Origin of the sequence: Achromobacter spanius (genome assembly GCF_003994415.1) — a bacterium.
Lineage (GTDB): Bacteria > Pseudomonadota > Gammaproteobacteria > Burkholderiales > Burkholderiaceae_B > Achromobacter > Achromobacter spanius_C.
Genome location: NZ_CP034689.1, coordinates 5,336,021 through 5,448,586 on the forward strand (window position 1 = coordinate 5,336,021; position 112,566 = coordinate 5,448,586).

Annotated in this window: 107 protein-coding genes (1 of these 107 running past the window's edge); 58 read left to right on the forward strand and 49 right to left on the reverse strand. The window is 65.0% G+C overall.

The genetic code is table 11. The annotated features are described in order from the left end of the window. Window positions 1-7 precede the first annotated feature (7 nt). Window positions 8-637 (forward strand): nitrogen fixation protein NifQ, encoded by a 630-nt coding sequence (locus tag ELS24_RS24475; protein WP_127185578.1) that lies wholly within the window; start codon window positions 8-10, stop codon window positions 635-637. Window positions 638-664: 27 nt separating this feature from the next. Here ELS24_RS24475 and ELS24_RS24480 read toward each other — a convergent pair whose 3' ends face one another. Then, window positions 665-2,782: a TonB-dependent receptor gene (locus ELS24_RS24480; RefSeq protein WP_127186449.1), complete on the reverse strand. Its 2,118-nt coding sequence runs from the start codon at window positions 2,780-2,782 to the stop codon at window positions 665-667. Between the two features lie 175 nt (window positions 2,783-2,957). Here ELS24_RS24480 and ELS24_RS24485 point away from each other — a divergent pair, with 175 nt between their 5' ends. Further along, window positions 2,958-3,173, forward strand: coding sequence for a SlyX family protein (locus ELS24_RS24485; protein ID WP_046805159.1), 216 nt, complete (start codon window positions 2,958-2,960; stop codon window positions 3,171-3,173). Between the two features lie 508 nt (window positions 3,174-3,681). After that, complete coding sequence (locus ELS24_RS24490; RefSeq protein ID WP_050449909.1) at window positions 3,682-4,038, forward strand: DUF4148 domain-containing protein; 357 nt, start codon at window positions 3,682-3,684, stop codon at window positions 4,036-4,038. Here ELS24_RS24490 and ELS24_RS24495 read toward each other — a convergent pair. Next, a complete protein-coding gene (locus ELS24_RS24495; protein ID WP_127185579.1) occupies window positions 4,026-4,217 on the reverse strand; it encodes a hypothetical protein in 192 nt (63 codons plus the stop codon). The two genes, ELS24_RS24490 and ELS24_RS24495, sit on opposite strands and share 13 nt — an antisense overlap. 16 nt (window positions 4,218-4,233) lie before the next feature. On the opposite strand from ELS24_RS24495, the gene ELS24_RS24500 reads away from it, so the two are divergent. Beyond that, on the forward strand, window positions 4,234-4,614 hold the full coding sequence (locus ELS24_RS24500) for a hypothetical protein (protein ID WP_050449907.1): 381 nt from the start codon (window positions 4,234-4,236) through the stop codon (window positions 4,612-4,614). Window positions 4,615-4,674: 60 nt separating this feature from the next. Here the strand turns inward: ELS24_RS24500 and ELS24_RS24505 are convergent, their stop codons facing one another. Continuing rightward, complete coding sequence (locus ELS24_RS24505) at window positions 4,675-5,979, reverse strand: ArgE/DapE family deacylase (protein ID WP_127185580.1); 1,305 nt, start codon at window positions 5,977-5,979, stop codon at window positions 4,675-4,677. A 197-nt stretch (window positions 5,980-6,176) separates the two neighbouring features. On the opposite strand from ELS24_RS24505, the gene ELS24_RS24510 reads away from it, so the two are divergent. Continuing rightward, entirely contained in the window at window positions 6,177-7,142 is a 966-nt protein-coding gene (locus ELS24_RS24510) for a LysR family transcriptional regulator (protein ID WP_050449924.1), read from the forward strand. Between the two features lie 107 nt (window positions 7,143-7,249). Here ELS24_RS24510 and ELS24_RS24515 read toward each other — a convergent pair whose 3' ends face one another. Beyond that, on the reverse strand, window positions 7,250-9,550 hold the full coding sequence (locus tag ELS24_RS24515) for an NADP-dependent malic enzyme (protein ID WP_127185581.1): 2,301 nt from the start codon (window positions 9,548-9,550) through the stop codon (window positions 7,250-7,252). A 118-nt stretch (window positions 9,551-9,668) separates the two neighbouring features. On the opposite strand from ELS24_RS24515, the gene ELS24_RS24520 reads away from it, so the two are divergent. The 3 genes from ELS24_RS24520 (at window position 9,669) to ELS24_RS24530 (ending at window position 12,547) form a co-directional block, all read left to right on the forward strand. Further along, window positions 9,669-10,637, forward strand: a complete 969-nt coding sequence (locus tag ELS24_RS24520) for a LysR substrate-binding domain-containing protein (protein ID WP_127185582.1) — start codon at window positions 9,669-9,671, stop codon at window positions 10,635-10,637. A gap of 41 nt (window positions 10,638-10,678) precedes the next feature. Beyond that, window positions 10,679-11,503: an AraC family transcriptional regulator gene (locus ELS24_RS24525; RefSeq protein ID WP_127185583.1), complete on the forward strand. Its 825-nt coding sequence runs from the start codon at window positions 10,679-10,681 to the stop codon at window positions 11,501-11,503. Window positions 11,504-11,635: 132 nt separating this feature from the next. Further along, a complete protein-coding gene (locus ELS24_RS24530; protein WP_240669372.1) occupies window positions 11,636-12,547 on the forward strand; it encodes a DMT family transporter in 912 nt (303 codons plus the stop codon). Between the two features lie 31 nt (window positions 12,548-12,578). On the opposite strand, the gene ELS24_RS24535 is transcribed toward ELS24_RS24530, so the two are convergent. Beyond that, complete coding sequence (locus ELS24_RS24535) at window positions 12,579-13,055, reverse strand: MarR family winged helix-turn-helix transcriptional regulator (RefSeq protein WP_127185584.1); 477 nt, start codon at window positions 13,053-13,055, stop codon at window positions 12,579-12,581. 188 nt (window positions 13,056-13,243) lie between these two features. Between ELS24_RS24535 and ELS24_RS24540 the strand changes: the two genes are divergently transcribed. Continuing rightward, window positions 13,244-14,599 (forward strand): MATE family efflux transporter, encoded by a 1,356-nt coding sequence (locus ELS24_RS24540; protein WP_127186451.1) that lies wholly within the window; start codon window positions 13,244-13,246, stop codon window positions 14,597-14,599. Here the strand turns inward: ELS24_RS24540 and ELS24_RS24545 are convergent. After that, on the reverse strand, window positions 14,520-15,482 hold the full coding sequence (locus tag ELS24_RS24545) for a LysR substrate-binding domain-containing protein (RefSeq protein WP_050449899.1): 963 nt from the start codon (window positions 15,480-15,482) through the stop codon (window positions 14,520-14,522). The genes ELS24_RS24540 and ELS24_RS24545 overlap by 80 nt on opposite strands. A gap of 241 nt (window positions 15,483-15,723) precedes the next feature. Between ELS24_RS24545 and ELS24_RS24550 the strand changes: the two genes are divergently transcribed. Next, window positions 15,724-16,494, forward strand: coding sequence for a sulfite exporter TauE/SafE family protein (locus ELS24_RS24550; protein ID WP_050449898.1), 771 nt, complete (start codon window positions 15,724-15,726; stop codon window positions 16,492-16,494). A gap of 7 nt (window positions 16,495-16,501) precedes the next feature. Here ELS24_RS24550 and ELS24_RS24555 read toward each other — a convergent pair whose 3' ends face one another. Both ELS24_RS24555 and ELS24_RS24560 read right to left on the reverse strand, forming a co-directional pair. Beyond that, window positions 16,502-17,323, reverse strand: a complete 822-nt coding sequence (locus ELS24_RS24555) for an SDR family oxidoreductase (protein WP_127185585.1) — start codon at window positions 17,321-17,323, stop codon at window positions 16,502-16,504. A 227-nt stretch (window positions 17,324-17,550) separates the two neighbouring features. Next, entirely contained in the window at window positions 17,551-18,438 is an 888-nt protein-coding gene (locus ELS24_RS24560; RefSeq protein WP_127185586.1) for a LysR family transcriptional regulator, read from the reverse strand. A gap of 113 nt (window positions 18,439-18,551) precedes the next feature. Between ELS24_RS24560 and ELS24_RS24565 the strand changes: the two genes are divergently transcribed. The 3 genes from ELS24_RS24565 (at window position 18,552) to ELS24_RS24575 (ending at window position 22,214) form a co-directional block, all read left to right on the forward strand. Next, window positions 18,552-19,484, forward strand: coding sequence for an alpha/beta fold hydrolase (locus ELS24_RS24565; RefSeq protein ID WP_127185587.1), 933 nt, complete (start codon window positions 18,552-18,554; stop codon window positions 19,482-19,484). Between the two features lie 76 nt (window positions 19,485-19,560). After that, window positions 19,561-19,893: a hypothetical protein gene (locus tag ELS24_RS24570; RefSeq protein WP_006221349.1), complete on the forward strand. Its 333-nt coding sequence runs from the start codon at window positions 19,561-19,563 to the stop codon at window positions 19,891-19,893. Window positions 19,894-20,225: 332 nt separating this feature from the next. Then, a complete protein-coding gene (locus tag ELS24_RS24575; RefSeq protein WP_127185588.1) occupies window positions 20,226-22,214 on the forward strand; it encodes a toxin VasX in 1,989 nt (662 codons plus the stop codon). Here the strand turns inward: ELS24_RS24575 and ELS24_RS24580 are convergent. After that, complete coding sequence (locus ELS24_RS24580) at window positions 22,174-23,457, reverse strand: IS256 family transposase (protein WP_050448696.1); 1,284 nt, start codon at window positions 23,455-23,457, stop codon at window positions 22,174-22,176. The two genes, ELS24_RS24575 and ELS24_RS24580, sit on opposite strands and share 41 nt — an antisense overlap. Between ELS24_RS24580 and ELS24_RS24585 the strand changes: the two genes are divergently transcribed. The 7 genes from ELS24_RS24585 to ELS24_RS24610 all read left to right on the forward strand — a co-directional run bounded on the left by ELS24_RS24585 (window position 23,435) and on the right by ELS24_RS24610 (window position 28,340). Continuing rightward, window positions 23,435-24,442: a hypothetical protein gene (locus ELS24_RS24585; protein WP_127185589.1), complete on the forward strand. Its 1,008-nt coding sequence runs from the start codon at window positions 23,435-23,437 to the stop codon at window positions 24,440-24,442. The genes ELS24_RS24580 and ELS24_RS24585 overlap by 23 nt on opposite strands. Next, entirely contained in the window at window positions 24,439-24,978 is a 540-nt protein-coding gene (locus tag ELS24_RS24590; RefSeq protein WP_127185590.1) for a hypothetical protein, read from the forward strand. The genes ELS24_RS24585 and ELS24_RS24590 overlap by 4 nt, the downstream gene beginning before the upstream one ends. A gap of 92 nt (window positions 24,979-25,070) precedes the next feature. Then, on the forward strand, window positions 25,071-25,421 hold the full coding sequence (locus ELS24_RS24595) for a hypothetical protein (RefSeq protein WP_127185591.1): 351 nt from the start codon (window positions 25,071-25,073) through the stop codon (window positions 25,419-25,421). Beyond that, window positions 25,399-26,391 (forward strand): hypothetical protein, encoded by a 993-nt coding sequence (locus ELS24_RS24600; RefSeq protein WP_127185592.1) that lies wholly within the window; start codon window positions 25,399-25,401, stop codon window positions 26,389-26,391. Before ELS24_RS24595 ends, ELS24_RS24600 begins: the two co-directional genes overlap by 23 nt. Further along, window positions 26,388-27,197 carry a hypothetical protein gene (locus ELS24_RS24605; RefSeq protein WP_127185593.1) on the forward strand — a complete coding sequence of 270 codons (810 nt, stop codon included), beginning with the start codon at window positions 26,388-26,390 and terminating at the stop codon, window positions 27,195-27,197. The genes ELS24_RS24600 and ELS24_RS24605 overlap by 4 nt, the downstream gene beginning before the upstream one ends. Next, a complete protein-coding gene (locus tag ELS24_RS31010; RefSeq protein ID WP_164741292.1) occupies window positions 27,194-27,370 on the forward strand; it encodes a hypothetical protein in 177 nt (58 codons plus the stop codon). The genes ELS24_RS24605 and ELS24_RS31010 overlap by 4 nt, the downstream gene beginning before the upstream one ends. Next, complete coding sequence (locus ELS24_RS24610) at window positions 27,360-28,340, forward strand: DUF6708 domain-containing protein (protein WP_127185594.1); 981 nt, start codon at window positions 27,360-27,362, stop codon at window positions 28,338-28,340. Before ELS24_RS31010 ends, ELS24_RS24610 begins: the two co-directional genes overlap by 11 nt. 65 nt (window positions 28,341-28,405) lie before the next feature. On the opposite strand, the gene ELS24_RS24615 is transcribed toward ELS24_RS24610, so the two are convergent. Both ELS24_RS24615 and ELS24_RS24620 read right to left on the reverse strand, forming a co-directional pair. After that, window positions 28,406-28,948 carry a GNAT family N-acetyltransferase gene (locus ELS24_RS24615; RefSeq protein ID WP_127185595.1) on the reverse strand — a complete coding sequence of 181 codons (543 nt, stop codon included), beginning with the start codon at window positions 28,946-28,948 and terminating at the stop codon, window positions 28,406-28,408. Between the two features lie 7 nt (window positions 28,949-28,955). After that, window positions 28,956-29,525, reverse strand: coding sequence for a helix-turn-helix domain-containing protein (locus ELS24_RS24620; protein WP_127185596.1), 570 nt, complete (start codon window positions 29,523-29,525; stop codon window positions 28,956-28,958). Window positions 29,526-29,597: 72 nt separating this feature from the next. On the opposite strand from ELS24_RS24620, the gene ELS24_RS24625 reads away from it, so the two are divergent. The 7 genes from ELS24_RS24625 (at window position 29,598) to ELS24_RS24655 (ending at window position 35,228) form a co-directional block, all read left to right on the forward strand. Next, window positions 29,598-31,142, forward strand: a complete 1,545-nt coding sequence (locus tag ELS24_RS24625) for a phospholipase D family protein (protein ID WP_127186452.1) — start codon at window positions 29,598-29,600, stop codon at window positions 31,140-31,142. A 114-nt stretch (window positions 31,143-31,256) separates the two neighbouring features. Then, window positions 31,257-31,967 (forward strand): 2OG-Fe(II) oxygenase, encoded by a 711-nt coding sequence (locus tag ELS24_RS24630; RefSeq protein ID WP_050450182.1) that lies wholly within the window; start codon window positions 31,257-31,259, stop codon window positions 31,965-31,967. Window positions 31,968-31,977: 10 nt separating this feature from the next. Further along, on the forward strand, window positions 31,978-32,631 hold the full coding sequence (gene alkB, locus ELS24_RS24635) for a DNA oxidative demethylase AlkB (protein WP_127185597.1): 654 nt from the start codon (window positions 31,978-31,980) through the stop codon (window positions 32,629-32,631). Window positions 32,632-32,749: 118 nt separating this feature from the next. Continuing rightward, a complete protein-coding gene (locus ELS24_RS24640) occupies window positions 32,750-33,139 on the forward strand; it encodes a VOC family protein (protein WP_050450175.1) in 390 nt (129 codons plus the stop codon). Window positions 33,140-33,164: 25 nt separating this feature from the next. After that, on the forward strand, window positions 33,165-33,974 hold the full coding sequence (locus tag ELS24_RS24645) for an AraC family transcriptional regulator (protein WP_127185598.1): 810 nt from the start codon (window positions 33,165-33,167) through the stop codon (window positions 33,972-33,974). A 95-nt stretch (window positions 33,975-34,069) separates the two neighbouring features. After that, the gene (locus ELS24_RS24650) at window positions 34,070-34,438 is read left to right on the forward strand and encodes a cupin domain-containing protein (RefSeq protein ID WP_050450173.1); all 369 of its coding nucleotides are present in this window, start codon (window positions 34,070-34,072) and stop codon (window positions 34,436-34,438) included. A 43-nt stretch (window positions 34,439-34,481) separates the two neighbouring features. Further along, window positions 34,482-35,228, forward strand: coding sequence for an SDR family oxidoreductase (locus ELS24_RS24655; RefSeq protein ID WP_050450172.1), 747 nt, complete (start codon window positions 34,482-34,484; stop codon window positions 35,226-35,228). A 108-nt stretch (window positions 35,229-35,336) separates the two neighbouring features. Here the strand turns inward: ELS24_RS24655 and ELS24_RS24660 are convergent, their stop codons facing one another. Further along, entirely contained in the window at window positions 35,337-35,873 is a 537-nt protein-coding gene (locus ELS24_RS24660) for an MgtC/SapB family protein (RefSeq protein ID WP_127185599.1), read from the reverse strand. A gap of 161 nt (window positions 35,874-36,034) precedes the next feature. Here ELS24_RS24660 and ELS24_RS24665 point away from each other — a divergent pair, with 161 nt between their 5' ends. Next, the gene (locus ELS24_RS24665; RefSeq protein ID WP_127185600.1) at window positions 36,035-36,808 is read left to right on the forward strand and encodes an SDR family oxidoreductase; all 774 of its coding nucleotides are present in this window, start codon (window positions 36,035-36,037) and stop codon (window positions 36,806-36,808) included. A gap of 45 nt (window positions 36,809-36,853) precedes the next feature. Here the strand turns inward: ELS24_RS24665 and ELS24_RS24670 are convergent, their stop codons facing one another. Further along, window positions 36,854-37,546: an HAD family hydrolase gene (locus ELS24_RS24670; protein WP_127185601.1), complete on the reverse strand. Its 693-nt coding sequence runs from the start codon at window positions 37,544-37,546 to the stop codon at window positions 36,854-36,856. Window positions 37,547-37,714: 168 nt separating this feature from the next. On the opposite strand from ELS24_RS24670, the gene ELS24_RS24675 reads away from it, so the two are divergent. Continuing rightward, complete coding sequence (locus tag ELS24_RS24675) at window positions 37,715-38,344, forward strand: 2OG-Fe(II) oxygenase (RefSeq protein ID WP_127185602.1); 630 nt, start codon at window positions 37,715-37,717, stop codon at window positions 38,342-38,344. 402 nt (window positions 38,345-38,746) lie between these two features. Here the strand turns inward: ELS24_RS24675 and ELS24_RS24680 are convergent, their stop codons facing one another. The 3 genes from ELS24_RS24680 to ELS24_RS24690 form a co-directional block, all read right to left on the reverse strand. Continuing rightward, complete coding sequence (locus ELS24_RS24680; RefSeq protein ID WP_127185603.1) at window positions 38,747-41,224, reverse strand: TonB-dependent receptor; 2,478 nt, start codon at window positions 41,222-41,224, stop codon at window positions 38,747-38,749. 96 nt (window positions 41,225-41,320) lie between these two features. After that, window positions 41,321-42,304: a FecR domain-containing protein gene (locus tag ELS24_RS24685; protein WP_127185604.1), complete on the reverse strand. Its 984-nt coding sequence runs from the start codon at window positions 42,302-42,304 to the stop codon at window positions 41,321-41,323. An 8-nt stretch (window positions 42,305-42,312) separates the two neighbouring features. Continuing rightward, a complete protein-coding gene (locus ELS24_RS24690; RefSeq protein WP_127185605.1) occupies window positions 42,313-42,831 on the reverse strand; it encodes a sigma-70 family RNA polymerase sigma factor in 519 nt (172 codons plus the stop codon). A gap of 187 nt (window positions 42,832-43,018) precedes the next feature. On the opposite strand from ELS24_RS24690, the gene ELS24_RS24695 reads away from it, so the two are divergent. Then, entirely contained in the window at window positions 43,019-44,668 is a 1,650-nt protein-coding gene (locus ELS24_RS24695) for an ATP-binding protein (RefSeq protein ID WP_083447573.1), read from the forward strand. Window positions 44,669-44,684: 16 nt separating this feature from the next. Here the strand turns inward: ELS24_RS24695 and ELS24_RS24700 are convergent, their stop codons facing one another. From ELS24_RS24700 to ELS24_RS24740, 9 genes are all read right to left on the reverse strand, one after another. After that, complete coding sequence (locus tag ELS24_RS24700; protein ID WP_127185606.1) at window positions 44,685-47,243, reverse strand: TonB-dependent siderophore receptor; 2,559 nt, start codon at window positions 47,241-47,243, stop codon at window positions 44,685-44,687. Window positions 47,244-47,388: 145 nt separating this feature from the next. Further along, window positions 47,389-48,405, reverse strand: a complete 1,017-nt coding sequence (locus tag ELS24_RS24705) for a FecR domain-containing protein (RefSeq protein ID WP_127185607.1) — start codon at window positions 48,403-48,405, stop codon at window positions 47,389-47,391. 46 nt (window positions 48,406-48,451) lie between these two features. Then, complete coding sequence (locus ELS24_RS24710) at window positions 48,452-48,961, reverse strand: sigma-70 family RNA polymerase sigma factor (protein ID WP_050450114.1); 510 nt, start codon at window positions 48,959-48,961, stop codon at window positions 48,452-48,454. 342 nt (window positions 48,962-49,303) lie between these two features. Further along, window positions 49,304-49,867 (reverse strand): hypothetical protein, encoded by a 564-nt coding sequence (locus tag ELS24_RS24715; protein ID WP_127185608.1) that lies wholly within the window; start codon window positions 49,865-49,867, stop codon window positions 49,304-49,306. An 88-nt stretch (window positions 49,868-49,955) separates the two neighbouring features. After that, window positions 49,956-52,319 (reverse strand): ferric-rhodotorulic acid/ferric-coprogen receptor FhuE, encoded by a 2,364-nt coding sequence (fhuE, locus tag ELS24_RS24720; protein ID WP_164741293.1) that lies wholly within the window; start codon window positions 52,317-52,319, stop codon window positions 49,956-49,958. Window positions 52,320-52,507: 188 nt separating this feature from the next. After that, the gene (locus tag ELS24_RS24725; protein WP_240669373.1) at window positions 52,508-53,545 is read right to left on the reverse strand and encodes a FecR family protein; all 1,038 of its coding nucleotides are present in this window, start codon (window positions 53,543-53,545) and stop codon (window positions 52,508-52,510) included. Window positions 53,546-53,556: 11 nt separating this feature from the next. Next, window positions 53,557-54,060 (reverse strand): RNA polymerase sigma factor, encoded by a 504-nt coding sequence (locus ELS24_RS24730; protein WP_050450110.1) that lies wholly within the window; start codon window positions 54,058-54,060, stop codon window positions 53,557-53,559. Window positions 54,061-54,154: 94 nt separating this feature from the next. Then, a complete protein-coding gene (locus tag ELS24_RS24735) occupies window positions 54,155-54,397 on the reverse strand; it encodes a hypothetical protein (RefSeq protein WP_050450109.1) in 243 nt (80 codons plus the stop codon). Window positions 54,398-54,558: 161 nt separating this feature from the next. Next, entirely contained in the window at window positions 54,559-55,440 is an 882-nt protein-coding gene (locus tag ELS24_RS24740; RefSeq protein ID WP_127186453.1) for a prohibitin family protein, read from the reverse strand. A gap of 408 nt (window positions 55,441-55,848) precedes the next feature. Between ELS24_RS24740 and ELS24_RS24745 the strand changes: the two genes are divergently transcribed. Beyond that, complete coding sequence (locus ELS24_RS24745; RefSeq protein ID WP_127185611.1) at window positions 55,849-56,913, forward strand: M4 family metallopeptidase; 1,065 nt, start codon at window positions 55,849-55,851, stop codon at window positions 56,911-56,913. Continuing rightward, entirely contained in the window at window positions 56,910-57,242 is a 333-nt protein-coding gene (locus ELS24_RS24750; RefSeq protein ID WP_050450106.1) for a protealysin inhibitor emfourin, read from the forward strand. The genes ELS24_RS24745 and ELS24_RS24750 overlap by 4 nt, the downstream gene beginning before the upstream one ends. Here the strand turns inward: ELS24_RS24750 and ELS24_RS24755 are convergent. Beyond that, on the reverse strand, window positions 57,239-58,483 hold the full coding sequence (locus tag ELS24_RS24755; protein WP_164741295.1) for an MFS transporter: 1,245 nt from the start codon (window positions 58,481-58,483) through the stop codon (window positions 57,239-57,241). The two genes, ELS24_RS24750 and ELS24_RS24755, sit on opposite strands and share 4 nt — an antisense overlap. Before the next feature lie 125 nt (window positions 58,484-58,608). On the opposite strand from ELS24_RS24755, the gene ELS24_RS24760 reads away from it, so the two are divergent. Further along, window positions 58,609-59,439, forward strand: coding sequence for an AraC family transcriptional regulator (locus ELS24_RS24760; RefSeq protein ID WP_050450105.1), 831 nt, complete (start codon window positions 58,609-58,611; stop codon window positions 59,437-59,439). Here the strand turns inward: ELS24_RS24760 and tam are convergent. Then, on the reverse strand, window positions 59,411-60,202 hold the full coding sequence (gene tam, locus ELS24_RS24765) for a trans-aconitate 2-methyltransferase (RefSeq protein ID WP_127185612.1): 792 nt from the start codon (window positions 60,200-60,202) through the stop codon (window positions 59,411-59,413). The genes ELS24_RS24760 and tam overlap by 29 nt on opposite strands. 160 nt (window positions 60,203-60,362) lie before the next feature. Then, the gene (locus tag ELS24_RS24770) at window positions 60,363-61,349 is read right to left on the reverse strand and encodes a TerC family protein (RefSeq protein WP_050450119.1); all 987 of its coding nucleotides are present in this window, start codon (window positions 61,347-61,349) and stop codon (window positions 60,363-60,365) included. A gap of 107 nt (window positions 61,350-61,456) precedes the next feature. Between ELS24_RS24770 and ELS24_RS24775 the strand changes: the two genes are divergently transcribed. From ELS24_RS24775 to ELS24_RS24785, 3 genes are all read left to right on the forward strand, one after another. Next, entirely contained in the window at window positions 61,457-62,350 is an 894-nt protein-coding gene (locus ELS24_RS24775) for a LysR family transcriptional regulator (RefSeq protein WP_050450103.1), read from the forward strand. An 81-nt stretch (window positions 62,351-62,431) separates the two neighbouring features. Beyond that, window positions 62,432-62,833: a hypothetical protein gene (locus tag ELS24_RS24780; protein WP_050450102.1), complete on the forward strand. Its 402-nt coding sequence runs from the start codon at window positions 62,432-62,434 to the stop codon at window positions 62,831-62,833. 115 nt (window positions 62,834-62,948) lie between these two features. After that, window positions 62,949-63,560 (forward strand): hypothetical protein, encoded by a 612-nt coding sequence (locus tag ELS24_RS24785; protein WP_050450101.1) that lies wholly within the window; start codon window positions 62,949-62,951, stop codon window positions 63,558-63,560. 6 nt (window positions 63,561-63,566) lie between these two features. On the opposite strand, the gene ELS24_RS24790 is transcribed toward ELS24_RS24785, so the two are convergent. Continuing rightward, window positions 63,567-63,968 carry a hypothetical protein gene (locus ELS24_RS24790; protein ID WP_050450118.1) on the reverse strand — a complete coding sequence of 134 codons (402 nt, stop codon included), beginning with the start codon at window positions 63,966-63,968 and terminating at the stop codon, window positions 63,567-63,569. Between the two features lie 152 nt (window positions 63,969-64,120). On the opposite strand from ELS24_RS24790, the gene ELS24_RS24795 reads away from it, so the two are divergent. From ELS24_RS24795 to ELS24_RS24805, 3 genes are all read left to right on the forward strand, one after another. Beyond that, entirely contained in the window at window positions 64,121-65,398 is a 1,278-nt protein-coding gene (locus ELS24_RS24795; protein ID WP_127185613.1) for an XAC2610-related protein, read from the forward strand. 35 nt (window positions 65,399-65,433) lie between these two features. Continuing rightward, window positions 65,434-66,048: a YdcF family protein gene (locus ELS24_RS24800; RefSeq protein WP_127185614.1), complete on the forward strand. Its 615-nt coding sequence runs from the start codon at window positions 65,434-65,436 to the stop codon at window positions 66,046-66,048. A 69-nt stretch (window positions 66,049-66,117) separates the two neighbouring features. Further along, complete coding sequence (locus ELS24_RS24805) at window positions 66,118-67,161, forward strand: histone deacetylase family protein (RefSeq protein ID WP_127185615.1); 1,044 nt, start codon at window positions 66,118-66,120, stop codon at window positions 67,159-67,161. Here ELS24_RS24805 and ELS24_RS24810 read toward each other — a convergent pair. Then, on the reverse strand, window positions 67,158-68,492 hold the full coding sequence (locus tag ELS24_RS24810) for an MFS transporter (protein WP_127185616.1): 1,335 nt from the start codon (window positions 68,490-68,492) through the stop codon (window positions 67,158-67,160). The two genes, ELS24_RS24805 and ELS24_RS24810, sit on opposite strands and share 4 nt — an antisense overlap. Before the next feature lie 233 nt (window positions 68,493-68,725). Between ELS24_RS24810 and cyoA the strand changes: the two genes are divergently transcribed. From cyoA to ELS24_RS24835, 5 genes are all read left to right on the forward strand, one after another. Beyond that, window positions 68,726-69,769: a ubiquinol oxidase subunit II gene (cyoA, locus tag ELS24_RS24815; protein ID WP_050445556.1), complete on the forward strand. Its 1,044-nt coding sequence runs from the start codon at window positions 68,726-68,728 to the stop codon at window positions 69,767-69,769. Window positions 69,770-69,845: 76 nt separating this feature from the next. Beyond that, entirely contained in the window at window positions 69,846-71,849 is a 2,004-nt protein-coding gene (cyoB, locus tag ELS24_RS24820; protein ID WP_050445412.1) for a cytochrome o ubiquinol oxidase subunit I, read from the forward strand. Further along, window positions 71,842-72,483 (forward strand): cytochrome o ubiquinol oxidase subunit III, encoded by a 642-nt coding sequence (gene cyoC, locus ELS24_RS24825; RefSeq protein WP_127185617.1) that lies wholly within the window; start codon window positions 71,842-71,844, stop codon window positions 72,481-72,483. The genes cyoB and cyoC overlap by 8 nt, the downstream gene beginning before the upstream one ends. Continuing rightward, entirely contained in the window at window positions 72,480-72,890 is a 411-nt protein-coding gene (cyoD, locus tag ELS24_RS24830) for a cytochrome o ubiquinol oxidase subunit IV (RefSeq protein ID WP_050445414.1), read from the forward strand. Before cyoC ends, cyoD begins: the two co-directional genes overlap by 4 nt. After that, window positions 72,890-73,675: an SURF1 family protein gene (locus ELS24_RS24835; RefSeq protein WP_050445416.1), complete on the forward strand. Its 786-nt coding sequence runs from the start codon at window positions 72,890-72,892 to the stop codon at window positions 73,673-73,675. Before cyoD ends, ELS24_RS24835 begins: the two co-directional genes overlap by 1 nt. A gap of 83 nt (window positions 73,676-73,758) precedes the next feature. Here the strand turns inward: ELS24_RS24835 and ELS24_RS24840 are convergent, their stop codons facing one another. The 3 genes from ELS24_RS24840 to ELS24_RS24850 all read right to left on the reverse strand — a co-directional run bounded on the left by ELS24_RS24840 (window position 73,759) and on the right by ELS24_RS24850 (window position 77,068). After that, window positions 73,759-75,453 carry a nicotinate phosphoribosyltransferase gene (locus tag ELS24_RS24840; protein WP_127185618.1) on the reverse strand — a complete coding sequence of 565 codons (1,695 nt, stop codon included), beginning with the start codon at window positions 75,451-75,453 and terminating at the stop codon, window positions 73,759-73,761. 22 nt (window positions 75,454-75,475) lie between these two features. Beyond that, window positions 75,476-76,318 (reverse strand): ribose-phosphate diphosphokinase, encoded by an 843-nt coding sequence (gene prs / locus ELS24_RS24845; RefSeq protein WP_127185619.1) that lies wholly within the window; start codon window positions 76,316-76,318, stop codon window positions 75,476-75,478. Window positions 76,319-76,414: 96 nt separating this feature from the next. Further along, window positions 76,415-77,068 (reverse strand): NUDIX hydrolase, encoded by a 654-nt coding sequence (locus tag ELS24_RS24850; RefSeq protein ID WP_127185620.1) that lies wholly within the window; start codon window positions 77,066-77,068, stop codon window positions 76,415-76,417. 264 nt (window positions 77,069-77,332) lie between these two features. Between ELS24_RS24850 and ELS24_RS24855 the strand changes: the two genes are divergently transcribed. After that, window positions 77,333-78,442: a porin gene (locus tag ELS24_RS24855; RefSeq protein ID WP_050445420.1), complete on the forward strand. Its 1,110-nt coding sequence runs from the start codon at window positions 77,333-77,335 to the stop codon at window positions 78,440-78,442. A gap of 56 nt (window positions 78,443-78,498) precedes the next feature. Here ELS24_RS24855 and ELS24_RS24860 read toward each other — a convergent pair whose 3' ends face one another. Further along, the gene (locus ELS24_RS24860; RefSeq protein WP_127185621.1) at window positions 78,499-79,170 is read right to left on the reverse strand and encodes an ankyrin repeat domain-containing protein; all 672 of its coding nucleotides are present in this window, start codon (window positions 79,168-79,170) and stop codon (window positions 78,499-78,501) included. Window positions 79,171-79,365: 195 nt separating this feature from the next. Between ELS24_RS24860 and ELS24_RS24865 the strand changes: the two genes are divergently transcribed. Together ELS24_RS24865 and ELS24_RS31110 are read left to right on the forward strand one after the other, a co-directional pair. Beyond that, the gene (locus tag ELS24_RS24865) at window positions 79,366-80,604 is read left to right on the forward strand and encodes a ParB/Srx family N-terminal domain-containing protein (RefSeq protein ID WP_240669374.1); all 1,239 of its coding nucleotides are present in this window, start codon (window positions 79,366-79,368) and stop codon (window positions 80,602-80,604) included. A gap of 60 nt (window positions 80,605-80,664) precedes the next feature. Next, window positions 80,665-81,108, forward strand: coding sequence for a gas vesicle protein (locus tag ELS24_RS31110; protein ID WP_198158128.1), 444 nt, complete (start codon window positions 80,665-80,667; stop codon window positions 81,106-81,108). On the opposite strand, the gene ELS24_RS24875 is transcribed toward ELS24_RS31110, so the two are convergent. Beyond that, entirely contained in the window at window positions 81,105-81,914 is an 810-nt protein-coding gene (locus tag ELS24_RS24875; RefSeq protein WP_127185623.1) for a hypothetical protein, read from the reverse strand. The two genes, ELS24_RS31110 and ELS24_RS24875, sit on opposite strands and share 4 nt — an antisense overlap. Before the next feature lie 335 nt (window positions 81,915-82,249). Between ELS24_RS24875 and ELS24_RS24880 the strand changes: the two genes are divergently transcribed. Genes ELS24_RS24880 through ELS24_RS24900 form a run of 5 tightly spaced genes read left to right on the forward strand, consistent with a single transcriptional unit; the run spans window position 82,250 to window position 91,049 of the window. After that, window positions 82,250-85,084, forward strand: a complete 2,835-nt coding sequence (locus ELS24_RS24880) for an ATP-binding protein (RefSeq protein ID WP_332310589.1) — start codon at window positions 82,250-82,252, stop codon at window positions 85,082-85,084. Between the two features lie 2 nt (window positions 85,085-85,086). Beyond that, complete coding sequence (locus tag ELS24_RS24885) at window positions 85,087-86,304, forward strand: EAL domain-containing response regulator (protein ID WP_050445424.1); 1,218 nt, start codon at window positions 85,087-85,089, stop codon at window positions 86,302-86,304. Between the two features lie 15 nt (window positions 86,305-86,319). Further along, on the forward strand, window positions 86,320-89,616 hold the full coding sequence (locus ELS24_RS24890) for a hybrid sensor histidine kinase/response regulator (RefSeq protein WP_127185624.1): 3,297 nt from the start codon (window positions 86,320-86,322) through the stop codon (window positions 89,614-89,616). A 55-nt stretch (window positions 89,617-89,671) separates the two neighbouring features. Beyond that, window positions 89,672-90,322, forward strand: coding sequence for a response regulator (locus ELS24_RS24895; protein WP_050445426.1), 651 nt, complete (start codon window positions 89,672-89,674; stop codon window positions 90,320-90,322). 31 nt (window positions 90,323-90,353) lie between these two features. Further along, a complete protein-coding gene (locus ELS24_RS24900) occupies window positions 90,354-91,049 on the forward strand; it encodes a pentapeptide repeat-containing protein (protein ID WP_127185625.1) in 696 nt (231 codons plus the stop codon). Window positions 91,050-91,082: 33 nt separating this feature from the next. Here the strand turns inward: ELS24_RS24900 and ELS24_RS24905 are convergent, their stop codons facing one another. From ELS24_RS24905 to ELS24_RS24925, 5 genes are all read right to left on the reverse strand, one after another. Further along, entirely contained in the window at window positions 91,083-92,051 is a 969-nt protein-coding gene (locus tag ELS24_RS24905; protein WP_127185626.1) for a bifunctional helix-turn-helix transcriptional regulator/GNAT family N-acetyltransferase, read from the reverse strand. 83 nt (window positions 92,052-92,134) lie between these two features. Beyond that, window positions 92,135-92,944: a DUF1365 domain-containing protein gene (locus ELS24_RS24910; protein ID WP_240669375.1), complete on the reverse strand. Its 810-nt coding sequence runs from the start codon at window positions 92,942-92,944 to the stop codon at window positions 92,135-92,137. Beyond that, window positions 92,941-94,233, reverse strand: a complete 1,293-nt coding sequence (locus ELS24_RS24915) for an NAD(P)/FAD-dependent oxidoreductase (protein ID WP_370641218.1) — start codon at window positions 94,231-94,233, stop codon at window positions 92,941-92,943. Before ELS24_RS24915 ends, ELS24_RS24910 begins: the two co-directional genes overlap by 4 nt. 146 nt (window positions 94,234-94,379) lie before the next feature. After that, window positions 94,380-95,021: a DNA-3-methyladenine glycosylase I gene (locus ELS24_RS24920; RefSeq protein ID WP_240669376.1), complete on the reverse strand. Its 642-nt coding sequence runs from the start codon at window positions 95,019-95,021 to the stop codon at window positions 94,380-94,382. Further along, window positions 95,018-95,464: a lysozyme inhibitor LprI family protein gene (locus ELS24_RS24925; protein ID WP_127185628.1), complete on the reverse strand. Its 447-nt coding sequence runs from the start codon at window positions 95,462-95,464 to the stop codon at window positions 95,018-95,020. The genes ELS24_RS24920 and ELS24_RS24925 overlap by 4 nt, the downstream gene beginning before the upstream one ends. Window positions 95,465-95,614: 150 nt before the next feature. Here ELS24_RS24925 and ELS24_RS24930 point away from each other — a divergent pair, with 150 nt between their 5' ends. Then, entirely contained in the window at window positions 95,615-96,430 is an 816-nt protein-coding gene (locus tag ELS24_RS24930; protein ID WP_127185629.1) for a metallophosphoesterase, read from the forward strand. A gap of 120 nt (window positions 96,431-96,550) precedes the next feature. On the opposite strand, the gene ELS24_RS24935 is transcribed toward ELS24_RS24930, so the two are convergent. Next, window positions 96,551-97,600 (reverse strand): NADP(H)-dependent aldo-keto reductase, encoded by a 1,050-nt coding sequence (locus ELS24_RS24935; RefSeq protein WP_050445431.1) that lies wholly within the window; start codon window positions 97,598-97,600, stop codon window positions 96,551-96,553. Between the two features lie 145 nt (window positions 97,601-97,745). On the opposite strand from ELS24_RS24935, the gene ELS24_RS24940 reads away from it, so the two are divergent. Then, window positions 97,746-98,522: a DUF4239 domain-containing protein gene (locus tag ELS24_RS24940; RefSeq protein ID WP_050445432.1), complete on the forward strand. Its 777-nt coding sequence runs from the start codon at window positions 97,746-97,748 to the stop codon at window positions 98,520-98,522. A gap of 195 nt (window positions 98,523-98,717) precedes the next feature. On the opposite strand, the gene ELS24_RS24945 is transcribed toward ELS24_RS24940, so the two are convergent. The 6 genes from ELS24_RS24945 to ELS24_RS24970 all read right to left on the reverse strand — a co-directional run bounded on the left by ELS24_RS24945 (window position 98,718) and on the right by ELS24_RS24970 (window position 107,973). Next, window positions 98,718-101,354: an excinuclease ABC subunit UvrA gene (locus ELS24_RS24945; RefSeq protein ID WP_127185630.1), complete on the reverse strand. Its 2,637-nt coding sequence runs from the start codon at window positions 101,352-101,354 to the stop codon at window positions 98,718-98,720. 45 nt (window positions 101,355-101,399) lie between these two features. Continuing rightward, window positions 101,400-102,959 carry a hypothetical protein gene (locus ELS24_RS24950; RefSeq protein ID WP_127185631.1) on the reverse strand — a complete coding sequence of 520 codons (1,560 nt, stop codon included), beginning with the start codon at window positions 102,957-102,959 and terminating at the stop codon, window positions 101,400-101,402. Window positions 102,960-103,104: 145 nt separating this feature from the next. After that, window positions 103,105-103,896: an alpha/beta fold hydrolase gene (locus ELS24_RS24955; RefSeq protein WP_127185632.1), complete on the reverse strand. Its 792-nt coding sequence runs from the start codon at window positions 103,894-103,896 to the stop codon at window positions 103,105-103,107. A 167-nt stretch (window positions 103,897-104,063) separates the two neighbouring features. Further along, window positions 104,064-105,935 (reverse strand): methyl-accepting chemotaxis protein, encoded by a 1,872-nt coding sequence (locus ELS24_RS24960; protein WP_127185633.1) that lies wholly within the window; start codon window positions 105,933-105,935, stop codon window positions 104,064-104,066. Between the two features lie 136 nt (window positions 105,936-106,071). After that, the gene (locus ELS24_RS24965) at window positions 106,072-107,064 is read right to left on the reverse strand and encodes a Dyp-type peroxidase (RefSeq protein WP_050445435.1); all 993 of its coding nucleotides are present in this window, start codon (window positions 107,062-107,064) and stop codon (window positions 106,072-106,074) included. A 144-nt stretch (window positions 107,065-107,208) separates the two neighbouring features. After that, window positions 107,209-107,973, reverse strand: a complete 765-nt coding sequence (locus ELS24_RS24970; protein ID WP_050445563.1) for a MipA/OmpV family protein — start codon at window positions 107,971-107,973, stop codon at window positions 107,209-107,211. A 130-nt stretch (window positions 107,974-108,103) separates the two neighbouring features. On the opposite strand from ELS24_RS24970, the gene ELS24_RS24975 reads away from it, so the two are divergent. Genes ELS24_RS24975 through ELS24_RS24990 form a run of 4 tightly spaced genes read left to right on the forward strand, consistent with a single transcriptional unit; the run spans window position 108,104 to window position 111,229 of the window. Beyond that, entirely contained in the window at window positions 108,104-108,772 is a 669-nt protein-coding gene (locus tag ELS24_RS24975) for a response regulator transcription factor (RefSeq protein ID WP_050445436.1), read from the forward strand. Next, the gene (locus ELS24_RS24980; RefSeq protein ID WP_127185634.1) at window positions 108,769-110,139 is read left to right on the forward strand and encodes an ATP-binding protein; all 1,371 of its coding nucleotides are present in this window, start codon (window positions 108,769-108,771) and stop codon (window positions 110,137-110,139) included. The genes ELS24_RS24975 and ELS24_RS24980 overlap by 4 nt, the downstream gene beginning before the upstream one ends. A gap of 43 nt (window positions 110,140-110,182) precedes the next feature. Next, window positions 110,183-110,839 carry a GntR family transcriptional regulator gene (locus tag ELS24_RS24985; protein ID WP_050445438.1) on the forward strand — a complete coding sequence of 219 codons (657 nt, stop codon included), beginning with the start codon at window positions 110,183-110,185 and terminating at the stop codon, window positions 110,837-110,839. A gap of 27 nt (window positions 110,840-110,866) precedes the next feature. Next, window positions 110,867-111,229, forward strand: coding sequence for a hypothetical protein (locus ELS24_RS24990; protein ID WP_050445439.1), 363 nt, complete (start codon window positions 110,867-110,869; stop codon window positions 111,227-111,229). Window positions 111,230-111,269: 40 nt separating this feature from the next. On the opposite strand, the gene ELS24_RS24995 is transcribed toward ELS24_RS24990, so the two are convergent. Together ELS24_RS24995 and ELS24_RS25000 are read right to left on the reverse strand one after the other, a co-directional pair. Beyond that, a complete protein-coding gene (locus tag ELS24_RS24995; RefSeq protein WP_127185635.1) occupies window positions 111,270-111,938 on the reverse strand; it encodes an RraA family protein in 669 nt (222 codons plus the stop codon). A gap of 31 nt (window positions 111,939-111,969) precedes the next feature. Further along, window positions 111,970-112,566, reverse strand: partial view of a Bug family tripartite tricarboxylate transporter substrate binding protein gene (locus ELS24_RS25000; RefSeq protein WP_127185636.1) — the 3' portion only. It continues 372 nt past the right edge of the window; only the last 597 of its 969 coding nucleotides appear in the window; its start codon lies beyond the right edge, outside the window — the gene reads right to left on this strand; it ends in the stop codon at window positions 111,970-111,972.

A 112,566-nucleotide genomic window follows, 5' to 3' on the forward strand; every position in this document is an offset into this window, starting at 1 on the left:
TACCCCTATGGACGCCGTGCTGACCTCTTCTTCCGCCCATGCCGACATCGCCCTGTCGGCCCAGCGGTTTGCCCGCGCCCTGTTGCACCACGCGCCGCCGGGCCACCCAGATGCGGGCTTTTTCGCCACGCTAATCGGCACCAGTCTGGCTCACCACGACCTGGCGCGCAGCGGCCTGTGTCCGAAAGAACTGGCGGATCTGCTGGACTATCTTTTCCCCGACGCCCTTGCGTCCCAGGATGCCAGGCTGGCCGCCTTGGGCCAGCAATTCAGCGCCTATGCCGCGCGTGGCCGGGGCGACCCCCAGCCCGGCTTCACCTTGCTGGTGCGCGTGCTGCTTGAAGCCTACCGCGCCCCCGATACCCCCACCACGCCCTGGGTCACCGGCGTGCTGGTGCATGCCTGCCTGCGCCCCGACCACCTGTGGCGCGACCTGGGCCTGTCCGGCCGTGAAGACCTGACCTTCGTGCTGGCGCGCCACTATCCCGGCCTGGTGATGCGCAACGCGCGCAATCTGCGTTGGAAACAGTTCCTGGCGTACTCGGCTTGCGAGCACGCGGGTCTGCCGCCGTCGGCCGCGCCGGGCTGCTTCCAGTGCGAAGACCACGGCGCCTGCTACGCCAACGGGCCCGACTGAGGGCGGCGCCAGCCGGCGCCCGACCCGCTAGAACCGGTAGGTGGCGCCCAAACCCAGCCCCAGGCTGCGCCCCGCGGCCGGTTCGTAATAACGACCATTGTTTTCGTTGACGATCACCGAGCCTGCGTATTGCCTGTCGAACAGGTTGTCCACACGCGCATAGGCGCTGAGTTCCCAGGCGTCCACCTTCTTGATATAGCCAGCGCTCAAGGCCGCCACGAAGTAGCCGGGCGCGTCCTGGTCATTGGCGTCATTCACATAGATCTTGCTAAGCAGGCGGCCTTCCACCGCGGCCTGCCAACCTTCGGGCGGGGCCCAGGCCAGCGATGCAAACACCGCTTGCCGTGCAATGCCGGGGATTTTGTTGCCCGCGCGGATGCCGCCCGTGCCGTCGTCGGCGTAGCGCGCGTTCAACCAGGTATAGGCAAACTGCGTGCGCCAGTGCGGCGCCAGTTCACCCGACCAACCCAGCTCGAAGCCGTCACGCCGCGTGCGGCCCGCGTTCTGGTATGTGGTGCGCCCGCCCGAACTGCCGGCCGACACAATCTCGTCTTTGGTGCCCATGTGGAACACGGCGGCGGTCAGGAACCCATCCGCCACGCGGGCCTTCATACCGGCTTCCAGGTTGGTGCTGAGCGACGGCGCCAAGCCAAAATTCAAGCCCGGCAAGCCGCCTGGCCGATAAGAGATTTCGTTGAACGTGGGCGTTTCGAACCCGCGTCCATAAGACGCGTACAGGCTGACGTCGGCGCTTGCCGCATAGCGCAGCGCCGCCACCGGCAGGGCCTTGCGGTAGCGCGCCGAGCCGCTGTCGTCGCCGTTGCCGCTTGCCATGTAGTGGTCATTGGAATCAAAGCTGACGGTGCTGTAGCGCAGGCCTGCGTCCAGCGTCCAGCGCGGCGTCATTTGCCAGGACGCTTGCAGGTAAGGGTCGGCGTTGTACACGGTGTTGGTTTCATCGCGGCGCAGCGCGCCCTGCACACCCAATTGCGGGTTGGCCACCGTACCGGTGAAATTCTGATAGCCCTTGCGGTCTTCTCGCATGGCATCGTAGGAAAAGCCGCCCACCAGCGTGAGCGGACGGCCGGCGAAGTCCAGCTCTGATGTCCAGCGCACATCCGCGCCGCCATACTGGCGCGCCAGATCAATGACACCGCCCGCCTGCGTGGGCGCCAGTTGCACGACGGGCGGAATGGATTGGTACTGGGTGGTGTCGCGCTGGCCGTAGTACGCCATCACGCGCAGGGTATTGCGGCTGTCCACCTGCCGTTCATAGACCATGCCGCCTTGCGTCTGGCGCACCGTCTTGCGGGTGTTGTATTGCTCGGCCAGGGGGGCTGCGCGCGGGTCATCCTGAAACTGCTGATACGTCAGGCCCAGTGGGTCCTGCGCTTTCAGGTCCACGCTGTTGACCACGATGGTCAGGCGGCTGGCGTCGTCCAGTTGCAGGCCCAGCTTGGCGTTGGCCAGGTTCTTGCGAGCCGCGCTGTGGTCGCGATAGCCGTCGGTGGTGAAGCGCGTGAGGCCCACCACGTAGTCCACGTCGCCAGCGCTGGGACCGGCCCCCGTGCTGGTGGCGCCGCTGGCTGTTGCGCCATAACGCCAGGTGCCGTAGCTGCCGCCCCAGGCGCTGGCCGACACGGACGGAGGCGCCGCCCCGTCTTCGGTAAAGGCCTGGATCACGCCGCCCGACGAATTACCGTACAGCGCTGAAAACGGCCCGCGCATGACTTCGACCCGGCCCAACGTGGCGATGTCGATATTCGAGGTCTGCCCCTGCCCGTCCGGCATCGTGGCCGGAATGCCGTCCACGTACAGGCGCACACCGCGCACGCCGAAGGTGGACCGCGCGCCAAAGCCACGGCTGGAAATCTGCAGGTCTTGCGCGTAGTTCTGGCGGTTCTGGATCTGCAGGCCCGGCACGCCCGCCAGGCCTTCGGACAGGTTGATCTGCGCCTGGCCCTGGCGCATGCGTACGCCGTCCACCACATCGACCGACGCGGGCGTGTCCAGCACCGACGTGCCCAGGCGCGTGCCAGTCACCACCACCGGCGCCAAGGTGGCGTCGGCTGGCTGTGCCCAGACGCTGTGGTTCAGCGCTGCGGTCAGTGCCGCCGTCAGCACGGCAGTGGGCGCCCCCGGCATCGTGCGCCGCCAGCGCGGGCGCAGGCCCCGGCCGGCGTCGCCAACCCGGATTTCTTTTTGCCACGCAATGCCGTTCCTGATCACCGCCTCCGTCAAATCCGTCTCCCTGTTGAAATGCCTGGCCATTGCCTATGCCATTGGAAATCCGTCATGGGAATAGGTTCTAATAGCCGCCATGGAACCCATGCAAGACATTGAACGCCGCCTGCAAGAGCTGGAAATCAAATCCAGCTTTGCGGATGATCTGTTGGAACAGCTCAACCAGATTATCGTCCGCCAGCAACAGCAGATAGACCGCCTGCAGCGCGAAGTTGCCGACCTGCGCCAGCAGGCGCCTGAAGGCGCCGCGCCCTTTCGCAGCCTGCGCGACGAACTGCCGCCGCACTATTGACGCGGCCGTCGTGAAGCAGCCTTGATGGCGCCGCGCCGCCAATAGCGGTAGCGCAGCAAGCGCCCCAGCCGCTGCAGCGGCGGCACGCGCCGCACCAAACCGATTCCCATCCGCGCAAGCCAACTGAATCTGGCCCGTTGCGTGCGCAAGCTGTCGTCATCCAGCCCTTGCTCGGTACGCATCAGCAAGCCGGGTGCCTGGGCAGTTGCAGCACCTCTGCTTCACGCAGATACAGGAACAAGCCTTCGGCCACCACCAACGTCGGTTTATCGGTGGGTATTCGCGCCATGCAGCTACCCCTATCAAATTTGCCTGCTATCGATTCCATAAATGGAAACTATGCGGAAAATAGAACGATATTCTTCCACTCATGGAAATATCTTTTACGAAGATACGGGTTTATCCCTATTCTTGATCGGCGCAGAATTCAGTCATCGGGAAACAGCAACGAACCACGACGGATAGGCCGCCGGATTCGCCCCCAGGCTCTTGAAATCGGAGATTTACCATGAAGAAGACCCTCGCTACCGCTTTGATGTTGTCCATTGCCGCCCTGAGCGCCGGCGCCTACGCATCAGAAAACACCGAACCCAACGACGTGCCGTTCCAAGGCGTGTACGGCACCCCGTATGAAGGCCCGACCCACGCCCAGGTGCAAACCGAGCTGGTTGCGGCCAAGGCCGCCGGCCTGGTGAGCAACGTTGAACCCAACGATGTGCCGTTCCAAGGTGTGTACGGCGCGCCGCAATCGGGCAAGACCCGCGCCCAGGTGCAAGCCGAACTGGCGACCGCCAAGGCTGCTGGCCTGGTGTCCAACGTGGAACCGAACGACATGCCTTTCGCCGGCGTGTATCAAAGCAACTGATCTGCCCGGCGGCGCGTCGGCAACCCGCCAGCACCGCGCCGCGCAACGATTACCCCCTCCCCTTGTTGTACCTTGGCCGCCTGCTTGCAGGCGGCGTTTTTTTGCCGGCCGCCCTGCGTGGCAAACGCAACGGCTTCGCGTACTATCGGCTCCAGTGCCAATACAAAAATCTGATTCATCAGAAGGGAGCCCATCTTGAAAACCACACGCGTTCTCGCCGCATTGCTCGTTGCAGGCGGCATGTCGGCCACGGCGTTCGCCGCGCCGCCCGTGATGCTGAACAACTCGCTCATCACGCAGATTCCCAAGGGCGACCGGCCCTCGTTTCATGACGCCGTGGCGCAGTCGCTGAACAGCTCGGCCGACGGCCAGCGCACCGAATGGGTCAGCAAGTCACAAGCCAAGCGGGCCGCGCCGATCACCGTGCAACTGACACCCACGCAAACTTCCAAGGTCAAGGACGACCGCGTCTGCCGCTTCCTGGTGGCCGACTTTGCGCGCACCAGCACCACCGAGACATGGAAGTTCTGGTTCTGCAAGCAGCCCGACGGCACCTGGAAAGCCAGCAGCACCTGAAGCCCGCGTCAACAACAATGCCCCCTCGGGGCATTGTTCTTTGCGGCCACGCAGTGGCTATCAAGGCAATGGCTGCACGCCGCACCATTGCGCAATGAACAGTGCGATGGTCTTGGTGATCAAGCGCAACGATTCCAGGTGCACGCGCTCGTCGAACCCATGAATGTCCAGGGACTTTGGCCCATAGACCAAGGTGGGCATGTCGCCGTAGATGACGAACACGCGGGCGTCCAGATAGCCCGGCGTGGTGAAGGTCTGCAAGTCGCTCTGGAACGCCTGGCGATGGCAATCGCGCAAGGTGTTTTCGGCGTCGGAGCCTTCTTCCAGCACGTAGCCTTCAGCATAGAAGCCCGTGTACGAGACTTGGGGCGGCGTGCCGCCCAGGCGTGCATCCGCCACGGCATCACGCAGGCAGGCGTCGATCTCGGCGCGCGCCTCGTCGGCGCTTGTGCCCGGATAGATGGCGGCGCGCACATCGAACTCGCACCAGGGCGGCACGGTTGACGGCCAGTCGCCGCCCGCGATCTTGCCGATGTTGAAGTTGATGGGATGGTCCAGGTGCTCAAAGTGCCGGTGGCAGTGGTGCTGCGCGTTCCACTTGGCCTCCAGGCGGCGCAGCGCTTCGATGGTGGCATAGGCCGCGTCGATGGCGTTGAAGCCGTTGGCCATTTCGCGCGTGTGCGTGGGATGCCCCTGCACGCGCACCTTAAACCACAACACGCCGACGTTGGCGCGCACCAGCATGTTTTCTTCGGGCTCGGGAATTAGCACCGCGTCGGCCTGGTAGCCCCGCAACAGCGCGGCCAGCGCGCCATTGCCCGTGCATTCCTCTTCAACCACCGACTGGAAATAAATGGGCGCCGCCGGCGCGTAGCCCGCCGCGCGCAAGGCGTCATAGGCGAACAGGTTGGCGGCCAGGCCAGCCTTCATGTCGGCGGCGCCGCGGCCATACATCCAGCCGTCGACGATCGCCGGGTCCCAGGGCGAGCGGCTCCACATTTCCCGCGGCCCCGTCGGCACCACATCCACGTGCCCGTTCAGGATGAGCGAGCGCCCGGTGTGGACCTCGGGCCGGTAGGTGCCCACCACATTGAACGCGTTCTCGTACGACACCGTGACCGGCCCAAACCCCGGATGCGAACGGATGTCTTCCACGTCAATCTTCCAGCGGTCCATGGCAAAGCCGCGCTGGCGCATCGCTTCGTACAGGAAGTCCTGCGCGGTGTGCTCTTGCTCGCGCAGCGAGGGAAAGCGCACCAGGTCCTGCGTGAAAGCCAGTTGCGCATCGAAGTGCGCGTCAACGGCTTGCAGAATGCGGCGCGTCTGTTCCTGGGTCAGCGGCGCGGGCGCCATTGCGTTGTCCATGATGTGTCCTTGAGCGTGAAAGAAATGGCGGTGCCTGGGGCTTTATCGCCCGCCCCTTTCCCCCGCGTCAATTTCCGTTTTCTTATCACCGACTTAAGTAGGATTAATGTTGAAATAGACCAGCGGCGGCTGTGAGAACATTCGCCCAGCGCCGCCCAACATCCCTTACCGATCAACATGCCATGACAGAAAAATCCATGACGACCGCCGCTCTTCCGCGCGTGGGTGAACGGCTGGATTGGAATCTTCTTCGTACTTTTTTGGTGATTGCAGAAGAGCGCAGCATTAGCGGTGCTGCTATCAAGCTGCACTTGACGCAGTCGGCGGTCAGCCAGGCCTTGCGCCGTCTGGAAGCGCAGCTGGACCGCAGGTTGATCGAACGGCATCACGCCAAGTTCGCCATCACGCGGGCCGGCGAAGAGGTGCGCCAGGCCGCGCTGGCCATACACGCAAGCGTGTCGCAACTGCTCAGCGACGTGGCGCAAGCCGAAGAGCAAACGGTGGGCCGCGTGCATCTGCTGGTGGCCAGCCGCATCCATTCGGCGGTGTATGACGATTTTTGGGCGCGCTTTCATCGCGCGCACCCGCGTATTGAAGTGCAGTTGGACGTGCTGCCCAGCAGCGAGATCGTGAACGTCTTGCAGCAGCGGGCCGCCACGGCGGGCATCGCGCTATGCCGGCAGATTCCCAAGCGTCTGGACCACAAGCTGTTCCTGCAGCAGCGCTATGCCATGTTCTGCGGCAAGAACCACCCGCTGTTCGGGCGCGCCGACATTCGCATGGAAGACCTGTTGAACGAGAACTTTGTGTCTTTCGCCAGTGACGCCTTGGGCGACAGCCTGTCGCCGCTGACCATCTTTCGCGACCAACGCGGGTTTTCAGGCAGCATCGTCGCCACGTCTTCGCAGCACGACGAGGTAAAACGCCTGCTGGTGGCCGGCTTTGGCATCGGCTGCCTGCCGGAACACAGCGTCGAGGCCGATCTTGCCGAAGGCCGCTTGTGGCGCTTGCCGCCAGGCGAAGGCGTGTGCGCGGCAGACCTGCACCTGCTTTGGCATGGGGATGCACACCGCAGCGCGGCCGAAGACCTGTTCATCGCGGCCTTGCGCGACCACATCGACAACTATTCGCTGCCGCAGCGGCTGCTGCCCGTTCTGCCTTGAACTCAGGCGCGCGCCTTGGACGTACGCACGAAAAAACGCCCCGGTAGCGGCACGCGTGTGCAGCTACCGGGGCGTTGATCCTTGCCGGACGCGTTACGCGCGTCGCGTCAGGCAGCCGTTTCCACGCGATTCGCGTCCAACACGGTCATGGCCGTCATGTTGATGATGCGACGCACCGTGGAACTGGAGGTCAGGATGTGCACCGGCGCGTTCGCGCCCAGCAGGATCGGGCCGACCGCCACGTTGCCGCCCGCGGCCGTCTTGAGCAGGTTGTAGGCGATGTTGCCCGCGTCCACGTTCGGGCACACCAGCAGATTGGCCTCGCCCTTCAGGGTGGACGACGGCAGGATGCGCATGCGCAGCGCTTCGTCCAGCGCGCAGTCGCCGTGCATTTCGCCATCCACTTCCAGATCGGGCGCGGCTTCGCGCACCAGCTCCAGCGCCTGCCGCATCTTGGCGCCCGAGGCCGAGCTGCCGGAACCAAAGTTCGAACGCGACAGCAAGGCCACTTTCGGCGCCAGATTCATGCGGGCCATTTCCTGCGCCGCCATCACCGTGAATTCAGCGATCTGTTCGGCCGTGGGTTCATCGTTGACGTGCGTGTCCACCAACACCACCGTGCGCTCGTTGAGCAGCAGGATGTTCATGGCGGCATACACGTTGGCGTCCGGACGGCGGCCAATCACTTCATCCACGAAACGCAGGTGGTCGTGATAGGCGCCCACGGTGCCGCAGACCATGCCGTCGGCGTCGCCCAGGTGCACCATCATCGCGCCGATCAGGGTCAGGCGGCGGCGCATTTCCACGCGCGCCATTTCCTTGGTGATGCCACGGCGGCACATCAGTTCCCAGTAGGTGGTCCAGTACTGATGGAAGCGTTCGTCGTATTCCGGGTTGGTGACTTCAACGTCTTCACCCAGACGCAGGCGCAAGCCGAATTTCTCGATGCGCGACAGCAGCACGGCGGGCCGGCCCACCAGAATGGGGCGCGCCAGGCCTTCGTCAACCACCACCTGCACCGCGCGCAGCACGCGTTCGTCTTCGCCTTCGGTGAAGACGATGCGCGCCTTGCCACCACCGCGCACAATGCGCTTGGCCGCCGAGAACAACGGCTTCATGAACGCGCCCGAGTGGTACACGAACTGCTGCAGCTGTTCTTCGTAGGCTTCCAGATCGGCCAGCGGGCGCGTGGCCACGCCGCCGTCCATGGCGGCCTTGGCCACCGCCGGGGCGATGCGCACGATCAGGCGCGGGTCGAACGGCTTGGGGATCAGGTATTCGGGGCCGAACGAAATGTCATAGGTGCCGTAGGCGGCGGCGACGACTTCGTTCTGTTCTTCTTCGGCCAGTTTGGCGATGGCGTGCACCGCCGCCATTTCCATTTCGCGCGTGATGGTGGTGGCGCCCACGTCCAGCGCACCCCGGAAGATGTACGGGAAGCACAGCACGTTGTTGACCTGGTTCGGGTAGTCAGACCGGCCCGTGGCCATGACCACGTCGTCGCGCACGCCGTGGGCCACTTCCGGCAGGATTTCGGGCGTGGGGTTGGCCAGCGCCAGGATCAGCGGACGCGGCCCCATGGTGGCAACCATTTCCGGCTTGAGCACGCCGCCGGCAGACAGGCCCAGGAACACGTCGGCGTTCTGGATCACCTCGGCCAGCTTGCGGGCATCCGTCTTCTGCGCAAAGCGCGCCTTGTCCGGGTCCATCAGTTCGGTGCGGCCTTCATAGACCACGCCTTCGATGTCGGTCACCCAGATGTTTTCCAGCGGCAGGCCCAGATCCACCATCAGGTCCAGGCAAGCCAGGGCGGCAGCGCCCGCGCCGGACGTCACCACCTTGACGGTCTTGATGTCCTTGCCCACGACTTTCAGGCCGTTGATGAACGCCGCCGACACCGTGATGGCGGTGCCGTGCTGGTCGTCGTGGAAGACCGGAATCTTCATGCGTTCACGCAGCTTGCGTTCCACGGTAAAGCATTCCGGCGCCTTGATGTCTTCCAGGTTGATGCCGCCAAACGTGGCTTCAAGACCCGCGATGATTTCCACCAGCTTGTCCGGGTCGGTCTCGTTGATTTCGATGTCGAAGACATCCAGGCCGGCAAACTTCTTGAACAGCACCGCCTTGCCTTCCATGACCGGCTTGGAAGCCAGCGCGCCGATATTGCCCAGGCCCAGCACCGCCGTGCCGTTGGTGATCACGCCCACCAGGTTGCCGCGCGCGGTGTAGCGATAGACATTGGCCGGATCGGCCACGATTTCTTCGCAGGCCGACGCCACGCCCGGCGAATAGGCCAGCGCCAGATCGCGCTGGTTGACGAGCGGCTTGGAGGCCACCACTGAAATCTTCCCCGGGGTGGGGAACTCGTGATAGTCCAGTGCTGCCTGGCGGTCGGAGGGCGAGTTCATGTGGCGGTAGCCTCGTTGGTAGGGGTGATGTGAATATGGGAAAAATTCTAGGCGGACAGGCATAAGGTGATGATTCGGATTTAATATCGTCCCATTACCTTTACCTTATGACCTGTCTATGACGGCCTTTGACCCGGATGCCGTTATCCGGAAATTGACCTCGCGGCTGAAGATGCGCCACCTGATGCTGCTGCTGAAAATCGAGCAGCACGGATCCCTGACCCGGGTGGCCGAGCACATGGCGACCAGCCAGCCAGCCGTGACGAACGCCCTGGCCGAACTGGAAAGCATGTTCGACGTGCCGCTGTTCGACCGCTCTGTCCGGGGCATGACGCCGACGCCTTTGGGCGCGGTGGTGCTGACGCGCGCGCGCGGGCTGGTCCACGACCTGGGTCATCTGGTGCAGGAAATGGAGGCCGTGGCGGCGGGCCATGCCGCCCATCTGCATATCGGCGTCATTCCGTTTGTGTCGGGCCAGATGCTGTCGGCCGCCATCAGCCGTACCCTGCCGCAAGGGCGGCGCATCACCGCCACCATCCACGAAGGCCAGGGCCCCGCCCTGCTGCGCCAACTGCGCGACCACACGCTGGATATCGTGGTGGGCTGGGCTACGCCGTCGGTGGACCTGAGCAATATCGATTTTGAAGTGCTCTACCACCAGCAACCCCGCCTGATCGCCAGCCGGCGCCTGGCGGCGCGGCTGGGGCGTTCGCGACTGGAATGGAACCGGCTGGCGGACCTGGACTGGATTCTGGGCACGCCCGGCAGCCCCATCCGCGAACAGGTGGCCGATATTTTCCTGCGCGCGGGCCTGGCGCCGCCCCCGCCTTCGGTGCAAAGCGATTCGTCCAAGCTGATCGGTGAAATGATCGTCGCCAGCGATCGCGCCGTGTCGATTCTGCCGGCCGATATCGCCGATGAACTGGTACGAATTGCCGGCGCGGCCATCGTGCCCTATTCGTTTGACTGGACCTTGCCGCCGATCTCGCTGTTTACCCGCGCCGACGGCCTGCGGCGCAATGTGGACGCGCTCTTTGCGTCCGCCCTGCGCGAGGTGTATACCAAGGGAGCCCGGCCCGCGACCTGAACCACGCCCCCTTTCAGCCCACGTTTTCCCGTCCCACGCCCATGCCTTCCGGCCAATTCCTGATGCATCGCAGCGCGCTTGCCGGCGTGCAGGCGGTGGCTGCACGCAGCCGCCACGCCTTTGCCCGGCACACGCATGACCAGTTCGGCATTGGCGTGATGCGCCAGGGCGCGCAGGTGTCGCACAGCGGACGCGGCCAGGTCCGCGCCGGCCCGGGCCACGTCATCACCGTCAACCCAGGCGAGGTGCATGACGGCGTGCCCATCGGCGACACGCCGCGTGCCTGGCAGATGCTGTACCTGGACCCGGACGTGGTGGCGCAGGCGGCAAACGACTTGGCCAAGGATGGCTACGCGGGTGCCTGCTACGAATTCGAACACCCCGCGCAACACCAACCCGCCTTGGCGCGCGACGTTCTGGCGTTGTACTCGCACGCCATTGGCGCCGCCGCGCCCTTGGCCTGTGACGCGCTGTTGCTGCGCATTCTGGTGCAAGCGCGCGGCGACGGCGGCCGCTGGCGCGTGGCAGCGGCAGGCCCTGGCATGCCCGCCGGCATCCGCCACGCGCGCAGCCTGATCGACGATGCCCCCGCCGCCACGCTGTCGCTTGCCGACCTGGCGGCCGCCTGCGGGCTTAGCCGATATCAGACGTTGCGCGCCTTTGCCCGCGCCACCGGCATGACGCCGCACGCGTATCAAATTCAACGGCGCCTGCTGCTGGCGCGCCAATTGATCCGGCGCGGCATGACGCTGGCCGACGCCGCCGCCGCCAGCGGCTTTGCCGACCAAAGCCACATGACGCGGCTGTTCGTTCGCACCTACGGCGTATCGCCTGGCTGCTACGCCATGGCGGCGCGCCTGGCCTGAACCTGGGGGCTGGGGCTGGGCTGGGGCTGCGACTGATTTGAAGCGATACCGGCACTGGCCCGCTGCAATTTCGTTCAAGACCGGCTGCGTCCACGCGTCCTACGCTGCGTGTTTTCCACGCAGGGCACGGCAATGGGCACGCACCAACGAATGTGGGGGTATGGCTTTCTGGCGGCAGCCATGGCGCTGGTGGGCAGCACCGTCATCGCCAGCAAGATCATCGGGGCCGGCATACCGCCCTTTACCGCCACCGCACTGCGGTTCGCCATCGCGCTGCCCTGCTTCGCCTTGTTGATGGCGGCCACCGGCGCGCGCCTGCCGCGTCTGCAAAAGCGCGATTGGCTGCTGCTGGCGGCGCAGGCCATTGCCGGCAGCGTGGGCTATACAACGCTGCTGATCGCCGGCTTGCAGCGCGCCTCGGCGGTGGACGGCGGCATCATCCTGGGCACCTTGCCGCTGGTATCCGCGGCCATCGCCGTGCTGGTGCTGGGCGAACGCCCTGGCAAGGGCACGTGGGCCGCCATCGCGATGGCGGCCGCCGGTGTGTGGCTCATGGCGCACGAGGGCGCGCGCGCGGATCGCGCCACGTCGTGGACCGGCAATGTCTTGATGCTGGGCGCCGTGGTGTGCGAAGGGCTGTTCATCCTGCTCAACAAGCGCTTGCGCGTGGCCGTGCCGCCGCTGGCGCTGTCAACCGTGATGGCAGGGTTTGGTCTGGCGTTTTCGGCGCTGGCCAGCGTGGCCGAATCGCCTTGGACGCTGAGCTTGTCCGCCGACGCGATGCTGGCGGTGGGCTATTACGCGCTGGTGCCCACGGTGGGCGGATTTCTACTTTGGTACGCGGGCGCAGCGCGGGTGCGCGGGTCGGAAGCAGCGCTGTTCACCGCGCTGGCGCCCGTGTGCGCGGTGCTGTTGGCCACCAGCGTATTGGGCGAAACGGTCAGGCTTGTCCAGGCCGTCGGCATGGCTTGCGTGCTGGGCGGCGTGCTGATGCAGGCGCTGGCCGCGCAGCGTGGCCGCCAGCCGCGAGTCAATCGACGCTGAACGCCGAGCCCTGCGCCCTACGCACCCGCCGCTAGCCGCGGCTGAAGGCCAGCGCGAACTCGTCAGAGAAAATATCGGCCAGCGCATGCCGCAACGCAGCGGCGCGCTCTGCGCCGTAGGCCGCTTCAAAACGGCGCTGCGCGTCTTTCCACAGGCGTTTGGACTCGGCCAGCTTGGCGCGGCCAGCCTCGGTCAGCGCCACGCGGCGGCTGCGGCGGTCGTGCTCGTCGCGCGACATTGCCACATAACCGTCGCGTTCCAGCGGCTTCAGGTTGTGGGCCAAGGCCGAGCGGTCCAGCACCAGCGCACGCGCCAGATCGGTCATGGACGGCGTGCCGGCCCGGGCAATGTGAATCAGGATGGAATGCTGCGACACCTTCAAGCCGCAGGGGGCAAGCACCGTGTCATACAACTGCGACACGCGCCGGGTCGCCTTGCGCAAGGCGGCGCCGTTGCAGACCAGCGGGTCCGTGACGGTAGCGAGGGCAGAGGGTTGGACGTCGGACATGGCGGCAGGCAAAGGTCAGAGAAGGTCATTACCCTACTGCCGGGTCGGGCGCGCGTCCAGCCCATTATTGACAGATGCTGGCATATGCACGTAAATTTTATCGCACTCCATTCCAGCCTACGCTCATGTCAGCCAGCCCCCCGTCGCCGTCCCCCGCGGCAAGCGCCGCCAACGCGCGTCTGCAAGCCATGCTTGATGCGCCGATTGCGCCCACGCTGGCCCGCCTGGCCTGGCCCAATATATTGATGATGTCGGCGCAGTCCGCCACCAGCTTGATCGAAACCTGGTTTCTGGCGCGCCTGGGCACGTCAGTGCTGGCTGGCGTGGCGCTGGTGGTGCCGGTGGTGTTCCTGATGGGCAATATGTCGCAAGGCGCCATGGGCGGCGGCATTTCGGCGGCGGTGGCGCGGGCGCTGGGCGGCGGGCGCCAACAGGAAGCAGACCAACTGGTGCTGCACGCCGTGGTACTGAACGCCATCTTGGGCATGCTTTTCTGTGTGCTGATGCTGGCGTTCGGGCCGCAGTTGTATCGCGCGCTGGGTGCACAAGGCGAAGCGCTGGACGCGGCGCTGGCGTATTCCAACGTGATCTTCGGCGGCATCGTGTTGATGTGGCTGATGAATGCATTCGCCAGTGTCATCCGGGGCACCGGCAACATGCTGGTGCCGGGCGCGGTGATCTGTGGCGGGGCCTTGCTGCTGGTCCCCTTGTCGCCCTGCCTGATCTTCGGATGGGGGCCGTTTCCGGCATTGGGCGTGGCGGGCGGCGGCTGGGCGCTGGTCATCTATTACGGCGTGGGCGCGCTGATCCTGGGCATCTACTGCGCCAGCGGCCGCAACCCCGCGCGGCTGGTCGCCAGCCGCCTGCACGGGAACCTGATGCGCAGCATTCTTAGCGTGGGTGCACTGGCAACGCTGAACCCGCTGTTGACCAATGCCCTGGTGGCGCTGACGGCGGCTTTGGTCGGCGCCTATGCCGGCACCGCGGCGGTGGCGGGTTACGGCATCGCCGTGCGCCTGGAATATCTGCTGATGCCCATTGCCTTCGGCCTGGGGGCGCCCATGGTCGCGATGGTGGCGTCCAACATCGGCGCGGGGCGGCCCGAACGCGCCATGCGCATTGCCTTGACCGGCGGCGCCATGGCCTTCGTGCTGGCTGAAACCATCGGGATCGCGGCGGCGTGCTTTCCCGAAGCATGGTTGCGGCTTTTCGGCGCCGAAGACCACATGCTGCAAGCCGGCGCCGACTACCTGCGTACCGTCGGTCCGGTGTATGGATTTTTTGCGCTGGGGTTTTCGATGTACTTCGCCTCGCAAGGCGCGGGGCGCTTGAAGTGGCCCCTGGTGGCCGGATGCCTGCGCCTTGTGACGGCGGTGGGCGCGGGCGCCATCGCGCTGCACTTGACCGGATCGCTGACGGTGTTCTTTTCAGTCGCGGCCGTGGCGATGTGTCTGTATGGCCTGATCATTCTGGCCGCGGTCGCTTCCGGCTCGTGGTTCGCGCCGGCGCGTCAGCCCCAGGCCCACCCCGTGGCGCGCTCCTAGGCGGGGCATCACGCAGCGCGTACGCCACCAGTTCGGCGGCATACGCCGGCAGCGCGTCGCGCACGCACAGCACTAGGTCGCGCGCGGCCCAGGCATCGGCCAACGCCACGCGCTGCACGCCCGCCGCCCGCCCCAGGCGCATGGCCGCCACGCGCGGCACGATGGCGATGCCCACGCCCTGCCCCACCATCCGGCACACCGCATCAAAGCCGCGCAAGCGCACCCGGTACGACAAGGTCTTGCCGCCGCGCCGCGCATGATGCGCAATGTGGTCCTGCAAGGCGCTGCCCTCGGTCAGCCCCACGAAGTCCTCGTGCGCCACCTCGCTTAGCGTGACAGCCGGCCGCCGCGCCAACGCATGGCCGCGCGGCACGATCACCGCCAGCGGATCATGGCGAAACGTCTGGGTATGCAGGCCGTGCAGGTCGGCCGAGTCCGCCAGCACGCCGATATCGCAGATGCCCGCGCGCAAGGCGTCGGCAATATCCAGGCTGGGCTTTTCTTCCAGGTCCACCGACACGCGGGGATGGTCACGCAGAAATTCGCCCAGCACGGGCGGCAGGTATTCGCTGAGGGCGGTGGTGTTGCACAGCACGCGCACATGCCCTTTCAGGCCGTGGCCAAAGTGGTCGAGTTCGCCGCGCATGCGGTCGATCTGCGCCAGCACCACGCGCGCATGGTGCGCCAGCGTCTGCCCGGCAGGCGTGAGTTCGACGCCGCGAGGCGCGCGCAGCAAGAGCGGCACGCCCAGGTCCCCTTCCATGCCCCGGATGCGTTCGCTGGCCGAGGCCAGCGTCATATGCGTGCGTCTGGCGCCCGCCGTGATGGAACCCGCTTCCTGCACATGGAGAAAGAGACGAAGGTCGGTCAGGTCGAATCGCATGCGGCCAGCGTAGCACGCCACCCTATGGCACAGCCATAGGATGCCTATGCAATATCCCGATGCCGCTGGGGCCGCGAACCCGCGCAGAATTCGTCTATCGATAACTTCAAACACCCTATCCAATGACGAATCCCACTCCATGCCGGCATTTCAGCGCGCTGCACTCTTGCCGTGCCGAGCACAAGCTATTCGTCGCCACTATCAGGCCAGACCATAGCCTGGGCGCGCACGGGGTGGCGCCATGACGGCGATGGATCTCTTGCCTGGCGGCACCCCGGCAATACTGGCCGCCACCGTAGCCGTGTTCATCCTGGCCGGCGTGGTCAAGGGCGTGGTGGGCTTGGGGCTGCCCACCATTTCGATGGCGATGCTGGCCTTGGTGATGGCGCCCGCGCAAGCCGCCGCCTTGCTGATCGTGCCGTCCTTGGTCACCAACCTGTGGCAGGCGCGGCCCTGGCCCACGCTGCCGCCTACCCTGCGCCGCATCGGCGCCCTGCAGCTTGGTGTCTGCGTGGGCACGCTGGCGGGTGCGATGTGGCTGGGCGCGCCCAGCGGGCGTTGGGCCGGTGTGTGCCTGGGGCTGGCGCTTATCGCCTATGCCGGCTGGGGCCTGTTCGGCTCGCCGCCCAAGGTGCCACGCCGGCACGAACACGTGCTGGGCGCGTTGGTGGGCGCGATCACCGGCGTGATCACGGCGGCCACCGGGGTGTTCGTGATTCCCGCCGTGCCCTTCCTGCAAGCCTTGAACCTGGGCAGGGACGGCTTGATCCAGGCCATGGGCGTGTCATTCACGGTGTCCACCGTGGCGCTGGCGGCGGGCCTGTGGCTCAACGGCGGCTATAGCCCGGCCGCCGCTGGCGCCTCCGTGCTGATGCTGCTGCCCGCGTTGGCCGGCATGGCGCTGGGGCAGTGGCTGCGGGGCAAACTGTCGGCCAGCACGTTCAAGCTTTGCTTCATGATCAGCCTGGCCTTGTTGGGCGGCTGGCAAGTGGCGCAAGGCTTGACGGGGTAGGCCCGCCTCATGCCGCCAGACGCCGCTCGTCCACGAAGCCGATGGATACCGACATTTCGCGCCAGCGCGCCAGTTCCTGTTGCACCGACTGGATCTTGCCGCGCGCCTGATCAAAGGCGTCACGCCCCAGGAACAGGTGCAGCGGTGCGTACTGGGCCTCCGCCGCCTGAATCAGCGCCTGCGCCGCTTTGCCCGCGTCGCCGCCATCGTGCGCCTGGATAGCGCGCGCGGCGCGTTCGGGCGAGCCCCCGCCATCACGCGGCGACACGGCCCGCATGGCGCCCGGGTACACCAGCGACACCCGCACGCCCCACGGCGCGGCTTGCGCCGCCAACGCCTCGGTCAAGCCGCACACCGCGAACTTGGCGGCGCTGTACGCCCCCCACTCGGCATGCCTGCCATCAAACCCCAGGATGGACGACACATTGAGCACATGCCCGCTGCCCTGCGCCCGCATGTGCGGCAACACCGCGCGGATCATGTTCAGCGTGCCGAAGACGTTGATGTCGAACGCGGCGCGCACGTCGGCGTCGGACAGTTCGGCCAACGAGCCGGGGCACGCCGCCCGCGCGTTGTTCACCAGCACGTCCACGCGGCCAAAGGCGGCCATCGTGGCGTCCACCGCGCGGCGCACATTGCGTTCGTCCGCCACGTCGACCGTCAGCGGCAGAAACTGGCCTTCCAGCTTGGCCCCCACTGCATCCAGCAATGCATCGCCGTCCCGCGACGTTGCCGCCACCTTGTGCCCCAGGTCCAGCAGCATCTGCACCAATGCCAGGCCCAGGCCCGTTGATGCGCCCGTCACCAACCAGATTTTTTCGGAGTTCATGCGATTCCCTTCCCTTGCTTGTCATGCTTGCGCCCCCCGGCAAGATGCCTGGCGGCCGGCTCGGGGCAACGCCTTCCTGGTGGGAAACATCAGCCCAGCCTGAAAGGGATATTAAGAATCGGGCGCAGGCGCGTACAGGCTCGTTCTTGCTGGAAACCTGCCTATTCCTCCGTTGCTGCCACGTCGCGGGGGCAATGCCAAAACCAGCACCGCAACCAGCAACAACCTCAGCGCAAAAAGCGCCGCCGTTGTCCGGTTTGCCTGACCGCCGCCACCAAGCCTTGCACCGCGGATTCGGCTGAACGCAGATAGGCGTAGAAGCGAGCCGCCGGCAGATCCGGCATGCCGTCTTCGTGCAACAACGCCCGCATGCCCTCGCGCAACTGGCTGCGGGCAACCGGCGCCACCGCAAAGCCCGCCTGCGCCGCGGCCAGGCTGCCCGCCATACTGCCGCTTTCGAACGCCGGCAGCCACGCCTTGCCGGCCTGCGCCAAGGCCGTGATGGCCGCTTCGCGGTACACGCACGGCTCCGGAAACACCGCCAGCGGCACAGGCGCATCGGGGTCCCAGGGCTGATCCTCCCCCCAGGCCCATACCAAATCCTCTTCCCACAGCAGTTCGCCCTCGTCGTGCACGCGCGAACATTGCTTGCCGAAAACCACGTCCAGCTTGCCGCGCGCCTGCAGACGCAGCAGGTCGGCGGTGATACCCACCTTCAGTTCGATCGACGCATCCGGATGCGCCCGATGAAAGGCTTGCAGCACCTGCGCCAGCCAGGCGCCCGCGAAGTCTTCGGACGACCCGATCCGCAAGCGGCCTTTCAACCGCGCGCCGCTCAGCCGGGCGCGCGCTTCGCGTTCCAGATCGACGATGTTGCGGGCGTAGGCGTACAGCGTCTGGCCGGCGGGCGTGAGCTCGAAGCTGCGTGTGGTGCGCGCAAGCAGCGTGGCGCCTGCCAACAATTCCAGACGCTTGATGTGGCCGCTGACCGCTGACGGCGTCAGTGCCAGCGCATCGGCGGCCAGCGCAAACCCGCCGCAATCGACCACCTCGATAAAGGTGCGCAACAAGGTCAGGTCCAGCACCGCGCCTGCCGTGTCGTTGGGGGTGTCCATGGCTAATGTCCGTTAATTCATGAGGTATTGATAATAATCTTCTATTCATCACGAATCATGACAAGCGCAGCCAGTATCGTGACGACATCACCGCAACCGAAGGAACCACCACCATGCCCGCCTACGCCCAGGTACAAACGCCCTTGCTGGATATCGCCTATCTGGAATGGAACCCCGCCGGGTCGCGCACCGCCGTGCTGGTGCACGGCTGGCCAGACAGCCCGGAAAGCTGGACCCTGGTTGCGGAACGCTTGGCCGCCCATGGCTACCGCGTAATGTGCCCCGCGCTGCGCGGCTTCGGCCCGACCCGCTTTCGGCACGCCTGCACGCCGCGCAGCGGTGAGCTGGCTGCGTTGGGACGCGATCTGCTGGACTTCATCGACGCGCTGTCCCTGGATCGCCCCACCCTGGTCGGCCACGATTGGGGCGCGCGCGCCGCCGCCAACGCCTGCGGTCTGCGGCCCGACGTGGCGGCGCAACTGATCCTGCTGTCGGTCGGCTACGGCACCAATGACCCCAATCAGGCGCTGCCGCTCGCACAGGCGCGCAATTATTGGTACCACTGGTACATGGCAACCCCCCGAGGCGCAGCCACCGTACGCGACGACCGCCTGGCCTTTGCCCGCATAATGTGGGACACCTGGTCGCCCGCCGGCTGGTATGCCCCCGCCGATTTCGACGAGGCCGCGCGCGCGTTCGACAACCCTGACTGGGCCGACGTCGTGCTGCATTCCTACCGGCACCGCTGGGGGCATGCAGAAGGCGATCCGGTCTACGCGGCCGACACGGCCCAACTCACACCCGCGCCCGTCTTGACGGCGCCAACCCTGGTACTGCACGGGGGCGCCGACGCCTGCAACCACCCCGCCACGTCCGAGGGCAAGGAACGCTTTTTCAGTGGCGCTTACGAACGCCTAGTGCTGGACGGCGTGGGCCATTTCCCGCAGCGGGAGGCCCCGCAGGCCGTGGCCGACGCCATCCTGCGGTTCTGCGCGACACCCGGCAATGACGCCCCGCCGGGCAGCCCGCCACGGAATGGCGGATAATTCGTCTGTTTCCCGCCGCGCAACGCGGCGGATTTTTGTGGGCGCGTGGCGCGCCCAACAGCATTCGGAGTCAACTATGCATCGCGGCATTCAGGCGATTGAACAATTCATGGAATCCATCGGCCTGACCTGGCGCCCCGGCTCGACCGAAAGCGCCGAGCTGCGCGTCAGCTACCGCATCGGCAACACCCGTCCGCTGGGCATTGACCGCACCCTGGTCGAATTCCATTGCGACGCCAAGCGCCCCAAGGTATGGGTGCCCGAGTTCTCGCGCACCAGCTTTCACCAGTGGTTTGAAGTGCCGTTCCAGGAATTCGAGTTCACCCCCGGCGGCTCGATGCTGAAGATCAAAGCCCCCGCGCGCGGTAACGCGCCCCCGTACAGCGTGGGGATCAAGCCGCTGGCTTGATGGATGAAGACCCCTGCCTGCGGTGAGCCGCAAGGCGAGCGGGCCAGATTTGACTCGACCGGGTCAAATCTGGCCCGTTTTTATTGTTGCTTATCAATGACTTATAAAAATCGGGTCAAAACTGGCCCGATTTCTCGTGAAAAACCCCGGTTTTTAGGGGGGCAACGAAGAAATCCGCGCACACATCGGGTTTTGTTTTTCACAAGGCATTGATTCAAAAAGGATAATTTTTAATTCCTTAACCTGGCACCGTTCTTGCATAGGAGGGCATGGCGGCCGTTTCGGCCTGCCATCCGGCTTTTCCAGCCGCGACGACAAGAACGGAGCCCGTCATGCCCCCCCGCGCCTGCCCGAAAGCCCTGCAAGCCCCGCATCCCAGTTCCAAGTTGTTGGGCAAGGCGATATCTCCCCCGGCCTGCGAAGCCGCCATTCCCCTGTACCCCTTGCGCTATGGCATTGCCGATTCGCCTTATCGCAACGATATCCATCAGACGCTGGCGACACCGGGCTATCCCGCCCTGACAGGCGGCAAGGCTTATGGCCTGCGCGTGCTGCGGCCGGGAACCTATGTGTACCTGTGCTACTTCCGGGATGGAAGGATGTGGAATCGCCACTATCAGGTCACCGAAGACATCCGCTTTGCGCCAATCTGGTGGGGCGAGGCGGACTACGCCCATTCGACGCCGGGTTCACAGGTGCAGCCAGACACCACCGGCGCGGCGCCTTGCGTATGGGTGCCGCCCGCCGCGCGTGACAGCCTGGTCTATCTGCTGGTCAGCGACACGATCCTGACGCATGAAGCCCTATGGGACGTGGAGACGAACGCGGATGGGCGGCGCGATGCGCTGGCCACTGTCGTCGCCCCGTTCAACGGCCCCGAGCAGCCCCACGTATTCAAGGCGGTGCTGTTGGCGCTTGCCACGCCGGAACTGATGCGCCCCATACCAGGCGACGTGCCCATGTACCACGCCTGGAGCGAGATCACGCCCGCGGAACACTATCCGGATGTGAACGACATCGTCAGCCGGATGTATGCCGTTCTGCGTTTCCACGGAGATGTCGTGCCGCTGGCGGTCGTGCTGCACGACCCCGTAGGCATCGCCAGCGAGCTCAACTACCTGTGCGCCGCCCAGGTCAAAAAGCGCGACGACTATCAGGCGCAAAGCAAGCACCGGCTGCACAGCGCCGGCTTGATCGACGCCTACTTCAAACAAGCCGAAGCCGCAAGCAACACCCCGCCCGCCTTGACCGCGCTCGCCCGGCAACGGGCGCTGGTGAACCTGGCCGGCGCGCGGGATTTTCCTTCCACGTATCAAGACCGCGTCACCGCGTTTCAGGCCGACATCACCCGCGCCTGCGCGGACGTGGTCGCCTGGCTGAAATTTGTGCAAAAGGCGGGGTTACTGGAGCAAGCGTTCGGCCTCTTCGACCTGCGCTGCCCGCACAACGCCAGCAACTTTGAAGCGGTTGTCCTGCATTGCTTTGGCGCCACGGTCCATTCAGACGACGGGCTGGCGGAACTTGCCAGGCACATCGAAGCCGCGCCCCGCATCAGCCCCCTGTGGCTCGCGCTGGGCGTGGGCGACGAGCCGTTGATGGCGCGGCTGGCCGAGCCAATGACCATCGGCAAGGGCGTGTACGACGCGGTGGACCGCGTGCTGGAAGAACGGCCCGGCACGCCGATTACCGATCTGCTGACACGGCTGCTGTGGCCCTACCTTGGAAGCGCTTCCGTGCAGGCCGCGGATATTCAGGTCAGGCGATTGCGGCATATCGGCGAAATGCGCTTTGGCATAACGGTCGGACGCCGACTGGTGACCCCGCAACAGTATTTGGCGTATAGCGGGGAATTGCAGGGGTATGTGGCGATGGGGCGCGAGGTGCAAGTGCGATGGCCTGGCGCGTTTTTGCCGGCGGCAGGCACGGGCACGGGCACGGGCACGCGCGTGCAGGCGGCGAGCGTCGAAATTTGGGAATGGGAGACGGTGGGGACGACGACGGTTATTGATAAGACGAAGAAGGCGATGGATCCGGAGGGAAATCCGCTGATCAGGAATTTGAATCGCTTGCGTGCGACGGCTGGGGCGGTGGCGACGGGTGTGGGGGGTGGGCTGGCGATTTGGGGGATGAGGAATGCGGTTGGTGGGCTTAACCGCGATGTCTACAGCTCATCAAACTGGAGCATTTTTCTTGGAGCGGGTTCGGCGTTAGTCGGTGCGTCCATTGAAAGGGGACTGTCAGAAATTTTGTGTTCTAGGCGTTGTTCTGACGTTGCATCATTTACTCGCTGGCCCACTGGGCGTTGGTACGGATGCGGGTAAATCGCTCCTCGTAGAGGATGGCGAACTGGTGCATCGCGTCGGTCCAATGGTGTGTGGCCGTGCCCCATTTGACGGTAATGTTTCGCAGCGCCAACCAGAGCAGCTTAATCGCCGCGTCGTCGGTAGGGAAGTGGCCGCGCGTTTTGATGATCTTGCGTAGCTGCGCATTCACGCTCTCTATCGCGTTCGTCGTGTAGATCACACGTCGGATCGCGGGTGGAAACACGAAGAAGGGGATGACCTGTTCCCAGGCGTCTTTCCAGGCTTTGACGATCATTGGGTACTTCAAGCCCCAAGCGCCTTTGGCAAACTCATCAAGGGCCTGTTGCGCGGCCTGGGCGTTAACGGCAGCGTAGATCGGGCGCAGCGCCGTGGCGATCGCGCGGCGATCCTTCCAGCCGGCGTAGGCCAGGCTATTGCGGATCAGATGCACGATGCACGTTTGTAGCGTGGTGGCTGGGAACACGACCTCTAGCGCCTGGGGCATCCCTTTCAGACCATCGGTCACTGCGATCAGGATGTCCTGCACCCCTCGGGTCTTGAGGTCGTTGAACACCCGCATCCAGAACTTCGCGCCCTCGGTGGTCTCGACCCACAGGCCCAGAATCTCACGCGTGCCATCGGGCAGCACACCCAAGGCCAGATAAACCGCCTTGTTCTGCACCAAGCCTTCGTCGCGGATCTTGACCCGCAACGCGTCGAAGAACACCACGGGGAACATGGGTTCCAGAGGGCGGTTCTGCCACGCCTGCACTTCATCCATGACCTCATCGGTCACCGAGCTGATGAACTCCGGCGACACGTCAGTGCCATATTGCTCGTCCAGGAACGCTCGGATCTCGCGCACGCTCATGCCACGGGCGTACATCGCGATGATCTTGTCATCAAAACCGGTAAACCGACGTGCGTGCTTGGGAATCAGGATTGGGGCAAAACTGCCATCCCGATCCCGCGGGATATCCAGCTTGAGCGGGCCGTCGTCGGTCAGCACGGTCTTGCTGCTCTTGCCGTTGCGCTGGTTGGTGGTGTCTTCCGGGCGCTCGCCGCCTGCGGGATAGCCCAGGTGTCGGCCCAGTTCAGCGCCCAGAGCACGCTCGATCAGCGCCTTCTTCAGCAACATGAACGTGTCCTGGACCGCCTCGGCTGTCATCGGCCCCGTTACAAGTTCATCGAGCAACTGCTCGGCACTGGCCGGTAGCGCAGACGTGCTGGACTGCCTCGTGGACTTCGGGTTGCGTGCCATGGTCGGTCTCCTTGAAAACCATCATAGGCCTGCACACAAAAATCCTGACAGTCCCATTGAAAGCGCCGCCCTCGCTATATCTGCCCACTCTAAACGCAAAGGAAACAGCGCCTTGGCCCACGCTGCGAGGACCTACGGATTGAAATGGGGTACCACGGTAGCTGGCTCAATCGCCGCTGGCCTACTGGCCATTGCCGATCTTATAAAAGCAGCCAACTCCTACAAAACCGCAAATGCTGAACAAGCACGCATGCATTTGTATTCCGCAATGTCTGGCGGCGTACTTGCTATTGCGACAGTTGGAGGTGGTTCGGCAGCCCTCGCCACATTAGCTGGCGGAGGTTCGGCCGTAGCCGCCCTCGGACTCACCCCCGCTGGCTGGGCAGTCATTGCCCTTCTAGCAATAGGCGCCGTCGTCTACTTCACCCTTCAAGCCGATCAAGCCCAACACAACCCCCTGGAAATCTGGCTCAAGCACTCCGCCTGGGGCGTAGCCACGCCGCGCTTCACGCTGGCGCAAGAACTGCATGCCTGGCACAGCTTGCACTTCAGCCCCCGCATCACCCCGCAATGGCAGTCCCTGCGCGGTGTTGCAGGCACCCTGCGTATCAGTTGCACGCTGCCCGAGACGTCCGGGCAAGACGACTTTCAAGCCAAACTCAAAGTCACCCTATACGGGATGCCTCTGGAAGCCGTGGACACCTCCACCGCTTTCTGCACGCCCGGCGTTTGCGTGGATCTCAGCAGGCAATACGTTATCGGCCCGTTGAACAATGGCCCAGGCGCGGAGCGCGGATGGCGGATCAGCATGCACGAGGATGCCAAGGTCGAGTTGACGTACCTGTACCGACCCGATACCCAGAACTTGCCCTCAATCGGCCTGGAACAACCAGGTGCGCCCGAACCGCTGGTGTTCACTTCATCGGGTTTCTTCTCTGACTCCATCGACCCCGCCAAGCTGGCTCCCGTCAAGGCGCCGACATGAGCCAGAGCAACGACACCGTCAAGCGGCTTCCTCGCAGCCTTCTATTTGGGGCCAAGCGATTCACACGCGGCCCGCTTACGCGCGAGAACCTTCCCACCGAAGCAGTGGAAGTACAGGCAGCACTCGGCGTTCGTCGACTAAATGAACAGTGCATAGAGCTGGAACCATATGGAAATCAAGTGCGCAGCGGATATGCGATGGCCATTGGGTTTCTATTCGTATTCGGCACGGGCATTTCAGTGTTCATGTGGTCCTTCATCCCCGCTCCCATCACGGCCGAAATATGGCTCATGTTGTTCCTGGGGCCGTTGCTTTCGGCGGCTTCTGGCGTGGCCTGGTATCTCTTCACCCGCCTCTATTTAGGCAAGTTTCGTGGCGGCTTCATTCGCATTCATCGGGGCACCGGGAAGCTCTATTTCGTTACTCCAAGAGACGAGCACCTTCTGACGCTGGATTGGACTCAACTCACCGCCCTAGCCGGGTACATTCCCGTCCTCGGCGCGGGGGCTACACCAGTTTTTATCCCCTATATCTGACCGCTATCGATTGGGAATCGAGTCCACCGAGGGAGATCTGCATCGCCTGCGGCAACCTGGGCTGGCGTGATGATGGACGTTCCGCCAAGCAATTGTGGGATTACCTGCGGGTCTTCATGGAGGACGGCCCGAAGTTCTTATCCAGTCCGCCGCCGATTCCCCCCCGTCTCTCACGCAAAAAGACCTTCTTTCGCTTCTACCAAGATTGGGCTGAAAAATTCCGCCGCGACCTCTCCACGCCAAAAGGCAAGCGATGGGCGCCGCTGTGGATTCCCGCGAAAATCATCTGGTTGATCTGCATCGTGTTCCCCGACAGCCTCGCAGAGTTCATTGAATACAACGTGCCCTACACGTCCTTCCCGAAAGAGATCGATGCGCTCTGCGGCTTCCAAGAAAAGCGTGTTCCCATCATGCGGCTGAATGGTGAACGCATTGACTCGTGATCAACCTCGAACAGTAGAACGCCTTTCTCCAGCTCTACTAGTCGGTGCAAAAAACCTGGTTCGTGGCCGAGCAGCAAAAAGCGGAATTCCGGGCGACCCGACGCTAATCAGCGGTCAGCTCGGGGTGCGCAGGATGAATGAACACTGCGTGGAACTGGAGCCATTTGGAAATACAGTTCGCAATGTTTATGCCAGCGGCATAGGCATAACCATCGTGATGATGTGCGGCATTTCCATTGTTGGCCTCAGCATTGTTTCTGAGCCGATATCCTGGCGAGTCGCCATCATGCCTATTGGCCTGTCATTGGTTGCCGTCGTCCTTTCAACGCTGCTGTACCTCTGTACACGCCACCTCTCCGGAAAATTCCGCGGCGGTTTCATCCGCATCCATCGCGGCACCCGAAAGCTCTATTTCGTCACCCCTCGAGACCAACGCCTGCTGACGCTCGAATGGGACCAAATTCAAGCCTTGGCTGGCTATATTCCCATCATCAGTGCGGGCGGCTACACCAGTCGGTATCCGCTATACCTGATCGCAATCGATTGGCGCCAGGCGCCCCCCCAGGAAATGTGCGTCGCCTGCGGGAATCTGGGTTGGCGAGACGATGGCGATTCCGCCAGGCAGCTATGGGACTACCTGCAGATCTTCATGGAGCATGGGCCTGCGTCTCTGACGGTTCCAACATCAATCCCTCCCCGTCTGCCACGCAAGCACACCTTCCTACGCTGTTACCGCGACTGGATGGCCTCGCTTCGCCGCGATCTTGCCACGCCGCGAGGCAGGCGATGGGCATTATTGCTGGTCCCGGCCAAGATCCTTTGGCTGATCTGTATGGTGTTTCCCGACAGCTTGGCCGAATTCATTGAGTACAACGTTCCCTACACCTCGTTCCCGAAGGAGATCGACGAACTCTGCGGCCTCTTGGAAAAGGGCGCTCCCGCAGAAAGCCATGTCAAGGCACCGAAATGAGCAGGCACAACGACATCGTCAAGCGGCTTCCTCGTAGCCTTCTATTTGGGGCCAAGCGATTCACACGCGGCCCGCTTACGCGCGAAAACCTTCCCACCGAAGCAGTGGAAGTACAGGCAGCACTCGGCGTTCGTCGACTAAATGAACAGTGTATTGAGCTGGAACCGTATGGAAATCAAGTGCGCAGCGGATATGCGATGGCCATTGGGTTTCTATTCGTATTCGGCACGGGCATTTCAGTGTTCATGTGGCCCTTCATCCCCGCTCCCATCACGGCCGAAATATGGCTCATGTTGTTCCTGGGGCCGTTGCTTGCGGCGGCTTCTGGCGTGGCCTGGTATCTCTTCACCCGCCTCTATTTGGGCAAGTTTCGTGGCGGCTTCATTCGCATTCATCGGGGCACCGGGAAGCTCTATTTCGTTACTCCACGAGACGAGCACCTTCTGACGCTGGATTGGACTCAACTCACAGCCCTAGCCGGGTACATTCCCGTCATCGGCGCGGGGGGCTACACCAGTTTTTATCCCCTATATCTGACCGCTATCGATTGGGAATCGAGTCCACCGAGGGAGATCTGCATCGCCTGCGGCAACCTGGGCTGGCGTGATGATGGACGTTCCGCCAAGCAACTGTGGGATTACCTGCGGGTCTTCATGGAGGACGGCCCGAAGTTCTTATCCAGTCCGCCGCCGATTCCCCCCGTCTCTCACGCAAAAAGACCTTCTTTCGCTTCTACCAAGATTGGGCTGAAAAATTCCGCCGCGACCTCTCCACGCCAAAAGGCAAGCGATGGGCGGCATTGTTGATTCCCGCGAAAATCATCTGGTTGATCTGCATCGTGTTCCCCGACAGCCTCGCAGAGTTCATTGAATACAACGTGCCCTACACGTCCTTCCCCAAAGAGATCGACGAACTCTGCGGCTTCAAGGACCAGCGCGCTCCGATCATGCGGCTGAATGGTGAACGCATTGACTCGTGATCACACCGACATCGTCCAGCGACTTCCTCGATCGCTTTTGATCGGTGCAAAACGACTTCCTCAAGGCCCAATTCGCCGGCCAAAGAGCATCGACGTCGAAGGCGAAGGCATGTTCGCAATACGGCGAATTAGCGAAAAAGCCATTGAATTGGAACCTTTCGGCAATCTGATGCGCAACGTGTTTGCCAGTGGCATCGGGGTGAGCTTGGTAATGGGCACAGGAATTTCGATACTCTTCTCGATCTTCGCCCCCGCTCCACTCCCCCCCTTGATGTTGCTATTGATGTTTCTGAATCCATGGATGGGCGCAGCGTTCGTTTGCATTCCTTACTTCCTCACCCGCCACTATTCAGGAAAATTCCGTGGCGGCTTCATCCGCATTCATCGCGGCACGCGCAGGCTCTACGTGGTCACTCCTCGCGACCAGCAATTGCGGATACTTGAATGGGACCAAATTCAAGCCCTGGCCGGCTACGTACCCATGGTCGGCGCAGCCGGGTATAGCAGCCAATATCCCCTTTATCTGATCGCCGTTGACTGGAATCAAACGCCTCCCGCGGAAGTCTGCGTGTCCTGCGGCAACCTCGGCTGGCGCGACGGGGGAAGCTCCGCCAAGGAGCTATGGGACTACCTTCAGATATTCATGGAACACGGCCCAGCCACATTGCCGCAACCGCCCCCCATCCCTCCCCGCCTATCACGCAAAGAAACCTTCCTGCGTTTCTACCGCGACTGGGCGGACAAATACCGCCGTGACCTCGCCACTCCAAAAGGAAAGCGATGGGCGGTCCTGGTGATCCCCGCCAAGATCCTGGCACTGATCTGCATCGTGTTCCCCGACAGCCTTGCAGAGTTCATCGAATACAACGTGCCCTACACGTCCTTCCCCAAAGAGATCGACGCGCTCTGCGGCTTCAAGGAAAAGCGCGTTCCCATCATGCGGCTGAATGGTGAACGCATAGACTCGTGATCAAACTCGAACGGTAGAACGCCTTTCTACAACGCTCTGCGGCTTCGTGGATCCGCCTGTTCCCATTACACCCGCTTGTACATGATCGTCGTCGCATCCACCTTGCCCGGGTCATGCGGGTCGCGGCTGAATCCGGGGATTTGTCCTATCGCGATATAACCGGCCGACGTATACAGGGGTTCGGCGCTATCGCCCGTGCGGGTGTCCAGGGTGATGAGGCTGCGGCCCAGCTTCACGGCGTGCGCTTCGGCTTCGTTAAGCAGGCGGCGGGCGATGCCTCGGCGGCGGAAGTCCGGGTGGACCAGCAGCTTGCGGATCTCGGCCCGATGCGCTTGATTGGGCGGCGTGTCGCAGTCCAGTTGCACGGCGCCGGCCAGCCGGCCGCCCTGGCGCGCGATCCACAACGACAGACCGCCTTGCGCCACCGCAGGCAGCACTTTGACTCGCCAGAAGGCATTGGCGTCGTCCATCGAAAACGGCAGGACGAAGCTGACGCTGGCCCCATTCTGCACGCAGGCGTGCAGCAGACCGCTCAGTTGGGCCAGGCAGGCTTCTGCGGCGTCGGCCGTCAGCAGGGTCAGTTCAACGCGGTTGTTGTCGTGGGGCATGTTGGGCTCAGACGATGAATAGCAGATAACGGGCGCCGCGTTGCGGCGGGGTCACGAACAGGCTGGCGCCGAACAGTTGGTAACGCAGACAATCGCCCGGCGCCAAGGTGTACGACTGCCCATCAACGGTGAGGCTCAATTCGCCTTCCAGCATCAGCAGGTGATGTTCCAGTCCGGCCCGTGGCGATTGGTCGTAAGCAATGCGCGAGCCAGGCGCCAGTTCGCATGCCAGGACTTCGCCGGCCAGTTGCTGCGCGGGTGGGGACACCGAACGGCGGCGAAAACCCGCGCTGTCGTCGACCCAGACGGCTTGGGCGTGTTCGGGCACGAGCGGCGCGAAGTCGTCTTCCACCATCATCATCAGGCGCGACATGGTCAGGCCGTGCGCGGCGCATAGCTTGCCGAGCACCGCTGCGGTGGGGCTGACATCGGCGTTTTCCAGGCGCGACAAGGTGGCGCGACTCACGCCCGCCAAGCCGGCAAGCTGGTCCAAAGACCAACCGCGCTCTTGCCGCAGCGCCTTCAGCCGCTGGGCGATGCGGCGATCCAGATCAGTATCGATGGTCGTGTTTTCCATATATGGGAATTTATCTCACATAAGAAAACGCAGCAAGATCGGATCTTGAATAAAACTTCGGCACAATACGGCATGCCTTTGGCCAGAGTCCTACTCATGTCTCTCCTTTGCCTATCGCTTTTGGGCGGCTGCGCCCTGCCGCCGCTGGACAAGCGCAGCGAATCGCAGGCCTTGACGCCTGACGAGTCGCTCGCCACGCCGTTGGGGCGCGGCATTGCGCCGCGAGCGGCAGCCCACCCCGGTAAATCCGGCATCCATCCCTTGAGCGACGCCCACGACGCCTTTGCCGCCCGCATGATGCTGGCGCGCGCGGCCGAGCGCAGCCTGGATGTGCAGTACTACATCTGGCACAACGACATGACGGGCACCCTGCTGCTGGAAACACTGCACGAGGCAGCCGACCGGGGCGTGCGCGTGCGCCTGCTGCTGGACGACAACGGCACGGCCGGCCTGGACAAGGTGCTGGCGGCGCTGGATACGCACCCCAATATTGAAGTGCGGCTGTACAACCCTTTTGCGCTGCGCTGGCCGAAGCCCTTGGGCTACCTCACGGATTTCAGCCGCTTGAACCGGCGCATGCACAACAAGTCGTTCACCGCCGACAACCAGGCCACCATCATTGGCGGCCGCAATATCGGCGACGAATACTTTGGCGCGGGCAGCGGCGTGTTGTTCACCGACCTGGACGTGTTGGCGATTGGCGCGGTGGTGAATGATGTGTCGACGGACTTCGACCGCTATTGGGCCAGCGATTCCGCCTACCCCGTGGACCGCTTGCTGAAACCGGCCCTGCCTGGCGAACTGGACGCGCTGGAGGAACAGGCCGCCAAGGTCGAACGGTCGCCCGAGGCCGCCACGTATGCCCAGGCCCTGAAGCAGTTGCCCTTCATCCGGCAACTGTTGCAAGGCGAGCTGGAGCTGGAATGGGCCGACACCCGCATGGTCAGCGACGATCCGCGCAAGACGCTGGGCACCGCGCCGCGCGAGGCCACGCTGCCGCACCAGCTCTACGACATCATCGGCACGCCCACCCAAGACATGGAACTGGTGTCGCCCTATTTTGTGCCAACGGCCGAGGGCACCCAGTCCTTCGCGAAGCTGGCCCGAAACGGGGTGAAGGTGCGGGTGCTGACCAATGCGCTGGAGGCGACCGACGTGGCGGTGGTGCATTCCGGCTACGCCAAGCGCCGCAAGGACCTGCTGGTCAGCGGCGTCGAGCTCTATGAAATGAAGCGCAAAGCGGGCGGAGCCGCGCGCAACAAAAGCATGGGGCCGTTTGGCAGTTCGGGCTCCAGCCTGCACGCCAAGACCTTTGCGGTGGACGGGCAACGCATCTTTGTCGGCTCGTTCAACTTTGATCCGCGATCGGCCAGGCTGAACACCGAACTGGGCTTTGTGATCGACAGCCCGACGCTGGCGGGCCGTATTGCCGACGCCTTTGAAGACGAGGTTCCCAAGGTGGCATACCGTGTATGCCTGGACGACCAGGGCGGCTTGTACTGGCTGGAACAGCGCGACGGCAAGACGCTGCGGCATGATACCGAGCCGGGCACGTCGGTGTGGAAGCGGTTCTCGGTGTGGTTCGTGTCGCTGTTGCCGCTGGAATCCATGCTGTGACGCCGCCGCAACAAGCGGAGTTCACCGGCAAGGCGTCGGACGTAGACTGGTTGTTTTGAACCCCGTTTTGCTGCTCCTGCATTGCTGCCCCTGCGTTTCTGCCCCCTGCCCGCCATGACCGCCCCGCCCCACCCTGCTTTGCCCGACCTGGACTGGACCGCCATCACGCAGTCCCTGGACGCGCACGGCCATGCGATTCTGCCCGCCCTGTTGACTCCTGCCCAATGTGCCGAGCTGGCTGATGCCTATTGCGCCACGGACCGCTACCGCAGCCGTATCGTGATGGCGCGACATGGCTTTGGGCGCGGCGAATATCAGTACTTTGCCTACCCGCTGCCGCCCTTGCTGCAGGCGCTGCGCACGGCGCTGTACCCTCGCCTGGCGCCGGTTGCCAACCGCTGGAACCGGCAGATGGGCTTTGCCGTGCAATACCCCGACGATCACGCCGCCTTCCTGCAACGCTGCCACGACGCGGGGCAACGGCGGCCCACACCCTTGATCCTGCAATACGGCCCCGGCGACTACAACTGCCTGCATCAGGACCTGTACGGCGAACATGTGTTTCCCCTGCAAGTGGCGGTGCTGTTGTCGCGCCCGGGCGTGGATTTCACGGGCGGTGAATTCGTCATGCTGGAAACGAGCAGCCGCGAGCAGCGCGCCGATGTGCTGCCGCTGCAACAAGGCGACGCGCTGATCTTCACCGTGAACCAGCGGCCCGTGCCGGGTACGCGCAGTTGGCGCAAGGTGGCGATGCGGCACGGGGTGAGCGCCCTGCGCAGCGGCCGGCGCCATACGCTGGGCCTGATCTTCCACGACGCGCAGTAGCCGAAAATCCATGACGCTGAACCTGTTCAATGATGAAGACACCGCCCAGCATGGCCGCGAGCAGATCGGCCCCCAGTCTTACGTGCTGCGCGGATTTGCACTGCCCTATGCCGATGCGTTGCTGCAAGGGGTGGACGCGGTGGCCGCGCAGTCGCCGTTTCGGCACATGCACACGCCGGGCGGCTACACCATGTCGGTGGCGCTGACCAATTGCGGGCCGCTGGGCTGGGCGTCGGACGCGCAGGGCTACCGGTATACACGCATCGATCCGTTGTCCGGCCAACCCTGGCCCGATCTGCCCGACGCCTTTCTGCAACTGGCCCAGGCCGCCGCCGCCGAGGCGGGTTTTCCCGGTTTCACGCCCGATGCCTGCCTGGTGAACCGCTACGAACCCGGCTCGCGCCTGTCACTGCACCAGGACAAGAACGAACGCGATTACGACGCCCCTATCGTGTCGGTGTCGCTGGGCATGCCCGCCCTGTTCCTGTTCGGCGGCCACGCGCGCCCGGACCCGGCGGCGCGGGTGCCCTTGTTTCATGGCGACGTTGTCGTCTGGGGCGGGGTGGACCGGCTGCGCTATCACGGCGTGATGCCGATGAAGGACGCGCCCCACTCGCGGCAGGGCAGCCAGCGGATCAATTTCACCCTGCGCAAGGCGGGCTGAGCCGGGCGACCCACCCGACGCGCGCACGCCTCACAACCACTGCACAGGGCCAATTGAGGGAAAAGCGCCCCGGTCGGGTTAGCATAGCCGCACGCTTAACCTCAAAGAGAGTCCTGACATGCATTCGCTGGGCCGTCTCGTCCTTCTTGTGAACGACTACGACACCGCCATTTCCTTCTATCAAGACAAGCTGGGCATGGAGGTGTTCGCAGATATGCCCGTGGGCCAGCAGCGCTACGTGCACCTGCGCCTGCCGTCCCAGCCCGCCGTGGGCGTCTGGCTGCTGCAAGCCATGACCCAGGCGCAGCGCGACCGCGTCGGCGACCAGACCGGCGGCCAGCCGGTGGGGGTGTTCTACACCGACGACGTCATGCGCGACCACAGCAGCTTCACCGCGCGCGGGGTGCGCTTCACCAAGGAGCCCGTCCATGACGACACCACCATTTATGCCCACTTCATTGACCTGTACGGCAATGAATTCATACTGGTGCAAATGAAGCGCCCCTAGCGCTCCTGGCACCCGCAAGACCGCCATGACCCTGGCCAAGTCGAAACAGGACTGGATTCTCCGCGCGGCCACCTCCGGCCACGTGGAGCGCATCGAAGCCTATTTCGGCGGTCATGGCTACGACATGCACCGCCATGACACCTACGCCATCGGGCGCACCTTGTCGGGCGTGCAGAGCTTTCATTACCGCCGGGACTTCCGCCACAGCCTGCCCGGCGGCACTATCGTGCTGCACCCCGACGAGCCGCACGACGGCCAGGCCGGCACCGAGGCCGGCTTCCACTACCGCATGATCTACGTCGAACCCGCGCTGATCCAGCAGATTCTGGGGGGCCGGCCGCTGCCGTTCATTGCGGGCGGCCTCTCTGGCGACGCCCGGCTGCACGCCGCCAGCGGCGCCTTGTTGCAGAACACGCAGGACGCGCTGGACCCGCTACTGGAAGACGACGCGCTGTACGACCTGGCCCATGCGCTTTGCGCCGCGGCGGGCCGGCCCCACCGCGGGCGCACCGCCGACTACGTGGCCGCCGAACGCGCCCGGCATTACATCCATGCCTCGCTGGACACAACGATCACCTTGGACGCGTTGGCGGCGGCGGCCGGGACAGACCGTTGGAGCCTGTCGCGCGATTTCCGCGCGCTCTACGGCACCAGCCCCTATCGCTATGTGATGTTGCGCCGGCTGGACCTGGCACGCCGGCTTATCGCCACCGGCATGGCCTTGGCCGACGCCGCGGCCCATGCCGGCTTCACCGACCAAAGCCACCTGACCCGCCGCCATGTCCAGACCTACGGCATGCCGCCCGACCGGTGGCGGCGCATGCTGCACGCCTAGCCCGCACCCGCCCACCAAAACCTGCAAGAACGTACAAGACGCAGAGCCCCGGTGCGCCCTACGCTGTACGCCTGTCTTCTTGTCCAGGTTCCCCCATGCCCCCCATTTCCGCCATCAATATCGCCAGCAAGCTTGCGCTGTTTTCCGAACACTGGCGCCCCAAGGTCATCGCGCAGATGAACGACTACCAATTCAAGGTGGTCAAGGTGCAAGGCGACTTCGTCTGGCACAGCCACGCCGACACCGACGAAACCTTCATCGTGATCAGCGGCCGATTGCGCATCGACCTGCGCGACGGCCACATCGACCTGGGGCCTGGCGAAATGGCCGTCATTCCCAAGGGCGTGGAGCACAAGCCCTGTGCCGTCGAAGAAGCGCATCTGATGCTGGTTGAACCCTGCGGCGTGCCCAATACGGGCGACCAGGGCGGCGAGCGCCAAGCGCCAAACGATGTCTGGATCTGACCGCCTTGATTCTGCTACCGTAAATTCCCCCCAGGAGGACACCATGCCCAAAGTCATGCTCGTAACCGGAGGCAGCCGTGGCATCGGCGCCGCCGTCGCCAAGCTGGCCGCGCGCCGCGGCTACGCCGTTGGCATCAACTACCGCACCCACTCTGATGCCGCCGACGCCGTGGTCGCCGAGATCCAGCAGGCGGGCGGCGCCGCGCTGGCCATTCAGGCCGACGTGTCGCAAGAAGAGGACGTGCTGCGCATGTTCCGCACGCTGGACGAGCGCCTGGGCCGCATCGATGCCCTGGTGAACAATGCCGGCATCCTGGAAACGCAGATGCGCCTGGACCAGATGGAAGCCGACCGCCTGATGCGCGTGCTGTCCACCAACGTGATCGGCGCGTTCCTGTGCGCCCGCGAGGCCGTGCGCCGGATGTCGCCGCGCCATGGCGGCCAGGGCGGCGCCATCGTCAACGTGTCGTCGGCGGCGGCGCGCCTGGGCTCACCCAATGAATACGTGGACTATGCAGCGTCCAAGGGGGCGCTGGACACGATGACCATCGGCCTGTCCAAAGAGGTGGCGCCCGAAGGCATCCGCGTGAACGGCGTGCGCCCGGGCACCATCTACACCGACATGCACGCAAGCGGCGGCGAGCCGGGCCGGGTCGACCGCCTGAAAAGCGTGATCCCGCTGCGGCGCGGCGGCTCGGTGGAAGAAGTGGCGGGCGCCGTCATGTGGCTGTTTTCTGAAGAAGCCGGCTATACCAGCGGCTCGTTCATCGACGTGTCCGGTGGCAGTTGAACGGATCGCTGGAGGAGTAACAGGAGGGGCTGCCGAAGGGGTGGCACAGGGGGCAGCCAGCCCGGCTTGCTTGCTTGCCTGCCTGCTTGCCTACCTACCTGCCGAGGCTCAGCCGTTGCCGCGGGGTTTGTCGTCGGTGGCAATGACGCCCTTGTTCTCCGGGCCGTCGGCAATGCGCGCTTCAACGCGGCGCAGCACCGCCAGCACGAACAACGCCAGCAAGGTGCTGACCAGCGCCGTGGCCTCGCGGCCCATGCCGGCCGCCACGCCGATGGCGGCGGTCATCCAGATGCTGGCCGAAGTGGTCAGCCCGTGAATCTCGCGTTCGTCGCTGAGCTTGATGATGGCGCCGGCGCCCAGAAAGCCGATGCCGGCGATCACTCCCTGCAGCACCCGGCTAAGGTCAGCGACTTCCATGCCGCCCTGCAAGGGCACCAGCACGAAAATGGCCGCGCCCAGCGCCACCAGCATATGGGTGCGCAGGCCCGCGGCCTTGCCGCTGCGCTCGCGCTCGAAGCCCAGCATGCCACCCAGTATCACCGCCATGCCCAAGCGCAACACAATACGCGTGGCTTCGCCGACATCGGGAATATCGGCGAATTCGCTACGCACGGTGGACCAGATTTCGAACCAGATTTCCGCCATCTGAACGTATCCTACAGGGCACGGGTTGAAGGGAATGGGTGAACGAGCATAGCAGGCGCGCACACGCCCGCGCCATGCCCGCGCACTGGCACCGGCCGCCCAACTGGTTTACAAGCAAGGCATGCCCCGCGCGTGCGGGCGTGTATCCACAGGAGCCGAACATGGACTTGCAGTTGGACGGAAAGCGCGTACTGATCACGGGCGCATCCAAGGGCATCGGCCTGGCCTGCGCCGTGGCCTTTGCGCGCGAAGGCGCGGCCCCCATTCTGGTGGCGCGCGACGACGCGGCGCTGCATCACGCCACGGCCGCCATCCGCGAGCAAAGCGGCCGCGAGGCGCACGCCATCACGCTGGATCTGGCCCTGCCTGGCGCGGCGGAAAAGCTGGCAAAGGAAACCGGGCCCATCGACATATTGGTCAACAACGCGGGCGCGGTGCCTGGCGGCGCGCTGGACCAGGTGCAAGACGAACGCTGGCGCGCGGGCTGGGAACTGAAGGTACACGGCTACATCAGCCTGGCGCGCTGCTACTACCCGCACATGCGCGACGCGGGCGCGGGCGTCATCGCCAACATCATCGGCATGGCGGGCGCGGCGCCGCGCGCGGACTACATCTGCGGCGCGGCGGCCAATGCCTCATTGATTGCGTTTACCCGCGCCCTGGGGGGCGAGGCGCCCCGCCACGGCGTGCGCGTCTTTGGCGTCAACCCCTCGCGCACACGAACCGACCGCGTGCTGACGCTGGCCCGGCAACGCGCGCAGGCACGTTGGGGCGATGAAAGCCGGTGGCAGGAAACCTTGTCAGACCTGCCCTTCAATCGGCTGATGGAACCGGCCGAAGTGGCCGACATGATTGTGTTCGGCGCGTCGCCGCGCGCCGCGTACCTGAGCGGCACCGTCATCGACCTGGACGGCGGCGAGCAGTACGCGAAGTAATGTAGCGGCTGGAGTTGGGGCCGGAGCCCCGACCGGCCTGGTGCATCAGCGCCCGGCGGCTTGCCAGCCGGCCAACAATGCGGGCAGTTGCTCCATGCTGGTGAACACGTGGGCCACGCCCACATTGCGCAACGCCTCGGCGCCGCTGTGGCCGTTGGCGTCGGGGCTGTAGCCGAACACGGTGGCGCCCGCCGCCACCCCGGCCGTCGCCCCGGTGACCGTGTCTTCGACGACGGCGCAACGCTTGGGGTCCACGCCCAGCGCTTGCGCGGCGGCCAGGTACACGTCCGGAAACGGCTTGCTGCGCGGCATCTCGTGGCCGCTGAAGACGCGTCCGCCGAAGCATTCGGCAATGCCGACCTTTGCCAATTGCAGTTCCACCTTGTGACGGTCGGCGCCGGAGGCCACGGCAATGCGGCCGTCCAGCGTGCGGTGCAGGGCACGCACCGCGTCGGGCGCGCCGGGAATTTCAAGCAGTTCGCGGTCCAGCGCGGCGTTGCGGCGCTGACGGAATTCGCCGAACCAGTCCGGCCCCAGCTTGGCGCCAGTGCGCGCTTCGATCATCTGCAGTTCGTCCTTGACGGCCTTGCCCGTGAAGACGCGCATGGTTTCTTCGTGGGTGATGTCCCAACCCAGTTCGTTCAGCATCTGGGCCAACACGTGGCTGGTGATGGGTTCGGAATCAACCAGCACGCCGTCACAATCGAACAACACGGCGTCAAAGGGAAAATCAGTCATGGGGCGGGCAGCGGAAGTCTGGTTCATGAAGCGGGTAAGCATACTTCATGGCATGGGGCCAGCCTGACGGCCCGCCCTGGCCGCAAGCTTCGGAGTGACCGGCCCGTGCGCGCGGGCTTATGCTGACCGACCAACACGCTGACCACCCGATACGCCGCCCTTTCCGCCATGACTTCCCTCTTGCTCCTGCCGCTGGACCACTACGACTGGACGCTCATCGGCCATCAGCTGGATACCGAAGGCTGGGCGCTGCTGCCCGGCCTTTTTCCGCCAGATGCCGCGCGCCAGCTCGCGCAAGCCAACAGCGCGGACAGGCTTGAAGCGCTGCGGCCCGCCTTGTACCGCCGCCTGCTGCCCATTGCCCGGGCCTGGGCGCGCGCGCTGCAACCAGACGCGGCGTATCCGGATGACTTTGCCACCTGGATGCAGCACAACCGCGACGCCGGCCAGACCCGCCCCTTGTCCGCTATCCGGCGCTTGGGGCAGGACGACTATCTGCCGCTGACGCAGCACGCGGACGGCGATGCCGTATTTCCCTTGCAGCTTGTCGCCCTGTTGTCGGATCCGGAAACGGCATTTGCCGGCGGCGAATTCGTCATGACAGAACAGCGGCCCCGCATGCAGTCACGCCCCATGGTGCTGCCCTTGCAATGCGGCGACGCGGCGGTGATTGCGGTGTCGCACCGACCGGTGCGAGGCATCGATAACATCTATCGGGTGACCGCGCGGCATGCGATCAGCCGAGTGCGCGCCGGCCAGCGTGTGGGGCTGGAACTGCTGCTGCACGATGGGTCTTGATGGGCCGGTGGGACGGCCGTTGGTCTTTGGTCGGTCGTTGTGCCGTGGCGGAAATTGCCATACGGTCACCGGCGCTTGATGGGTTGCGCGCGTTCGGGGTTGGGGTTCTTGCCTTGGCGTTTGCGCGCTTCACCCATCCTACGTGCTTCATGGGGACCGGTGGCGAGCCAACGGTCCCTGATGCTTCCGTCGCCGCACCTGTCGACGCCTCGTAGGATGGGTGAAGCGCGAGGTGAACGATAGAAGAAGACCAAGCTCGAACGCGCGCAACCCATCGGACGGTCGTGATGCCATAACGGAAATTGCCGTACGGGCACCGGTGCTTGATGGGTTACGCGCGTTCGGGGTTGGGGTTCTTGCCTTGGCGTTTGCGCGCTGCACCCATCCTACGTGCGCGTTCGGTCAGAAATCCATCGACGCCGACAGCATCAGCGTGCGCGGCACGCCTTGCGAGATCGTGCCGTAGGACGCCACGCCGGACCAGTACGCGCGGTTGGTCACGTTGACGAGGTTGGCCCGCAAGGTCACGTCCTTGCCCTGGATGCGGGTGGCGTAGCGCGCGCCCAGATCGAAGGTGGTCCATGACGGCACCGATTGCGTGTTGGCCTGATTGATGTACTCGCGCCCGGTGTAGACCATGCCGCCCGTCAGCGTCAGGCCCGCCACCCACGGCGTGTCCCATTCGGCGCTGAGGTTGGCCGAGAACCTGGGCACGCCCACCGGCTGATTGCCCAGCGTGGCGGCGCTGTTGGTGCGCGTGAGTTCGGCGTCCAGCCAGGTCACGCCCCCCAACAGGCGCAGGCCGCGCAGCGGCTCGCCGGACAGGTTCATTTCCAGGCCTCGGTTGCGCTGTTCGCTGTCCGCGCCGTACACGCCGTTGGTCAACTGACCGCTGGGCTTGGTGATTTCAAAGGCGCTGACGCTCAGCATCGCGCTGTCGAATTCCATCTTCACGCCCACTTCCTTCTGGCGGGCCTTGTAGGGCTTGAACACCTGCCCGGCGTTGGACGCCGTGGCGGGCGCCACGTCGCCTTTGCTCAGCCCTTCGATGTAATTGGCGTACAGCGACACATGGCTCCACGGTTTGACGACCAGGCCAGCCAGCGGGGTGGTGGCGCTTTCGTCGTAGCTGACGGTGCGCACGCCCGTCACCGCATTGAAGTTGCGCGATTCGATACGCTGCTGGCGCAGGCCCAGCGTCAGTTGCGCGCGTTCGTCCAGGATGCTCATCGTGTCCGCCAGCGCCACGCCGGACAGGTCCGACGACGATACCTTGGGCACGTTGCGCGGCGCGGGGATGTGCTGCTCGGGACGCGTAATGGGGTGATAGATGTTGGACGTAAGCGGCGTGCCCGACACGCTGGCCTGCGAGTTGCGGTCGCTGTACAGACTGCCCATGACGCTGATGGCGTGGCGCACGGGCCCCGTGTCCAGCTTGGCGCGCAGGCCGGCGTTGTACGTGCTGCGTTCCACCTTGAAGCGGAAGTTGTTTGGCGTCACCACCGTGTCGCCCGCGCCGTTCACGATGGTGGGCGTCTGATCCGACAGACGCGACACATCCGTGTCCGAGCCGCCGGCATCGGCGAACACGGTCAGGCGGTCGCTGATGTCGTATTCCACGCGCAGCAGCGCCGACTGGCCGTCGGACTTCCACCAGCCCCAGGGCTGCGTGGCGTTGCGGCGGCCATCGGCGGCGCGCGGCACGTCAATGCCCGCAGCCACCAGGAAGGGGCGCGTAGGCGCATCCACTTTTTCGTGCTGCGTCAACAGATCCAGCGACGCACGCAGGCGTTCGCCCTGGTAGTCCAGCGACAAGGCGCCGATGTCGGTGCGCGAATACAGATTGTCCAGCGGCGTGTCGCCCTGACGATGCATGCCGTTGATGCGCACGCCCCATTCACCGTCATTGCCGAAGCGCCGGCTCAGGTCTACCCGACCGCCAAACTGCGAGCTGCCCACATAGTCGGCGGACAGCCGCGTCAGGTCTTGCGGCAGCGAACGCTTGGGCACCATGTTGATCACCCCGCCCACGCCGCTGTTGGGCGACATGCCATACAGCAAGGCGGCGGGCCCTTTCAGGACTTCCACACGTTCGATGTAGTCGGTAAAGACGTGGTAGTTCGGCGCCACGCCATACACGCCGTCGAACGCGATTTCGCCCAGGTTGCCTTCGCCGATGGGAAAGCCGCGGATATAGAACGAATCGGTCACGCCGCCGATCTGTCCGGTAAAACGCACGGACGGCTCGGCGTTCAGCGCGTCGGCCAAGGTCACCGCCTGGCGGTTGGCCAGCAATTCCGAGGTGTAGCTGGTGATGTTGAACGGCGTGTCCATGACGTCGCGATTGCCCAGGAAACCCATGCGGCCGCCTCGCGCCACCTGCCCGCCCGCGAATTCCGGCGGCAAGCTGGACGCGCTAATGCCCAATCCCGCCACCGTGATGCTGGGCAGCAGCGTGGCCACGCCGCCGTCTGCCTGGGGCAGCTTCTGCAAGGAATATGCGCCCGCGCCTTGTTCCGCCACGGCGTAGCCGGAGCCGCCCAGCAAGCGCGCGAACCCTTCCTGCACGGTATACGACCCGGACAGGCCTTCACTGCGCTGACCCGCCAGCAACGCGGGGTCAAACGACAGCGGCACGCCCGCCGCCGCCGCGAATTGCGCCAGCACATCGCCCAATGGGCCTGGGCCGATGGCGTAGGGCTTGCGCCCATCGGCGGCGGCCGACGCGCCCGCGGCTTCGGCCGCGGTGGCCGGCGCGGGCGCGCCCGCCACGGCCAATAGCATCACGCTGATGCCGGCGGCCTGCCTCATTGCCGCCCGGGGCGACAGGGTGGCCGCGCCACGGGGCAGGCGCTGCGAACGGGAATTTCGGGAAACCATGAAACGATCCTTCGTAGGGGACGGGGTGGCTCGCGTGTCGCGACGATTCACCCGGTACACCGGACGAGGCGCAGAAAAGGCTCAATCAGAAGGCGATTAATTTGTAACGTCCGCGCGGGGCGCGATCGTGGTCCAGTAGGGCGTCACGCGGCTGATGCGTACCGGCAACGTTTTTTCCAGCAGGCGCAGACTGCCGTCGATATCGGCCAGCGGGAACGCGCCCGATACGCGCAGCCCGGCCACCGCCGGATCGCAACGCAACACGCCCCGGCGATAACGGCCCAACTCATCCGCCAGGTCAGCCAAGCGCCAATTGCGCACGGCCAGCATGCCCTGCTCCCACGACGCTGATGCAGCGTCCACCGTCGACAAGGCTTGCACGGCGCTCGCGGTGAACACCGTGTGCTGTCCGGCGGGAAGGGTCACGGCGGCAACGCCCGCGTCTTGCGGCTGAATCTGGACGGCGCCTTCGAAGACGGCCACGCGGATGCTGCCGCCATCGTCGCGCACCATGAAGCGGGTGCCCAGCGCGCGTATCGTCCCTTGCGAGGTGCGCACGATAAAGGGCCGATACACGGGCGAAGGATCCCGGCCGGTAGTCAGCAGGATCTCGCCCGCGCGCAGCCACAGCACGCGCGCGCTGGGGGTGTATTCGATATCGACCGCGCTGGCCGTGTTCAGCAGCAGGTGCGTGCCGTCGGCCAGATCCATCTGCCGCCGTTCGCCCGTGGCGGTGCGCGCGTCTGCCGCCCATTCGCGCCAGGGCAGCGTGCGCCAAGCGGCCAGCGCCGCCGGCCCCAGCACCAGCAACGCGCCCAGCGCCCGCACGGCTTGTCGGCGGCCGACGCGGCTGCAATGCTGATCGGCCCGGCGCAAGGTATCGCGCACGACCTCGGGCGGCACCTGCCCAAAGCCGCGCAACATGGCTTCCACCCGCGTCCAGGCCGCGCCATGCGCCGCGCTGCGGGTGCGCCAGCGGTCGAAGTCCGCGCGGTCGGCGGCGGACAAGGATTCGGATTGAAAGCGCACCAGCCAGCCGGCTGCCTGTTCCAGGATGACGGGATCGATGGCGGAGTCCATGGCGCCGCTCATGCCGCGTGCACCTGGTAGGCAATCAGGCAGGCCGTCAATGCACGCTGCATATGGCGCTTGACGGTGGCCAGCGACACCCGTTCCCGCATCGCGATGTCGGCATACGCCATGCCCTCGAACTGCGACAGCAGGAAGATATTGCGGGTCTTTGCGGGCAGGGTCCGCAAGGTGGCGTCGATGGCGTGCAGGGTCTCAAGAATTTGCGCACGCACTTCGGGCGACGGCGCCTCGCGAGCGGGCAGATGGGCAATGGCGGCCAGATAAGCGTCTTCCAGCGCGCGGCGGCGCCAGTGGTCCACGACCAGGCCTTTGGCGATGTGGGTCAGCAGGGCCCGCGGTTCGGGTCCCGCATCCTGGCGACGCGCGCTGATCAAGCGTACGAAGGTATCGTGCGCCAGGTCGGCGGCGTCAAACGAGTTGCCCAGCTTCTTGCGCAACCACATCGACAGCCAGCCGTGGTGGTCACGATAGAGCTTCGTGACGGACTCGGCGGTAGGGGATTCGGAGGCAGACAAGACGCACCTGACGCAATATCGTAAATGGGAACGATTTTTATTTTATTCTTTTTTTCCTGCTGGCTTCCAGCCTGCGCCGCATGCCGTTGGCGCCCTGCTGTCCGGCCCGTCGTATCGCTTAACTTCATAGAGGCGCTCGGATAGAATCAAGCACCTCTCAAGCCCCTATCCCACCCTAGACGTCGCCATGCAGAACCCACCTTTCGAGCCCTCTTTTCTTGCTGGCGGCGGCGAGATGGGCAAACGGGTAGCGGCCTACGATTGGGCCGCCACGCCGCTCGGCCCCTTGGCCGCCTGGCCCCCCTCTTTATGCGTGGCCGTCGGCATGGTGATGTCGTCCCGCTTTCCGTGCTGTCTGGTCTGGGGCCGCGAACTCATCACCCTCTACAACGACGCCTTCCGGCCGATTCTGGGCGCCAAGCCCGAAGCGCTGGGCCGTCCTTTCAGCGATGTCTGGAGCGAGGCCTGGCCCATGATCGGCCCCATCGCCGACCGCGCGTTCGCGGGCGAGGCCACCTTCATCGAAGACTACCCGGTGGTCATCCAGCGGTTTGGCCAAGCCGAAGAAGCCACCTTCACCTTTTGCTACAGCCCGGTGCGCGATGAGCATGGGGTGGTGGTCGGCATGATGGACACCGTCATCGAAACCACGTCGCGGGTGCAAGCCGAACGCGCGCAGGCGGAAGCCTTGCGGCAGGCCGAAGACACGCTGCGCCAAAGCCAGAAGATGGAAGCCGTGGGCCAACTGGCGGGCGGGCTGGCGCACGATTTCAACAACTTGCTGATGGGCATCGCGGGCAGCCTTGAGCTGATCCGACTGCGTCTTGCGCAGCAGCGTCTGGACGAGCTGGAACGCCACATTGACGTCGCGCAGCGCGGCACGGAAAAGGCCGCCGCCCTGACCCACCGGCTGCTGGTGTTCTCGCGCAATCAGCCGCTGTCGCCGCAAGCGGTGGACATCAACCACCTGGTGCACGGCATGGAAGACCTGGTGCGCCGCAGCGTGGGGCCGGGGATTGCGCTGGACCTGGCCTGCGAACCACGGCTTTGGCCCGCCTGGGTTGACCCGCACCAATTCGAAAACGCCCTGCTCAACCTGTGCCTGAACGCGCGCGACGCCATGCAAGGACAGGGGCGGCTGGGCATCGAGACGGCCAAGGTCGCACTGGACGCCGGGGCCGCGCGCGAACGCGACCTGCCCCCGGGCGACTACCTGCGCCTGACCGTCACGGACACCGGCTGCGGCATGACGCCGCAAACCGTGCAGCGCATTTTCGAACCCTTCTACACCACCAAATCGCCCGGCGAAGGCACCGGCCTGGGCTTGTCGATGATGTATGGCTTTGTGCGGCAGTCCGGCGGTCAGGTGCAGGTTGTATCGCGCCCGGGCGAAGGCACGGCGATGAGCCTGTACTTCCCGCGTTTCGACGGTGCGCTGACGCCGATGGAGTTGGCGGCGCGCCTGGAACCGCCGCGCGCCGCCGCGGGCGCGACCGTATTGATCGCCGAAGACGACACCGCGGTACGCGCCGTCATGGTGGAAACGCTGGCCGAACTGGGTTATGCCGTGATCCAGGCCACCGACGGGGCCAGCGCGCTGCGCGCCTTGTCGGCCCCGGGCCAGATTGATCTGCTGATCTGCGATCTGGGCCTGCCCGGCCGCATGGATGGCCGCCAGGTCGTTGACGCGGGCCGGCTGTTGCGGCCCGCGCTGAAGGTGCTGTTCATTACGGGGTCCGGCTCGCAGACGCTGGCCGAAGCCGGCGTCCCCACCCTGCCCAAGCCTTTCGCGCTGGACGAGCTGGCGCGCAAGGTGCACCTGCTGATGGGGGCTTAGCCGGGCGCCCGCCTCCTTATAGCTTGGGTGCGTAGCGGAACGTCAGCATGAAGTTGCGCGGCTGGCCGTAGTAGTTGTTGCCGCCCAGCGTGTTGTACGACGGCACGTAGTACTTCTTGTCGAACACGTTGTTGACGTTCAGGCCGATGCTGAGTTCCGGCGTGGCCTGATAGCCCACGCGCGCGTTCCAGACGGTAAAGCCGGCCAACTTGAATTCGCGGTCCGAGCTGATGGTGGCGGTTTGCGTGTTGACGCCCGCGCCCACGCTCAGGCGGTTCATCATGCCCGGCAGCTTGTAGTTGGCCCACAGGCGCAGCATGTGCTTGGGCGTCCAGGTGTTGAAGACCTGGCCTTTGTTGTCGGGGTCTTCCAGGTACTTGGTGGTGTTGTAGGTGTAGCCCGCATACAGCTCCAGGCCCTTGACCACTTCACCCGACACTTCCGCTTCCACGCCCTGGCTGCGCACCTTGCCCGACGCGCGCGAGCAGTACCAGCCGTCGCACGCGAAGCCGGCGTCGTAGTCATTGACGGCGCGGTTCTTGTGGTCGTAGCGGAACAGCGCCAGCAGGGTGTTGACGCGGCCGTCGGCCAGTTCGCCCTTGATGCCCACTTCGTAGTTGTTACCTTCGATGGGCTTGAGCAGGCTGCCGTCCAGACTGCGTTGGGTTTGCGGTTCGAACACCGTGGTGTAGCTGGTGTAGGCCGACCAGTTATCCGTCAGCGAATAGACGATGCCGGCATAGGGAATGAACTTGCCCGATGTGTTGGACGTGGAAGTGCTGCCGGAGCCGGTGTAGGAATAGTCGAACCAGCCAACCCGGCCGCCGCCGATCAGCGCCAGGGACTCGGTGGGCTTCACACGCCAGGTGCCGTAGATGCCCTTCTGGCGGATGTCGTAGGCGCTGCGCGAATCGTAGCCGCTGGCCTCGACGATGGAATCGATGTCCTGCCAGGGGCGATGGTTATCGATGTCAAAGATATTGCCGCCCGTTTGCCAGGCGCGCGTGAAGCGGTCCTGCGTGGTCAGCTTGGAATAGTTGGCGCCCAGCACCACTTCCTGCTCCATGCCCAGCGCCGTGAAGTTGCCGCTGACCGACATGTCCATCCCGCGCTGCTTGCTGGCGAAATCCACACCGAAGTTGCCGTAGGACAAGCCGCTGCCGTCGGGCTGCACTTCGCCCGCCACGCGTTGGTGCACTGTCGTGTTCTTTTCGTTCATGGCCACGCCGGCCAGGCGGAAGCGCCAGGCGTCGTTGAAGCGATGCGTGACGTCGGCGTTGAAGATGGTCTGGTCGTTCTTGGCGCGGTTCCACGTAGAGCCGGTAAAGGTGGAACGCGGCAGGTCGATGTCGCCGCCGTCCGCATAGCGTGGGTAGCCCACGATCATCGGGCGCGAACGGCTGTAGCGGTTGCTGATGCCGATACCCACCGTGGTGTCTTCGGTCACGTCGAAGTCCAGCGCGGCATACAGGTTGCGCGTCTTGTCCCACACGTAGTCGATGTAGGAATGGCTTTGGTCTTCATCGACCACGACCCGGCCGCGCAGCGTGCCCGCGTCGTTCAGCGGGCCGCCCGCGTCCAGCGTCAGGCCGTAGTGGTCCCACGAGCCGGCCTTGCCCGACAGCACCACCGACGGTTCGGCGCCGCCGCGCTTGCGCACCAGGTTGATCGCGCCGCCAGGGCTGCCCGCGCCTTGCAGCAGGCCGGCCGCGCCGCGCAGGATTTCCACGCGGTCGTAGAACACCAGCGAATCCTGCTCCCAGTTGCCCAGGCTGTAGCTGTTGCGCAGCAGGGCCACGCCGTCGTATTGCAGCTGGTCCACCGGAAAGCCGCGTGCATTGATCGACACGCCCGGCCCCACGCCTTGCACGCCCACCATGCCGGCCGTGTTGTTGACGGCGTCGGGCAGGCTGGTCATGAGCTGATCGTCCATGCGCTGGCGCGTCAGCACGGTGACCGATTGCGGAATGTCCTTGAGCGCCTGCGTGGTCTTGCCGATGGTGATGGCGGGCGAGGTATACGAGCCGGTGCCGTCGGTGGTGGGGTTGTAGCTGCCCGTGACCGTTACCGGCGCCAGCGTCGCGGCCTGCCCGGCGGCCGGCGCCTGCTGCAAGCGGTATCCGCCTTCGGCCCGGGCAACGGCCTGCAAGCCGGTGCCGGCCAGCAATTGGGCCAGCGCCGCGTCCACCGGGTACGTGCCGGACACGCCACCGGTGCGCGCGCCCGCCGCCAGCGCCGGGTCAGACGCCACCATGACGCCGGCCTGCATGCCGAACGCGCCGAGGGCCGCGCCCAGCGGGCCGGGCGGGATATCAAACGTGATCGATTGGCGCAGGGGCGCTGTCGGTTGGGATTGGGATTGGGGCTGGGCTTGGGCTTGGGCCTGCACTGCCGACGACCACGGCGCGGCCAGCATGACCACGGGCAAGGCCACACGCAAGGCCAGGCTCAGGCGGGTGCGCGGCGACAAGCGGCGATGCGGCGAAGAGAGCTTGGCAAGTGACGCGTGGTCGGCACGCAGACGGACAAGCGACGGGCGGGCAAGCCACTCTGCGCGGGCAGGACGAGAAGACATGTAGAGATTTCCTGGCTCATGAAGGAAGAACGCAGACTCGGCGGGGAGAGGCATCCGGGCTGCTTTCCTTACATGACGCGCTGATTCGGGACTTACGCCGTTCCGGTTACAAATCAATCGCGGGCGGGCGAACGGGACGGCGGGCTCAGGCCAACCCCACCGTGACCCAATAGCGGGTGTATTGCCGCACGCGCACGGGCAACACCTCTTGCAGCATGGCCAGCACCTTGTCACTGTCGGCCAAGGGGAACGCACCCACCACGCGCAACGCGCCGGCCTCGTCCGAACAGCTCAGCCGGCCGGGCCGATAGCGCGCCAGTTCTTGCAAGAACGCGGCCAGCGGCATCTCGTTGGCAATCAACATGCCGTTGATCCAGGCGGAGGTGGCCGGTTGCAGCTCCTGCAACGCAAAGACGCCCGCCGCCGACACCTCGGCCTGTTCCCCCGCATGCACGCGTCGGGGCGGATCGGCCGGGTCCAGGCCGCGCACATCCACCGCGCCTTCCAGCACCGCAACGCGCACCCCTGCCCTGCCTCCCTGGCTGTCGTCCAGGTCGCGCACCAGAAACCGCGTGCCCACCGGCGTCAGGATGCCGCCGCGCGTGCGCACCGTGAACGGTCGGCCTCGCGGGTCTTGCGCGGTCGTTACCAGGATTTCGCCTTCCAGCAGCACCACTTCGCGTTGGCTGGCGGTGTAGCGCAGATCCACGGCGCTGGCGGTGTTCAGTTCCAGCCGCGTGCCGTCCGGCAAGGTCAGCGCGCGCCGTTCACCGGTGCCGGTACGCAGGTCGGCGGCCAGGCGAACAATGGCGCCGCGTTCACCCACCACCCACGCGCCCAAGCCTAAGGCCGCGGCCGACACCATCCAGCGCATGGCGTTGCGGCGCGACTGGATCAGCGGCGCCTGCCGTAGCGTGCGGGCGGCAACCTCGTGACCCGCTTCAGCCACGCCCAGGTCCACATCGCGCGTCAAGGCCACCAGCCGCAACCAGGCCAGTTCATGCGCGGGCTGAGCCTGCCGCCACCGTTCGAACCGCAGGCGGGTGTCGTCGCAGGCGCCTTCGCGCAAACGCGCCCACCAGTCAGCGGCCTCACGCACGATCTTGGGATCGATCCGGCCCGCTTCCGGCGCATGCGGGCGCAGCAACTTGGCGCTGTCCATGGGTTCTGGGTTTACACAGGGGTTCACACGTTGGTTCACCGTTTGTTCACCCGTACACCGCCGTGTAGCAATGCACCAAGGCGCGCGCCAGCGACTTCTGCACGGCGTTGGCCGTCAGGCCCAATTGCTGGCCTATGTCGGCGTACGACATGCCATCGACCTGCGCCATCAGGAAAATGCGGCGGCTGGTCATGGGTAGCGTGTCCAGCAGTTCGCAGATTTGCTCCAGCGCTTCCAAAATCAAGGCGCGCGATTCCACCGACGGCTCCACCGCCACCGGCTGCAAGGCCAGCGATTCCATGTAGGCCGTCTCGATCGCCGCGCGCCGGGCGCGGCCGATCAACAGGCGCGTGGCGATGGTGCGCAAGTAGGCACGCGGCTCGCTTAGCGGTTCCCGCACATTGGCGCGTATCAGCCGTTCAAAGGTGTCGTGCGCCACATCGGCCGCATCGGACGCATTGCCCAGCTTGCGCAGCAGCACGCCGCGCAGCCACTGGTGGTGCGCCTGATAGACGGATTGCACTTCGGCATGAGGAGCGAAGGATGAGGATGGCATGGCGGCGCCCCGGCGTCACCGCCAGAATCCCAAACAAAATGAAAATGATTCGCAATTATAAGTATCTTTGAATCGTTTTCAAGATGGGGAATCCGGGCGCGGGCGGAACGCGTCCCGAGGGCGTGGCGGAATGATCGTGTTGGCACGCAGCGGAATGATCGTGCCGACGTGCGGCGTGTGGCGGAATGTAGGATGGGTGCTGCGCGGGTTGGCGTCGGCAAGAAGATAGCGCCGATCGCGCGAAACCCATCACGCGCCTTCTGGCTGATTCCGTTGCGAATTCAACGTTGCTTGATGGGTTTGCGCGTTGTGCGATCTCTTTCTTCTTCAGACAATCTCGCGCTACACCCATCCTACGATCGTGCCTGCACACGGCGGAACGATCGTGTCGGCATAAGGCGGAATGATCGCGTCGGCACGCGACGGAATGGTTGTGCCGGCACGTGGCGGCATGATCGCGTCGGCACGCGACGGAATGGTCGTGCCGGCATGTGGCGGCATGATCGTGTCTGCATGCGGCGGAACAACCGCGTCGGCATACGGCGCAATGATCGCGTCGACACGCAACGGGATGGTCGGGTCGGCACGCGGCGGAACGACCACGTCGGCACGTGGGGGAACGATCGTTTCGGTACACGGCAGAATGATCGTGCCGGCGCACGGCGGAACGATCGTGTCGGCATACGGTGGAATGATCGCGTCGGCACGCGACGGAATGGTCGTGCCGGCACGTGGCGGCATGATCGTGTCTGCATACGGCGAAACAACCGCGTCGGCATGCGGCGCAATGATCGCGTCGACACGCAACGGAATGGTCGTGTCGGCACGCGACGGAATGATCGTGCCTACACGCGACGGAATGATGTACCGACTCGCGCCGGCACTCGGAATGTAGGATGGGTGCAACGCGGGTTGGCCTGGGCAAGAAGATTGCGCCGATCGCGCGGAACCCATCATCCCGCCCCATCACCCCATCACCCCATCCCCCGCCTTGTCAGAACTTCGCCGTCAGGTTCACGAACACGCTTCTGGGTTCGCCGTAATACACCTGACTCGCCACGCCGCCCAGGTAATACTTCTTGTCGAACAAATTATTCACGTTCAACTGCGCCGACAACGCCGAACTGAAGTCATACCGCGCCATCAGGTTGTAAATCGCATAGGCCTTTTGCTTGGCGGTGACCGTATCGCTGCCCGCGCTGACCTGGCTATACGTTGAAATCTGCCAGTTGACGCCGCCGCCCACGGTCAGTTTGTTCCAGTCGCCGGGCAAGCGGTAGGTGGTGAACAGCTTGGCCATTGCTCTCGGGCGCTCGGTGTTCACGGACACGCCCTGGGCATCGCGGCTGGTGTAATACGTGCCGCCCGCGTAGGCGTTCCAGCCGGGCGCCAGCATGCCGCTCACTTCCAATTCCACGCCCTTGGTCGTGACGCCGTCGGCGGTGGTGTAGGCCTGCTCGAACGATCCCGGCACCAGCGTGTCGCCGTCCAGCACCGCGACCTTGCTCTGCTTGACCTTGAACAGCGCAATCGACGTGTTCAACCTGCCGTCCAGGTATTCGCCCTTCACGCCCACTTCGTAGTTCTGACCTTGCACCGGGTCCAGGTAATTGCCGTTGCGGTCGCGGTTCTCCTGCGGCTGGAAGATATCCGTATAGCTGACGTAGGTGGAATACGTGTCGTTGATGTCGTAGACCACGCCCGCGTAGGGAATGAACTGCGAATCTTTCTGGTCTCGCGTGTCGGACTTGGATTGCCAGGTGGCGTAGCGCCCGCCCGTAATGGCGGTAAGGCGGTCGGTCAGCGACCAGCGGACGGCGGCATACACGCCCTTTTGATGCGTGACCGTGCCGCGCAGGGTCGCGTCTGTCCACATGGGTTGGGCGAACGAGCCGTCCCATTGATAGAAGTTGCCGGTGCTGGCGAGCGACGCGCTATCAAAGCCGTAGCGGTAGAAGTCTTCGCCATAGCGGCTGCGCATGGCGCCCACCACCGCTTCGTGCTTGCGGCCCAGCAGGCTGAACGGGCCCTTGGCCTGCACGTCCAGCGAGGTCTGCTGCGCGTAGGAATTCCAGTAGCCCGGCAGCGCCCGCAGGCCCGTGCCCGTCTCGCGGTCCAGCGCGCCGTACAGGTACAGCAGCTTGGCGTCGTACTTGCTCTTGCGCTGCGACCAGTCCGCGCGCACTTCCCAGTCGCTGTCAAAGCGGTGCGACAGCGTGGCGAACATGGTCTGGTTGGTGGTGTGCCAATACGTCCAGTCCGCCGCCGTGGTCTTGGAGCGCCGCCAGTCGGTGGCGGTGCCGTCGCTGAACACCACGGGCAGGCTGCCCCAGGTCGAGCCGCGCGGACGCTTGTCCTGGTAGTCGGCACCCACGCTCAAGGTGGTGTTGGGCGTGAGGTCGGCGTCGATCACGCCGTAGAACACCTTCTTGTTGGCCTGGTAGAGGTCGATATAGGAATCGCGGCCCTGGTACAGCGCGACCATGCGGGCGCGCACCGTGCCTGCCTCGTTCAGCGGCGTGGTCATGTCCAGCGTGCCGCGATACTGGTTCCACGATCCAAAGCCCGCGCTGACCGAGCCCGTGAAGGTCTTGCTGTTGGCGTGCTTGCGCACCAGGTTGATCGACGCGCCGGGGTTGCCCGCGCCGGTCATCAAGCCCGTTGCGCCGCGCACCACTTCAATGCGGTCGTAGATGAAGGAATCGTTATCGGATTCGCCATACATCGACAGGCCGATGGTAGTGGGCACGCCGTCGTATTGCAGGCTGTCGATGTAGAAACCGCGCGACCAGAAGTCGGTGCGGTCGGTGTCTTCGCTGACCACCTGCACGCCCACCACGTTGCCCATCACCTCGTCCAGCGAACGCATGTTCTGATCATCGATGCGCTGGCGCGTCACCACGCTGACGGACTGCGGCGTCTCGCGCAGCGACAGCGTCAGGCCGGTGGCCGCCGACGAGGCCGGCGTGGTGTAGGAACCCGTGCCCTCGGTCACTGCCGGATCTGAATTGCCCAGCACCGTCACCGGCGCCAGGCTGGCCACGCCAGCGTCGCGCGCCAGGATGATGCTGTCGCCTTGCCAGCGGTACGTCACGCCCGTGCCTTGCAGCAGACCGCGCAAGGCTTCTTCGGGCGCCAGGCTGCCGCGCAGCCCACGGGTGTTCAGGCCGGCGACCACGTCGGGCGCGTAGAACACGCGCACCTTGGTCTGGGCCGCCCATTGCAGCAGCGCGTCGCCCAAGGGTTGCGCGCCGATGTTGATCGACACAGGCGCGTTCTGTGCGTGCGCGGAATCCGGCATCACGCCCAGCCCCACTCCCAGCGCCAGACTCAACGCCACCACCAGGGAAGAATGCATGAAGCGCGGGGCTGCGCCGGCGCGGCGCGGCGCCGCATGGGAATACCTGTGTGCAAAGAGAGTCACGACTACCTGCTGTTTCGGTTCAACGAGGGACGGGGGTGGCGGTGCCGGTCAAAGAAGCCTGGCGGCAGCGCCTTCCTTCGTAGAACGAATCAAACGCGGATAAACCTGAATCTCATTCCCATTTATTTTGTAACCGTGGCGGCGTCGCCAGGATTGGCATGGCTGTTGGCATAGATGTCGATCGGCCCGCCGGGGCGCGGCATCAGCCGCACGGGCGCCACCGCGGGTAAGGCGTCGACCAGCGCCTCGGGCCGGTCCAGCGTAAACGAGGCTGACACGCGCAGGCGCCCCGCCTTGTCGTCCGCCAAGCGCAGCGGCGTCGCCAGATAGCGGTTCATTTCCTGCACCACGTCGGCCAGCGGCGCGTTCTTGAACACCACGCGGCCTTCGCGCCAAGCCGTGGCGCTCGACACATCGGCGGGCGCGGGCACGCCGATCGCGCCGCTGCCCGGCACGCGGATGCCATGGCCCGCCCGCAGCACCGCGTGGCCCAGGTTCCACCAATGGCCGCCCGACACCTGCACCGTGCCCGACTCCACCAGCACCCGCACCTGATCGGCGTCGCGGCGCACGTCGAACACCGTGCCCGTCACGCGCACCACGCCGCTGCCGGCATCCACGGTAAACGGACGCGCCGCATCGGCGGCAACGGTGAAATTGATTTCGCCTTGGTCCAGCACCACGTAGCGGCGCTCGGCATACAGATTGACCTGGGCGCGCGTGCCGCCGTTGACCTCCAGCACGGAGCCGTCGGGCAAGCTCAGTTGGCGACGTTCACCGCGTTCGGTGCTGACCAGGGTGGTGAACGTGGGCGCCTGCACCGGCATGCTCCACCACACGCCCAAGGCCGCCACGGCCACAGCCGCACAGGCCAGGGCAATGCGCAGGGAAAACAGGCGTTGGGATGGCGCTTGCCGCCGCCCCGCGCCCGGCCGCGCCGGCACCGGTCCGCCAAGCAGGGATTCCACCTGGCTGCGCGACAGGCCCGCCGCCGCGCTTCCCAACTGCTGCATGCGGTCGAACTCGCGCGCCCCCTCGGGGTGTTCGCGCCGCCAACGGGCAAACGCGCGCCGGTCGCGGCGCGTCAGATCGCCCGAATGCCAGCGCGCGAACCACCACGCGGCGGTGGCGGGTTCGCGCGGTTCATCGCGGTTGTTCATGAAAGACATCGTCATGGGGTGTGGTCACGCAGCCGGTCGCGCACATGCTCGATGGCGCGCATGACGTAGCGCTCGATCATATTCTTGGACAGGCCCATGTGTTGCGCCACTTCGGCCTGCGTCCAGCCTTCGATGCGGTTCAGCACGAAAGCCTGGCGGCACTTGGGCGGCAATTCCGCCAGCACATTGGCCAGGTCGTCGGCCAGCCGCGATGCGCGCAAGGACGCCTCGGGGTCATCCACCCTCAGCTGATCCGCTTCGTCCAGTTCGTCCCACGGCACGTGTTCGGCGCGGTCCTGCCGCCGCCAGCGATCAATCAGCCGATGCCCCGCCGCCTGGAACAGATACCCGCGCGCCTTGAGCGCCACGCTGGCGTCGGCCTTCAGCAAGCGTTCGATGGCGTCGTGGGCGGCATCTTCGGCGTCGTGTCGGTTGCCCGTGCGCCGGCTCCATACGCCTACCAGCTCGTCGTAATAGGCGAGCCAGCCGGTGCGGGGGGAGGAAGAGCGGGACATGAGCCGGACGGGGACGGTCAAAAAACCAGGGTGGCGAATTTTACAAATAATTCTCATTATCGCAACCACTGATTTCAAGCGCCCGATGGTCCGGCTAGTAATCCATCGGGATATGGGCCTGCGCCGCGCGTATTTCCTGAATGTGGCGTTCGGCCTCTTCCCGCTCGGCCGCTGGCGGCAATGGCCGCCAACTCACCATGTTGCCGGGCGTCTTCACCGGCATCCAGCCCAGCACGCTGTACAGCGTGATGGCGGTGCGTCCCGTATCAAAGCGTGTTTCGTAATAGCCCTGCCGGTCCGGCGCGGTATCACCGGACGTCCAATCCAACTGCGACATCCACGTCTCCTTTGCTGAAGCGGTTAGGCAAGCGCGCCGGCCCCTTCATGGCCCGACGCCGCTTCATCGTAAAGCGTGCGTCGAGCGCCCATGAAGCCACCTTGCGCCCGCTTTGCAATTCTTGACAGAGGGATATCCCTAGGATTACGCCAGGTACACCTTTATTTAATGCCGATGAACGGCAGGGCCGAGCCGGGCACCTGCGTGGCGGGCAGCACGCCGTTCCATTTCTCAACGGCGTTCAGGCTCACCAGATTGGTGTTGGCGGCCAAGGCCTCGGCCTTGGCGCGAATCGACGCCGCCTCGGCTTCGCCGCGCATGCGGATGCCGTCGGCCTCTGCCGTGAACTGCTGGCGGCGCGCATCGGCTTCGGCACGGGCTTTGACCACCTGGATCTCGGCGTTGATCATGGCCGTTTCCTTCTGCTGGCGCGTGGTCTCGATCTGCACCTGGGCCAGCATGCGCTGTTCGATGGAATGCTCGTAGGCCTGCGAGAAACCCACTTCCTCGATCTGCACGCCCACCACCTGCACCGGTGCGCCTTCCATCGTCTTGAGCACGGCGTTGTTCACGTCCAGGCCCAGCTTCTGGCGTTCCTGGATGGCGCGCACGGCGGTGTACTGGCCGAACACGTTCTTCACGGCATCGGGCGTCTTGCGTTCCAGCACACGCATCTGCAGATTGCTGATGGTGCCGTATTCCGAATAGAGCTCGGCCACGTGCTCGGGCGGCACGCGATAGGTCACGGACACGCGCAGTTGCGCCGGCTGCTGGTCGTAGCTATAGGCTTCCAGTTTCTCGAACACAAACGTGTGGTCGCGCACCGACACCATCATCACGTTGTCGATGAAAGGCGTCTTGAAATCCAGCCCCGGTTCCGATACGCGCACCAGCTTGCCGTTGCGCAGCACCACGCCGCGCTCGCCCTGGTCCACCTGGAACCACGAACCGAAAGCGATGAAAAGGATCAGCAGGAAAAGAATGCCGGTAATGAGGGCGACCTTGATGTTGCGCGGCTTGACCGCGCCGATCGTCTTGACCATCTGGATATCTGTCGGCTTCACTTCGAGTCCCTTTCTGATTTTGAACGTTTACGGTCCGAGAGCACGGCCGCGATGCCGCGCGCGAGCAAATAAGCGACCACGGCCGCTCCCACCAAGATCAGGAAATACCTCATCGCGCCCCCCCGGGAAAGAAGCACCGGATTCTAGCCGGTGAAAGGGACGGATTAAACCTCCAATGCGCCAGCAATGTTGCTAGACATTTCTAGACGTTGCGACCCTGCAAATCGCGGCGATGACAGGGACGGAAACGGCTGCGCGCCGCCCCGCACGCTTGCTCGCATCAGGCCGCAGACTGTTACGGCATCGGCTTGGGGCGATCTGCTACCGTGAACATTCACCCCGAGTTCTGCCGGTCGGCAAGCGGCCGGCGCTGAAGATGGAGACCGAATGCCACGTCCTTCCGAGTCCGCTCCCTTGATCGGCGTGATTCCCCCTTACATGCTGGACCGCCTGGCGCAACACAGCGACGCGCGCGTCAGCATGCCCGCCGTCAAAACCTTGATCATCGATCAGCAGCAGCGCGGCTTGCGCGAAATGTCCGCGCAACCGTCGCGCGCCACGCTGGCGCCCGCTTCCCCCCCGTCGCCCCCCGGTGTGCCGGAACGCGCGGTGCATGACGCGCACAACACCACCACGCTGCCCGGCACGCTGGTGCGCGCCGAAGGCCGCCCGGCCAGTGGCGACGTGGCGGTGGACGAGGCCTATGCGCACCTGGGCGCCACCTACAAACTGTTCTGGGAGGTATACAAGCGCCATTCCATCGACGGCCACGGGCTGCCGCTGGTAGGCACCGTGCACTACGGCGACGACTACGACAACGCTTTCTGGAACGGCGCGCAGATGGTGTTTGGCGATGGCGACGGCGAAATCTTCAACCGCTTCACCGTGGCCGTGGACATCATCGGCCATGAACTCACACACGGCGTGATCGACTCCGAAGCCGCCTTGCTTTACCAAGGCCAGTCCGGCGCCTTGAATGAATCGCTGTGCGACGTGTTCGGTGCCCTAGTCAAGCAGTACGCGCTGGGTCAGACCGCCACGCAGGCGGATTGGCTGGTGGGCGCGGGTTTGTTCACCGAGCAGGTCAACGCCCGCGCGCTGCGGTCCATGGCGGAACCCGGCAGCGCCTACGACGACCCGGTGCTGGGCAAAGACCCGCAGCCCGCCCACATGCGCGACTACGTCGATACCCCGCGCGACAACGGCGGGGTACATATCAATTCCGGCATTCCCAACCGCGCGTTTTTCCTGGCGGCCACCTCGCTGGACGGTCCAGCGTGGAAAGGCGCTGGCCGCGTCTGGTACGACACGCTGTGCGACAAGCGCCTGCGCCACGACGCCGACTTCAAGGCCTTCGCCGCTCTGACGTCAACCGTGGCCGCCGAACGTCACGACGCGGACGTCCAAAACGCGGTGTCACAAGCCTGGGCCGCCGTAGGAGTCCTGCCATGATCGAACTGCCCCCTCTGGACCTGGTGCTACTGGTACGGCTGACCCGCGAAGGCGGCGTGGCGTACCTGCCCGCGCTGACGCAGCCGCGCAGCATCAACCTGGCCACCTGCGCCCCCGAGGTGCGCCAGGAAGTCGGCGACGCGCTGCAACGCGCGGCCCCGCGTGCCGTGGCGGACTGCGCCCAAGCGGGTGGCGACCAACGCTATTTCCACGTCGAAATCGTGCTGGACCGCGACGAGCAAAGCGCCATCAGCTTCGACGTGCCCGAGGCCGACGCGCCCGACACGCTGATGCAACTATGGAAGGCGCACGCGGCATCCCCCGGCTAGCGGGCCGTGGACACCGGTTGCGGCCTCGGCACGCGCGGCCCGCCAATCTGAATGGCGCGGCCCGCATACAGGCCGATGACCGCCATCGCCACGCACAGGATCGCGCACAACGCCAAGGCGACGCTCCACCCGCCAAGCCGGTCATGCAGCGCGCCCATCAAGGCGGGGCCGCTGGCGGCGAACAGATAGCCAACGCATTGCGCCATGCCTGACAAGGCCGCCGCCTGCTGCGCATGGCGCGCGCGCAGCCCCACAAAGGCCAAGCCCAGAATGATGCCGCCGCCCGTGCCCAGCCCCAGCAGCACGATCCAGGCCGTGGCCCAGCCGGGCGCCGTGATCAGACCCACGAACGCCACGAAGGACGACGCAGCCGAGCAGAACGCCGCGCCGCGCTGGTCTTTCATCCGGCGCACCACCGGCGCCAGGAACAGGGCGGGGCCGGCGGACATCAGTTGCAGCAGTCCATGCAAGGAACCCGCGCGCTCGGCGGAATAGCCGGCGTCGCGCAAGATGGCGGGCAGCCAGCTCACGCCCACGTAGAACACAAAGGAATTGATGCCGAGGTACAAGGTCACCTGCCACGCCAGTGGCGAATGCCACAGGCGGCCGCCGTGCGGCGCGTGCGCGGTGGTTGACGCCGGCGGCGTGTGCCGCGCCAACTGCGGTAGCCACAGCAGCATGCTGGCCAGCGGCAAGACCAGCAGGCACAGCGTGGAAAAGTGCCAACCGTTTACCGACAGCCCTGTCGACCACCCCGCCAGGGGAATCGCAATGGCCGAGGCCACGCCCGCCACGATGCTCATCGTCAACACATAGGCCGAGGTCAGCCCGGCAACGTGCTGCGGAAAGTCGCGCTTGACCAGGCTGGGCAACAGCACATTGCCGATGGCAATGCCCGCCCCGATGATGGCCGTGCCCCCATACAGGCCCCAGGCCGCGCCCTGTGTGCGCACCACGATGCCGACAGCAATCAGCACCATGGCGCCGAACAGCGTGCGTTCCAGGCCATGGCGGCGCGCCAGGCCCGCGGCAAACAAGGACACCACGGCAAACGCCAGCAAAGGCAAGGTGATCAGCATGCCGGCCGCCGTGGACGTCAGGCCCAGTTGTTCACGGATCATGCCAATCAGCGGCGGCACCCCCGTTACTGGCGCGCGCAGGGCCATGGCAATGCAAAGAATGCCCAGGATGAGCCACACCGGACGGCTGCCGGTGCGTAGAGAAACGGGAAGAGGATTCATGCCGCAAGCTTACGCAGGCGCGCCTTTACCGAATTTCGAGACAATGACAAACTATCCCGAAATTCAGCCAAACCGCGCCGGACCGTCCCGTCGGGTCGTCGTCCGCCGCTCCCTGCCCCGCCCGCATGCACCCTTTCCCACCCACGCCCTTCGATCCCGACTCAAGCTCGCAGCCCGCCTTTGCGATGCCGGTGGACGCCCCGGATCGGGACAACGAATCCCCCGCGCACCGCCACCACATGGGCCAGCTTGTGCTGGCCTTGCGCGGCGGCGTCACCTGCTCGGTACCGCAAGGGCTATGGATGGTGCCGCCCCAATGCGGCGTATGGATTCCGGGCGGCGTGCCGCACAGCAACCGCGTCACCGCCAATGCCCGCGTCTGTTTTTTGTTCGTGCCGGCCGCTGCCTCGGGCCTGCCGAATGAATGCTGCACGCTGGCCATCACGCCCTTGGTGCGCGAACTGATCGTGCACCTGGCCGCGCTGCCCGCGGCCGAGGCGCAAACAGAAGCCAACCAGCAACTGGCGGAGGTCCTGATCGAACAATTGCGCCGCATGCCCACCGAACGCCTGCATCTGCCGCTGTCAGACCACCCCCGCCTGCGCGAGATCGCCAACGCGCTGAACGCGGACCCCGCCGACCGCAGCACGGTCGCCCAGTGGAGCAAGCGCGTGGCGATGAGCGAACGCACGCTGGCGCGCCTGGTGCAGCAGGAAGTCGGCATGAGCTTTGGCCGCTGGCGCCAGCAACTGCACATCATCGTGGCCTTGCAGCGCCTGTCGGCGGGCGTGTCCGTGCAGCGCACCGCCGAAGACCTGGGCTATGAATCCGTCAGCGCCTTCATCACCATGTTCAAGAAGACGCTGGGCAAAACCCCGGCGCGATACTTCGCCGACAAATCGCAGGGGCCGGCTTCGCCCGACGCGCCTAGTCCTGCTTGGGGCCGGCAACGATGAACAAGCGGGGGAACGGCAGCAGCACCGTGCCGTCGGCCAGCGCGGGATAGGCCTCGGCGATCAGCGCCTGATAGCGCGCCAGAAAGCTCGCCTGTTCGGCCGCGTCCAGCTTGTCCAGATACGGCCGCAGCGCCGTGCCCTTGAACCATTCCACCACCGCCGCCGCGCCAGCCAGCGGATGATGATAGGTGGTGCGCCACACATCCAGCATGCCGCAATGCGGCTTCAGCAACTCGTAGTACCAGGACGCGCTGTGACGCGGCGGGTGCTTCACACTGCCCGTCTTCGCGGCCCACGGCGCCTCGCCCGCCACTTGCCGCGCCAGGCGGTGCGCGGGCTCTTCCATGTTGTCGGGCGTTTGCACGGCCAGGCTGCCGCCGGGCGCCAGCTTGCCGACCAGGCGCGGATACAGCGTGGCGTGGTCAGGCACCCATTGCAGCGCCGCGTTCGCCAGGATCACGTCGTACTGCCGGGGCGGATTCCAGGTGGCGATATCGGCCAGCTCGAACTGCAAGGACGGCAGACGCTTGCGCGCGGCTTCAATCATGTCTTGCGAACTGTCCATGCCGGTGACCTCGGCGTCGGGATAGCGCGCAGCCAGCACTTCGGTGGAATTGCCCGGCCCGCAGCCCAGGTCCACCGCCAGCCCGACCGCTTGGTTTGGCAAGGCGGCGACCAGGTCGCGCACGGGTCGGGTGCGTTCGTTTTCAAAGGCGGAATATTGCTTGGCGGACCAACTGTTGTGGTTTGCGGTGTGGCTCATGGCGGCTCCTTGCTGAAGGACGGATACGCGGGGACTCTACGCCTGGCCGCGTCATATTACAAATATGTATTCACGCCATTTTTCATATCGAATGCCTATGGCAGAGCCCAAAGAAAAACCGCCGGACAAAGCCGGCGGCTGGGGACAGCAACGCTGAGGATTACTGCGTCGTCAACGTATCCGAGCGGGTTTTCCACAAGGAGAACAACACACCGCCCAGGATCAGGCTGAAGGTCACGCCCAACGACACCGCCGCGGGCACCTTGCCGATGAAGCCGACCAGGAAGATCTTCGTACCGATGAACACCAGCACCAGGGCCAACGCGTACTTCAGGTAGTGGAAACGGTGGATCATGGCAGCCAGGGCAAAGTACAGCGCACGCAAGCCCAGGATGGCGAAGATGTTGCTGGTGTAGACAATGAACGGGTCCGTCGTGATGGCGAAGATGGCAGGCACCGAATCCACCGCGAACACCAGGTCAACAAACTCGATCAGCACCAGGGCCAGCAGCAGCGGGGTCGCAAAGCGCACCTTCTTGTTGGAGGCCGGGTCCGTCTCGGTGACCACGAACGCGTTGCCGCGCAGGCCTTCCGTGACACGCATATGGCGCTTCAGGAACTTCAGGATTGGGTTGGTGGCGATGTCCGGCGTCTGGTCGGCAATCATCCACATCTTGATGCCCGTGAACACCAGGAACGCGCCGAACAAATACAGCAGCCAGCCAAAGTTACTGACCAAGGCGGCGCCCAGGCCAATCATGATGGCGCGCAGCACGATCACGCCCAAGATGCCCCAGAACAGCACGCGATGCTGGTACTGGCGGGGAATCGCGAAGAAGCTGAAGATCAGCGCGATCACGAAGACGTTGTCCATGGACAGCGATTTCTCGATCATGAAGCCCGTGTAATAGGCCATGCCGCTGGTCGCGCCCAACTGCCACCACACCCAGCCGCCGAACAGCAGCGCGGCGGTGATGTAGCCGCCCGACAGCAACAGGCTTTCACGCACGCCGATCTCGCGGTCTTCCTTGTGCAGCACGCCCAGGTCAAAGGCCAGCAAGCTGACGACAATGCTCACGAACAGGAGCCAGGCCCAGGTCGGTGTCCCTAAAAAGTCGTTGGTGAAGAATGTGATCAAAGTGTCCATGATTGCCCCGCTGTGTTCGAAGGTGCCCATGATCCTGATTTGATGCCAACCGAGAAATCAGCCTGAAAGTGAGTTAAGGTTCGAAAAAACCGAAGTGAAGACAAGTCATGCTGAACTACCGACACCTGTATTACTTCTGGATGGTGGCCAAGGAAGGCGGCTTTTCCCGGGCCGCCGAACGGCTGGACATGGCCATCCAGACCATCAGCGCCCAAGTGCGCGATCTGGAAAAAAACCTGGGCCACCAGTTGCTAAAACCCGCCGGGCGCGGCGTGGCCCTGACCGACGCCGGCAAGGCCGCTTTCGCGCGCGCCGAAGAGATTTTTCAGATCGGCCATGTGCTGCCGCAGGAAGTTCGCGCGGCCGCCACCAAGCCTGTCATCCGCCTGTCCGTGGGCCTGTCCGACGGCATCTCGAAGCTGGCGGCGCACGCCTTGCTGGGCCCCGTGCTGGACACGCCCGACCTGCGCCTGACCTGCCATGAAGGCGAGGTGGAAGAACTGCTGGGCGAACTGGCCCAACACCATCTGGACCTGGTGCTGGCCGGCCAGGGCGCGCCCGCCAACCCCAACCTGCGCCTGACCAGCGACCGTCTGGTGTCGTCGGCGGTGGACTGGTATGGCCCGGCGCGGCTGGTGCGCAAGGCCGACACGCAGGACTTCCCGCGCTGCCTGGAGCGGCTGCCCGTGCTGCTGCCCACCGGCCATTCCGTGTTGCGCCAGACGCTGGACCGCTGGTTCGGCGAACAGGGCGTGCTGCCCAACGTGGTGGGCGAATTCGAAGACAGCGCGCTGATGTCGGTGTTTGCCGCGCGCGGCCTGGGCGTATTCCCGCTCAGCCGGCTGGGCGGCGACGATATCGGCCTGCTGCGCGGCTTGCGCCCGCTGGCCCGCTGCGATGGCGTGCATGAAGAAATCCACGCCATCCGCAACCGGCGCGGCCAGCACCATCCCCTGGTTCAAGCGGTGCTGGCGCACGCAAAGACTTCGGTTTTTTCTTAATGTTTGTCACACGCACTCTGGTTTTTTAGAAATAGAATCCGCTTTATCGTGGCCCCTCTTTTGAATCGGAGTACCACTGCAATGAAGAAAATCATCTGGCTCACCTTCGCCGCGCTAGCCGCGCTCTGGACGGGGTTGGTGGCGCTGACCCTGCAACTGACTGACTGGGTGCTGGCCACCATCTCTACCGCGCAGGTGCCGGGCAGCGCGCTGGACACGTCCCAATGGGTTGCGCCCGCGTGGGCCGCGGGCTGGGTGGACCCGGCCTGGCTGGCGTCGCTGCAAGGCGGCCTGGTGTGGGCCGCGCAGGGCTTGAATCAAATCTTGCCGGTAGCGGGCAGCCTGGGCACGCTGATCGCGGTGCTCGGCTGGATCTTCTGGGGCTTCATCATGGTTGGCCTGGTGGCGCTGGCCATGGTCTTGCACTGGCTGGCGGGCAAGCGCGAGCAGGCCAATGCGGCGCCTGGCCGCCAGGTGATCTGACCCAGGGGTCAACTCAGGGGGTGACCAAGGGGGGTGACCACGAGGGGTAACCAAGTGGTGTAATACCGGCAGGCAACGCGCAGCCCGGTGCGCTGCCCCGACACAGGAGCGTGCCTTGCCCACCCGAACTGTTCCCGCCCCGACCTCTGCCGCCTTGTTGGTCGTGGCCTGCCTGTTGCCCCTGGGCGCCATGGCAGCCACGCCCGCATCACCCAGCAACACCAGCGTGGATGTCTGCACCGTCGCCGGCACGTCAGGGCAGTACAGCGTGCGTGTGCGCAATACGGGGGCCGCGCCGCTGGCGCGCGTCGACATCACCGGTGTGCACTTGAACGCCTCCGGGCAGGCGACCGAACCGGTCAACGTCAGCCTGTCGGATATTCCTCCCGGCAAATACAAAACCGCCATCCTGGCGCGGCGCGGCGAATCCGCCGCCTTGGACCGCATCGTCACCTATACCTTGGCCGACGGCAAACAGATCCCGCAACAGGAACTGTTTGCCGGCAAGGTGGCGCACGTATCGCCCGGCTCGGCATTGCAATACACGCTGGCGCCACTGGCCGTGCGCGGCTGGACGGTGGCGTATGGTTCGCCCAACGCCGCCAGGCTGGCGGCCGGCAGCGCCGTCATCCTGAGCTACCCGGTACGCAGCGGCAAGCAGCCCGCCACGCGGCCCGAAGCCGGCCGCACGCCGACAGCGGTGGCGCCGCTGGAGCCTTGCGAATAACCCGGATCAGGTGCCGGCAAGCAGGTCGCGCTCGTTCAAGAGCGCATAGACGATTTCAGGCTTGTTCTCGAAACCCCGGCGGATGGCGGCGGGCAGCGCGGTGCGCGTCTTGCGGCACAAGCCCGGCGCGTCTTCCAGCTGAATCGCAATACCGCGCGACGTACGCACTTCGTTGTCGCTGGGCGTAATCACGATCACGATGCCCAACTGCGCCTGGATGCGGCCCTGCATGGCGCGCAGGTCATCCAGGCTGGTGATGTTTTCCAAGCGCGCGACGAGCCGTTTTTCTTCTTCCTTGGTCAGCCGCAGGATGCGGATATCCGCGGCGGGGTCCGCCAACAGGGTGTCGCGGTCGCACACACAGGCGCCCGGCGGACATTCTTGGCGGATGGGAAAGGGAAGGTTCATGGCGAAAAAACGCGCGACGACGCACAAGGCCTGGACGACACCAGACCGTCAATTCTACTCAAGATGCTCCGCCCCTCGCTGCTGCGCGCTACTCGTTTTCCCGCAGGGCGACGCGGTATATTGCCCCCCTTGCTCAAGGCGGGGAGAGGCGCATGAAACGGATTTTTCTGGCGGCCGCACTGGCGGCGTGGGCGGGGCAGGCGCAGGAGCAAGCCGCCCCGCGCAACGTGCCGTTTTCCATCAAGGCGGGCCTGCCGGGCGTGGTCACCCTCAGCAGCGGCGATACCCAGCAGGCCACCGTGCGCGTGGGCGATGGCCCCATGCAGCCGCTGGGCAGCTTCGATGACGACGTGGTTGACCAGGTCCAAGCCGTGGACATCAACCACGATGGCTACCGCGACCTGATACTGGGCCAAAGCGGCGGCAGCACGCAGCTTATCGCCCGGCTATTCCTGTATCAGCCTGATCGCGGCGGCTTCAAGGAAATCGTGCACCCCGACCCATCCAGCCCGTGCCGAGGCTTCGTCAACCCGGTCATCGACGACAAGCAGGCCGTGATCCACCTCGCGTGCCGCTATGGCGCCGCCAGCCACGGCTTCGAAGACTATGTGCTGCGACCCGACGGCACGGTGCGCGCCACGTCGTGGGGCACGCAGGCGCTGTTCGGCCTGGAGAGCGAGGCCGCCGAACTGCGCTACCGCTTTCGCGAAGACGGGTCGATTGACCGCATCGACATCGAAGGCGAAGGATCGCCACTGGAAGGCGGCGCCGTGCCGGTCAGCAAGCTGGACCTGACCGACACCCCAGACGTCAACGCCACACCCACCCTGACCGCCACCGAAGGCGAACACCTGGACGTCGTGGCCCTGCGCCCGCCCGACTGGCTGCAAGTGCGCTACGCCAGCAAGACGGCGGGCGATGTGCTGAAGTGGGTGCGCTATGCCGATCTGCGCGTGGACAAGCATCGGCTGGTGGCGCCGTCGTCGCCTGGCTCCCTGACGCTGGACCTTGCCGACACGCTGGCCGACTGGAATGGCGAGGACGGCGGCCAGTTCATCGTCAGCGTGACCAACACCCGTGAAGCGCCTGTCGCCCTGAATGCGCCGCGTGTCTGGCTGCTGCTGAGCAACGCACAGGGCCACCGCATCGTGCACCCGCTTTACCAGCGCGAAGCCGACACCCTGCACCCCGCCAACCCGCTGGGCCTGGCCCGCGACACTATCGTCTGGGCCGCCGGCGAAGACGGCAAGCCGGCCTACCTGCTGAACGACAACGGCTACAGCAACGTGCCGTTCCTGCCCGCGCTGGCGCCGGGCAAGTACCGAGCGGCCGTTGTATTGACCGACCCGGGCAATCTTGCCCAGCCCATCGTGTCCAACGACATCGGCTTCGAGTACCCCTTGCCGCAACAACCGCCCGCCTCACAATAAGCACGTTTTGAGGTTCATCCACCAGCGTGCCGCCCATGCCGCCCAAGCTTCTTCGACCTGATCACGCCCGTTCGAGCCGCGCTTCAGCCTTCCGTCTTGCCGCCCTGCTCCTGGCCGCCCTGATCGCGCTGACCCTGGCCGCCGCCGCCCTGGCGGCCACCGGCCTGCTCACCCGCGCGCGCCCCGCCGACGTGGCCATCGTGTTGGGCAACACTGTGCTGCCCAGTGGCGAGCCCTCGCCTCGCCTGGCCGCGCGGCTTGATCGCGCCTACGAATGCTATGCGGCCCGACAATGCCGCATTCTTTTCGTCAGCGGCGGCGTCGACCCTGCCGGCGCCGATGAAGCCGCCGTGATGCGCAACTACTTGCAGGCGCGCGGCGTGCCCGCCGACCGCATCGTGATGGACAGCGCGGGCAACAATTCCTGGGCCACCGCGCGCCACGCCAGCGCCTATATGCGCGAACACGGCTACACCAGCGCGCTGGCCGTCACGCAATACTTCCACCTGCCGCGCACCATGCTGGCGTTGCGCCGCCACGGCGTGGCGGACGTCAGCGGCGGGTATCCCCGGTTTTTTGAATGGCGCGACCTCTATTCCGTATTCCGCGAGCTGCCCGCCGTAGCCTGGTACGGGTGGCGGTCGCTATAGTGACGTTCGTCAATCCGTATTGGTGACGTTCGTCACCCCTCATTGCCCGCCCCTTCAAGGACCCATGCCGTGCTGATTTTCCACAATCCCGTCCATGACAAACACGCAGGCCGCCAAGAGATGTTCCGCGGCAAACTCGTGCCCTGCCACGAAACGCCGGCGCGCCTGGAATATGTGCTGGACGCGCTGCGCCAGCGCGGCATTGGCGAACTGCGCGCGCCGTCGGCGCCCGACATGGACCTGATCAAGCGCGTGCACACGCCGCGCTACGTGGACTTTCTGGCCAGCGCCTGGCAGGACTGGGTGGCGCTGGACCCGGCCAATGCAGACCTCGACATCCTGCCGTCCGTCTGGCCCGTGCGGGGCTTTCGCCACGATATCGAACCCACCAACTTCGCCGCCCGCCTCGGCCTGTTCTCGTTCGACAGCGGCTGCCCGCTGACGGCAGGCACCTGGGAAGCGGCCACTGTCGGCGCGGCTTGCGCCATCGACGCGGCACGCGCCGTGATGGCGCCGGGCGGCCCGCGCGCCGCCATGGCCTTGACCCGCCCGCCCGGCCACCATGCGGGCGCCGACTTTTTCGGCGGCTATTGTTTCCTGAACAACGCGGCGCTGGCCGCGCAAGCCCTGCGCGATGCTGGCGCCGCGCGCGTGGCGGTCCTTGACGTGGACTACCACCACGGCAATGGCACGCAAAGCATTTTCTATGAACGGGGCGACGTGCTGACCGTATCGATACACGGCGACCCCACCACGGAATACCCCTTCTTTCTGGGCTATGCCGATGAAGCAGGCGAAGGCGCGGGCTTCGGCGCCAACCTGAACCTGCCGCTTGCGGCCGGCACCGACTTCGCCACCTGGACGCAAGCGCTGCAAGAGGGCCTTGCGGCCATTCAGGCGTTCAAGGCCGATGCCGTGGTGGTGGCGCTGGGCGTGGACACCTACGAAGGCGACCCCATCTCGAAGTTCAAGCTGAAAAGCGCCGACTACCTTGACCTGGGCCGCGCGCTGGCCAGCCTGGGCCTGCCCACCGTGTTCACGATGGAAGGCGGCTATGCCGTGGCGGATGTGGGGATCAATGTGGCGAATGTGCTGGAGGGCGCGCGCTATTAATCCCGCGTTTCCAGCACCTTGTTGATGCGCAGCGCCAGCAAGGTGCACGCGGCGCCCGACAGCAGATAGATGCTGACGGCCACCAGCCCAAACCGAGCCGACAAGCCCAACGCCACCACCGGCGCGAACGCCGCGCCGATCAGCCAGGCCATGTCGGACGTGAGCGCCGCGCCGGTATAACGGAAGCGGCGCGTGAAGTTCGCGGTGACGGTGCCGGACGCCTGCCCATATGACAGGCCCAGCAACACAAAGCCCACCAGGATGAAAGCGTCCTGCGCGACCGGACCACCCCCCAGCAGCCACGGCGTGAACAAGGCAAAAATGCCGATTGCCCCCGCCAGCAGGCCCAAGGTGGTGCGCCGACCGATGCGGTCGGCCAGCCAGCCCGAAGCCACCGTGCCCAGAATGCCCAGCACCGCGCCAAAGATCTGCACGATCAGCACGTCGGTAACCCGCTGCGTGGCGCTGATGGCAATCCAGGACAGCGGAAACACTGTGACCAGGTGGAACAGCGCGTAGCTGGCCAAGGCGGCGAACGCGCCAATGAACAGGTTGTAGCCTTGCGAGCGCACCATCTCGGCGATGCTGATGGGTTCAAGCTCGCCCTCTTCAAGCAGTTGCGTGTATTCCTCGGTGACCACCAGACGCAAGCGCGCGAACAGCGCCACCACGTTGATGGCGAAGGCCACGAAGAACGGATAGCGCCAGCCCCATTCCAGGAAGTCCGCCTGCGTCAGCGTCACGTGCAAATACAGGAACAACGCGCTGGCCACCAGGAAACCCACCGGCGCGCCCAACTGCCCCATCATTGAATACCAGCCACGCCGATGCGGCGGCGCATTCAGCGCCAGCAACGACGGCAGGCCGTCCCAAGAACCGCCAAACGCCAAGCCTTGCAAGCAACGAAATACCGCCAACAAGACAATGGCGTGCGCGCCGATGGTTTCGTAGCTGGGCAGGAACGCCATGCCCACGGTGGCGGTGCCCAACACAAACAGGGCAACGGTCAGTTTTGTGGCGCGGCCCCAACGCCGCTGAATCGCCATCGACAGCGCGGTGCCGATGGGCCGCATGATGAACGCGAACGAGAAGATGACAAACGCCCAAAGCGTGCCTTCCAGCGGCGCTTCAAACGGGAAGAAGACTTTGGGAAAGACCAGCACGCAGGCGATGCCGAATACGAAAAAATCAAAGTATTCAGACGCGCGCCCCACCACCACGCCGACCGCGATTTCGCCTGGAGCCACCTTGGCATGGCTGGCCCCGCCGGACGTGGGCCCCGGGCCGGGAACGGAAGGGGCATGACCGGGATACCGCGTGGAGGTCGACATGGATTTGCTCACTGTTGGAAGTTCGAAAGGACGTTCGAAACCGCCTTGTCTACGATCTTGCAACCTGCTTGGCGCGCGACGAAGCCACCACGCGCCAAGCCGCATCCACACAGGGATAGCGCCCTGCCGCGCGCACAATCCCGTGCACACTTTTGTTCTTTTACCCTAGATTTTTCGCGGCTTCCAGCGTAGTGTTGCGTTTACTTCCCACGGTTACGTTTCGGGGTATGGCCATGTCGTCCCTCCCAAGGCTCCGCGGATTGATCTTGATTGCCGCCCTGCCATTGCTCGCTGGATGCAATGCGGTGCTGCTCTCGCCATCAGGCGACATAGCAGTGCAGCAACGCAATCTGATCATCATCTCAACCGGCTTGATGCTGCTGATCATCGTGCCGGTCATCTTCTTGACGTTTCTTTTTGCGTGGCGCTATCGGGCCAGCAACAAGGACGCGCACTACGACCCGGAATGGAACCACTCCACCATGCTGGAGCTGCTGATCTGGGCCGCGCCGCTCTTGATCATCATTGCGCTGGGCGCGCTGACCTGGGTCAGCACCCACCAGCTTGATCCCTACCGACCGCTGGCCCGCCTGTCCGAAGGCCGCGAGGTGCCCGCCGGCACCAAGCCGCTGGTGGTCGAGGTGGTGGCGCTGGACTGGAAATGGCTGTTCCTGTATCCCGAACAAGGCGTGGCCGCCGTCAACGAAATGGCCGCGCCGGTCGACCGCCCCATCCAGTTCAAGATCACGTCGTCATCGGTGATGAACTCGTTCTTCGTCCCTGCGTTGGCCGGGCAGATCTACGCCATGCCCGGCATGCAGACCACCTTGCACGCCGTCATCAACCACCCCGGCGAATACGAAGGCCTGTCCGCCAACTTCAGCGGCCCGGGCTTCTCGGCGATGCGCTTCAAGTTCCACGGCCTGGACCAGCAAGGCTTTGACAAATGGGTGGCCGACGCCCGCGCCTCCAGCACCACGCTTAGCCGCGACGCCTACCTGAAGCTTGAACAGCCCAGCGAACGCAACCCCGTGCAACGTTACGCCTCGGTGGCGCCAGGCCTGTTCGACGCCATCGTGAACCGCTGCGTGGAAGGCAACCGCATGTGCATGAAGGACGCCATGGCCATCGACTCGCAAGGCGGCATGGGCATACCCGGCGCGCTCAACATCACCACCCTGGACCCGGCCACGCGCGAGCGCCTGGGGCTGACCGGCACGCCGCCGCGCAAGTACGTGGGTTCCATGTGCACGTCGACCGAAGGGCTGGTGTTGTAGCGCCGCGCGTCTGCCGCGATCCGAACCGGATGACGCAGGGGTTTCATGAAATCGTGGTCTTTACGCTGGAATCAAGATGCCTGATCAACCAGACCTCACCAAGCTGATCTTCGGTCGATTGACCTGGGACGCCATCCCCTTTCACGACCCCATTCTGCTTGCCACGTTTTTCGTGGTCGCGGTGGGCGGCATCGTGCTGCTGGGCTCCATCACTTACTACAAGAAGTGGGGCTATCTGTGGCATGAATGGTTCACCAGCATCGACCACAAGAAAATCGGGATCATGTATGTGATTCTGGGCATCGTGATGCTGCTGCGCGGTTTCGCCGACGCCATCATGATGCGCTTGCAGCAGGCCGTGGCCTTTGGCGATTCCACCGGTTATCTGCCGCCCCACCACTACGACCAGATCTTCACCGCGCATGGCGTGATCATGATCTTCTTCGTGGCCATGCCGCTGGTCACGGGGCTGATGAACTACATCGTGCCGTTGCAGATCGGCGCGCGCGACGTGGCTTTTCCGTTCCTGAACAATTTCAGTTTCTGGATGACGACAGGCGGCGTGATCCTGGTGATGATGTCGCTGTTCGTGGGCGAATTCGCGCGCACCGGATGGCTGGCGTATCCACCCCTATCAGGCATATTGCACAGCCCCGACGTCGGGGTCGATTACTACATATGGGCCTTGCAGATTGCCGGGGTGGGAACCCTGCTATCCGGCGTCAACCTGCTGGTCACCATCGTGAAAATGCGCGCGCCCGGCATGAAGATGATGCGCATGCCCATCTTTACATGGACCGCCCTGTGCACCAACGTGCTGATCGTGGCGGCCTTCCCGGTGTTGACAGCCGTGCTGGCGCTGCTGTCCATGGACCGCTACGTGGGCACCAACTTCTTCACGGCGGACTTCGGCGGCAACGCCATGATGTACGTGAACCTGATCTGGATCTGGGGCCACCCCGAGGTCTACATCCTGATCCTGCCCGCCTTCGGCATTTTCTCGGAAGTGGTGGCCACGTTCTGCCGCAAGCGCCTGTTCGGCTATGCCTCCATGGTGTACGCCACGGTGGTGATTACGGTGCTGTCATACCTGGTCTGGCTGCACCACTTCTTCACCATGGGGTCAGGGGCCAGCGTGAACTCGTTCTTCGGGATCACAACGATGATCATCTCGATCCCGACCGGCGCCAAGATCTTCAACTGGCTGTTCACCATGTACCGCGGCCGCATCCAGTTTGAAGTCCCCATGCTGTGGACGATGGGCTTCATGGTCACGTTTGTGATCGGCGGCATGACAGGCGTGCTACTGGCGGTGCCGCCCGCTGACTTCGTCCTGCACAACAGCCTGTTCCTGGTGGCGCACTTTCACAACGTCATCATCGGCGGCGTGCTGTTCGGGCTGATGGCCGGCATCACCTACTGGTTCCCCAAGGCCTTTGGCTACAAGCTTGACCCGTTCTGGGGCAAGTGCTCGTTCTGGTTCTGGCTGGTGGGCTTCTACGTGGCCTTCATGCCGCTGTACGTGCTGGGCCTGATGGGCGTGACCCGCCGCGTAAGCCACTTTGAAGACATGTCGTTGCAGATCTGGTTCCAGGTCGCGGCGTTTGGCGCGCTGCTGATCGCTTGCGGCATCGCCAGCTTCATCATCCAGTTGGTGGTCAGCTACCGCCGCCGCGACCAACTGCGCGACGAAACGGGCGACCCCTGGGACGCCCGCACGCTGGAATGGTCCACGTCGTCGCCCCCGCCCAACTACAACTTTGCCTTCACCCCGCGCGTGCATGACCTGGACGCCTGGTGGCAGATGAAGCAGCACGGCTACCAGCGGCCGCAGCAGGGCTTCATCCCCATCCACATGCCGAAGAACACCTGGGCCGGCGTGGTGCTGGCGGCCATCAGCGTGGTGATGGGCTTTGCGCTGATCTGGCACATGTGGCCACTGGCCGTGTTGTCTTTCGTGGCGCTGATCCTGGTGTCCATCATTCATACCTTCAACTACAAGCGCGACTACTACGTGCCGGCCGCCGAGGTCGTGCGCGAAGAAGACGCCCGCACGAGGTTGTTAGCGAAACATGTCTGATACCTTGGCCCCCACCCTGCAAGGCGGCGCCACGCCGCCCTTCGAGCCCGTGTTCTACGTCCCGGGCGAACATCACCCCAAGAACGGCACCCTGCTGGGCTTCTGGGTCTACCTGATGAGCGACTGCCTCATCTTTGCCTGCCTGTTCGCCGTCTATGGCGTGCTGGGCCGCAGCTACGCGGCCGGCCCGTCCGGCGCCGACCTGTTCGACCTGCCCCTGGTGGCGGTGAACACGTCGCTGCTGCTGCTGTCGTCCATCACCTACGGTTTCGCCATGCTGGAGATGCGGCGCAAGCGCATCGGCGCGACGCAGTTGTGGCTGGGCATCACCGGCATTCTGGGCCTGGGCTTCCTGGCGTTGGAAATCTATGAGTTCACGCACCTGATCCACCTGGGCGCGGGGCCGCAGCGCAGCGCCTTCCTGTCGGCCTTCTTCACCCTGGTCGGCACGCACGGCTTGCACGTCACCTTCGGCATCGTCTGGCTGGTGACGATGATGATCCAGGTGCGCCTGCACGGCCTGATCCCCGAGAACCGCCGCCGCCTGATGTGCCTGTCGCTGTTCTGGCACTTCCTGGACCTGATCTGGGTGGGCGTGTTCACCTTCGTGTATCTGATGGGAGTGCTGCCATGAGCTCGCACATGGATAACCTGGCAGACCGCGGCCACCATGGCCATGACCACCATGACGACCATGACGACGACGGTGCCAGCCACGGCACCGTGAAGAGCTACGTCACGGGGTTCATCCTGGCGGCCATCCTGACCGCGATTCCATTCTGGCTGGTCATGGACCGCGTGTTCGAGAGTTCCCGCACAACCGCCCTGATCATCCTGGCGTTCGCGATGGTGCAGATCGTGGTCCACCTTGTGTACTTCCTGCACATGGACACCAAGTCCGAAAGCGGCTGGAACATGTTGGCGTTAATATTCACGCTGGTGCTGGTCGTAATCACGCTCAGCGGATCAATCTGGATCATGTATCACTTGAACGCCAATATGATGCCCATGTCCATACACGACATGCGGAAAATGCCCTGATGGCCGCAGTAAAAGACAACACATTCCGCGACACCCCCCGTAAACCGCGCAGCAAAACCACCCTGGTCATCCTGGGGGTGGTGGCTGCCGCGCTCTTTGCGGGCTTGTGCGCCCTGGGAACCTGGCAGGTGCATCGCCTGGCCTGGAAGCAAGAGCTGATTGCGCAGGTGAAACAGCGCGCGCATGCGCCCACCGCGCCGGCGCCGGGCAAGCCGGACTGGCGCGGCCTGACCGCCGGCAATGCCGAATACCGCCACGTAACGGCAACCGGCACCTTCCAGTACGACCGCCAGACGCTGGTGCAGGCGGCCACCGAACTGGGCAGCGGCTATTGGGTCATGACCCCCTTGCAACTGGCCGATGGCGGTGGCACGGTGCTGGTCAACCGTGGTTTCGTGCTGCCGCAATGGCGCAAGAATCAGGCGGCGTCACCTCCGCCGCCCGCCGCCGACGCGCGCGTAACCGGGCTGCTGCGCATGGGTGAGCCAAGCAGCGGTTTTCTGCGCAACAACGATCCGGCCGCCAACCTCTGGTATTCGCGTGACCTGCCCGGCATCGCCAAGGCCCGTGGCCTGACCGACGTGGCGCCCTACTTCATTGATGCCGACGCCGCGTCCAGCCCCAGCCGCGACCCGGCCCAAGCCCCTGTCGGCGGGCTGACCGTGCTGACCTTCCCGAACAACCATCTGGTCTATGCCATTACCTGGTATGCCCTGGCGCTGATGATTATTGTTGGCGTGGTGATCTTCGTGCGCGAAGAAAAGCGCGGGCGCGGCAAGGGCTGACGCTAAACCGGCAAATAAAAGCCGCGCTACCCGTCATGGGCAGCGCGGCTTTTTTATGAGCCGCTCAGCGAGTCAGCAGCGGTTCAACGTTGCGGCCAGACAATGCTGCCCGGCTCGGGGCAGACCCAAGACCCTTGCAGCCGTTCGCGGATCTGCGCCAGGTTCTGCTCAAGCAGCAACTGGCCATCGCGAAACACCGGCACCAGCGCGCCGCCCGCGGCTTGTTCGGGCGTTTGCTGGTCATGCAGCACATACCCCGTGGCGGTTTCTTCCACCCGCAGCAAACCCTTGGCCGAACGCTTCACGCCGGAATCCGTCACCGGGTCCTTCACCAGTTCTTCAGGCACGCCATTGACTTCGGCATACGTCGCCTTCAACGCCCAGCCAAAGCTGTCGCGCGTCAGGTACTGATAGGTGTAGGAGCCGATGCCCAGCACCACGTTGCCGGACGCAAAGCCCTTGCGCTCAAGCCGAACCAGAATGTCGCGGCCACGCGCCAAGGTGATGGAATCGCCGTAGATCAGGCCGACGTGCGGGTCCAGCAGCTTGTAGCCGCGCTCGGTCACCACCCCGCCGAAGAGATCCCACAAGCACTGCACCGCGCCCTTGACCTCGGCCTCGCGCAGCGTTTGCGTGGCGTGGGCCTTGTCGTCCAGCAGCCAGTATTGGCCGGTGGTGGCATCGCGCACGGCCTCGAAACCGTCACGGCGGGCGGCGGCCAGCGCGTCGCCATCGTCCACGCTGGACACGTCGATGCAGAAATAGCCCGTCAGGATCTTCACGGGGTCGCCGGAATCGGGGCGGAACACCACCTTGGCATTGCCGAAGGCGTCAGGCTGGCGCGCCAGGATCTCGGGCTTGAGCGCGGCGGCAAAATCCGTCACCACCTGCCAGAAGTCCCAGGTGTCCGACACCACCGACACGATGCCCGCCGGGTACACCTGCGTGACCAGACGGCGGATGGTCTCGATCTCGCCTTCCTTGCTGCCCAGACACATCACCGAGTGCTCGGTGGCCGGCACCGAGCCGCCAACCAGTTCGCGGTCGGAGTCGGCGCCGTAGATGTCTTCCAGATAATCAATGGCGGGAATTGTGTCGGTGCCGGTGAATGACAGCAAGTGGCCCGCGCCGCTCTTGCGGGCGTCGTACAGGCCCGACATGCCGCGCATGGAAAAGTCGTGCCCCTGCCAGTTCACGAAGTCCATCGGGCTGCCGGTCAGGCGCGCGAAGTACGTCAACAGCTTGCGATATTCAAAGGCGATGGTGGCCACCGTGGACGGCTTCCAAGATTCGCAGCTGAACAGGGTTTCGATATACGTCACCAGCCAGGCAAAGTCGGGGTGCGTGTTGATGAAGGTGACGGGCGGCACGCGGATATCGACGCGGGCGCCTTCCGGCACGGAACGGATTTCCAGCGGCAGATAGCCCAGCTCGTACAAGGCCTGCAAGTGGTCCACGGTGACCGCGCCCTTGCCCAACGCGTTATCCACCCGGCGCTGATACTGGCGTACGGCGGCGCCTGCCGGCTTGCCGAAGAATTCGCGGTTGAACAGATCAATCAGGATTTCCTTGATGAAGCCTTGCAGGCCGAACCAGACGATCTTGTCGTCGAACAGTTCAGGCAGCACCGGGGCCAGACGCGCCGAACGCGGCGTGAAGTTGGCCAGGATCTTGTTGGTGCCCTTGGGGTACTGGAACGGGTGGCCGGTCTTGTAGAAGTCCGCTTGCAGGAAGGGGTTGATGCCGTTCTTGACGGTGAGGGGTTCGGGAGCATTCATGGTGCGGGTTCCTTCCAGACTTTCAGTTTTCAATGTTGACGAGCACCGGCGCGTTCGCGCCTTCGGCGTCCGTCCAGTCATAGGCGGTGTAGATGCCGGCGTAGCGGGCGTTCAGCTCGGCCAAGCCCTTGCTGAAGATGCCGTGCGTGACATACAGGTAGAGCGGCTGGCGGGTCTTTTCGCCCAGGGCGGCGGCCAGTTCCAGGAACGTGCGGCCACCGTCGCAGATGTCGTCCACCACCAGCACGGGCTGATCGGGAATATCGTCCGGCACGCGCGTTTCAGTGATGCGGCCGGTCTGGGTGTCGCGCACCTTTTCGGCGTAGCGAACCTGCGCCACGCCCAGCGTCTTGGCCAAGGCCTGCACGCGCTTGCGGGCGCCGGCGTCCGGGGCCATCAGCGTGACGCCCTGCGCGAAGGCGGGCGCGGCCAGCGCGTTCTTCAGGAATGCGGCGGCGTCCACCACGCGCAAACGCTGCAACAGCGCGGGGGTCACGTCGCTGTGCGGTTCCACCACGGTCACGGTGGCGTATTGCTGATCGTTGATCAGCTTGCAGAACACCGCCGCGCCCAAGGCTTCGCCGGGGTTGCAGACGCGGTCCTGGCGCGCGTACGGCACATAGGGCATGTCCAGGTGCACCGGCACTGCCGGGTTCAGGCGGCGCAGGGCGTCCGTCAGCATCAGCAATTGCATGACGTCGTTGGCCGACTTCAACAAGGCGTGGATACGGAACGCGCTGGCCGCATCGGCTTGGGCCCGCAAGTTGGCCGGCACCGTAACCTGGCTTTCGCCGCCGGGAAATACAAACGCAGCCGGCGTGCCGGTGATGCGTTGTCCTTCTACTACCGCAGTGATGGTGAACATGATCAGCCCTTAGTGGCACTTTAAAACTAAGTGAGGCAAGTATAGATCTACTTATTATTTATTTGCAACTAAGTAGTGAATGGACGTCGCCCGGTGCTAGCCGACGCTACGGTCGAACAAGGTGAAGTCCTTCAGGCGATACAACTGCGCGGGCCGCTGCGCGCCCCCAACCTGTTCGCCTGTGGCTTCCAGCACGCCCCACGCTTCCATCTTGCGGCGGAAGTTCGACTTTTCCAGCCGAGTCTGCAAGATCGCTTCGTAGGTGTGCTGAAGCTCCGTCAGCGTGAAGCGTTCGGGCAGCAGAAAAAAGGGCAAGGTGGAATAACTGGACTTGCCACGCAGACGGGCGACCGCGGCCGCGACGATATCCGCGTGGTCAAAGGCCAGCGGCGGCAGCGCGTCCACGCTGACGAAACGAAAGTCGGCTTGCGTGGCGGCTTCCAATTCCGCCGCCGGCACCAACGCCACGTAGGACACCGACAACGACCATTGTCGCGGGTCGCGGTCTTTGCCGGAGAACACCTGCAACTGTTCCAGGTAGCGCGGTTCAAAGCCGGTCTTTTCCCGCAGCACGCGGCGGATGCTGGCTTCGGTGTCGCGGTCTTCGTCCACATGCACCACGCCGCCCGGCAAAGCCATGGCGTTCTTGAATGGCGCGCGGTCGCGCTGGTGCAAGGCAATTTCCAGGGCGCCCGCCCGCAAGGTGAGCAGGACGGCGTCGACGGTGACAAGAGGCAGTGGATAGTCCACGGGCGAGTTCCATGAATGCAGCTTCGGGGCAAGATGCCACTATCAGGTGACGCGGTCAATCGCGATCACCATCGCCCCGTTTCATCAGCCTGATTTTTGGATATTTCGTCCCCGTTTCTTAAGCGAAATAGCCAGAAAATCCCGCCTGATGTCAGGCAAATAGCGCGAATGTTCTACACTTCCGGTCGGGAACACCGCCTGGCTTCATGCCCGGCGTGCTGTTCCCTTTGTGTTTTCCAACCTTAATTCCCAGGAGTTCCCCGGATGAAAAAGACGCTGCTCGCCGCCGCAATGCTGACCGCTTTTACAGGCATTGCGCAGGCAGAACCGTCAGTCACCCTCTATGGTGTCATCGACACCGGCATCGGCTACAACAAAATCAAGGGCGACGGCTACAGCGGTAGCAAGCTCGGCATGATCAACGGCATCCAGGCCGGCTCCCGCTGGGGCCTGCGCGGATCCGACGATCTGGGCGATGGCCTGCGCGCCGTCTTCAAGCTGGAAAGCGGCTTTGATTCCGCCAACGGCCAACGCGGCCAATCGGGCCGCCTGTTCGGCCGCCAAGCCACCATCGGTTTGGCCAACGACGCCTGGGGTTCGATCGATTTCGGCCGCCAGGCCACCATCGGCTCGAACTACCTGGCCGACATCGACCCCTTCTACACCAGCTACACCCAATCGAACCTGGGCCTGGGCTTCAGCGCGGCCAACACCATGCGCTGGGACAACATGGTGATGTACCGCACGCCGTCTGTGAATGGCTTTGAATTCGGCATCGGCTACTCGTTCAACGCCGACGACACGACCGCCGACCAGACGGGCTTTCGCACCGCCGACAACACGCGCGGCATCACGGCCGGCCTGCGCTACGTGCAAGGCCCGCTGAACGTGGCGCTGACCTACGACCAACTGAACGGCTCCAACCGCAGCACCACCATCGACAACGACGCCACGCCGCGCCAATACGCGCTGGGCGTGTCCTACGACCTGGAAGTGGTGAAGCTTGCCGCCGCCTATGGCCGCACCACCGACGGCTGGTTCGTGGGCCAGGACCTGCCGGCCGGCACGCCCTTCAGCGACGAATTCGGCACCAACCGCTTCGTGAACGGCTTCAAGGCCAACGCCTACATGCTGGGCGCGACCTTGCCGACCGGCGCGGCCGGCAGCCTGTTCGCCTCGTGGCAGCACGTGGCCCCGTCCAATGACAAGCTGACGGGCGGCGACGCCAACATGAACGTCTACAGCGTGGGTTACACCTACGACCTGTCCAAGCGCACCAACCTGTATGCCTACGGTTCGTATGGCACGGACTACGCGTTCATCGACGGCCTGAAGAGCACCGCCGCGGGCGTGGGCATCCGCCACCAGTTCTAAGCGGTTTGGCTAGCGGGACCCGCCGTGCAAGCCTGTACGGCGGGTCCCGCTTGCGTTCACCGTGCCTGCGCGCGTTCCAGCAGTTGCACGATTTCCGCCTGCCCGCGCTGCCGGGCGTGTTGCAGCGGAGTCCGGCCTTCGCGGTCGGCCAGATTTACATCGGCGCCAGCCGCGATCAGCAACGCAACAATCGCCTGATGCCGCGGGCCGCCGTCGCTCAGGATGATGGCCTCAAGCAGCCCCGTCCACCCCAGCCGGTTCACATGGTTGGGGTCCACGCCAGCTTGCAGCAGCGTCCTGACCACATCCACATGCCCACGCTCGCAAGCCGGAATCAGCGCCGTGCCGCCGTACCGGTTGGTGCTGCGTAAATCAGCGCCGTGGCGCAAGGTCAGTTCAAGGATCTCGCGATACCCCTGGGCGCCCGCCAGCAGGTAGGCGCTGTCCTGCATGCGATTTTGCGCGTTCACGTCCGCGCCCGCCTCGATCAGCACGCGCGCCGTTTCCACTTGATTGCCTTGCGTCGCGCGCAACAGCGCGGTATTGCCCTCGGCATCGCGCCCATCAAGCGGCACGCCCTGCGCCAATAATTCTTGTACGCGCGCGGTTTCGCCTTGTGCGGCGGCCTCCCGCAATTGCGCGGCTGGGTTTTCGGCGGCGCCCGCTTGTGCGCCCAAGGCGCCCAGCACGAAGACGAAGCACGCGCGCCAGTGTCTGATGGTAGCCATTGCCCTTATCCTCCCGTCTGAATCAAGGCCCGATTATGGACAAGCCCCCCGCCATTGGGAAACCTGTACCCGCCATTCCGGGCGGTGCAATACGGAAGAAACACGCTCCAGTCATGATCGGATACTTTTCGCTTGCAACGTCGCCCCTGGCTTATGACTCCTGATTCCGCCCGTTTACTGCCCCGCCTTCCGCTCATGCGCCTATTGGCCGCGATGTTGCTGCCGCTGGCGCTTGCCGCTTGCAACGGCGGCGGCGATGATGCTCCGCCCGTCGAGCAAGCCGCGCCTGAATCCCAAGCGCCCACGCGCAACCCTGCCTACCTGAACACCAAGGCCGGGGACGTCATCCAGGTGCGCATCGAGGAATTGCGCCCAACGCAGGCCGCCATCGGCTACGACCAGATCTACTACAAACTGGGCCGCTGGCAAGGCGATTTCAACCGATCCTGGGCGGGCGACGACGCGCGCAAGCTGGACTACCTGAACCGCACCGTTGGCAAGAAATTTGACGACTACTGCGAAGACATGGGCGGCACCGAGCGCGCCGCCGCGTTCGCCGATCTGGCGGCAGCCCAAGCGGCGCGCCTGGACGCCCCCAGCTCCTTCACCTGCCTGGACGCGCCCGGCACGCACACCGAAAACTTGAAGACAGTGGTGGTCGGTTGGGACGGCAACCTGTACCTGACCGACGGTCATCACACGTTCTCATCGCTGCGCGAGATTTTCGATGGCGGCCCCAAGCTGCCCGTCTGGGTCAAGGTGGACGCCAACTATAGCGACCTGCCGACCGCCGCCGCGTTCTGGCAGCGCATGGTCGACGAGCGCCGCGCCTGGTTGCGCGACGGCCAGAACCAGCCCATTACCGTTGACCAGCTACCCAGCCGCCTGGGTCTGGCCAGCGCCGACGAAGCCGGCGGCATGCAGGAAGACCGCTACCGCTCGCTGGTCTACTTCACCCGCGACATCGCGTACGAAAACGGCAACCTGCCGGAGTTCGCGGAATTCCTGTGGGGCGACTGGTTGCGCCGGCAAGTCGTGGCAGGCGGGCTGCCCGCGCTTGACCAGTACCACATGGCCGCGCCCGCCACGCCTGCGCAGATTCTGGCGGTCAGCACGTTCAATGCCACGCTTGTGCCCGGTGGCGCGAACGACAGCTATGCCGCTGCCGTCCGCGATGCCGCATTGAAGATGGGTGCGCTGGCCGATACCGACATCGTGTTCGACGATCGGCAGGCCGCCAGCCTGGGGCGTATTCCCTTGGCGGCAAACGTGGTCGCGGGGGTATCCATCAAGGACCAGCGCGACACGCTGGAAGAGCTGCCGCGCGTTGATGTGAAAGGCGACGGCTCGCCACGCAACGCCGGCAAGCTCTGGTTCGCCGTGAATTACCGCGCTTGCGGCAAACCGGCGGCGGGCACGTGTTGGGGTTGGTAGGTATTTTTCGCGTGATTCGAGTATCTTGTGCGTCTTCCACGACCTTTTCAAGACACCACCATGCCCATCGAACCTTCCATTGCCAACGCCAGTTCCACGCCGAGCGCCGACGCCTTTCTTCAATTCCTGGTCAACCTTGTGAACAACGGCAGCCAGCTTGAAAGCATCGGCGTCACGTTGCAGATGGGCGGCATGCTGGTGTCGGGATCCATCGTGTCGGGTGCGGAATACTTCGACCGGTTCGCCGCCAGCTTCACGGGTTCGCTCAGCGCCTTGGACGCCGACACGCGAGAAGGCGTACATCGTTCGCTTGCAGAATTGGGCGACGTTTTCCGCGTGCCTCAGCCGGTGGATCCGCTGCCCAACTACATCCACCTGGCCGACGCCTTGTTCTTCATGGCCGACGGCACGCCGGTTGCAGGGCAGCCGACGCTGTGGCGCGGGCGCACAAGTTCCGTGGATGGTTTCATTCTGGGCCGCCTGCAATCCGAAGCAAGCAGCTAGGTACTTTCAACGCCGGCAAAGCGTGTGGTGGATGCATTGAAAGACCGCCATGCGTTGCTGTCGGCCTGAAGCCAGATGCCCAGGCATTCAGAACTGAGCGGCGCGGACAAGGCGCCGCCGCGGAATAGAAGATCGCTGTGCAAGCGCATCCAGGCGAAATCCCGGATGTCTTCAACGCCGCCGGCCACCACCTGCAGGTTGGCGCTCCAGGCGCGTTCCATCAAGGTGAAGAAGCGGCCCTGCAGCGCGCGGTTTTCGGATAGGCCAAGCGGGACCTGAACATGCAGGCCGTCGGCACGCAAGGTGCCATGGCCCGATGGCTTGCTTCGACTGGAGCAAGGGAGCAGGCGGGCGCGCAGACGGGCTTGGAATTCCGGGTAGCGCGCCAGCACTTCGGCGTGGTCCGACAGGCGGTCCGTCAAGGGCAAGGTGAAGGTGAGCCGCTTGGCGGGAATCAGCAACGGCGGGGCGTCGTCGTAGCGCGCATGCTTGTTCACCCATACCGAACTTTCCATCAGGCCGATGCCCAGCTCGCTGCACAGGCGTTCGGCCAGGTCGCCGGTTCCGCGCACATCCAGCGCGTGCTCGTAGGACAGTTCGATGGGGGTTTTGAAGTGCTTGAAGAAGGCCACGCCGGCCAGCAAGCCCGCGCCCATTCCGACGGGATTCAAGCCGCTCCAGGGGGAGGGCCGGCAACGCCCTATCACGGCGTATTCATGGACTTGACCCTGCGCCGTGAATACGGGCTGAAAGCGCAGCGTGATGGACTCTTCGGACAGAGCCCAGGAACGGGCGTCGTCTTTCATGGCGTGACCCGAAGGTTGAGGTGCGCAGGAGGGCGGATCCGGGTCAATATCATGCTGTTCTCGATTAACGTCTGACCGCCGTGGTGGCGCAAGCCACCGGGCGAGTGAACCCGCCGCGCTGCAGCATCTTGGCGAAGTCCGGTATCTCACGAATAGTGCCCAACGCCGCCGGCCAAAAGAACAAGAAATTTCTTAAATCCCCCGCTCAACCACGCACGCGCGACACGGTTTTCCCCGGCGTTCCCGAACCATATTTGGGGCGCTATTCACCCCGCGTTTACGTTCCACCCACTTTGAGATTCTTCTTATTCTCTGGGTAAGCAGGTGTTTCTACCATGCGTCCAATGCTGGTAGAAGACCATGGCGCTCCCGCCCTAGAACCCCAGGCCGCTCCGCGCGCCGCCTCGTTGTTGCTGCACTTTCTTGCAGTGGCGCTGCTCGTCTGCATTGCGGCCGGCGCCACCCTTTACCTGTATTGGGCGTTCAGCAATGTGGTGTCCAACTATCGGCGCCACATGAATGCCGCTGCCTACGAAGCGCAGCACTTTTTCGACCAGCGCGAATCCCTCTTGCGCTCAATCTCCGCGTCCGCGGTGCGCAACACCAACCAAGATCCGATCAGTAAGACGCCCACCCATTTCGGCAAGACCGGCCAGGTGGAAGTGCTGCCGCTGCAAGAAGGCCCCGACGCCTACGACTGGGCGCTGGTGCTGACCCCGCGCGACTTGCGCCGCGTTGCCCAAGCCAACACCCGCATCGTCTACAGCGCGCTGCGCCATGCCAGCACCGTGCCCGTTGGGTCGCATGACCAACCTGCCTCGCCGGGCATTGCCCCCACCATCCAGCAATGGCTCGCCCTGACCCTGGCTGACGTGCAGACCCGCGCGCCCACCAAGGGCCTGCCCCCCATCGTCTGGCTGCATCCGCCGCACGACACCGTCAAGCGCCTGTTCCTCTTCACGCCCCTGGATGCCGTGCACCCGGAAGCCGCCTGGATCGGCCTGGAGGTCCAGGGGGTGGAATCGGCCATCAGCGCGCCTCGCTCGGGCGCGGGCGACTACGTGCTGTTCGACGAAATGAGCCGGCCGGTACTGCACAGCGCCGGCGTCGGCACAACCAATCGGGCCTTGCCGCACACCACCCGGGAAGATGCGTTCGGTCTGCAGGGACAGGGTTGGTTGCCCGACTACCTGGTGCTGAGCAAATCGGTCGGCGACGACGGCTGGCGGCTGGTCTACTACGCGCCCATGGCGCACGTCCTGCGTGACAACGCCCTGGCCTTCCAGACCGCGGCCATTGCCTCCTTATTGCTGATCATCACGGTCATCTTGCGAGTGCGCTACATCCGCCGGCGCCTGGTCTTGCCCGCGTTGCGCCAATACGAGGCGCTGGCCGACAGCGTGTCGCTTAACCGCAAACTGATCGAAGTGGCGCCCGTGGGCCTGTGCCTGCTGCGGCGTTCGGACCGCGCGGTCGTGTTGTCCAACGACATGGCGCGCCGCTGGTTCCAGGGCACGCCGGGCTGGCGCACCGACATCCTCTCAACCCACGGCGAAGAGGCTGGCCGCGAACACCGGCTCAACGACGGCCGCACCGCCTACCTGAGCTTTGCCCCAACCACTTACCGCGGCGAAGCGGTTGTGCTGTGCGGCATCAGCGATATTTCCGCGTTGAAGCGGATCGAGCATTCCCTGCTGCAGGCCAAACGCGACGCCGAAGCCGCCAACCAGGCCAAGACGGTGTTCCTGACCACCATGAGCCACGAGATCCGCACGCCGCTATACGGCATTCTTGGCACGCTGGAACTGTTCTCGCTGACGCGCGTCAGCGGCCAGCAGGCGCAGTACCTGGAAACCATCCAGCAGTCGTCGGCGACGCTTTTACGCACCATCAACGACACGCTGGACCTGTCCCGTATCGAGGCCGGCCACACCGTGCTTGAACGCGCGCCCTTTTCCCCCGTTGAACTCTTGAACAACGTCGTGGCCAGCTTCGCGGCACGCGCCCACGCCAAGGGCGTGCGCAGCTATGCCGTGGCCGACCCTGACACGCCGCCGGCGGTAATCGGCGACGCCACGCGCATCCGCCAGATTCTCGACAATCTTGCCAATAACGCGATCAAGTTCACCGATTCCGGGCAGATCGTATTGCGCCTGAAGGTCAACAGCCGCAACCGCGAAAGCGTCGACCTGTGTTTCCAGATTGCCGACACCGGCGCGGGCATTGCGCCGGAGCATCAGGCCCGCTTGTTCGAACCCTATTACCAGGTGGATGCCGACAACTGCGTGACCTTGCCCGGCACCGGCCTGGGCCTGTCGATCTGCCGAAGCCTGTCGGACATGATGAACGGCAGGCTCAACGCGGTCAGCGAACCCGGCCTGGGCACCAGCATCACCTTTGAAGTCCGCTTGCCGCTTGCGCCCGAAGCGCTGGAGACGGCTTTCCCCGAGCTGGAAAGCACGGTCGTCTACGTACAAGGCGCGGTGCCAGAAATCGTCCACAACCTTTGCGACTGGTTGCGGCGCTGGGGCGCGGTCGGGCTGCCCTACCCCGCCAGCGGCGTGGTGCCTACCGAACCCGCGGTGCTGTTGCAGGCGTGGCCGCATGCGCAGAAGATCGCCAACTGGATCGGCCCGCAGGTCATCGTCCATCCGCCGGGCCTGCGTCCGCGCGTCGAAGACAGCCACCGCAACTGGTTCGCCAGCGCCTACAACCTGGCAGGCATCAACCATGCGGTGCAGCTGGCCCAAGGCGGCGCGGCCCGCAGCACGGCGTTCGACTCCAAGGCGGCGCCGGAAGTGCTGGGCTTGCGGATATTGGTCACGGAAGACAACCCCATCAGCCAACTGATCCTGCGTGAACAACTTGAGCACATGGGTTGCACCGTGGTCTTGGCCGGCAACGGCCAGGAAGCACTGAACCTGCCTGACCTGATGCATTTCGACGCCGTGCTCACCGACCTGAACATGCCCTTGGTCGATGGCTACGAACTCACGCGCATTTTGCGAAAGCGCGGCTACGACCGGCCTGTTCTTGGGGTCACCGCCAACGCCTTTCCCGACGAGCAGCGGCGCGGCATGAATGCGGGCATGACCAGCTTGCTGGTCAAGCCCCTGCCTCTGAGCATCCTGCGCCAAACGCTGCAAACGGTTAAAGAACTCCGGAGTTGACAATGCTTTCCGTGTACAAGGTCTTGGTCCTTGACGACCATGCGTTTCAATGCGCGCAAATACGCGGCCTGTTCCTGGAGGCGGGCTTTGGGCACGTCGACATGGCGAATTCGGCGCATGAGGCACTGGAGATGGTTCGCCTGCATTCTTACCAGTTGGTGTTGATGGACCTCAACATGCCTGGCATGGACGGCGTGCAGTTCATCCACGAACTGGCCCGGCTGCAATGCAACCCGATGCTGGCGATCACCACGGCGTGCTCGCGCCGCATCATGAACAGCGTCAGCCTCATGGCCAAGGAAAAGGGGCTGTCGGTGATCGCGGCCCATACCAAGCCGGTTACGCGCGAACACGCTCTGGCGCTGGCCCGGCGGTTGCGCAACGAACGTCTGGATGGCGCGTTGGCGCCCACGCTGCCTTTGCCGTCCACGCCCCTGTTTGACCGTCGCACACTTGAAAAAGCGCTGTCGACCGGCCGGATCCAGGCGTGGTTCCAGCCCAAAAAGGCATTGGCGACGGGCAATATCGTCGGGGCGGAAGCGCTTGCGCGCTGGCATCACCTTGAATTCGGCTTCATGCTGCCGGCCTCGTTCCTGGGTGCGGTACGCCATCATGGGCTGGACCACGCCCTGCTCATCCGGATGCTGGACGACGCCCTGGCCGCCTATCTTGATTGGCGCCGCCTGGGGTTCAGAATGCCGGTGTCGGTCAATCTGCCCACCCGCCTGCTGGATCAACCTGACTTGCCCGACCAGCTTTACAATCTGGTCGCGCAGCGCGGTGTGCCCTTCGAAGATGTCACTTTCGAACTGCTTGAAGACGAAACCACCTCGGTGCCCGGGCACTACTATATGGGCGCAAGCCGCTTGCGCTTGAAAGGCTTCGGTCTGGCGCAGGACGATTTCGGCAAAGGATACAACTCGATGTATACCCTGATCTCCACGCCGTTCACCGAGCTCAAGATCGATCGCGCCTTTGTCAGCGGCGCCGCGGAAGACGAAGTGCGCGCCGCGGCCTTGTTATCCTCGGTACAGTTGGGTCGCCAATTGGGGCTGCAAGTCACCGCCGAAGGGGTGGAAAACACGAAAGACCTGGAGTTTTTGCGCAAGATCGGCTGTGATTTCGCCCAAGGCTTCCTGATATCCGCCGCCGTCAACGCCCATGACTTCACCGATTTGCTGGCTGACGAGCCCCGCCCCTACGCCACCCACCCGCTATAGGACCCTCGCCCGCGTATGCAGGAAACGCCGTTTAGCAGGATTGCACGTACCTCGCGCCGGCTGAATATCGCGCTGTTCGGCATTCTGCCCGTCGCGCTCATCATGATCGGCGCTCTGCTATGGGGCGCCCAGCGCATCATCAAGCAGGAAGAAGACCGCCTGTTGATGGACTTCGCCGTTCTTGTTGGATACATCCACGAGCAAGAAGGCTTTCTGCTGCAATTCCGCAAAGAGAACCAGCGCCTGGACGGCCGCGCCCCCATCGAAGACACCAAACTATCGACGCCGCTGGACTCGACCCGGCCGGGCCTGCGCATCTATCGCGGGCAACACGCGCTGGTGGCCATGCCGTTCTCGCTGTTCTGCAATTACCCGTCGGAATGCCCCGTGGCCAATAGCCCGGTATCGGCCGCGGCGGGCTACTTTGCGGATTTCTACAGCACCTACTGGGCGAATTCGTACTTTCCCGCGGCCGCCGCGTTCCTGATCAACAAGACCGACAGCCTGGGTATTGCGGTGCCGGCCATCAACGTCAAACCGGGCTATGGCGAGCCGCTCAGTGAAGACACCCTGCTGTTGGTCAATGACGCCGTGCGTGCGCGGCTGGCCTCGGCAACAACCGACGACGCCGCATCGGACGGGCAGATACAGTGGATCTCTCCGGGCGGCTTGCCGGATCGCATGATGGGGCTGCTGCACGCCGGCTTTTCCGGCACGGCCTGGACCAATCGCGGCGGCGGCAAGCCCGACGTCTACGTCGCCACGCTGCTTAGCCGCGCGCGTATCAACATCTATGATCGCGCCCTGCCCTCGATCCAATACGACGGCTTTTGGCTGACGCATCGGGACATCGGCCTGATGCTCGGTGAAGGGCCGCTGCCCGCCGCCGGCCACAGCGGCCTGAGCGCCACGCGCGACGGCCTGATCCTGCAGGTGTCGGACCCGTCCAGCATCTGGACCGCGTACTACCGCGTCAGCTATCGCAATTTTTTCGAAGACAACCTCTGGCTGCCGATCACCGCCGCGCTGCTGTTGCTGCTTAGCCTTGCCGGCGGCATCGGCTACCAGCGCTGGTACACCCGCCGCGTGATCGAGCCGGCGCAAAATGCCCACCGCGACATCGCCGAAAGCGAAGAATTCAACCGCACCCTGATCCAGACCGCGCCCATTGCGCTGTGCGTGCTGGCCCGCGCCAATGGTGACGTGCTGTTCGCCAACAGCCTGGCGCTGGAATGGCTGGGCGCGGCCACCGGGCAGGGCTTGCGCGACTCTCCCGCCGCCCGGCCGCTGCTGGACCAGGTGCTGACTGCCTCGGCGCCCGGCACCATTGAAACCTTCCACGCCGACGACGGCCGCCCCTTGTACGTGGCCTACTCGCCCACGCGCTACAAAAAGCAGGACGTGGTGCTGTGCGCGTTCGCGGACATCAGCGCGCGGGCCGAAATCGAACGTGCCCTGGCGCAGGCCAAACGCGATGCCGACAAGGCCAGCGAAGCGAAGTCCACCTTTCTGGCCACCATGAGCCACGAGATCCGCACGCCGCTGTACGGCGTACTGGGCACGCTGGAGCTCATGGGCATGACCGAACTGAACGCCGAGCAGCGCCAGCATCTGGAGCGCATCCAGAATTCGTCGGTGATCCTGCTGCAACTGATCAGCGACATCCTGGACATCACCAAGATCGAATCCGGGCAACTGGCGCTGGACTCCAGCCCGTTCCGGCCGCGTGAACTGGTGGAAAGCTGTGCGCGCTCGTTCGCCGCGCTGGCCAGGCAAAAAGGCCTGCTGCTCTTTGCCTGCGTCGACGGCTCGGTAGCACCCTGGGTCACGGGCGATGCCGTGCGCATCCGGCAGATTCTCAGCAACCTGCTCAGCAACGCCATCAAGTTCACCGAGTCTGGCCATGTCATCGTGCGCCTGCATGGCGCGGACCGGGCCGACGGCACGCAGGTGCTGGCCCTCCAGGTGGTGGATACCGGCATAGGCATCGACAAGGAAGACCAGGCCCAGCTTTTCAGCCCCTTCTACCAGATCGACAGCGCCAGCCATACCGTGCGCGGCGCGGGCATCGGCCTGTCAATCTGCGCGCGCCTGGCCAGGCTGATGGATAGCCACATCCGCGTCACCAGCGAACTGGGGCTGGGCAGCAGCTTTTCGCTGGAACTGGCCTTGCTGCCAGCCGACGGCCCCCCCGTGGACGAGCCCGACCTGCACGGCATCCGCATCTACGTGCGCAGCCCGCACCGCGAACTGACTGACAACGTTTGCCAGTGGCTGACCCGTTGGGGCGCCGACGCCCAGCGCGCGCCCGCCCCGCTGGGCCGCGGCGAACCCGACGACGTATTGCTGGACATCCTGGGTCCCACTGACGCCGCGCCCGCCAATTGGACGGGCCACTTCCTGTCGGCGGGCGATCCGCGCGAGTCAGCCGCCGGGGCGCCGGATCAAGTGGACGGACATGACCTGGACAGCATCGGGTTCGGCATTTCGCGCCTGCTGCGCGGCGACCCGCCCGTGCCTGCCGCCCCCGCCGCCAACCCCCTCATGGATCCGCTGGACCTGCGCGTGCTGGTGGCCGAGGACAACCCCATCAACCAGGCCACGCTGCGCCACCAACTGGAACAACTGGGCTGCACCGTCACGGTGGCCGGCAACGGCGCGGATGCGCTGTCGATGTGGAACATGGCCACCTATGACGTGCTGCTGACCGACGTCAACATGCCCAAGATGAACGGCTACGAACTCACGGGTGAACTGCGCTCGCGCGGCTACGCCCAACCCATCATCGGCGTGACCGCCAACGCCATGCGCGACGAAGAAGCCCGTTGCATGGCCGCGGGCATGAATTCCTGGCTGGTCAAGCCGATTGAACTGAGCGCCTTGCGCCGCCACCTGGGCGGTATCACGCGAGTGCGTGCCGACGCGATTGTGGCGTCCGATGTGCCGGAAGAGCCGGAAGAGCCAAAGGTGCCCGATGTGCCCGAAGAGTCACTCAACCAGGACAACTTGCCTGTCCCCGCCCACGCGGCGCCCGAGCCGCTGGTGCCCGAGAAGTACCGCCGTCTGTTCCTGGACACCATGGACGCCGACCTGGCGAATCTTGACCAGGCGATCACCCGCCGGGACGTAACGTCCGCGCTGCAAACCATGCACCGGATGCGAGGCGCCCTGGTGATGGTCAAAATGACAACCTTGTCATCCGACTTTCAGGCGATCGAGTCCAAACTCAGGCGCGACGGCGGAGACGATGAGGGCTTTCAAGAAGTGACCAGACTGACCCATGAGCTCAGGATCCTGCTGGCTCAAGTTTGAGTCTTGGTACAGAATGACCCCCACAACCTCCACGATTGCCCCACGGCGCCCCCGAATGGAACGACTCCGAATAGTCCTTGCCGACGACCATCCGCTGGTCCTCGCGGGCATGCGCGACTTGCTGGAAAAAGATCTCAGCGTTGAAGTCACGGCGCTGCTGGCCAGTCCGACCGCCTTGGTCGAACATTTGACCCACGACCTGCCGCATGTCGTCATCACCGACTACTCCATGCCCGGCGATGAAACCTATGGCGACGGCATCCGCCTGGTGAAATTCCTGACGCGGCGCTTTCCGAAAACGCAGGTGGTGGTGCTGACCATGGTGTCCAACCCCATGATCATTTCCGCCATGTATGACGCGGGCGTGGCCGCCGTGGTGCTCAAGCGCGACAACCTGGCCGAAATCGTCACGGCCCTGCACACGCTGCAAGCCGGCCGCAAGTACTATCCGCCCGGGTTCCAGCGGGACGGCACGGTGGATTCGCGCAGCAAATTCATCGGCGAACGCATCAACAGCCTGTCGCCCAAGGAATTCGAGGTACTGCGTCACTTCATCCGTGGCGAATCCATGATGCAAGTGGCCGAGACGCTCAAGCGCAGCGTCAAGACGGTCAGCGGCCAGAAGATATCCGCCATGCGCAAGCTGAACGTGCAGAACGACCAGGAACTGGTGGCGTTCTGCGTGGAAAGCGAAATTTTTCAATAGGTTTTCAGTAGGCAACCCCGAGACACCCCGCATGACGCAAGACGTATTTGAAGCCATCACCGGCCAGGAAGTAGACCGCCAGGCCATGCTGGCCCTGATTGACAACGCGGCCGGCCAGGCGCTGTCGTTCCAGGACTGCGATTTCCAGCACGCCGATTTTTCTCGCCTGGATCTGCGCGGCGCGCGCTTCACGGCCTGCGCCATTGCGGGCGCCTCGTTCCAGGGCGCCACGCTGGCCGACACCACCTGGCTGCGCTGCCGGGGCGGCCAGGCCAACTTTGCATCGGCGGACGCCAGCGACGCCACCTTCCAGAACTGCGATTTGAACAACGCCAAGTGGCACCGTGCGCGGCTGGCCGGCGCCCACCTTCAAGGCTGCAAGCTGACTGGTTCCGACTTCGACGGCATCGCCTGCCTGGGCTGGACCGTCGAAGAATGCCTGCTGGTCGGCGCGCTGCTGCGCGGCGTGTCGTTTCGCAAAACCAACATCATGCAGTTGGACTTTTCAGACGCCGACCTGGCCGGCAGCGATTTCCGCGACACCGTCTTCCACGGTGGCAGCCTGCGCAACGCCAATTTGAAAAACGTGCGCTTTGAAGGCGCCGACCTGCGCGAAGTGGACTTGAGCGGCATCGACCTGACCGCCGCCGCGCGGCTGGCCGGCGCCACCATTTCCAAGACCCAGGCGGCCACCTTGCTGGCCGAACTGCGCATCAGCGTGCTCTGACGCGCATTCGGATTCCGAGTTCCGGATTCCGAACTACGGCCGGCGGCGCAGGAAGCGCTGTTCCACCACCACGCTGCCCCACTGCCGGCCTTCCGATTCGTCCGTCAGGACAAAGCCCGCGTCTTCGTACAGATGGCGCGCGGCGTCCAGCCCCTTGAAAGTCCACAGGTACGTGTCGCGGTAGTGCGTGTCCGCGAACGCCAGCGCGCGCGCGAGCAGGTGGCGGCCCACGCCCAGGCCACGCAACGACTCGTCCACGATGAACCAGCGCAGATGCGCCTGGCCGATGGCGGGATCGCCATCGATCACGATGGATGCCAGCGTGCGCCCATTCTCCGCATATAGCCACATGCCCTTGCCGTGTTCCGGCAGCGCTTCGGCAAAGGCCGCCAGTTCCGTGGCGACCTTGCGTTCGAAGTACACGCCAAAGCCCGAGACCTGCGCGTAGTAACGCGCGTGCAGGCCGGCAATATCGCCGATGCAGCCGGGCACATAGCCTTCGATGATCTGCTCGCTGATGGCGGCGGTGGAAGGCGTCAGGTTGGGGTTCTCGCGCGAGAGCGCGTCGGCGTACAGCGACATGAAGCGGATCAGGGACTGCTGGTCGTCAGGCGTCATTCGGCGCAAGGCATGCGAGACCTGATCGGTGGCGAACTGGTCGATGCGGTCGCGCAATGCCAGCCCCGCCTCGGTCAGGGTCAGGCGCGAAGACCGCGCGTCTTCGGGATCCGCCTCGCGGGCGACCAGGCCGGCGGATTCCAGCTTGGCCAACTGGCGGCTGGTGTTGGATTTGTCCAGGCGCAAGATCACGGCCAGGTCGCGCGCCTGGATGCCCGGTTGCAGGCCCACTTCAATAATGGCGTGGACGGCGGACGGCGCCAGTTCGCTGCCGGCCAAAGAGGTCCGCATGAAGCCCAATTCACGTACGAGCTTGCGAGAAAACTCCCGCAGATCGCGAATGGTCTGTTCACGGGATTGGGAGGGAAAGTCGATCAGGTCCATGGGCGCGCCTATCAGTTGCGGTTCGCAACCAATGTAATTGCGAGCCGCAACTAAAGCAAGCACCGCGACGTCCACCCCCCCCATCAATCGACTTTTTGGGACCGCTGAACCGTCACCTCGGTAGGCGGCGCCGGCGGTTTGCGGTGAAACGGCACCTTGCGCAAATACAGGCGCAGCGCCTGCCAGTGGATGCGGAACACCACGCCCAGCGTCATGAACGGCATGGCCGCCAACGCGCGCAACAGCGCGCCGGAGGCAAGCGGCACGCTCGCGCCGCGAATCTCGGTGTGCAGCAGCGGCTGCGCCTGTTCCGGGTCGTCAAAATAATCAATGCTGGCCACATGCGCACCGCCGACGCTTTTGACGCGAAACCGGTAGCGGCCCGTCACCTGGCAAAACGGCGACACATGAAACGCCTTGTCGCTATGCAGCGCCTGGCCGTCCTGGATGGCGCCACCGTCCGGCGCGCGCAGCACGTACTGATGGCGTTCGCCGAAGGTGTTGTTGACCTCGGCCACCAGCGCGCGCAGTTGGCCGTCGGTGTCGTGCACGTACCAAAAGCTGACGGGGTTGAAGACATGGCCGAATACGCGTGGAAAGCACTGCAACCACACCGCGCCCACCTTGAAGTCCACGCCCGCCACGTCCAGCCGCGAGCGCAACCACGCCATGAGGTCGCCGCCGTCGCGGGCGCCATGATCCGAAAAATGAAATGCCACGGGGCGGCGGCGATTGACGCCGAACAGCCACGACGCGCTGCCCGTGTAGCGCTCGGCCTGATCGATGCGCAGGCGCAGGCAAAACACCGGATACGCGAAGCGGTGCACCACCGGTCGGGTACGCACATGCAGCACCCGCGCGCGCATCAGTTCGATCAGGCCGACGCTTGTCATGTTGTGCCGTTCAAGTTGTGTAATTCATGGGCATCGCCCCACGGTGGGCTGACGCCAAAATCGGCCGCCACGCGGATGGCCGACGCCAGCCCATCCTCATGAAAGCCATACCCTGCCCACGCGCCGCAGAACCAGACGCGCGCACGCCCCTGGATGTCGGGCAGTCGGCGTTGCGCCTCGACGGCGTCGGCATCCAGAATGGGGTGTTCGTACGCGTAGCGGCCCAGCACCTGATCCGGCGCGGGTTCGCGTTGCGGGTTCAGCGTCACGATCACGGGCTGCTTGAAGGGCAGCGGCTGCAACACATTGAGCAGGTAGCTGACCGACATGGGTGCATCCGCCGTGGGGCCGGCCAGATAGTTCCACGCCGACCATACCGAACGGCGGCGCGGCAGCAGCGCGGTGTCGGTATGCAGCACGGCCTCGTTCGGCTGGTAGCGCACGCGCGACAGCACTTCACGCTCGGCGTCGGTGGCGTCCAGCATCGCCAGCGAGGTCGGCGCATGGGTGGCCAACACCACGGCGTCGAAACGATCGACGTGGCCCGCGGTGCGAACTTCCACCCCGTCTGCCAGCCGCTTGACGGTATGCACAGGGCTGGCCACGCGCACCTGCGCAATGCGCGGCAACATCGCGTCCACATACCGGCGCGCACCGCCCTTGACCGTTTTCCATTGCGGCCGCCCGGCCACTTGCAGCAGGCGGTGGTTCAGGCAAAACGAGAGAAAGGTACGGGCCGGCTGCGCCAGCACCATGCTGGGCGGCGTGGACCAGATGGCGCCTGCCATGGGCAGCAGATACCAATCACGCATGGCCTGCCCATAGCCTTCAGCATCCAGCAGATCGCCCAGCAGCGCGTGCGGGCCGCTGCGCGCGAGATAGGCGGCGGCATGGCGGTTGAAGCGCAGGATGTCGCGCAGCATGCCCAGGAAGGCGGGGCGCAACAAATTGCGCCGCTGCGCAAACACCGTGCCCAGGTTGGTGCCCGCCCATTCCAGGTCGGGCTGAGTCAACGACACGCTGAACGTCATGTCGCTGGCGTGTACGGGTATTTCCAGGTGCTTGAACAGTTGCACCAGGTGCGGATACGTCAGGTCGTTATGCACCAGGAAGCCGGTGTCGACAGGATGCGTGACCCCGCCGACCGTGGCGTCGACGGTATTGGTGTGGCCGCCGACGCGGTTCTCCGCTTCGTACAGGGTCACCGAAAACTTGTCGGACAGCAGCCATGCCGCGCCCAGGCCCGCCACGCCGCCGCCGACGACGGCGATGCGGCTGCCCGGGGCCATGGGGGGCAAGGCGGGACGCGCCTGCGCGGGCGCAAAAGCAGGCGTTGAATCAGAGGCCTTCGACGTACGGGTCACCATGGCGTCGCCTTGTTGTGTTTGCTGACTATTGTGGGCCGACTGTAAATCACCCATGGCTGATTACACCATCACGGCCGCGGGAAGGCCGCGCGCGCGGCGTTGATCCTGGCATGGCAGACGCACGCGCTCATGTGGTCGTTGACCATGCCCACCGCCTGCATGAAGGCGTACATCGTCGTCGGCCCCACGAAGGTCCAGCCGCGCGCCTTCAAAGCGCGCGACAGGTGGGTGGAGGCCGCCGATGCCGGGTTGCCGTTCCAGTACGCCAGGTCCACCGTTGCGGGCCGCTCGGCCGCCGTGGGCTCGTGCCGCCACAGCCAGGACGCCAAGGACCCCGTCTCGTCCGCCAACGCCACGGCACACCGCGCATTATTGATGGTGGAGACGATCTTGGCGCGGTTGCGCACAATGCCCGCATTACCCATCAGGCGCTCCACATCGCGTTCCGTGTAGCGCGCCACGCGCTCAAAATCGAAATCATCGAAGGCCTCGCGAAACGCCTCGCGCTTGCGCAGGATGGTGATCCACGCCATGCCCGCCTGAAAACCTTCCAGGCAGATCTTTTCGTACAGGCGGCGGTCACTGCCCACGGGCTGGCCCCACTCGTGGTCGTGATAGTCCGGCATGGACGGCTGCCAGAAGCAGCGCGGCTCGCCTTGGGCGTCCAGGATCAGGCCCGCCGCTTGCAACTTGCCTTCAAGCGGCATCATTCTTCGCGGGGAACCGGGCAGCCCGTGTCGCCTTCCTTGCACGTCAGGTAGCCGCGCAGGTCTTTGGTACGCGCCTGCGTCAGCGTATCCAGGCATTGGCTCAGCACCATGGGATAGATGCTGCCGCCCGAGGCCCCGCTGGCCGAAAACGCACATTCCGCATCGCGGAAAAACAACCAGGCTTTTTGCGCGCTTTGCAATTGCGTGGTCTTGGTGCTGTCGCCCTTGAACCGCTTGATGAGCGTCCGGTAGGCGTCGTTCAGGTCCGCGTCCGATTTTTTGTAGTCCTGGTTGGCGCACAGGGTCATGTCGGTTTGCGTAATGGCGTTGTCGCACTTGATCGGATACAAACTCGGCTTCGGCTGCGGCTGCGCCTGCACACTGGCCGCGAGCAGCACCGCGGCGGCGGCGGCGGTGATGGTCGTGGCGATCGCGATACGCATGGGCGTTTCTCCTGATTGTCTGCATTGGGTTCGATGGGAAAGTGTCGCATGAATGGGACCCCGCGCGCAGGCGGCCTTCTGCGTGAAAGGCCTGGATTGGGGAGCGCTGAACCTGAGTGGCCCAAGCGCGGGTAGCCTAAGATAGCGACCATGAAGATTCAATTGCTCTCTGACCTGCACCTGGAAACCGACCCGACTTTTCTGGCGCGGCCCCTCCCCGGCGCCGACCTGCTGGTGCTGGCCGGCGACATCGGGTCGTACCGCCAGGGTTCCCGGTTGACCAGCGCCGACTTCGGCCTGGGCAGCTACGCACCGCGCAACGGCTGGCCCACGCCCGTGGTCTTCGTGCCGGGCAACCACGAATACGACAACCTGGATTTCGACGAGGCCCACGACCGCCTGCGCGAGGTCTGTCACGCGTTGGGCATCCAATGGCTGGAACGCGACACCTGTGTGATAGACGGCGTGCGCCTGGTCGGCACCACGCTGTGGACGGATTTCGACGCGCTGGCCGCCGACAGCGACCCCATCGGCGTGGCGCTGGCCAAGCGCGCCAAGGCCTTTCGCGCGGCCGACTTCTATCTGGAAAAAGCGCAGATGCGCCGCCACGGCGCGCCCTTCATGGCCGAACAAATGCGCGAACAGGGCCTGGCCTGCCAGCAATGGCTGCGCGACGCCCTGCGCGTGCCGTTCGACGGCCCGACACTTGCCATCACCCACTTCGCGCCCACGCTGGCCAGCGCCGACCCGCGCTACGGCGTCACCCCCGGCACCGCGGGGTTCTGCAATGCGCTGGACGACTTGCTGCCGCTGGCCGACTGCTGGATGCACGGCCACCTGCATTGCGCGCATGACTACGTCAAGGACGGCTGCCGCGTCGTCGCCAATCCGCTGGGTTATGCCAAGAAAGGCGAACAGGCCGACTACGCGCCTGATCGCCTGTGGGAAGTAACCGTCAGAACTTGAGGCTGGCGCTCAAGCCGTAGGTGCGAAGTCCCCTGTCCTTATCGCTCATATCCCAGCCGCGCATGAAAAAGCCCGCATTGCGGCAACGCGCAACGCGGGCTGGATATAGCAGCAGCGCGATCAGGGCGCCGGATTCGGGTAGCGCGTGTGGATCGCGTCGATGGCCTTCAACACGTCCGGCGACAACGTCACGTCCACGCTGTCGATGTTTTCCTTCAACTGTTCCAGCGTCGTCGCACCGATCAAATTGCTGGTGACGAAGGGGCGCTGGTTCACCCAGGCCAGCGCCAGGTGCGTGGGCGACACGCCGTGCTCGCGCGCCAGCGCCACGTACTCGGCGGTGGCGGCTTCGGCCTGCGGATTGCTATAGCGCGTAAACCGCGTGTAGCGCGTCAGGCGGGCGCCTTCGGGGCGTGCGCCGTTCAGGTACTTGCCGCAAAGCATGCCCATCGCCAGCGGCGAATACGCCAGCAAGCCCACGTTTTCGTGGTGGGTGAATTCAGACAGCCCGATTTCAAACACGCGGTTCAACAGGCTGTAGGCGTTCTGGATCGACACGACGCGCGGCAGGTCCTGGGTATCCGCATGACGCAGGAACTGCGACAGGCCCCACGGCGTTTCGTTGGACACGCCCACGTGGCGGACCTTGCCCGCGCGCACGAAATCCTGCAACACCGACAGGGTTTCTTCGATCGGCACGGTGTGCTCGTCTTCCACCCACGGGTAGTTCAGTTGGCCAAAGGTGGCGGTGGTGCGGTCAGGCCAGTGCAGTTGGTACAGGTCCAGATAGTCCGTCTGCAAACGCTTCAGGCTGGCGTCCAGCGCTTCGGTCAGGTTCTTGCGGTCCAGGAAGGTCTTGCCGTCGCGGATGTGGCCGGGCCGCTTGGGGTCGCGCACCGGGCCGGCCACCTTGCTGGCCAGCACGATGTCCTGGCGGCGCTTGCTGCGCGCCAGCCAGGTGCCGATATAGGTTTCGGTCAGCCCTTGCGTTTCGGGCTTGGGCGGCACGGGGTACATCTCGGCCACATCGACCAGGTTGACGCCGCGCGACAGCGCGTAGTCCAGTTGCTGATGGGCTTCGGCCTCGGAATTCTGTTCACCCCAGGTCATGGTGCCCAATCCAATCAGGCTGACATCCAGGTCGGTACGGCCGAGTTTGCGGGTTTTCAAGTTCTGCTCCGTGCGGGTCTTCAGAGGGGAAAGCCGACACCTTACTCCAAGATGTTGGCGTTTCGCTGACAGCAACCCGGTCATTTGGCCTCTTGCCGCCACTGCCCAATCCGCATACGCTGGCCACTGTCCGACGGGGAGCGCCATGCTCAGGAACTTCAACGAGTCTTATCTCTTTATCCTTGGCGTCATCGTCTTGCTAGGCATCATCGAGCTCTGCTTCCGGCTGGGCCGCAAGCAGCGCAAGCCGGCGGACGAGGCGCACAAGACGCACATCGCAGCGCTGCAAACCGCCCTGCTCGGCCTGCTGGCCTTGCTGCTGGGTTTTACCTTCGCCATGTCGGTCACGCGGTTCGAGACGCGCAAGAACCTGGTGCTGGAAGAGGCCAACGCCATCGGCAACGCCTACTGGCGGTCGCAGTTGATTGCCCCCACCGCCCGTGCCCAGGTGCCGCCCCTGTTGCTGGAGTACATCGACGCCGCGCTCGACATGCACGACGCCGACAGCGACACCGCCCGATCCAACGCCGCCAGCCTCACCACGCGCCGGATCGAACGCCAGATCCGCGCCATCACGGCCGCCAGCGCCGACAACCCGCCCGGCATCGCCACCATCATGTTCATCCAGGCCATCAACGAGATGGCGCAGGTCAACGAAAAGCGCCGCGTGGCACTTGAAAACCATGTGCCCGAACCGGTGTTCTACCTGCTCTTCATCGTCAGCATCGGCGCGGTCGGCTTCATCGCCTACGGCACCGGCCTGCACGCCCGCAGGCGGCTGACCTCAACCGGCCTGTTCGCGGCACTGATCGCCCTGGTGCTGACCTTCATCGTCGACATCGACCAACCCGGAACGGGCGTCATCCAAGTCAGCCAGGAAAGCATGGAGCGCATGCAGAAGACGTTGGAAAGCGAGTTGTAGCGGGCACGGTGAGCGAGGACGAATCGCTCAAAAAAAGAAAAAGGCCCCTGACGGGGCCTGGTTCAACCTGCTAATCGGACCTCTTGATTATCGTCACGCTTGGGTGACAACCCCATGGGGCGGGGGCAACGCACGGCTTTCGCCGCTCCGTTTACACGTTACCAGCGGCGATCATACCGGTGATCGCGCCCGCCATCAACCGCCCGCCAGCACCCGTTTCAGAAATGGCGCCGTGGCGCCCTTGCCGCTGCGGCTGACGTCCGCTGGCGCGCCTTCGGCCACGATGTGGCCGCCGTCTTCGCCCGCGCCGGGGCCGACGTCGATCATCCAGTCGCTGTTAGCGACCACGCGCAGGTCGTGTTCCACGACCACGACCGTGTTGCCCGCGTCGACCAGCCCGTGCAATTGCGCCATCAGCTTATCCACGTCGGCCGCGTGCAGGCCGGTGGTGGGTTCGTCCAGCACGTACAGGGTGTTGCCGCGCTGGCTGCGTTGCAGTTCGGTGGCCAGCTTGATGCGCTGGGCTTCGCCGCCAGACAGTTCGGTCGCCGGTTGACCCAGCCGCAGGTAGCCCAGGCCGATCTCGTGCAACAAGGACAGCGGGCGCTGCACCGCGGGTTCTTCGCTGAAGAACGTCAGCGCCTCGTCCACCGTCATCGCCAGCACCTGGGCGATGTTGCGGCCGTTCCATTCGATTTCCAGCGTCTTGGCGTTGTAGCGGCTGCCATGGCATACCGGGCACGGCGCGTACACGCTGGGCATGAACAACAGTTCTACGTGCACGAAGCCTTCGCCTTCACAGGTGTCGCAGCGGCCCTGCGCCACGTTGAAGGAAAAGCGGCCCGCGCCATAGCGCCGCGACTTGGCGGCGCGGGTGTCCGCAAATAGTTTGCGCACCTGGTCGAACAGGCCGGTGTAGGTGGCCAGGTTGGATCGGGGCGTGCGGCCAATGGGCTTCTGGTCCACGTTGACCAGACGCTTGATGGCGTCGGCGCCCGCGTCGATGCGGCCGGTCGTGCGCGGCGGGCCATCGGCCTGGGGCAGATCGCCATCGGCTTCTTCCGCCACCGGTTCCTGCCCCAGATGTTCGCCGATCAGTTCAACCAGCGCCTGGCTGACCAGGCTGGACTTGCCCGAGCCCGACACGCCCGTCACCGCCGTGAACGCGCCCAAAGGAAAGCGCGCGTCTATGCCGTGCAGGTTGTTGCGATGGATGCCGCGCAGCGACAGCCAGCCCGAGGGCTCGCGCACGGCTGCCCTGCCGGCCGGCGCCGGGTTGAACAGATAGCGCGCGGTCAGTGACGCCGTCACCTTTTTCAAGCCTTCCGGTGGGCCGCTGTACAGCACCTGCCCGCCATGCTGGCCCGCGCCCGGCCCCACGTCCACCAGCCAATCGGCGCGGCGCAGCGTGTCCAGGTCATGTTCGACCACGAACAGGGTATTGCCCGCGTCCTTCAGTTGGTCCAGCGCGCGGTGCAGCGCCTGTCCGTCGGCCGGGTGCAGGCCGGCCGAGGGCTCGTCCAGCACATACACGACGCCGAACAGGTTGGACCGGATCTGTGTGGCCAGGCGCAGCCGTTGCAGCTCGCCCGGAGACAGGGTGGGCGTGGCGCGGTCCATTGCCAGATAGCCCAGGCCCAGCGCCTGCAAGGTACCGATGCGCTCGACCAGGTCATGCGCGATGCGTTGCGCGGCGATGCGCTTTTCCGGCGACAGGTCGGGCGTGCGGCGCACATCGGTGCTGCCCGTGTGCGCCAAGCCGCCGGCCGCCACGCGGCGCGCGTTGTCCTGGCGGGTGGTGGCGCGGCTGCGCGCGGCGTCCGTGGCGGGCGCATCGAACTGGCCGCGCGCGGCCGGGGTCAGTACTTCGGCGATCCGCGCCAAGGGCAAGCGCGACAGGCTGCCGATGTCCAGGCCGGCGAACGTCACCGACAAGGCCTCGGGCTTCAGGCGGCGCCCGTCGCACACCGGACAGGCCGCGCCCGTCATGAACCGCGCCACGCGCTTTTTCATCATCGCGCTCTGGGTCGTGGCGAAGGTGTGCATCACGTAGCGGCGCGCGCCCGTGTAGGTGCCCATGTAGCTGGGTTCCTGCTTGGCGCGCAGGGCGGCGCGCGTCTCGGCCGGCGTGAAGCCCGCGTAGACGGGCACCGTGGGCTGCTCATCGGTGTACAGGATCCAGTCGCGGTCTTTCTTTTTCAGGTCGCGCCACGGGATGTCGACGTTGTAGCCCAGCGTGACCAGGATGTCGCGCAGGTTCTGACCGTGCCAGGCGGGCGGCCAGGACGCAATGGCGCGCTCGCGGATAGTCTTCGATGGGTCGGGCACCATCGACGCCTCGGTCACGTCGTACACGTAGCCCAGGCCGTGGCAATGGGGGCAGGCGCCCTGCGGCGTGTTGGGCGAGAAGTCTTCGGCGTACAGCATGGGCTGCCTGGCCGGGTAGGTGCCGGCACGCGAATACAGCATGCGCAACATGCTGGACAAGGTGGTGACGCTGCCCACCGTGGAGCGCACGTTGGGCGTGCCGCGCTGCTGTTGCAGCGCCACCGCGGGCGGCAGCCCTTCGATGGCGTCGACATCCGGCACGCCCACCTGATCGATCAGGCGCCGTGCATAGGGCGACAGCGATTCCAGATAGCGCCGCTGTGCTTCCGCGTACAGCGTGCCGAACGCCAACGATGATTTGCCCGATCCGGACACCCCTGAAAACACGACCAGCGCGTCTCTGGGAATATCCACATCGACGTTCTTCAGATTGTGTTCACGCGCGCCGCGAACGCGGATGCAGGCGTCGGCGCGGAGTTTGGCGGGGGGCTTTCGTGGGCTCATCGAGCCATAGTAAAGGACAGCCCCCGCCCCAATCCAGACCCGGAATCAACCCATCCGCAGGTCAGCGGCCTGGCGCGCCAGGTCCAGGTATTTGCGGCGCAGGATCTCTTCCGCCTGATCGCGCGGAGCCATCGGGTCGTTCTCGGTTTCATCCAGCTTCGCGGCCTGCACCAAAGACAGCAGGTTGCGCGAATTTGATTCGGACGATGGCGTGAAGGACTGGTCGACCTGCTTGCCCTTGATGAACTTGGACACCTGCGTGCTTTGCGTGCGCGATTCGTTCAGCGTTGCCGTCGCCAGCACGCCCTCCTGATAGCCCACGTCCGTCTTGCTGCTGGTGGTGTCATGAATCTGGAAGTACAGGTAGTTCTGCGACTTCTCGTCCTGGGTCAGCGCCAACTGCACGTCCGGCGACAGCGACCGGTGATAGCTGGCCGTCAGCGCGGACTGCTGCGTTTGCGAGACCGCCAGATCCCAACCCGCCTTGCCCGACACCTGGCTGCTTTGCGAGGCCTGGAACGAAAAGCCGTCCAACTCCTTGGGGCGCGCCGGGTTGATGGCGTCTCGCACCTGCTCGATCGACGCCGAGAAATCCGCCAGGCCAGACAACAGGCTGCGATGCGCGTCGGCCGCGGGCAGGCGGCGCGTGGTGGTGTCCGCCGCCGGAACCTGCGCCGCGCCGTAGCTGGTGTGCATGGCCGCGAACACGTCCTTGAACGTGCCCATCAGCGCCTCATCACCCGAGCCCCGGCGCTGGGCGCGGTCAAACTGCTGCAAATACTTGGAGACGGCGGCCGACTGTTGCTCGGCCGAGCCCAGCGTAACCGGGCGGGTCAGGTCCAAATCCACCTTGACCACGCCCATGACGCTGGACACGGTCAGGCTCTTTTGCTTGGCATCCGCCTGAAAGTCGACGGTCTGCTCAGCGCCGTCCACCATGCGGGTTTGGCGCAGGCTGATCGAGGACAGCAAGGGCGAACTGCCGTTGGCCAACTTCGTCAGCGACCAACGCGGCGGCTCTTCGGCCAAGCCGTCCAGCGCGTCCTGGAAGGCGCCCGACAACGCAGCGATGGCGCGGCGTTCGTCTTCGTTCAACTCCCCTTCGGTCACGTCGATCTGCACGGCCATGCCTTCCTTGCCGCTTTGCAGGGTGACTTGCACCTTGACGCCGCTGGCCGTGTCGATGCGCAGCGACACCGCGTTGTCAGGTTGCAAATCAGCTTCGGACAGGGGGCCGGCTTCGGCGGTGGCTGACGCCGCGATGCGCGTGGCAGGCATCCACTGGGAATGGCTGGCGCCGTCGGTGCGCAAGCGGTTCAGCACCGCCGCGCCCACCTCGGCGAACGGGCTGACGCGGGTGCGCGCGTCCACGCTCTTGGACATCGCAACGGCCAGGGCATCGGGCACGGTCCCCGTTTCGTCGTAGACCGAGCCGGCGGTGGTGGAAACGCCTTGGCCCAGCATCACGACCGACGATTTCGCGGAACCGGCCGACTGGGCCGGATCGACGGCGGGGTTGACGATTTGCCCCGCGCGAATGACGGTAACGGGCGTGCTAAGCGGGGCGGCGCTGGTCGCGCCTGCCAACGAGCTGATGACGGTCATTGAGCATCCACATTGGGCAGCGTCTGCCCGGGTTTTGTCTACATTCTTGTTAGAGCTTCTAACGTGTTAACGGCACGCCCGAACAAAAATTAACCACGCCCGCGCATTGCCCGCGCATTGCCCGCGCATCCGATGCGGCCCGGCGTCAAACCTCGTGGCGCGCCAAAAACTCACGCACCGCCTCCAGCACCACCGGCTCGGTTTCGCGGTGCGGTACATGGCCGCAGCCCGCCAGCGGCAGCATCCGCGCCGGCCCGGCCGCCAGCGCCGTGAGCTTTTCAGGATGACGCATGGAGCCGTACTCGTCGTTTTCACCATGGATGGCCAGTAGCGGCTGGCTCACGCGCGGCAGGGTCGCGTCCAGGTTCCAGTCGGCGAATTCAGCCGACTGCCAGGTATGCACCCAGGCATCCAGCACCCACTGCGCCTTGTCGCCGTGATAGCGCTTCAGGCGTTCCAGTTGGGCGGGATCCTGGAACTGTTCACCGGCTTCGCGGATGCCGGCCAGGGTGCGGTCTTCCACGAATTCCTGGGCGGATTCGGTAATGACGCCCACGCAGCGTTGCGGGAACGCCGCGGCAATCGCCACCGCCATGCCGCCACCCACGCTATGGCCGAAGGCGATGAAGCGCGACAGTTGAAAGTGGTCGGCCAGCGCGGCAAAGGCGTCCTCGGCCTCGGCGTAGACAAAGTCGGCGCGCAGCGTGCCGGGGTGCGGGTCCGACTGGCCGAAACCCAGGCGGTCGTAGGCGATGACGGCGCGGCCCGTGGCCTGGGCCAGATGGGCCGGGAAGTCGCGCCACAGGCCGACGCTGCCCAGGGAATCATGCAAGAGCACGATGGGGGTGTCCGCGCCCGCCCAGCGGCGGGCGTGGATACGGCCGTGGCGGGAGGGGATCATTGCGTCCTGGGGCGTTGCGGCGGCGGCGTCGGCCATCTTCATCCATCCTTGGTTCGATCTCGGTAGACGGATTCTGCTGCCAAGCGCGCCGCCGGGCAACTCCCCGGGGTGGGCCGAGCCGGCCCCGGGGCTACTTTAGAAGGCGGATCTGGGGGGGGGGGCTCCAACCGACGCTCTGGGGGGATTGCGCTGGCGTATTGCCCTTATGCCGCGTGCCCCAACGCCAGCCTTTGATTCCCCATGTTTTGATTGCCCTGCCCCTGCCCCTGCACATCGCCACGCAGCTTGAACAGCCCCACCGTATCCGCCAGCACGCGCGCCTGGTCGCTCAGCATGGCCGAGGCCGCGGCGGATTCCTCCACCAGGGCCGCGTTCTGCTGCGTGGCCTGGTCCATGTCGGCCACGCTGCGGTCGATCTGGCTGATGCCCACGCTTTGCTCGGTCATCGCGCCGTGGATTTCATTGACCAGACGCTGCACGCGGGCGATGCCGTCCACGATTTCGCTCATGGTCGATCCCGCCGCCTGCACCCGCTCGGTGCCGCTCTTCACGTTTTCCACCGAGGCCTGGATCAACGTGCGGATCTCTTGCGCGGATGCGGCGCTGCGTTGCGCCAGCGTGCGCACTTCGCCCGCCACCACCGCAAAACCTCGGCCCTGTTCGCCGGCGCGCGCGGCTTCCACGGCGGCGTTGAGCGCCAGGATGTTGGTCTGGAAAGCGATGCTGTCGATCACGCTGATGATCTCGGTAATGCGCTGCGACGACTGCGATATCGCGCTCATCGTGGTCACCGCGTCCGTCACCACCTTGCCACCGCGCTCGGCGGCCACGCTGGCTTCCGTGGCCAGGCGCTTGGCGTGCTCGGCGGCTTCTTCTGTCTGGCGCACGCTGGAGGTCATCTGCGTCAGCGCCGACGAGGTTTCCTGCAAGGAACCGGCCGACGTCTCCGTGCGCTGGGACAGGTCGCGGTTGCCCATGTCGATCTCGCGCGTGGCGGCCGACATCGAATGCACGCCCGCGCGCACGTCCAGCATCACCTTGCTGATTTTGTCGACAAAGGCGTTGAACGACGCCGAAATCTGCGCCACTTCGTCGTGGCCCACCACGGCCAGGCGGTGCGTCATGTCGCCGTCGCCCGAGCCGATGGTGTCCATGGCGTCGCGCACGGCCGACAGGCGCTTGAAGGCGCGCGACGTCACCACGCTGGCGATGCCCACGGCCACCAGGGTCAGCACCACCAGCGAAATCAGCGTGGCGTTCAGCACTTGCGTCAGGCCGGCCGTGGCTTCGGCCTGGTCCAGCGCAATCACCAGCGACCAGTCGGTGCCGGGGATGTGGCGCGCCTTGATCAGCTTGGGCTCGCCGTCCAGGCTGACGGTGATGGGTTCGGCGCCGTCGCGCGCCATGGCAGTCAGCGCGGCGGCGGTCAATGCCGGGGCCACGTCGGTGGACGGCTTCAACGCCAGCTTGTCGTTCACGTGCGAAATAACCTGGCCGTCGGCCGCCACCACGAACGCCAGGCTGGACGGCGTGGGGCGAATGGCGCGGATGATGCTCTGGATGCCGTCCAGCGGCACGGCGCCGCTCAGCACGCCCGTGGTCTGCCCGCCACGGATCATCGGGGCGGTGAAGGCCACGTAGAGCTTGCCGGTGGTTGAATCGCCATACGGCTTGGTGACGGTGAGCTTGCCCGCCGCCACCGCGCTCTTGTACCAGGGCCGCGCGGTGGGGTCGTAACCAGCGGCGGTCTGCGTGGTTGAAAAAAAGGTCTTGTCCGACCAGCCGATGGTCGAAACGGGAAAGCCGTTGGTCTCGCCCATCAGCTTGGTCAGGCCACGCGGGTCGCCTTTTTCGACAACGGCGGCGGTGGCGGTCACGGCCTGGGCCTTGTCGTGCGACCAGCGCTCGATGGCGCTGGCATTGCCCGACGCGATGGCGTCCAGGTTGCCCGAGATGGTCGCCATCATGTTGCTGCGCACGATCTGGTAGGTGGTGATACCCGACAGCACCAGTGCCCCGACGACGGTAAAGCAGGTGATCAATAAAATGCGGTTGCGCAACGAGGTGATTTTCATTCTTGCCTTCTGACTGCCACGACCCATGCCGGACGGCACGGGGATGCGGCCGCCAGGCAATACACGAAACCGACGGCCACGTTGGGCTTACGGCAAAGGCGGCGGAACCTTTAGCCAGACGCGGCGCAATCGGTATTTAGTCGTGGATGGCGGGCGCCGCGTCGTCCTGGGCCACGACCGCCACGGCGGGGCGCGACGCCAGTTCTTCCAGCAGATCCGCCGACGGCACGAAGAACAGCCCACCCGTCACGGCGCGGCTGTAGTCCAGCAAGCGGTCGTAGTTACCCGCCGGACGGCCCACGAACATGTTTTCCAGCATCTGCTCGATGGGTGCGGGTGAACGCGCGTAGCCAATGAAATACGTGCCGAATTCGCCCATGCCCGCGCGGCCGAATGGCATGTTGTCGCGCAGGATCTTGATTTCCTGGCCGTTCTCTTCCAACGTGGTCAAGGCGCTGTGGGACGACGCCGGCTTGATGTCGTCGTCCAGTTCCACGTTGGACAGCTTGTGCCGCCCGATGACGCCTTCCTGGCTTTCCACGGTCAGCGCATTCCACGCGGCCATGTCGTGCAGGTACTTCTGCACCAGCACGTAGCTGCCGCCCGCGAACTCGGCGTCTTCATCGCCGATGACGGTGAAATGCACGGCTTCGCGCCCCTCGGGGTTCTCGGTGCCGTCGACAAAGCCGATGATGGCGCGGCGGTCGAAATAGCGGAAACCGTGCACTTCGTCCACCACGGTCACCGCATCGCCCAGGCCGTCCATCAACAAGGTCGCCACTTCAAAGCACAGGTCCATGGAATCGGCGCGGATGTGCAGCAGGATGTCGCCCGGGGTCGACACGGCCACGCGTTCGCCGTCGCCGAAGACGCGAAACGGGTGCAGGTTGGCCGGGCGTGGCTGGCCGAACAAGGCGTCCCAGGCGTTGGCGCCGAACGCGCACACACAGGACAGGTTTTCCAAGGGCGAACGCGTGTTCACGGTACGCACGCGGGCCGCCACGTCTTCGCACCAGCCGCGCACGGTGGCGGCGGCGTCGGCGCCGGGGTTGAGCGTGGCCACGATAAAAATGGCGTGGCGCGTGGTCGGGCTGTGGACGGCTTGGGGTTCAGGCGGGAAGTCGGGCATGGGAAGGCTCAATGGGCGAGGGGACACCGCCGAAATTGTATCCGGCGGCCCTGGCGCCTTCTTGAACGATTTAGCGCACCATTGAACGATTTGTCGCTGCCCGCCCCGCTACCCGCCCCGCTGTTCCCCGCCTCGCCGCGGGGTTCAGAAGCGGTACATCACGCCCACCGAGCCGAACACATTGGTCTTGCGCTCGGTCAGCGGGCTGTCGCGCGCGTCGCCCAGCAAGGTGTTGACGCCCAGGGTGGACACCGTGCTCCAGCTTGGGTTGATGCGATACGACCAGGTCGTGAACAAGGCCGCCGACTTGAAGCCGGAAGACGGCGAGTACGTCGACAGGCCTTCGCGGCTGCGCGCGGCTTGCGATGAGGTCACGCCGAACCAGGTCTGCATGGCGTCGTGGTTGGCCCATTCCGTGCTGACGCCCACCTGAACCGTGTTCTGTTCGGTCTTCAGCGCCGCGTAGGACGCGCGCAGCTCCAGCGTGCCGCCATAGCCGCTGCGCGCCGCCTGCTTGTAGCCCGCGCCCAGCGAATAGCGGCCCGGCCGCCATTCCACATAGGCCCCGTAAGCCGCGTGGAACTTGATGTCGTCCAGGCCTTCGGTGCGGTCGGCGTCGTCGGCCTTGCGCCCCAGGCTCAAGCCCACGAACACGCCCGCATCCAGGTCGGGCGCCAAGGACGTCTTCAAACCCATGGCGGGCAGGCCCATGCGGGGGGTGATGAAGAAATTGCCGGAATGGTAGTTGATGAGCGGCACGGGCAGCGCGCGATATTCGCTGGACCCCTCATAGACCGGAATGGCTCCGACCCCTAATCCTATGCCGTTCGTGGCCTGCGCCTGCGCCGCGCCAGCGCCGCCAAGCACCGCGCCGGCCATCAGGCCTCTTGCTACTATACCCATCCGCATCAGGGCTTCCTTTCGTTCATGACATTGGCCGTGGGCAAGCGCCCCGGGATTGGCCTGCATTGTCCTGATCAACTTTTAAAATTTCTTTAAGACCCCGCCGCGCCGTGCCTGACGGCGCTCTGGAGCGTGCGTGCGTATCCTGCTTGTCGAAGACGACCCCATGCTTGGCGATGCCTTGCGCGCGGGCCTGGCCGAAGATGGGGCCGATGTGGACTGGGCACGCACAATGCCTGAAGCGCAACTGGCGCTGGTGGACCACGGCTATCAAGCCGTGCTGCTGGACCTGGGCTTGCCCGCCGGCAGCGGGCTGACGCTGCTGAAGACGCTGCGCGGCCGGTTCGACACCACCCCCGTACTGATCATCACCGCACGCGACCGACTCAGCGAACGCATCCAGGGGCTGGACGCGGGCGCCGACGATTACCTGGTCAAGCCGTTTCAACTGGATGAGTTGCTGGCCCGCCTGCGCGCCGTGCTTCGGCGCAGCAGCAACAGCGTGGTGTCCGCGCTGCGTTGCCGCGACGTGGTGCTGGAACCGGCCGGCCGCGTCGTCAAGCGCGGCGGCCAGGAAGTCAGCCTGAGCGCGCATGAGTACCACACGCTGCTGGCGCTGATGCAGCGCATGGGCCACACCGTCAGCCGCGACCAATTGGAAGTGGCGGTATACGGCAGCAGCGGCACCATCGAAAGCAACACCGTGGCCGTGTACATCCATCAACTGCGGCGCAAGCTGGGCGATGGGCTGATTGAAACGCAGCACGGGCTGGGCTACCGCATGGTGGCGGGCGCCGCGCCATGATCACGCTGCGCCGCCGCTTGGCGGTCACCCTGCTTCTGGCCATGCTGGCCACCTGGCTGATTGTGTTCCTGCTGATCTATATGCAGCAGACGCGCGCCGAAACCGGCATGTTGGACCAAAGCGTGCGCTACGGCGCGCAAAAGGTGCTGCTGTCGCTGCCCACCAGCCTGCTGCAAGCCGAGCCCTTGCACGAAGAAGACCGTTTCGACCTGCCCGCGTCATCGAGCTTCGACGGCGAAACCTCCAACTTTCAGGTTTGGTCGCTGGCCGACAAGCGGCTTATCGTGCGCTCGCCCACCGCGCCCGATACCCCCATGGTGCAGAGCTTTGAAGACAGCTTCCAGGACGTGATGGTGCATGGCGAACCCTGGCGCGTCTATGCCTTGTCGGATGCGGATGGGCTGGTGCAGGTGCAGTTCGCCAAGTCGGTCGATCAATTGCAGGACGACACCGTGGCGCGCATGTGGAGCGGCCTGTGGTTCTTCACCGCGCTTTTCCTGGCGCTGACGGGCTTGACGTGGCTGGTGATACGCCGCGCCTTCCGCCCCGTGGACCGCGCGCGAGACGCCATCGTGAACCGCACCGGCGTGGACCTGACGCCGGTGCCCCCCGCTGGCATGCCGGGCGAGCTGCGGCCTTTCATCGGCGCCATCAACGGCTTGCTGGAACGGCTGTCGGCATCGCTGGACCGGGAACGGCGCTTTCTGGCCGACGCGGCGCACGAACTGCGCACGCCGCTGGCGGCGCTAAGCGCCTATGCCGAGCTGGCCTTGCGCAGCGACACTGAAACGGCGCGCAACCAGGCGGTGGAAAAACTGCGCGACGTGGCGTTGCGCACGTCGCGCCTGGCCGAACAGTTGCTGGAACAAGCGCGCATGCAGGCCCAGGACGAAAGCGAGATCGAGCCCGTGCCGCTGGACCAGCTGGTGCAAATGATTGCGCGCGACAGCGAAGTGCTGGCCAATACCAAGCGGCAGCGCATCATCCTGGACACCCACGCCACCTCCCTTCCCGGCAATGTCGACGCGTTGGGGGTGCTGGTGCGCAACCTGCTGGACAACGCCTTGCGCTACACGCCGGAAGGCGGCTGCGTGAAAGTCAGTTGCGGCCCACTGCCGCAAGGCGGCGCGCAACTTAGCGTGGCGGACAACGGACCCGGCATTGCCGTCAGCGAGCGCGAGCGTGTGTTCGACCGTTTCTACCGCGTGCCGGGCGCCATCGAGCGCGGCAGCGGCATCGGTTTGTCGCTGGTGGCGCAGATTGCCGCGTGCCATGGCGCGCGAGTGGAATGGGGGCCGGGACTGGATGGCCGGGGTATAGGAATCACCCTCAATTTCACCGGGATCCGGCCGGCCCTTCGGGTATAGTCTGGAACTCTTCGCTGCCCCCCCCCAGGAACCCTGCGCCACCATGACCAGCGCCCGCGACCTTGTCTATGCGGAACTTCGCCGCCGGCTGATGTCGGGCGTGTTCCTGCCCGGTGAACGGCTGCGCGAAGAACACATCGCGGCCGAGCTTGCCGTCAGCCGCACGCCGGTGCGCAGCGCCATCGAAAGGCTGGTGGCCGATGGCCTGGTCAAGCGCGAAGGCCGGCGCGGCGCCGAGGTGCTGGGCTGGGTGGACCGCGACATCAACGAGGCGTTCGACTTGCGCCTGCTGCTGGAGCCCTATGCGGCGCGCACCGCCGCCGAACGCGCCACGCCCGAACAGATCGAGCAGCTTGAACAGATCAACCAGCGCATGCTGGACGCGGTGCAGTCGGACGACGCCGACAAGGTGGCGCGCGTGCAGCACTGCAATAACCTCTTTCACCACGCCCTGCTTGACGCGGCGCAATCCGCGCGGGTGCGCAACATGGTGGAAAACCTGCTGGACATGCCGATCATCATCGGCTCGTTCTATTTCTACACACATGACGATATGCTGCGCAGCGTGGAACATCACCGGCAGATCATCGCGGCCCTGCGCGCGCGGGACGCGGCTTGCGCCGAGATCGCCATGCGGTTTCACCTGACGGCCACGCACCTGCTGTTTCGCAGCCAGCGCAAGCCGCCGGCGGACACGTAGGGTTGGCCCCTTTTCCTGAAGTCTTCTATGTATTCGCCCCAGATTCTCGTTGCCCTGTTCGTGCTGCTGCTTGCCGTGGCCATTCCGCTTGCGACCATCGTGGTGCAGTTGTTCCGGCTGGCGCAGTGGGCGTCACAAGGCGACCCGGCCACGCGCGGCGAGCCCCCGCGCTTCACGGGGCCGGTGCTGGCGCTGCTGTTCAGCACGCTGGCCGCCAGCGATTTCACGGCGCTTGAGCCGCTGCGCAGCATTGCCGCACACAACCCGGTGCCGCTGGCCGCGCGCGCCTACTTCACCGTGGCGATGCTGGTGCTGGCGGTGCTGTCGTGGGCCTACGGCGGCGCAGTGCTGGACCGGCTGCTGCGCCGCCTGGGGCTGAAGCGGGACTGAAGCCCAGGCCTTCACCCGCTTATTAATCAGGGCCCAGCGCTTACGGCTTCCAGCCCTGCGCCTGCATCCGCGCGTCAATCCACGAGGTGTCCAGCGTGCCGGCGGCAATCTGCGCCATCATCCGTGCTTCGACTTCCATCTTGGCCGTGGCCGCTGCATAGATCGCGTCCACCTGCTCATACGGCACGCACAGCAGGCCGTCTTCATCGCCCAGGATCAGGTCGCCCGGCGTGATCGTCATGCCGTCCAGCGCAATCACCGTGTTGATCTCGCCCGGGCCGTCCTTGTAAGGACCGCGATGCGTGATGCCGGCCGCATACACCGGAAACGAACCCCGACGGATGGCGCCGCAATCGCGAATGGCGCCGTTGATCACAATGCCGGCCAGACCGCGCGTTTGCGCGTAGGTTGTCATGATTTCACCGATGATGGCGTTGGTGAGGTCGCCCCCTGCGTCCACCACCACCACGTCGCCGGGCTGGGCCAGTTCCAGCGCCTTGTGCACTAGCAGGTTGTCGCCGGGGCGCGTGCGCACCGTCAGCGCGGGGCCAGCCAGCGAACTGCCGTCGTGCATGGGGCGCAGGCGCGCCCCGCCTGCCGTCATGCGCCACATGCAATCACTGATGTTCGCCACGGGAATGGGGCGGAATTTTTCAACCACATCACTGCTGACCGCACGCGCGCGCGGGTGGATGTCAAAGCCGATCATGGGGTGCTCCAGGTGCTGTCGATGTGGGGGCTTATTGTTTCGGAATGCCGGCTTCCTGCACGACCTTGCCGAAGATGTCGTGGTCGGTGCGGTGGCGCTTGGCCAGGTCGGCAGGGGTGCCCGCCATGACGCTGTAGCCGGCGGCTTCCAGCTTCTTCACCAGTTCCGGCTTGGCCTGCGAGGCGTTCAGCGCCTTGTTCAGCGTGGCCACCACGTCGTCGGGCGTCTTGCCCGGCGCCATCAGCCCCCACCAGATGGTCTGGTTGATGGACTTGAAGCCGCTTTCAGCGAAGGTGGGCACATCGGGCAAGGCGGGCGAACGGGCGTCCGCCACCACGGCCAGCGCGCGCACCTTGCCGCCACGAATCTGCGGCAACAACGATGCGACGGAACCCGTGTAGAGGTCGATGCGGCCGCTGGCCAGATCGGGAAACGCTTGCGACCAGCCGCGATACGGTACGTGCATCAGTTCCATGCCGGCCGCCTTGCGCCACAGATGGCCGATCAAATCGCCGCTGCCGCCAATACCGGGTATGCCCAACGACACCTGGCCGGGGCGCGCCTTGGCGGCCTTCACCACGTCATCCAGCGTCTTGTAGGGCGAATCGGGCACCACCACGAATACGCT

Bases quoted from the DNA above. Each gene is read 5' to 3' on its own strand.
- ELS24_RS24475 (WP_127185578.1), top strand. From the start codon at position 8: ATGGACGCCGTGCTGACCTCTTCTTCCGCCCATGCCGACATCGCCCTG.
- ELS24_RS24480 (WP_127186449.1), bottom strand. From the start codon at position 2,782: ATGCCGGGGGCGCCCACTGCCGTGCTGACGGCGGCACTGACCGCAGCG.
- ELS24_RS24485 (WP_046805159.1), top strand. From the start codon at position 2,958: ATGGAACCCATGCAAGACATTGAACGCCGCCTGCAAGAGCTGGAAATC.
- ELS24_RS24490 (WP_050449909.1), top strand. From the start codon at position 3,682: ATGAAGAAGACCCTCGCTACCGCTTTGATGTTGTCCATTGCCGCCCTG.
- ELS24_RS24495 (WP_127185579.1), bottom strand. From the start codon at position 4,217: ATGAATCAGATTTTTGTATTGGCACTGGAGCCGATAGTACGCGAAGCC.
- ELS24_RS24505 (WP_127185580.1), bottom strand. From the start codon at position 5,979: ATGGACAACGCAATGGCGCCCGCGCCGCTGACCCAGGAACAGACGCGC.
- ELS24_RS24510 (WP_050449924.1), top strand. From the start codon at position 6,177: ATGACGACCGCCGCTCTTCCGCGCGTGGGTGAACGGCTGGATTGGAAT.
- ELS24_RS24515 (WP_127185581.1), bottom strand. From the start codon at position 9,550: ATGAACTCGCCCTCCGACCGCCAGGCAGCACTGGACTATCACGAGTTC.
- ELS24_RS24520 (WP_127185582.1), top strand. From the start codon at position 9,669: ATGACGGCCTTTGACCCGGATGCCGTTATCCGGAAATTGACCTCGCGG.
- ELS24_RS24525 (WP_127185583.1), top strand. From the start codon at position 10,679: ATGCCTTCCGGCCAATTCCTGATGCATCGCAGCGCGCTTGCCGGCGTG.
- ELS24_RS24530 (WP_240669372.1), top strand. From the start codon at position 11,636: ATGGGCACGCACCAACGAATGTGGGGGTATGGCTTTCTGGCGGCAGCC.
- ELS24_RS24535 (WP_127185584.1), bottom strand. From the start codon at position 13,055: ATGTCCGACGTCCAACCCTCTGCCCTCGCTACCGTCACGGACCCGCTG.
- ELS24_RS24540 (WP_127186451.1), top strand. From the start codon at position 13,244: ATGCTTGATGCGCCGATTGCGCCCACGCTGGCCCGCCTGGCCTGGCCC.
- ELS24_RS24545 (WP_050449899.1), bottom strand. From the start codon at position 15,482: ATGCGATTCGACCTGACCGACCTTCGTCTCTTTCTCCATGTGCAGGAA.
- ELS24_RS24550 (WP_050449898.1), top strand. From the start codon at position 15,724: ATGACGGCGATGGATCTCTTGCCTGGCGGCACCCCGGCAATACTGGCC.
- ELS24_RS24555 (WP_127185585.1), bottom strand. From the start codon at position 17,323: ATGAACTCCGAAAAAATCTGGTTGGTGACGGGCGCATCAACGGGCCTG.
- ELS24_RS24560 (WP_127185586.1), bottom strand. From the start codon at position 18,438: ATGGACACCCCCAACGACACGGCAGGCGCGGTGCTGGACCTGACCTTG.
- ELS24_RS24565 (WP_127185587.1), top strand. From the start codon at position 18,552: ATGCCCGCCTACGCCCAGGTACAAACGCCCTTGCTGGATATCGCCTAT.
- ELS24_RS24570 (WP_006221349.1), top strand. From the start codon at position 19,561: ATGCATCGCGGCATTCAGGCGATTGAACAATTCATGGAATCCATCGGC.
- ELS24_RS24575 (WP_127185588.1), top strand. From the start codon at position 20,226: ATGCCCCCCCGCGCCTGCCCGAAAGCCCTGCAAGCCCCGCATCCCAGT.
- ELS24_RS24580 (WP_050448696.1), bottom strand. From the start codon at position 23,457: ATGGCACGCAACCCGAAGTCCACGAGGCAGTCCAGCACGTCTGCGCTA.
- ELS24_RS24590 (WP_127185590.1), top strand. From the start codon at position 24,439: ATGAGCCAGAGCAACGACACCGTCAAGCGGCTTCCTCGCAGCCTTCTA.
- ELS24_RS24600 (WP_127185592.1), top strand. From the start codon at position 25,399: ATGGTGAACGCATTGACTCGTGATCAACCTCGAACAGTAGAACGCCTT.
- ELS24_RS24605 (WP_127185593.1), top strand. From the start codon at position 26,388: ATGAGCAGGCACAACGACATCGTCAAGCGGCTTCCTCGTAGCCTTCTA.
- ELS24_RS24615 (WP_127185595.1), bottom strand. From the start codon at position 28,948: ATGCCCCACGACAACAACCGCGTTGAACTGACCCTGCTGACGGCCGAC.
- ELS24_RS24620 (WP_127185596.1), bottom strand. From the start codon at position 29,525: ATGGAAAACACGACCATCGATACTGATCTGGATCGCCGCATCGCCCAG.
- ELS24_RS24625 (WP_127186452.1), top strand. From the start codon at position 29,598: ATGCCTTTGGCCAGAGTCCTACTCATGTCTCTCCTTTGCCTATCGCTT.
- ELS24_RS24630 (WP_050450182.1), top strand. From the start codon at position 31,257: ATGACCGCCCCGCCCCACCCTGCTTTGCCCGACCTGGACTGGACCGCC.
- alkB (WP_127185597.1), top strand. From the start codon at position 31,978: ATGACGCTGAACCTGTTCAATGATGAAGACACCGCCCAGCATGGCCGC.
- ELS24_RS24640 (WP_050450175.1), top strand. From the start codon at position 32,750: ATGCATTCGCTGGGCCGTCTCGTCCTTCTTGTGAACGACTACGACACC.
- ELS24_RS24645 (WP_127185598.1), top strand. From the start codon at position 33,165: ATGACCCTGGCCAAGTCGAAACAGGACTGGATTCTCCGCGCGGCCACC.
- ELS24_RS24650 (WP_050450173.1), top strand. From the start codon at position 34,070: ATGCCCCCCATTTCCGCCATCAATATCGCCAGCAAGCTTGCGCTGTTT.
- ELS24_RS24655 (WP_050450172.1), top strand. From the start codon at position 34,482: ATGCCCAAAGTCATGCTCGTAACCGGAGGCAGCCGTGGCATCGGCGCC.
- ELS24_RS24660 (WP_127185599.1), bottom strand. From the start codon at position 35,873: ATGGCGGAAATCTGGTTCGAAATCTGGTCCACCGTGCGTAGCGAATTC.
- ELS24_RS24665 (WP_127185600.1), top strand. From the start codon at position 36,035: ATGGACTTGCAGTTGGACGGAAAGCGCGTACTGATCACGGGCGCATCC.
- ELS24_RS24670 (WP_127185601.1), bottom strand. From the start codon at position 37,546: ATGACTGATTTTCCCTTTGACGCCGTGTTGTTCGATTGTGACGGCGTG.
- ELS24_RS24675 (WP_127185602.1), top strand. From the start codon at position 37,715: ATGACTTCCCTCTTGCTCCTGCCGCTGGACCACTACGACTGGACGCTC.
- ELS24_RS24680 (WP_127185603.1), bottom strand. From the start codon at position 41,224: ATGGTTTCCCGAAATTCCCGTTCGCAGCGCCTGCCCCGTGGCGCGGCC.
- ELS24_RS24685 (WP_127185604.1), bottom strand. From the start codon at position 42,304: ATGGACTCCGCCATCGATCCCGTCATCCTGGAACAGGCAGCCGGCTGG.
- ELS24_RS24695 (WP_083447573.1), top strand. From the start codon at position 43,019: ATGCAGAACCCACCTTTCGAGCCCTCTTTTCTTGCTGGCGGCGGCGAG.
- ELS24_RS24700 (WP_127185606.1), bottom strand. From the start codon at position 47,243: ATGTCTTCTCGTCCTGCCCGCGCAGAGTGGCTTGCCCGCCCGTCGCTT.
- ELS24_RS24705 (WP_127185607.1), bottom strand. From the start codon at position 48,405: ATGGACAGCGCCAAGTTGCTGCGCCCGCATGCGCCGGAAGCGGGCCGG.
- ELS24_RS24710 (WP_050450114.1), bottom strand. From the start codon at position 48,961: ATGCCATCCTCATCCTTCGCTCCTCATGCCGAAGTGCAATCCGTCTAT.
- fhuE (WP_164741293.1), bottom strand. From the start codon at position 52,319: ATGCATTCTTCCCTGGTGGTGGCGTTGAGTCTGGCGCTGGGAGTGGGG.
- ELS24_RS24725 (WP_240669373.1), bottom strand. From the start codon at position 53,545: ATGAACAACCGCGATGAACCGCGCGAACCCGCCACCGCCGCGTGGTGG.
- ELS24_RS24730 (WP_050450110.1), bottom strand. From the start codon at position 54,060: ATGTCCCGCTCTTCCTCCCCCCGCACCGGCTGGCTCGCCTATTACGAC.
- ELS24_RS24735 (WP_050450109.1), bottom strand. From the start codon at position 54,397: ATGTCGCAGTTGGATTGGACGTCCGGTGATACCGCGCCGGACCGGCAG.
- ELS24_RS24740 (WP_127186453.1), bottom strand. From the start codon at position 55,440: ATGGTCAAGACGATCGGCGCGGTCAAGCCGCGCAACATCAAGGTCGCC.
- ELS24_RS24745 (WP_127185611.1), top strand. From the start codon at position 55,849: ATGCCACGTCCTTCCGAGTCCGCTCCCTTGATCGGCGTGATTCCCCCT.
- ELS24_RS24750 (WP_050450106.1), top strand. From the start codon at position 56,910: ATGATCGAACTGCCCCCTCTGGACCTGGTGCTACTGGTACGGCTGACC.
- ELS24_RS24755 (WP_164741295.1), bottom strand. From the start codon at position 58,483: ATGAATCCTCTTCCCGTTTCTCTACGCACCGGCAGCCGTCCGGTGTGG.
- ELS24_RS24760 (WP_050450105.1), top strand. From the start codon at position 58,609: ATGCACCCTTTCCCACCCACGCCCTTCGATCCCGACTCAAGCTCGCAG.
- tam (WP_127185612.1), bottom strand. From the start codon at position 60,202: ATGAGCCACACCGCAAACCACAACAGTTGGTCCGCCAAGCAATATTCC.
- ELS24_RS24770 (WP_050450119.1), bottom strand. From the start codon at position 61,349: ATGGACACTTTGATCACATTCTTCACCAACGACTTTTTAGGGACACCG.
- ELS24_RS24775 (WP_050450103.1), top strand. From the start codon at position 61,457: ATGCTGAACTACCGACACCTGTATTACTTCTGGATGGTGGCCAAGGAA.
- ELS24_RS24780 (WP_050450102.1), top strand. From the start codon at position 62,432: ATGAAGAAAATCATCTGGCTCACCTTCGCCGCGCTAGCCGCGCTCTGG.
- ELS24_RS24790 (WP_050450118.1), bottom strand. From the start codon at position 63,968: ATGAACCTTCCCTTTCCCATCCGCCAAGAATGTCCGCCGGGCGCCTGT.
- ELS24_RS24795 (WP_127185613.1), top strand. From the start codon at position 64,121: ATGAAACGGATTTTTCTGGCGGCCGCACTGGCGGCGTGGGCGGGGCAG.
- ELS24_RS24800 (WP_127185614.1), top strand. From the start codon at position 65,434: ATGCCGCCCAAGCTTCTTCGACCTGATCACGCCCGTTCGAGCCGCGCT.
- ELS24_RS24810 (WP_127185616.1), bottom strand. From the start codon at position 68,492: ATGTCGACCTCCACGCGGTATCCCGGTCATGCCCCTTCCGTTCCCGGC.
- cyoA (WP_050445556.1), top strand. From the start codon at position 68,726: ATGTCGTCCCTCCCAAGGCTCCGCGGATTGATCTTGATTGCCGCCCTG.
- cyoB (WP_050445412.1), top strand. From the start codon at position 69,846: ATGCCTGATCAACCAGACCTCACCAAGCTGATCTTCGGTCGATTGACC.
- cyoC (WP_127185617.1), top strand. From the start codon at position 71,842: ATGTCTGATACCTTGGCCCCCACCCTGCAAGGCGGCGCCACGCCGCCC.
- cyoD (WP_050445414.1), top strand. From the start codon at position 72,480: ATGAGCTCGCACATGGATAACCTGGCAGACCGCGGCCACCATGGCCAT.
- ELS24_RS24835 (WP_050445416.1), top strand. From the start codon at position 72,890: ATGGCCGCAGTAAAAGACAACACATTCCGCGACACCCCCCGTAAACCG.
- ELS24_RS24840 (WP_127185618.1), bottom strand. From the start codon at position 75,453: ATGAATGCTCCCGAACCCCTCACCGTCAAGAACGGCATCAACCCCTTC.
- prs (WP_127185619.1), bottom strand. From the start codon at position 76,318: ATGTTCACCATCACTGCGGTAGTAGAAGGACAACGCATCACCGGCACG.
- ELS24_RS24855 (WP_050445420.1), top strand. From the start codon at position 77,333: ATGAAAAAGACGCTGCTCGCCGCCGCAATGCTGACCGCTTTTACAGGC.
- ELS24_RS24860 (WP_127185621.1), bottom strand. From the start codon at position 79,170: ATGGCTACCATCAGACACTGGCGCGCGTGCTTCGTCTTCGTGCTGGGC.
- ELS24_RS24865 (WP_240669374.1), top strand. From the start codon at position 79,366: ATGCGCCTATTGGCCGCGATGTTGCTGCCGCTGGCGCTTGCCGCTTGC.
- ELS24_RS31110 (WP_198158128.1), top strand. From the start codon at position 80,665: ATGCCCATCGAACCTTCCATTGCCAACGCCAGTTCCACGCCGAGCGCC.
- ELS24_RS24875 (WP_127185623.1), bottom strand. From the start codon at position 81,914: ATGAAAGACGACGCCCGTTCCTGGGCTCTGTCCGAAGAGTCCATCACG.
- ELS24_RS24880 (WP_332310589.1), top strand. From the start codon at position 82,250: ATGCGTCCAATGCTGGTAGAAGACCATGGCGCTCCCGCCCTAGAACCC.
- ELS24_RS24885 (WP_050445424.1), top strand. From the start codon at position 85,087: ATGCTTTCCGTGTACAAGGTCTTGGTCCTTGACGACCATGCGTTTCAA.
- ELS24_RS24890 (WP_127185624.1), top strand. From the start codon at position 86,320: ATGCAGGAAACGCCGTTTAGCAGGATTGCACGTACCTCGCGCCGGCTG.
- ELS24_RS24895 (WP_050445426.1), top strand. From the start codon at position 89,672: ATGGAACGACTCCGAATAGTCCTTGCCGACGACCATCCGCTGGTCCTC.
- ELS24_RS24900 (WP_127185625.1), top strand. From the start codon at position 90,354: ATGACGCAAGACGTATTTGAAGCCATCACCGGCCAGGAAGTAGACCGC.
- ELS24_RS24905 (WP_127185626.1), bottom strand. From the start codon at position 92,051: ATGGACCTGATCGACTTTCCCTCCCAATCCCGTGAACAGACCATTCGC.
- ELS24_RS24910 (WP_240669375.1), bottom strand. From the start codon at position 92,944: ATGACAAGCGTCGGCCTGATCGAACTGATGCGCGCGCGGGTGCTGCAT.
- ELS24_RS24915 (WP_370641218.1), bottom strand. From the start codon at position 94,233: ATGGCCCCGGGCAGCCGCATCGCCGTCGTCGGCGGCGGCGTGGCGGGC.
- ELS24_RS24920 (WP_240669376.1), bottom strand. From the start codon at position 95,021: ATGATGCCGCTTGAAGGCAAGTTGCAAGCGGCGGGCCTGATCCTGGAC.
- ELS24_RS24925 (WP_127185628.1), bottom strand. From the start codon at position 95,464: ATGCGTATCGCGATCGCCACGACCATCACCGCCGCCGCCGCCGCGGTG.
- ELS24_RS24930 (WP_127185629.1), top strand. From the start codon at position 95,615: ATGAAGATTCAATTGCTCTCTGACCTGCACCTGGAAACCGACCCGACT.
- ELS24_RS24940 (WP_050445432.1), top strand. From the start codon at position 97,746: ATGCTCAGGAACTTCAACGAGTCTTATCTCTTTATCCTTGGCGTCATC.
- ELS24_RS24945 (WP_127185630.1), bottom strand. From the start codon at position 101,354: ATGAGCCCACGAAAGCCCCCCGCCAAACTCCGCGCCGACGCCTGCATC.
- ELS24_RS24950 (WP_127185631.1), bottom strand. From the start codon at position 102,959: ATGACCGTCATCAGCTCGTTGGCAGGCGCGACCAGCGCCGCCCCGCTT.
- ELS24_RS24955 (WP_127185632.1), bottom strand. From the start codon at position 103,896: ATGGCCGACGCCGCCGCCGCAACGCCCCAGGACGCAATGATCCCCTCC.
- ELS24_RS24960 (WP_127185633.1), bottom strand. From the start codon at position 105,935: ATGAAAATCACCTCGTTGCGCAACCGCATTTTATTGATCACCTGCTTT.
- ELS24_RS24965 (WP_050445435.1), bottom strand. From the start codon at position 107,064: ATGCCCGACTTCCCGCCTGAACCCCAAGCCGTCCACAGCCCGACCACG.
- ELS24_RS24970 (WP_050445563.1), bottom strand. From the start codon at position 107,973: ATGCGGATGGGTATAGTAGCAAGAGGCCTGATGGCCGGCGCGGTGCTT.
- ELS24_RS24980 (WP_127185634.1), top strand. From the start codon at position 108,769: ATGATCACGCTGCGCCGCCGCTTGGCGGTCACCCTGCTTCTGGCCATG.
- ELS24_RS24985 (WP_050445438.1), top strand. From the start codon at position 110,183: ATGACCAGCGCCCGCGACCTTGTCTATGCGGAACTTCGCCGCCGGCTG.
- ELS24_RS24990 (WP_050445439.1), top strand. From the start codon at position 110,867: ATGTATTCGCCCCAGATTCTCGTTGCCCTGTTCGTGCTGCTGCTTGCC.
- ELS24_RS24995 (WP_127185635.1), bottom strand. From the start codon at position 111,938: ATGATCGGCTTTGACATCCACCCGCGCGCGCGTGCGGTCAGCAGTGAT.